Source organism: Kitasatospora sp. NPDC028961 (assembly GCF_055564815.1).
Map to the genome: position 1 here is coordinate 378994 of NZ_JBVHVO010000004.1, position 115343 is coordinate 494336.

41 protein-coding genes and 1 pseudogene (1 of these 42 running past the window's edge) are annotated in these 115343 nt (G+C 75.6%); 11 read left to right on the plus strand and 31 right to left on the minus strand.

Annotated elements, in window-relative coordinates; translation table 11 throughout:
- Positions 1 to 120: 120 nt before the first annotated feature.
- The 3 genes from ACZ4UX_RS11950 to ACZ4UX_RS11960 all read left to right on the plus strand — a co-directional run bounded on the left by ACZ4UX_RS11950 (position 121) and on the right by ACZ4UX_RS11960 (position 2888).
- Entirely contained in the window at positions 121 to 1062 is a 942-nt protein-coding gene (locus ACZ4UX_RS11950; RefSeq protein WP_465706529.1) for a thiamine pyrophosphate-dependent dehydrogenase E1 component subunit alpha, read from the plus strand.
- The gene (locus ACZ4UX_RS11955; protein ID WP_359807060.1) at positions 1059 to 2021 is read left to right on the plus strand and encodes an alpha-ketoacid dehydrogenase subunit beta; all 963 of its coding nucleotides are present in this window, start codon (positions 1059 to 1061) and stop codon (positions 2019 to 2021) included. The genes ACZ4UX_RS11950 and ACZ4UX_RS11955 overlap by 4 nt, the downstream gene beginning before the upstream one ends.
- 75 nt (positions 2022 to 2096) lie before the next feature.
- Positions 2097 to 2888 carry a DUF3050 domain-containing protein gene (locus ACZ4UX_RS11960; protein ID WP_329491289.1) on the plus strand — a complete coding sequence of 264 codons (792 nt, stop codon included), beginning with the start codon at positions 2097 to 2099 and terminating at the stop codon, positions 2886 to 2888.
- Positions 2889 to 3044: 156 nt separating this feature from the next.
- On the opposite strand, the gene ACZ4UX_RS11965 is transcribed toward ACZ4UX_RS11960, so the two are convergent.
- Entirely contained in the window at positions 3045 to 4394 is a 1350-nt protein-coding gene (locus ACZ4UX_RS11965) for an acyltransferase (RefSeq protein ID WP_465706530.1), read from the minus strand.
- A gap of 227 nt (positions 4395 to 4621) precedes the next feature.
- On the opposite strand from ACZ4UX_RS11965, the gene ACZ4UX_RS11970 reads away from it, so the two are divergent.
- The 3 genes from ACZ4UX_RS11970 (at position 4622) to ACZ4UX_RS11980 (ending at position 8777) form a co-directional block, all read left to right on the plus strand.
- On the plus strand, positions 4622 to 6988 hold the full coding sequence (locus ACZ4UX_RS11970; protein ID WP_465706531.1) for an FHA domain-containing protein: 2367 nt from the start codon (positions 4622 to 4624) through the stop codon (positions 6986 to 6988).
- A gap of 95 nt (positions 6989 to 7083) precedes the next feature.
- Positions 7084 to 7698, plus strand: a complete 615-nt coding sequence (locus ACZ4UX_RS11975) for a hypothetical protein (RefSeq protein ID WP_465706532.1) — start codon at positions 7084 to 7086, stop codon at positions 7696 to 7698.
- Between the two features lie 95 nt (positions 7699 to 7793).
- The gene (locus tag ACZ4UX_RS11980) at positions 7794 to 8777 is read left to right on the plus strand and encodes a serine/threonine-protein kinase (RefSeq protein ID WP_465706599.1); all 984 of its coding nucleotides are present in this window, start codon (positions 7794 to 7796) and stop codon (positions 8775 to 8777) included.
- Between the two features lie 19 nt (positions 8778 to 8796).
- Here ACZ4UX_RS11980 and ACZ4UX_RS11985 read toward each other — a convergent pair whose 3' ends face one another.
- On the minus strand, positions 8797 to 10140 hold the full coding sequence (locus ACZ4UX_RS11985) for a streptophobe family protein (RefSeq protein WP_465706533.1): 1344 nt from the start codon (positions 10138 to 10140) through the stop codon (positions 8797 to 8799).
- 202 nt (positions 10141 to 10342) lie between these two features.
- Between ACZ4UX_RS11985 and ACZ4UX_RS11990 the strand changes: the two genes are divergently transcribed.
- Together ACZ4UX_RS11990 and ACZ4UX_RS11995 are read left to right on the plus strand one after the other, a co-directional pair.
- Complete coding sequence (locus tag ACZ4UX_RS11990) at positions 10343 to 11731, plus strand: DUF6777 domain-containing protein (RefSeq protein ID WP_465706534.1); 1389 nt, start codon at positions 10343 to 10345, stop codon at positions 11729 to 11731.
- Between the two features lie 192 nt (positions 11732 to 11923).
- A complete protein-coding gene (locus ACZ4UX_RS11995; RefSeq protein ID WP_465706535.1) occupies positions 11924 to 13396 on the plus strand; it encodes an MFS transporter in 1473 nt (490 codons plus the stop codon).
- A gap of 130 nt (positions 13397 to 13526) precedes the next feature.
- Here ACZ4UX_RS11995 and ACZ4UX_RS12000 read toward each other — a convergent pair whose 3' ends face one another.
- The 5 genes from ACZ4UX_RS12000 to ACZ4UX_RS12020 form a co-directional block, all read right to left on the minus strand.
- Positions 13527 to 14096, minus strand: coding sequence for an SRPBCC domain-containing protein (locus ACZ4UX_RS12000; protein ID WP_380387758.1), 570 nt, complete (start codon positions 14094 to 14096; stop codon positions 13527 to 13529).
- A gap of 110 nt (positions 14097 to 14206) precedes the next feature.
- Complete coding sequence (locus ACZ4UX_RS12005) at positions 14207 to 14899, minus strand: alpha/beta fold hydrolase (RefSeq protein ID WP_465706536.1); 693 nt, start codon at positions 14897 to 14899, stop codon at positions 14207 to 14209.
- Positions 14900 to 15010: 111 nt separating this feature from the next.
- Positions 15011 to 15454: a type II 3-dehydroquinate dehydratase gene (locus ACZ4UX_RS12010; protein WP_329491280.1), complete on the minus strand. Its 444-nt coding sequence runs from the start codon at positions 15452 to 15454 to the stop codon at positions 15011 to 15013.
- Positions 15451 to 16818 (minus strand): cation:proton antiporter, encoded by a 1368-nt coding sequence (locus ACZ4UX_RS12015; protein WP_465706537.1) that lies wholly within the window; start codon positions 16816 to 16818, stop codon positions 15451 to 15453. Before ACZ4UX_RS12015 ends, ACZ4UX_RS12010 begins: the two co-directional genes overlap by 4 nt.
- 23 nt (positions 16819 to 16841) lie before the next feature.
- Positions 16842 to 17621 (minus strand): thioesterase II family protein, encoded by a 780-nt coding sequence (locus tag ACZ4UX_RS12020; RefSeq protein WP_329491278.1) that lies wholly within the window; start codon positions 17619 to 17621, stop codon positions 16842 to 16844.
- Positions 17622 to 17981: 360 nt separating this feature from the next.
- On the opposite strand from ACZ4UX_RS12020, the gene mhpA reads away from it, so the two are divergent.
- Positions 17982 to 19643, plus strand: a complete 1662-nt coding sequence (gene mhpA / locus ACZ4UX_RS12025) for a bifunctional 3-(3-hydroxy-phenyl)propionate/3-hydroxycinnamic acid hydroxylase MhpA (protein ID WP_465706538.1) — start codon at positions 17982 to 17984, stop codon at positions 19641 to 19643.
- Between the two features lie 51 nt (positions 19644 to 19694).
- Here the strand turns inward: mhpA and ACZ4UX_RS12030 are convergent, their stop codons facing one another.
- The 21 genes and pseudogenes from ACZ4UX_RS12030 to ACZ4UX_RS12130 all read right to left on the minus strand — a co-directional run bounded on the left by ACZ4UX_RS12030 (position 19695) and on the right by ACZ4UX_RS12130 (position 110111).
- On the minus strand, positions 19695 to 20642 hold the full coding sequence (locus tag ACZ4UX_RS12030) for an ROK family protein (protein WP_465706539.1): 948 nt from the start codon (positions 20640 to 20642) through the stop codon (positions 19695 to 19697).
- A gap of 25 nt (positions 20643 to 20667) precedes the next feature.
- Positions 20668 to 21363: an HAD-IA family hydrolase gene (locus ACZ4UX_RS12035; RefSeq protein WP_359807031.1), complete on the minus strand. Its 696-nt coding sequence runs from the start codon at positions 21361 to 21363 to the stop codon at positions 20668 to 20670.
- On the minus strand, positions 21360 to 22463 hold the full coding sequence (locus tag ACZ4UX_RS12040; RefSeq protein ID WP_329491274.1) for a Gfo/Idh/MocA family protein: 1104 nt from the start codon (positions 22461 to 22463) through the stop codon (positions 21360 to 21362). Before ACZ4UX_RS12040 ends, ACZ4UX_RS12035 begins: the two co-directional genes overlap by 4 nt.
- On the minus strand, positions 22460 to 23620 hold the full coding sequence (rifK, locus tag ACZ4UX_RS12045) for a 3-amino-5-hydroxybenzoate synthase (protein WP_352294548.1): 1161 nt from the start codon (positions 23618 to 23620) through the stop codon (positions 22460 to 22462). Before rifK ends, ACZ4UX_RS12040 begins: the two co-directional genes overlap by 4 nt.
- 205 nt (positions 23621 to 23825) lie before the next feature.
- Positions 23826 to 24653, minus strand: coding sequence for a shikimate dehydrogenase family protein (locus ACZ4UX_RS12050; protein ID WP_465706540.1), 828 nt, complete (start codon positions 24651 to 24653; stop codon positions 23826 to 23828).
- Positions 24650 to 26086 carry a 3-deoxy-7-phosphoheptulonate synthase gene (locus ACZ4UX_RS12055; protein ID WP_465706541.1) on the minus strand — a complete coding sequence of 479 codons (1437 nt, stop codon included), beginning with the start codon at positions 26084 to 26086 and terminating at the stop codon, positions 24650 to 24652. Before ACZ4UX_RS12055 ends, ACZ4UX_RS12050 begins: the two co-directional genes overlap by 4 nt.
- Positions 26083 to 27159 (minus strand): 3-dehydroquinate synthase family protein, encoded by a 1077-nt coding sequence (locus ACZ4UX_RS12060; protein WP_465706542.1) that lies wholly within the window; start codon positions 27157 to 27159, stop codon positions 26083 to 26085. The genes ACZ4UX_RS12055 and ACZ4UX_RS12060 overlap by 4 nt, the downstream gene beginning before the upstream one ends.
- 160 nt (positions 27160 to 27319) lie before the next feature.
- Positions 27320 to 28666 (minus strand): NAD(P)/FAD-dependent oxidoreductase, encoded by a 1347-nt coding sequence (locus tag ACZ4UX_RS12065; protein ID WP_465706543.1) that lies wholly within the window; start codon positions 28664 to 28666, stop codon positions 27320 to 27322.
- 101 nt (positions 28667 to 28767) lie between these two features.
- Positions 28768 to 29631, minus strand: coding sequence for an arylamine N-acetyltransferase (locus ACZ4UX_RS12070; protein ID WP_465706544.1), 864 nt, complete (start codon positions 29629 to 29631; stop codon positions 28768 to 28770).
- A 105-nt stretch (positions 29632 to 29736) separates the two neighbouring features.
- A pseudogene (locus ACZ4UX_RS12075) lies at positions 29737 to 40368 on the minus strand (type I polyketide synthase); the annotation flags it as partial.
- A 43-nt stretch (positions 40369 to 40411) separates the two neighbouring features.
- The gene (locus ACZ4UX_RS12080; RefSeq protein ID WP_465706545.1) at positions 40412 to 51238 is read right to left on the minus strand and encodes a type I polyketide synthase; all 10827 of its coding nucleotides are present in this window, start codon (positions 51236 to 51238) and stop codon (positions 40412 to 40414) included.
- 59 nt (positions 51239 to 51297) lie between these two features.
- Entirely contained in the window at positions 51298 to 67266 is a 15969-nt protein-coding gene (locus ACZ4UX_RS12085) for a type I polyketide synthase (RefSeq protein ID WP_465706546.1), read from the minus strand.
- 46 nt (positions 67267 to 67312) lie between these two features.
- The gene (locus ACZ4UX_RS12090; protein ID WP_465706547.1) at positions 67313 to 83332 is read right to left on the minus strand and encodes a type I polyketide synthase; all 16020 of its coding nucleotides are present in this window, start codon (positions 83330 to 83332) and stop codon (positions 67313 to 67315) included.
- Positions 83333 to 83453: 121 nt separating this feature from the next.
- Positions 83454 to 100490, minus strand: coding sequence for a type I polyketide synthase (locus ACZ4UX_RS12095; protein ID WP_465706548.1), 17037 nt, complete (start codon positions 100488 to 100490; stop codon positions 83454 to 83456).
- Between the two features lie 32 nt (positions 100491 to 100522).
- Entirely contained in the window at positions 100523 to 101716 is a 1194-nt protein-coding gene (locus ACZ4UX_RS12100) for a cytochrome P450 (RefSeq protein WP_465706549.1), read from the minus strand.
- Between the two features lie 200 nt (positions 101717 to 101916).
- Positions 101917 to 102549: an FMN-dependent NADH-azoreductase gene (locus tag ACZ4UX_RS12105; RefSeq protein WP_329491259.1), complete on the minus strand. Its 633-nt coding sequence runs from the start codon at positions 102547 to 102549 to the stop codon at positions 101917 to 101919.
- A 244-nt stretch (positions 102550 to 102793) separates the two neighbouring features.
- Positions 102794 to 104014 carry a helix-turn-helix transcriptional regulator gene (locus ACZ4UX_RS12110; protein WP_465706550.1) on the minus strand — a complete coding sequence of 407 codons (1221 nt, stop codon included), beginning with the start codon at positions 104012 to 104014 and terminating at the stop codon, positions 102794 to 102796.
- A gap of 1233 nt (positions 104015 to 105247) precedes the next feature.
- Complete coding sequence (locus ACZ4UX_RS12115) at positions 105248 to 105724, minus strand: hypothetical protein (protein ID WP_465706551.1); 477 nt, start codon at positions 105722 to 105724, stop codon at positions 105248 to 105250.
- Positions 105725 to 105865: 141 nt separating this feature from the next.
- Positions 105866 to 106882: a UDP-glucose 4-epimerase GalE gene (gene galE / locus ACZ4UX_RS12120; protein ID WP_465706552.1), complete on the minus strand. Its 1017-nt coding sequence runs from the start codon at positions 106880 to 106882 to the stop codon at positions 105866 to 105868.
- Between the two features lie 112 nt (positions 106883 to 106994).
- Positions 106995 to 107699, minus strand: coding sequence for a hypothetical protein (locus tag ACZ4UX_RS12125; protein ID WP_465706553.1), 705 nt, complete (start codon positions 107697 to 107699; stop codon positions 106995 to 106997).
- A gap of 141 nt (positions 107700 to 107840) precedes the next feature.
- On the minus strand, positions 107841 to 110111 hold the full coding sequence (locus ACZ4UX_RS12130; protein ID WP_465706554.1) for an RICIN domain-containing protein: 2271 nt from the start codon (positions 110109 to 110111) through the stop codon (positions 107841 to 107843).
- Positions 110112 to 110996: 885 nt separating this feature from the next.
- Here ACZ4UX_RS12130 and ACZ4UX_RS12135 point away from each other — a divergent pair.
- The gene (locus tag ACZ4UX_RS12135; RefSeq protein WP_465706555.1) at positions 110997 to 112382 is read left to right on the plus strand and encodes an NAD(P)/FAD-dependent oxidoreductase; all 1386 of its coding nucleotides are present in this window, start codon (positions 110997 to 110999) and stop codon (positions 112380 to 112382) included.
- 309 nt (positions 112383 to 112691) lie between these two features.
- Here ACZ4UX_RS12135 and ACZ4UX_RS12140 read toward each other — a convergent pair whose 3' ends face one another.
- The 3 genes from ACZ4UX_RS12140 to ACZ4UX_RS12150 form a co-directional block, all read right to left on the minus strand.
- On the minus strand, positions 112692 to 113258 hold the full coding sequence (locus ACZ4UX_RS12140) for an SMI1/KNR4 family protein (RefSeq protein ID WP_465706556.1): 567 nt from the start codon (positions 113256 to 113258) through the stop codon (positions 112692 to 112694).
- Between the two features lie 107 nt (positions 113259 to 113365).
- A complete protein-coding gene (locus ACZ4UX_RS12145) occupies positions 113366 to 113788 on the minus strand; it encodes a hypothetical protein (RefSeq protein WP_329491251.1) in 423 nt (140 codons plus the stop codon).
- A gap of 152 nt (positions 113789 to 113940) precedes the next feature.
- Positions 113941 to 114720 carry a sigma 54 modulation/S30EA ribosomal C-terminal domain-containing protein gene (locus ACZ4UX_RS12150; RefSeq protein WP_465706557.1) on the minus strand — a complete coding sequence of 260 codons (780 nt, stop codon included), beginning with the start codon at positions 114718 to 114720 and terminating at the stop codon, positions 113941 to 113943.
- A gap of 434 nt (positions 114721 to 115154) precedes the next feature.
- Here ACZ4UX_RS12150 and ACZ4UX_RS12155 point away from each other — a divergent pair, with 434 nt between their 5' ends.
- On the plus strand, positions 115155 to 115343 hold the start of the coding sequence (locus ACZ4UX_RS12155) for a cytochrome P450 (protein ID WP_465706558.1). It continues 2346 nt past the right edge of the window; 189 of the gene's 2535 nt are visible here — the first part of the coding sequence; the start codon lies at positions 115155 to 115157; its stop codon lies off the right edge, out of view.

Consider the following 115343-nt stretch of genomic DNA (forward strand, 5'->3'; position numbering starts at 1 on the left):
GGGGGGACCCCTGCGCTGTGGTTAGAGGCCCCCCCCACACGGTCTCCCTTGGTGTCCCCCCCCCCCCCCCCCCCCCCCCCCGGGCCCGCGCCGCTGGGCACCCCCGAGCAGCGGTACCGGATGCTGCGGCTGATCCGCGGCTTCGAGGAGCAGGCGCTCACCCTGGTGAAGTCCGGGGTGATCACCGGCGGCATCCACCCCTACATCGGCCAGGAGGCCGTGGCGGTCGGCGTCTGCGCCGCGCTGGGCCCGGGCGACCGGCTCACCTCCACCCACCGCGGGCACGGCCACGTGCTCGCCCGGGGTGTCGACCCCCGCCGGCTGCTCGCCGAACTGGCGGGCCGGGTCGACGGGTTGAACCGGGGCCGGGGCGGCTCGATGCACGCCGCCGACCTCTCGCTGGGCATCCTGGGCGCCAACGGCATCGTCGGCGCCGGTGCGCCGATCGCGGTCGGCGCCGCCTGGGCGGCCCGGCAGGCCGGCGACGACCGGGTGGCGGTCTCCTTCTTCGGTGACGGCGCGCTCAACCAGGGCGTCCTGCTGGAGTCGTTCAACCTGGCCGCGATGTGGCGGCTGCCGGTGGTCTTCGTCTGCGAGAACAACGGCTACGCCACCACCCTGCCGGCCGCCACCGCGGTCGCGGGCAGCGCGGTCGGCCGGGCGGCCGCCTTCGGCATCCCCGCCGTCACCGTCGACGGGATGGACACCGAGGCCGTCCGGGCCGCGGCCGAGGAGGCCGTCGCCCGGGCCCGGTCCGGCGGCGGCCCGGGCTTCCTGGAGTGCCGCACCTACCGCTTCGAGGGCCACCACACCATGGAACGCCGGATGAAGCTGCGCTACCGCACGCCGGAGGAGGTGGCCGACTGGCGGGCCCGCGACCCGCTGCCGCGCGCCGCGGCCGCGATCGGCGAGGCACGCGCCGCTGAGCTCGACGCCTCGGTGGCGGCCGAGCTGGCAGCCGCCGAGGAGTTCGCGCTCGCCTCCGAACTGCCCGACCTGGAGGGCGCGTTGGACTATCTGTACGCCGACGGACGGCGGCCGCGGGCGGGAGCGACGGGATGACCAGACTCTCCTACACCAAGGCGCTGAACCGGGCACTGGCCGACGAGTTGGCCGAGGACCCCGCGGTCTGCGTGTTCGGCGAGGACATCGGCGCCGGCCTGGCCGGTCCGACCCTCGGGCTGCTCGACCGCTTCGGGCCCGGGCGGATCGTCGACACCCCGCTCTCCGAACAGGCCTTCACGGCGATGGCGATCGGCGCGGCGCTGAGCGGCCGGCGGCCGGTGATCGAGTTCCAGATCCCCTCGCTGCTGTTCCTCGTCTTCGAGCAACTCGTCAACCAGGCCCACAAGTTCTCCCTGATGACCGGCGGCCAGGCCAGTGTCCCGCTGACCTGTGTGGTCCCCGGATCCGGCTCCCGGGACGGCTGGGCGGGCCAGCACTCCGACCACCCCTACAGCCTGTTCGCGCACGCCGGGGTGAAGACGGTGGTACCCGCCACGCCGACCGACGCGTACGGCCTGCTCCGCTCGGCCGTGCGCGACCCGGACCCGGTGGTGGTGTTCGCGCCGGCCGCCGCGCTGGCCGTGCGCGAGACCGTCACCTGGGCGCTGGAGCCGATCCCGCTCGGCTCGGCGCGCGTCCACCGCACCGGCACCGACGTCACCCTGGTCGCCGTCGGCCACCTGGTGCACGACGCGCTGGCGGTCGCGGAGGAGCTCGCCGACGAGATCTCGGTCGAGGTGCTCGACCCCCGTACGCTGCACCCCTTCGACTGGACGGCGCTGGCCGCCTCGTTGGAGCGCACCGGCCGGCTGGTGGTCGTCGACGACTCCAACCGCAGCTGCGGCATCGGCGCCGAGGTGCTGGCCACCGCCGCCGAGGAGATGCGGCTGATCGCCCCGCCCCGCCGCGTCACCCGCCCCGACGGCGCCGTCCTGCCGTTCGCCCCCGCCCTCGACCGCGCCCTCCAGCCCGGCCGGGAGCAGCTGCGGCACGCGCTGCGCGCCGTCATGAAGTAACCCGAGGGGTGCGCGCCCCCTGTCCGGCGCGCACCCCTCGTGGCAGAATCCCGTTCCCCCGTGAAGGAGCTCGACATGTCCACCAGCCGTTACCACTGGGACCGTTCGCACCCCGGCCTGACCGGTCTTCAGGAGGCCATCGACCCGCTGCGCCGCGAGGTCGTCGGCCACACCGTCTACGGCGGACTGACCAGCATCGGACACGTGCGCACCTTCCTGGACCGGCACGTCTTCGCCGTGTGGGACTTCATGTCGCTGCTGAAGAGCCTGCAGCGCGAGCTGACCTGCGTCGACGTGCCGTGGGTCCCGAACGGCCCGACCGCCAGCCGCCGGCTGATCAACGACATCGTGCTGGTGGAGGAGAGCGACGAGCTCGGCGAGGGCTTCACCAGCCACTTCGAGCTGTACGTCGAGGGCATGCGGCAGGCCGGCGCCGACCCGGCACCGGTCGAGGCCTTCCTGGAGCTGCTGCGCGCGGGCACCCCGGTGCCCGAGGCACTGAAGACCGCCGGGGTGCCGCAGGCCGCCGTGGACTTCACCGCGACCACCTGGGAGATCATCGAGAACGCGCCGGTGCACTGCCGCGCGGCCGCGTTCGCCTTCGGCCGCGAGGACCTCATCCCCGACATGTTCGCCCAGGTCATCAGCATCGACGACCCGGACGGCGCGCTCACCGTGTTCAAGGACTACCTGGCCCGGCACATCGAGGTCGACGGCGAGCAGCACACCCCGATGGCGATGCAGATGCTGATCGACCTCTGCGGCGACGACGACGCCAAGTGGGCGGCCTGCGCGGAGACCGTCCGGCTCGCGCTCAGCGCCCGGGTGCGGCTCTGGACGGCGATCGAGGAGGCCTTCCCGGCCTGACCGGCACCGGGACGGTACCGGAGGGCAGGGGAGGGCACGGGAGGGCACGCACCGCCTCGGTGCCCTCCGGGCCTCCGGAGCCCGGACCGACGCGAGGGGGTGGGCCCGACGGCCCACCCCCTCGTCGGCGTCGCCGTACGCGGCGGCCCGGCCCGGTCAGAGCACCTTCGCGAGGGTGGTGGCCAGCTCGGGCAGCACGTCGGCCGGGTCGCGGTGGCGGTGCAGTGCCGCCCGCCCCTCGGCGCTGCGCAGGCGGGCGGCCAACCGGGCCGGGAGCACTGCCGTAGTGAGCGATCCGGCGCCGTGGAACCCCTCCACCGTCCAGGAGACCCACGGCAGCGGGTAGTTGGCGGCCGGGCTGAAGAACACCGGCCGGTGGCCCTGGAAGGCGATCCGGTAGGCGCCGAACCGGCTCCAGTTGGAGAAGCTGAACCGGCGGTGCTCCGGGTCGAAGCCGAGCGGCACACAGTCGCGCAGCCGGGACCGCCCGATCGCCTCCAGGAAGGCCAGATTGGAGCGGAGGTTGAGGTGCCCGTCGGCGAAGCCCTCCAGGGCCTCGCGCAGGGCGGCCGCGAGGGCCGCCGGGCCGTCCTGCGGCGCGTGGGGCAGGTGGACGTCCCCCAGCAGGTTGCCGACCAGGGTCGGCGGCAGACCGAGCGGGCGGCGTGCGTTGACCGGGACGGTGAGCCAGCGGGTCTCGCCGTCCTCGTCCAACTCCCGCACCGTACTGACGACATGGGCGCAGAGCACGTCGCCGGAGGAAAGTCTTCGCCCTGCTGTCGCGCTGAACTCCTCGCGCATACGGGCGAGTTCGGCCTCGCCGAAGTACAGCTGGACGGTCCGGTTGGCGCGCGGCCCGGCCGCCACCGCAGCGGCCAGCACGGCGGCCTCGGCCGGGCCGGGCAGTCGGAACCCGGGCCGCCCGCAGTCCTCGGCGGGCAGCACCTTGCCGAGCAACGCGTCCTGGTCCTCGACCAGTTCGGCCTCGGGCAGCTCCTCGCCCTCCACCGCGGCGGACCAGGCGCGCATCAGCAGCATGAAGCTCTGCAGGTCACCGATCGCGTGGTGCCAGGAGCAGCCCAGCACCGTGCCGCCGGCCGAGGGCCGGGTGATCCGGACGGTGAGCAGCGGGACGCCGCCGGCCCGGGCGGCCGGGGCGTCCACCGGGTCGACCAGCGCGGCGCCGGCCGAGGCGACCCGGCCCATCGCCTCCGCCAGCGTGCCGTCGACGTCGTAACTGTCCATCGGTACACCGGAGTCGTCGCAGACGGCGGTCAGTTCCTCGCCGTCGGTGCGCAGCCGCCCGGCGAACACCGGGACCTGCGCCAGGGCCCGGGCGAGGCCGGCGGCGAGCCGGTCCTCGTCCAGGGTCTGTTCGAAGAAGAGGACCACCGAGACCGAGAGGTCGGCCAGCATGGTGTCCATCAGCCCGCAGCGCAGGCGGGTCCCCGGGGCCCGGCCGGCCCGGACCAGCCGGGAATCGCGCAACTGCGGCCAGAGACTCATCGGTCCATCCAGGGGCTCGCGGGGGGCCGCCCCGGAGCGCTCCGGGCGGCGGGCAGACGCTCCGGACGGCGTGGCAGACGCTCCGGACGATGGGGCAAACGATAGGGCAGCGGTCCGCTTCCGATCCAGTGGTCCAGTCCAATTGACTCGGGCTGGTCAAGGGCGGGAGCGCCCCCGGAGCCCCGCCGGGAACGCCGGGTCGCCCCGGCCGGACTAGAATCCGAACCATGGGAGAGCGCGCAGGCGCGCCCGTCGCGCCGCCTCTGGTCCTCGTCACCGACCGGGACTCGCAGCTGATCGATCCCGGCCGGTCGTACCACGTCGGCCGCGACCCGACCAGCGAGATCGTCATCGACGACCCGCGGGTCTCCTGGCACCACGCCGTCCTGCACACCAGTGACGGCCACTGGCTGCTGGACGACGTCGGCAGCACCAACGGCACCTTCACCGACGGCCGCCGGATCGACCACCAGGACGTCGGCCCCGGCACCCGGCTGCGGTTCGGCAACCCCGCCGACGGCCCCTCCGCGACCTTCGCCGGGCTGCCCGCGCCGGCCGGCCGCGAGCGGCCGTCGCTGATCGCCCCGCAGGCCTCCGGCGTCTTCCGGCAGCCCAGCGCGATCATCCGGCTCCCGGGCCGGACGGTGCGGATCGGCCGGGCCGACGACAACGACCTCGTCCTGGACGACCTGGTGGTCTCGCGCCACCACGCCGAGCTGCGCACCCTCCCCGACGGCGGGCACGAGATCGTCGACCTCGCCAGCCACAACGGCACCTACCTCAACGGCCGCCCGGTGGTCCGGGCCCCGGTCGGACCGGCCGACATCGTCGGCATCGGCCACTTCGCGCTCTGCCTGTCCGGCGACGAGCTGGTCGAGTACACCGACACCGGCGAGATCTCGCTGGACGTCCAGGGCCTGGTGGTCCGGGTCGGCCCCGACCGCCGGGTGCTGCTGGACGGCGTCGGATTCCCGCTCGCCGAGAAGGCCCTGCTCGCGGTGGCCGGGCCCAGCGGCGCCGGCAAGTCCACCCTGCTCAACGCCCTCACCGGGCTGCGCCCGGCCGACGAGGGCACCGTCCTCTACGACGGCCGCGACCTGTACCGCGACTACGCCGAACTGCGCCGCCGGATCGGCCTGGTGCCGCAGGACGACATCCTGCACACCCAGCTCAGCGTCCGCCGCGCGCTCTCCTACGCGGCCGAACTGCGCTTCCCCGGGGACACCACCAAGGCGGAGCGCGAGGCCCGGGTCGACGAGGTGATCCACGAACTCGGCCTGGACAGCCGGGCCGACCTGGTGATCTCCAGCCTCTCCGGCGGCCAGCGCAAGCGCGTCAGCGTCGCCCTGGAGCTGCTGACCAAGCCCTCCCTGCTCTTCCTCGACGAGCCGACCTCCGGGCTGGACCCGGGCATGGAACGCTCGGTGATGACGATGCTGCGCGGCCTCGCCGACGACGGCCGCACCGTCGTGGTGGTCACCCACAGCGTCCTGAGCCTGTCCGTCTGCGACCGGCTGCTGGTGCTGGCCCCGGGCGGGCGGACCGCCTACTACGGGCCGCCCGGCGAGGCCCTGGAGTTCTTCGGCTACTCCGAGTGGCCCGAGGCCTTCGAGGCCTTCGAGAGCGAGGACCACGCCGCCTGGCAGCGCAGGTTCCTGGCGTCCCCGCAGTACCAGCGGTACGTCGCCGCCGGCGCGGTGCCGGGCGTCCCCGCCGGGCGCCCGGCCGCGGTCGGCGGCAGCCCGATCGGACGGGAGAAGCCGCAGGGCTGGTTCTCCCAGCTGGGCACCCTGGTCCGCCGCTACACCGCGGTGCTGGCCGCCGACCGGCTCTTCCTCACCGTGATGATCGCCCTGCCGTTCATCATCGGCGTGATGTGCCGGGCGATGGCCGGCTCCCGGATCTCCCCCGACAACGCCATCAACGTGGTGCTCACCCTGTGCATCGGCGGGCTGCTCACCGGCTCCGCCAACGCGGTGCGCGAGATCGTCAAGGAACGGCCGATCTACCAGCGGGAACGGGTGGTCGGGCTCTCCAGATCGGCGTACCTGGTCTCCAAGGTGGTGGTGCTCGGCACCGTCACGGTGGCCCAGGCGGCCGTGCTGACCACGGTCGGCCTGGCCGGGGTGGACCTCAGCCCGACGCTGCCCAACGGGGTGACGGTGCACAGCGGCGTCGTGCTGCCGCCGCTCGCCGAGCTGATCCTGGCCGTCGCGATGCTCTCCTTCTCGGCCATGATGCTCGGCCTGCTGGTCTCCGCGCTGGTCCGCAAGGAGGAGGCCACCATGCCGATGCTGGTGCTCCTCTCGGTGGTGCAGATCGTCTTCAGCGGCGCCATGCTGAAGCTGCACGGAGTGCCCGGCCTGGAGCAGTTCGCCTGGCTGGTGCCGTCGCGCTGGGGTCTGGCCGCCATGGCCCAGACCGTCGACCTGCACACGGTCTTCCCGACCGCGATCACCGCGGACCCGCTGTTCCGCCCCGACCGCACCCGCTGGCTGCGGTGCCTGGGCATCCTGGTGGGCCTCTCGGTGGTGCTGGGCGGCGCCGTGCTGGCACTGCTGCGCCGGCAGGAGCCCTCGATCATGCGGAAGTGATCGGATGCGCGCGACCGGGACGCGGGGTGTGCAGGACGCAGGTGATCAGCTGGAAGTGATCACGCAGAAGTGAACGCCTCCGATGGACGGAGCCCATGGACGAATTCGCGTTCCGCCCGACCCATGTCGCCCCGCCGGACGGGATGGCCACCTGGACGGCCCCCGACCCGGCGCAGCCGGCCGCCCGGCTGGACCCGCTGCTGCCGGTCCAGCTGATCGCCCGGCAGGGTGACTGGGGGCACGTGCTCTGCTCCAACGGCTGGGCCACCTGGGTGGACGGCCGACTGCTGATCAACCTCCCGACGGCGCCGCCGGACGCCACCGGCCCGCCGGCCCGGACGGCCGACCCCCGCCCGGCGCTGGCCGAGGCCGAGGGCGCGCTGGCCCGCTACCGGGCGCTGCTGGAGGACCTCGCGGCCGGCAGCGCCGATCTGGAGACCTTCCGGGACCGGGCCCGCGGCCTGCGGATCGGGCTGGTCGTCGACGGCGAGGCACTCTGGCTGTTCGACCCGGTGCACGACCGCTGGTGCTACTGCGACGGCCTCCAGCTGCAGACCTACGCGGCGCCCGGGCGGCCGAACGCCTCCCCGGCCGCGACCCCGCGCCCGGCCGCCTCGCCCCCGCCCGCACCCGGCCCGGCGCCCTCGCCCTCGCCCTCGCCCGGCCGAGCCCCCACCGGGTACGAGCCGACCCGGACGGGTGAGCCGTGATCCCCCCGGAGGAGTCGGGCAGCGGTGAGCCCACCGGACCGCCGCCGCCGCCGACCGGCTCGCACACCGAGGAGGTCCCCGGTCTGCCGTCCGGCATGGTCGGGCGGCGGGTGGCCGGCTACCGGCTGGAGGCCGAGATCGGCCGGGGCGGCATGGCCGTCGTGTACCGGGCCAAGGACCTGCGGCTGGGCCGGACGGTCGCGGTGAAGCTGCTGGCGCCGGAGCTGGCCCGCAACGAGGTGTTCCGCCAGCGGTTCATCCACGAGTCGGAGGCCGCCGCCGCGATCGACCACCCGCACATCATCCCGGTGTTCGAGGCGGGCGAGACGGACGGGATCCTGTTCATCGCGATGCGCTTCGTGCACGGCGGCGACCTGCGCGGGCTGATGAACCGGGGCGGCGCGTTCACGGTCGGCCGGGCGGCCCGGCTGGCCCTGCAGATCGGCTCCGCGCTGGACGCCGCGCACGACCAGGACCTGGTCCACCGGGACGTCAAGCCGGGCAACGTGCTGGTCGCCGCGGGCACGGACAGCGAACACCCGGAGCACCTGTACCTGGCCGACTTCGGCCTCACCAAGAAGTCGCTCTCGCTCAGCGGCCTGACCACCGTCGGGCAGATCGTCGGCACCCTGGACTACGCGGCGCCCGAGCAGATCTCCGGACGCCCGCTGGACGGCCGCTGCGACCAGTACAGCCTGGGCTGTGTGGTCTTCGAGATGCTGGCCGGGACGCCGCCGTTCCGCCGGGAGAGCGACCTCGCACTGCTCTGGGCCCACCTCAACGACCCGCCGCCGACGCTGCGGGACCACCGCCCGGACCTGTCCGCCGAGGTGGACGCCGTGGTGGCCCGGGCACTCGCCAAATCACCCGAGCAGCGGTACGCCAGCTGCCTGCAGTTCGTCGCCGAGCTGCGCGCCGCCACCGCCGAGGCGCCCGGCCCCGCCACGCCCTGGCTGTCGGACGGACCGGCCACCCAGGTGCTCCCGGCGTACGGCGGCGCGGGCGGGCCGTACGTCTCGCCCCCGGTGCCGGAGCCGCCGGACTGGGCGACGCCGGTCGTCCACCCCCGGGGACGCTGAGGCGCGCGGGTCCCGGCCGTCAGCCGCCGTCCGCCGCGATCTCGCCGCGCCTGCTCCGGTGGGCCGCCAGCAGACCGCCGAGCAGGCCGGCGACCAGGCCCCAGGCCGCCGCCAGCGGCACCAGCAGCCAGAGCTGCGGGTCGAGCACGAGCGAGCCGCCGCCGAGGCCCGCGACCGGGTTGGTGTCGCCGAGCACGGAGCCGAGGAGGTCACCCAGCCCGCCGTCCCCGGCGCCGACCCCGAGCACCGAGAGGCCGTAGTCGGCGGAGACCCGCGACCAGACCCCCACCAGCAGCATCGTCACGGCCGCGGCCGCGCCCAGCCGGACGGCGTGCTGCCAGAGCCGGACCCCGCGCGGGGAGCGGTAGGCGGTGAGGAAGCCGGCCGCCAGCAGCAGCACGGCCGTCAGCGGCAGCAGCCACCAGACCCGGCCGTCCTGCTCCGCGAGAGTGCTCAGACTGATGGTGGCCGACTTGCCCTCGGGTGCGCGCAGCACCTCGGACAGCGACTCCGGGACGGGCAGCCCGACCGCCCCGACCAGGTGGCCGTGCCACTCGGCGCCCATCCCCAGCCCGAGGGCGAGCCAGACCAGGTTGGGCAGCGCCAGCAGGAGCAGGGCCAGCGTCGCCCGGGCGTCGCCGTGCACGACGGCGGTGACGAGCCCCGCCACCAGGCCGAGCACCACACAGGTGAGCAGCACCAGCAGCATCGCGAACGCGGCCGGCCGGACGGCCTGCTGGAACGGCACCAGGCCGCGCGGCAGCGGCGCCCGGCGGGAGACCGCGAAGGTGGCCGCCAGGACCACCAGCAGCCAGAGCAGCCCGAGGCCGATGGTGCTCAGCGGCTCCGCGTGGAAGCCGATCTCGGGGGTCAGGCCGAGGGCGCCGCCGAGGTCCTGGACGAGGTCGTCGCCGAGCGGGACGACGAAGGTGTGCCGGGCGGCGAGGGTGATCAGCACCAGGGCCACCACCCAGACGGCCGCCGTCCGGGCCACCCGGCCGAGCAGTTCGGCGCCGCCGGCGACCGCCCGGAAGCGCAGCTGGCGCAGGAACACCTCCGCCATCACCAGGGCGCCGACCAGTCCGACGGTCAGCGGCATCGCGGTGATCCCGGCGTCCACCTGGGCGAAGAAGCCCGCCCCGCCGTCGAGCTGCACGGAGCCGCCGACGGCGAGCGCCAGCGCACCGGCCAGGACGTACGGGAAGCCGCCGCCCGGCAGGGAGCCGGCGCCGGCGGCCCAGAGGCCGAGGGCGGCCACCGCCGCCATCGCGGCGATCCCGGCGAGGACGACCGCCGACGCGTCCAGCCAACCGCGCAGAACGCCGGGCGGGCCGGGCGCCGTGGTGGGGGGCTCCTGGGGCATGCGGGCTCCTGGTGGACTCGGGTGCCCCCCTCGCGTCTGAGTCCAGCGTCACCCAGGACCGGGCCGCGCGCGCTGTGTGCGCACGGCGAGCCGGCGGTGGCGTGCTGTTGCGGCGGTTGCCGGGCGGGGGCAGAAATGGAAGCCAGTGGCAGGAGCCTTCTGTGCCGGTCGTTTCGCCGGCCGCCCGCGAAACGGAGCCTCGATGAGTTCCCAACCGCCCCTCTCCGGGCCCCCGTCCGGCCCGCCGTCCGGCCCGCTCTCCGGGCCGCCGTCCAGCGGCCCGCCGGGACCGCCGTCCGTTCCCCCGTCCGGGCCGTCCGGGCCGGGCGGCTCCTCGGCCGGTGGGCCGGGCGGGCGTCCGACGCCGTGGTGGCGGTCCCGCACGAAGCTGGCGCTGGCCGGGGGTACCGCGGCGCTGGCCGTGCTGGCGACGGTGCTGATCGTCAACAGCGGCGGCGGGAGCGGTACGCCCAGCGATGCCATCCCGGCCGCGAACGAGGTGGCGCTGCAGACGCCGGGCGATCCGGGGCCGGCGCCGTTCACCCAGTCGGTCGAGACCACCGCGGTCTCCGCTCCCGCGTCGGCCCCGGGCAGTCCGGGCGGCGCCACGAAGAGCACCGCCGCGGCCTCGCCGAGCGGCATCCACACCGTGCAGGGCTCCTCGGCCGGGCTCTACGCCGGCGAGAAGTCCAAGCCGGCCTGCGACGTCGAACGGCTGATCTCCATGACGTCGACCGGGGACACCGGCCGGGCCTGGGCGGCCGCCCAGGGGATCGAGCAGTCCGCCATCCCGGGCTATCTGCGCTCGCTGACCTCCGCCTACCTGCGGGTGGACACCCGGGTCACCAACCACAGCTACAAGGGCGGGGCGTCGGTCGCCTACCAGTCGGTGCTGCAGGCCGGTACCGCCGTCCTGGTCGACGCGCAGGGCGTACCGCGGGTGCGCTGCAGCTGCGGGAACCCGCTGAAGCCGCCGGAGCTGGTGAGCGACGCCAAGTACACCGGCAAGTCGTGGGCCGGCTTCCAGCCGTCCTCGCTGGTCATCGTGGTGGCGGCGCCGAAGCCGGTGACGGAGCTCGTCCTGGTGGACATCACCACCGGTGGCTGGTTCGCCCGGGTGACCGGGCAGATCAAGGTGGTGGACAAGACGGTCCAGCCGCCGGAGGTCCTGGTGCCGGGCATCCCGCCGGCCGCTCCGATGAAGCCGGTCTCCCCGTCGGCGTCGATGTCGGGCTCCACCTCGGGTTCGGGCTCGCCCTCGACCTCCGGCTCGACCTCGGGCTCGACCGGTCCGTCGACCGGGTCGGCCTCGGCCTCCAGCTCCTCGGGCACGCCGTCCGGGCCGTCCTCCGGCCCGTCGTCCTCGGCGAGCACCGGTTCGGCGTCGGCCTCGTCGTCGACCAAGTCCGCCGGCCCCACCTCGTCCTCGCCGCCCGGCCCGTCCACCGCCAGCGTGACGCCCTCCACGGCGACGGCGTCCGCGAACTCGGCGACGGCGTCCGGGCCGACGGTGGCCACGGCGACCTGTGCGACCGTCGCGCCCTCGACCCTCCCGCCCTGCCCCGGCGCCACGGGCAGCACGCCCAGCTGACCGGCCACTCCCCCCAGCGGCGGGGCGCCTCGGATCCACCGGGCGCCCCGTCGCTGCGTCACACCCTCGACCTGCATAGTTGGATTATCAAACGCACAGCGCTACAGTGAGTCGCGATGTCAAACCCACGCCCCTTGGGAGCTCTCGTGACCGCCCCCCGCACCGCCGCGCCCCGCACCCCGGAGGTGCCCGATGCCGCGCACTGACCGCACCGGGACCGTGCTGCTGGCCGCCTGCCTCGGCCTCTTCACCGTCTTCATCCAGACCACCCAGACCATCGGCACGCTGGGCGCGGTCCGCGCCGACCTCGGCCTCGACGCCGCGGACCTGGTCTGGATCCCGAGCATGTACACCCTGGTGGTGGCCTCCGTCGTACTGGGCGGCGGCGCGTTCGCCGACCGCTGGGGCCGCCGGCGGATCTTCCTGCTGGGCGCGCTCGCGATGGGCGCCGGCGGGGTGGTCCTGGTGTTCGCCGGGAGCCTGTCCACCGTCCTGCTCGGACAGGCGGTGGCCGGACTCGGCGGCGCGCTGATCACCCCCAGCTCGCTCGCCCTGGTGACCGACGCCTTCCCCGACCCGCGCCGGCGGGCCGGCGCGATCGCCGCCTGGGCCGCCGCCTCCGGCCTCGGCCTCGCCCTCGGGCCGATCACGGCCGGGCTGGCGCTGCGCTGGTCGACCTGGCACACCGCGTTCTGGCTCGGCCCCGTGATCGCCGCGCTCGCCGGCGCCGCCGCCCTGTTCGGCGTGACCGAGTCCCGGGCCGAGGGCGTCCGCCTGGACTGGCCCGGGCAGATCCTCGCCACCGGCGGGCTCGCCCTGCTCATCTACTGGCTGATCGACGGCGGCCACCACAGCTACCTCGGCGGCGCCCCGCTGGCCGCCGCCCTCGGCGCGGCCGTCCTGCTCGCCGCCTTCGCCGTGGTCGAACTGCGCCGCACCCACCCGCTGCTCGACCTGCGGCTGATGCGCGACCCCTCGTACAGCGCGGCGCTGCTGCTGGCCGGCACCGTCCTGTTCGGCTTCGTCGGCCTCGCCATGCTCCAGGTGCTCTGGCTACAGCAGGTGCGCGGACTGACCGCGCTCCAGGTGGGCGTCCAACTCCTCACGGAATTCGGCATGTTCATCCTGGCCTCGGCGGTCGCCGGGATCCTCGGGCCACGGTTCGGCGCGGCCCGGCTCATCATCACCGGGCTGCTGCTGGCGGCGGCGGGCGCCGGCCTGTTCGCCACCGTCGGACCGGCCGACGGGTTCGGCGGCTACGCCCCGGCGCTGGTGCTGTTCGGCTTCGGCTGCGGCCTGGCCGGCGCGCCCTCGACCGCGCTGGCGGTCGGCCATGTGCCGCGCGGCAAGGAGGGCGCGGCCGCCGGCACGGTCAACGCCGCCCGCCAGGTCGGCGCGGTGCTCGGCACCAGCGTCCTCGGCACCCTGATGACCAGCCGCTTCGGCGAGCGGCTCGGCGCCCTCCGGAACCCGCGGCCGCAGGACGTGGCCCAGGCCTTCACCGACGCCGTCGGCCGCGCGGCCTCGGTCGCCGCGATCGTCCTCCTCGCCGGCGCGGCCGCGGGCGCCCTCCTCCTCGCCCTCGCCCGGCGCCGCCGTCCCGCGCCGAGCCCGGCGGAGCCGGAGCCGGCCACCCTCACCGCGGTGCGCGCCTCGAGCACCTGACGCTCCGTCGCCCCCGCGCGAGCGGCTCCCGGCCGCCACCCGAGTCCCGGCGCGGCCGGGGGTCCGGGCGGCCTCCTCGACAGGGGGCCGCCCGTGCCGGCTGCGCCTCTCGCGAGAAACTGACGAAGGGTCAGGACTCTTCGGGGCGGATCTTCGCCAGGCCCCGGTAGCGCTCCGGGTCGACGACGGCGGACAGTCCGTTGAGCATCAGCCGGGTGCCGCCCTGGAGGTGGGCGGTGTCCTGGGTGCCGTCCCCGCTCAGCACCAGGTACGCGTACTGCTCGGTCCAGTCGAGCCGGGATCCGGCGCCCTGGGCGGCGAGTTCGAGCGTCACCAGGGAGACCCAGCGGCGCAGGCCGTCCACGTGGGCCTCGTACACGTAGACGATGCGCTCGCCGGGCACGATGTCGTGGAACCGGGAGCGGTACTCGAGCCGCTCCTCGATGTCCCCGGAGACGAACAGGTTGGTCGCCACCTCGCTGCCGCCGACCCGGAAGTCCAGCGCGTGGGTGGCGTGCTTCGAGGAGCCGGGGAGGCGGAACCAGCGGGTGCGCAGCGCGGGCTCGGCGAAGGCCGCGAAGACCTGCTCCGGCGGCGCCGAGAAGCCGACCTGCAGGGCGAAGGAACCGTGGACGACCTGCGGTTTCCCGTCGGTCGGAGAAGTGCCCTCATGTGCGTGATCAAGGCGGCCAGAGCTCACGCGGCGACACTACCACGCAGGCCGATCACCGTTCGGCCGCTCGGCCGGCGACCGTGTCGCGTCGCCGGCCGAACAACCTGATCAAACGTCAACTTCCGTTGCCCATAGGGTCAGATCCAGCCTTCGAGGGAGGCCAGGAAGCCGTCCAGGTCGTCCCGGTGGATGCAGTGACCGGTGTCCGGCACGTACCGCACCTCGAACCCGCTCGCGCGCAGGGTCTCGGCCAGCTCGTCCGGGACGAGGTGGTGGTCGCCGGCGCCCTGGACCAGCGAGGGCACGACCGGGCGGGCCGGTACGTAGCTGTGCGAGCTCTCCAGCCAGTCGACGGCCCGGACGTCCCACCGCGCGTACCCGGCGAGCTCGGCCTCGATGTCCTCGGGCTGCCAGCGCGGGAACATCGGACGGATGGCCTCGGCGGTCGCCACCTTGGTGAACTGGGCGAACTCGCGGATCTCCGCGACCGCCTTCTCGGTGAAACGCCAGGCGGGGTCGCTGTAGACCACCTTGGCCGGGCGCAGCCCCTCCACCGCCAGCGAGAGCACCGAGGCGCCGAAGGAGTGGCCGATCGCGAGGTCGGCGCCGGCCGGCAGCGACTCCACCAGGTCGGCGGCGAGCAGCTCCGGCGAGTAGGAGTCGGCCTGCGGGCTCTCGCCGTGGCCGCGCAGGTCCGGCATGATCACCCGGTAGCCGCGGTCGGCCAGCCGGGGCGCCACCCGGCTCCAGGTGTCCGACGACGAGATGATGCTGTGGACGAGCAGGGCGACCTTGTCGCCGTCGCCGACTTCGTGGAGCTTGAGCCTCATGGGCCGGGTCTTCCTCTCAACGCGTGGTCCGGACGGTCCGGAGGTGTCTGACGGGCCGGCGGTGTCCGGCGGCCGTACGCGGCGGGCCGGCCGCGGCGGCCCGGCGGGTCGTCAGCGGTCGGCGGCGGTCAGGTGCACCAGGGCGCGGGCCGCCAGGCGGTAGCCGAAGGCGCCGAGGCCGACCACCACACCGCCGGCCAGCGGGGCGATCACCGACTCGTGCCGGAACTGCTCGCGCGCCCAGACGTTGCTCAGGTGCACCTCGACCCAGGGCTGCGGATAGCTCGCCAGCGCGTCGCGCAGGCTCCACCCGGCGATCATCAGCGCGCCGGGGTTGACCACCGCGCCGACGCTGCTGAGCCGGTGCTCGTGGATGGCCCGGACGAGGTCGCCCTCGGAGTCGTGCTGGATCGAGCGGACCTCCCAGCCCACGCCGCTCACCTCCTCGGCGACGGCCTTCTCGATGTCGGCCAGCGTGTCGGTGCCGTAGATCTCCGGCTCGCGCTGGCCGAGGATCCCGAGGTTGGGGCCGTTCAGGAGAAGCATCGTGGTCATGAGTCACCTCGCTGGTCGGAGACGCGGATCGCGCCGGGTGCCCGGTCGGGGGTCTGTACCGGGTCGGTGTGCTGGTCGCCCAGGCCGAGTTCGGCCCCGGCCACCTCCTCGGCGCGGGTCATCGCGTACCGCAGGATGGGCGGCGCCATCAGCGAGGTCACGATCGCGACGAGGATGATGAGGGTGTACGTCTCGGTGTTCAGGACGCCGAGCCGCAGGCCGGTCATCGCGACGATCACCTCGACGACGCCGCGGGAGTTCATCCCGGCGCCGAGCGCCAGCGCCTCCCAGCGGTTGAGCCGGCTGAGCCTGGCCCCGATGAAGGCCCCCACGAACTTGCCGAAGATCGCCACGGCGAGCACCGCGACCGCGACGCCCAGGACGATCGGGCGGCCCAGCGCGGTGAGGTCCATCCGCAGGCCGGCGGTGGCGAAGAAGAGCGGGGCCAGGAAGGCCAGCACCGTGGTCCGCAGCGGCTCCAGCTTCGCCGGGTCCAGCTCGCCGCTGGTGCCGATCAGCACACCGCAGACGAAGGCGCCGAAGATGGCCTCCAGGTGCATCGCCTGCGTCGCCGCCGCGCTGAACAGCACCAGCACCACGGCGGTGGCGATCGTCGGCATCGGGCCCTCCGACCGGCCGGCCGCGCGCAGGGCCCGGCCGACCAGCGGGCGGCCGACCACCAGGGCGAAGACCACCACGCCGATCGGGTACAGCACCGCGGCGGTGACCACCCCGGCGGTCAGCCCGGCGGTGGCCATCGCCGAGACGACGGAGAGCAGGAACCAGCCCACCACGTCGTCGACCACGCCCGCGGCCAGGATGAGCTGGCCGATGTCGCGGTGCAGCAGCTTCATGTCCAGCAGGGTCTTGGCGATCACCGGGATCGCCGTGACGCACATCGCCACGCCGAGGAAGAGCGCGAACACCGCCGGGTCCGCGCCGCTCGGCAGGAAGGACCGCGGCAGCAGGTAGCCGGTGCCGATCCCGAGGCCCAGCGGCAGCAGCAGGCCCGCGATGCTGACCCGGGCCGCGGTCAGCCCGCGCCGGCGGACCAGGGCGAACTTCAGCTCCGCGCCGGTGACCCCGACGAGCAGCAGCACGCCGAGCTGCCCGACCGCGTCCAGCAGGTGCAGCTGGTCCGGCTTCTGCGGCAGCAGCCAGTCGGAGAAGCCCGGCAGCAGCGGTTCGAGGACCGAGGGCCCGAGCAGGACGCCCGCGCACAGCTCACCGGCCACCGCGGGCAGGTTGAAGCGCTGGGCCAGGCGGCCGAGGACGAGTGCCAGGAGGAGCAGCACCGCGACCTGGAGGAGGAACACCAGGAGCGAGTGCTGGCCGATCGTCGGCACGGGTGCGGCGGTTCGCATGTCGACCCATTCCAGGAGGTGGTTCAGCGGTTGGTTGCGGCGTCCTGCCCGGTGAGTCTCCGGGCCAGCAGCTCGATCACCTCGGCGCTCCGGTCGGCGAGGAAGAAGTGTCCGCCGGGGAGGACCTCCAGCTCGGTCGCCCCGGTGGTGTGCTCCTCCCAGGCCCGCGCCTCGTCGATCGACACCCGCGGGTCGCTGTCGCCGGCGAGCACCGTCAGCGGGCAGTCCAGCCGCTGGTCGGGGTCGTGCCGGTAGCGCTCGATGGCGGTGTAGTCGCTGCGGATGGCCGGCAGGATCATCGCCAGGTTCTCCGGATCGGCCAGCATGAGCTGGCTGGTACCGCTCAGCGCCTTGAGCTCGGCCACCACGTCGGCGTCCGAGCCGGTGTGGACGTTCTCGTCGCGGTAGCGGGACGGCGCCCGCCGGCCGGAGGCGAACAGCCGTACCGGCGCCGGGAGTCCGGCCCGCCGCAGGCGCAGGGCCACCTCGTACGCGAGCACCGCGCCCATGCTGTGGCCGAACAGCGCCAGCGGCTTGTCGTCCAGGTGGCGCACCGCCGCGAAGATCTCGTCCGCGAACTCGGGGATGTTGTCGATGCCCGGCTCCTGGTGGCGCATCTGACGGCCCGGGTACTGGATCGCCAGCACCTCGATCCCCTTCGGGGCGAGCACCCGCGACACCGGGAAGAAGAAGCTCGCGGACCCGCCGGCGTAGGGCAGGCAGACGAGCCGCACGGTGCTCGTCGGCACCGGGTGGAAGACACTGACCCACTTCTCGTAGTGGGCGGTCGTCGCTTGGGCCATGCCGGATCTTCCCTTCGGGCAACGGTCCGTGGCGCGGCCGCGGGCCCACGCCGGAAGGCGGTGGCGGGCGGACTGCGCACGGGTCCCCGGATTCTTCGGGACGTCCGCACAGTAGGCCGGTCAAGACCGGTCGTGGTATCCCCCGATCTGATAGCCCGGGGCGGACGTTGACGCTTCACGCGGGTCGCGGTAGTAGTCTTCCGATGTTCCTGCCAGGGCTGTCGCGCCCCGTTGTCGCGCGCAGCCGCCGCGGCGTCCGAGCAGCGCCTGCGCGCTCCTCCGCCGTGTTCCCGCCGCCGTGCCCACCCGCCGTGCACCGGTCCGCACCGGTCCGCCGCCTCCCTGCGATGAGGGGTCCCTATGCCCAAGGTGTCACCGCACGAGCCCCCGACCGGCCCGACGGACACGGACGTGGTCGTCGTCGGCAACGGGCCGATCGGGGCCGCGCTCGCCGTCCTGCTCGCCCAGCACGGCTGGCGGACGACCGTGCTGGAACGCCGCCGGCGCCCGTACACCCTGCCCCGGGCGACCAGCTTCGACGGGGAGACCGCCCGGCTGCTCGCCGCCTGCGGGATCGGCCCGGACCTCGGCCGGATCACCGAACCGGCCTCCGGCTACCAGTGGCGGACGGCGGCCGGTGAGACCCTGCTGGACATCGAGTTCCGGACCCCGGGCCCGTACGGCTGGCCGGATGCCAACACCATGCACCAGCCCGCCCTGGAGGAGCTGCTGGCCGCCCGGACCGCGCGGCTGCCCGGGGTCACCGTGGAGCGCGGCCGGCAGGTCGTCGGGATCGCCGACCACGGCGACCGGGTCCTGGTGACGGCCGAGGACGAGGACGGCGCGGCGCGGACGGTCTCGGCCCGCTGGGTGGTGGGCTGCGACGGCGCCAACAGCTTCGTCCGGGACCACCTCGACGTCCCCGTCACCGACCTCGGCTTCTCCTACGAGTGGCTGCTGTGCGACGTCGAGCTGCGCGAACCGCGGGCGTTCGTACCGACCAACCTGCAGATCTGCGACCCGGCCCGGCCCACCACGCTGGTGGGCAGCGGCCCCGGGCACCGGCGCTGGGAGTTCATGCGGCTGCCGGGCGAGCGGGCCGCCGAGCTGAACCGCGAGGAGACGGCCTGGCGGCTGCTCGCCCCGTTCGGGGTCACGCCGGACACCGCCACCCTGCTGCGCAGCACCACCTACATGTTCCAGGCCCGGTGGGCCGACCGCTGGCGGGCGGGCCGGGTGCTGCTGGCCGGTGACGCGGCCCATCTGATGCCGCCGTTCGCCGGGCAGGGCATGTGCTCGGGCATCCGGGACGTGGTCAACCTGTCGTGGAAGCTGGACCTCGTGCTGCGCGGTCTCGCCGACGAGGCGGTGCTGGACACCTACACCGGGGAACGCCGGGCGCAGGTCAGGGAGTCGATCCTGGCCTCGGTCCAGCTGGGCCGGGTGATCTGCGTGACCGACCCGGCCGCAGCCGCGGAGCGGGACGCCACGGTGCTGGCCAACCGGCACGGCCGGGGCCCGACCCGGCCGGAGCCGGCCAAGCCCCTCACCGAGGGCCTGCTGTACGGCGGCGGGGGCGACGGACCGCTCAGGCCGGCCGGCGAGGTCGTGCCGCAGGGGGTGGTCGACGGGCCCGGCGGCCGCGGCCTGTTCGACGAGGTGGTCGGGCGCGGCTTCGTTCTGCTGCTCGCGCCCGGGGCGGACGCCCGGCTCGGCGCGGAGCGGCTCTCCTTCCTGGCCGGGCTCCGGGCGCACGTGGTGCGGCTGCTGCCGGCCGACCGGACCCGGGACGGGCGGGGGGACGCCGGCGCCGGGGAGTCCGGCGAGGTCCGGGTGGTGGACACGGACGGCGTCTACGGGGCCTACCTGGCCCGGTACGGGGCGAGCGCGCTGCTGGTCCGCCCGGACTACCACGTGTTCGGCGCGGCCGGCGAGCCGGCGGGCGCGGCCGCGCTGGTGGACGGGCTGCGGGCCGGACTGACGGCCGCCGTACCGGCGGGCGCGGCGGGCCACGGGGGCTGACGCGGCGACGGCCCGCCCGGACCGGCCGGTCCGGGCGGGCCGTACCGCGCCCTACTGCCCGCGGGCCAGCAGCACGGCGCCGCGCAGCGAGGAGAGCCCGCCCAGCCGGGCCGGGGCGACCGGCAGTGGGGCCAGGCCCGGCCGGGCGAGCGCGGCGAGGTGCTCGGCCGTCCGGTCGGCGAGTTCGGGGATCCCGGCCGCGAAGCCGCCGCCGAGCACGGCGAGCCGGGGGTGGAGCAGCTCCGCCACGCCCACGGCGGCTGCGGCCAGGGCGCGGCCGGTCCGGTCGAGTGCCGTGACGGCCCAGGACTGCCCGGTCCGCAGCCCCGCCCGCAGCTCGTCGAAGGTGACGGGCGCGCCGCGCAGCTGCCCGGCGCGGGCCAGGGTGGCGGGCCCGGAGGCGGTCGCCTGGAGGCACCCCCGGCGGCCGCAGACGCAGACCGGGCCGTCCAGTTCGACGACCAGGTGGCCGAGTTCGAAGGAGCCGTGCGCCGGGCCCGGGCAGAGCCGGCCGCCGAGCACGAGGCCGCCGCCGATGCCGGTGCCGACGCCCAGGTAGAGGAGGTCGGCGCAGGCCGCCGCCTCGGCCTCGGCGAGGGCCGCGAGGTCCCCGTCGTCCGCCCAGACGACGGCCGCCCCGGGGAACAGCGCCCGCAGCGCCGGGCCCAGGGGCAGACCGGTCCACTCCGGCCGGCTGGGCCAGGCGGTGACCCGCTCGTCCCGGCCGACGGTGGCGGGCATCGCGACACCGACGGCCCGGAAGGGCGCGCCCGACCGGGCCGCCAGCGCGGCGACGTGCTCGGCGAGCCGGGCCAGGTCGTGGTCGGCGTCGCGGCCCGGGCCCCAGGCGAAGGTGGTCTCCTCGGCCCGGCCCGTCGCCGACTCCGCCCGCAGGGCGACCTTGGTGCCGCCGACGTCGATGCCGAGGTAGCGCGGCGCCTCCTCGGCGTGCGCCGCGCCGCCGGGCCCCGGTGCCGGTCCGTTCTCGCCGGTCCGCATGGTGTGCCGCCTCCGCGCGGTCGGGTCAGCGCTCGCTGAGGGCCGGGCAGAGGGCGAGCAGCTCGACCGGGCGGCGCAGCACCACGTCGGGGCCGGCCGCGAGCAGCTCGGCCTCGTCCGGACCGGCCCAGAGGGCGGCGGCGGAGGCGACCCCGGCGCCGCGGGCGCTGGCCAGGTCGGTCGGCGCGTCACCGATCATGATGGCCTGGTCGGCGGGTACGTCCAGCAGTTCCAGCGCGCGCAGCACGATGTCGGGGGCGGGCTTGGGCCGGGCGACCTCGTCGGAGCCGATCACGTGGGCGAAGTACGGGAGCAGGCCCAGGCCGTCGAGCAGGGAGCGGGCCCGGTCGCCGGCCTTGCCGGTGGCCACGGCCATCCGCAGGCCCCGGTCACGGAGCTCCTGGAGCAGCTCGGGGATGCCGTCGAAGACCTGCACCTGGTGCGCGAGCCGGTAGCTCTCGCGGACGAAGGGCGCCTCCATCTCCAGCGGCAGGCCCATGATCCGCATGATGTCGGGGAAGTAGCGGCCCTGGTGGCGCTGGTACTCCTCGAAGGGCGCCGGGCCGCCGCCGACGATCTCGGCGTAGGCGATGGAGAACGCCTGGCCCATCACGGCGAAACTGTCGACGATGACCCCGTCCAGGTCGAAGACGACCGCCTGCCGGGGGTTCGCTGGTCTGTCCGTGGTCGTGGCGGACCCGGGTGCCGATGTGGCGGTCATGAGGTCCTCACCTCCTCGTGGGCGGCTGCGGGACGGGCGGATCGCGCCCGGCCGGCAACGCGGGCCGACTCGTAGAAACTCTCGATGAGCTGGACCGTGCCACGCGCCTGCGCGATGGCCCGGCCGCGATGGGCGGGGTCGGCCAGCAGTGCCCCGAGGCCGTCCAGTTGGCGCCGGTACTCGGCCCCGATCGGCTCCGCCGGCACGGCGATCCGACGGGTGGTGCCCTCCCGGGTCAGGGTCAGGACCGGCTCGGGCTGCCGGTTGGGGCTGAAGCCGAAGGTGCAGCGCAGTTCCGCGCTGCCGGCGCTGCCCTCGACCACGATCCGGGAGACGTCCAGGGCCTCGTGGGAGGCCCAACTGGCCCGCAGCGAGACGGAGATGCCGTCCTCGCGGACCAGGAAGCCGCGGGCGGTGTCCTCCACGTCGCCGGTGAGCGCGTCGGCGGGCCGGTCCTGGCGCCAGGCGGCGGACCAGGCGCCGACGTTGACGAAGTCGTCGGAGGTCGCGCCGACCACCTGGGCGAACTCGGCCGGCCCGACCAGGGCGGCCAGCGCGTCCAGCAGGTGCCAGCCGAGGTCGACCAGCACCCCGCCGCCGGCCGTGCTGCGCCGGGTGAACCAGCCGCCGGCCTTCGGGACGCCGCGGGCCCGCACCCACGACAGGTCGACGTGCCGCACCCGCCCCAGGTCGGGGACGAGCGCGGCCAGTTCGCGGACGTCGGCGCGGTGCCGGGCGGCGCTGCCGGCCAGCAGCATGCCGCCGTCGAGCTCGGCCCGCGCCAGGTCGTCCGCCTCGGCGGAGGTCAGGCAGACCGGCTTCTCCAGGAAGACCGCGAGGCCGCGCCGCAGCAGCGCCGCGGCCACCTCGGCGTGCAGGTGGTTGGGCACGGCGACGACGGCGACGTCGACGTCCTCGGGGTGGAGGGCGTCCACCGCCGCGTGGGCGGGGATGCCCGTCGCCTCGCCGACCGCCGCCCGCAGCGCCGGGTCAGGGTCGACGACGGCGACCACGTCGAAGTCCTCGTGCGTCCTGAGCCGCGAGAGCCAGAGCTCCCGGCCGGCCCAGCCGAGCCCGACGACGGCGGCGCGATGCCTCACAGGGCTGCCACTGCGTCGGCGACGATCGCGGCGGTGGCGTGCAGGGCCTCCTCGGAGGCGAGCAGGACGCGGTGGTGCAGCCAGACGCAGTCCCGGCTGATGGCCTCGGTGTTGGGGCAGCGCTCGGCGACCGCCTCCGGGGTCTCGTCGGGGGCGGCGGTCTCCCAGAACGCGTCGGTGCGGTAGATCGCGCGGAACGCGGCGAAGGCCGGCAGGCCGGCGTCGACCAGGCGGTCGACGAGCTCGTTGCGGCCCTCCTCGGAGATGCCGGGGATCCGGAACATCGCCATGTAGTGCGAGTTGCGGTCGGCCCGCGGGTCGCTGCCCTGGGGGACGACGCCGTCGATCGCGCCGAGCAGGCCGGACAGCAGGTTCCAGCGCTCCTCGCGCAGGTCGGTCTGGGCGTCGAGGCGGCGCAGCTGGGCGCGGAGCACGGACGCCGAGAACTCGTTGAGCCGCATGTTGGTGCCGGCGATCTGGTGGAAGTACCGGCGGTCGGTGCGCGGCCGGCCGCAGCTGTGCCGCAGGAACGCGGCCTCGTACAGCTCCGACTCGGGGAACAGCAGGGCGCCGCCCTCGCCGGCGGTCATCAGCTTGCCGTTCTGGAAGCTGAAGGCGGCCACCGAGCCGAGCTCGCCGACGCGCTTGCCCTGCCAGCGCGCGCCGTGCGCGTGCGCGGCGTCCTGGAGCAGCGGGACGCCGGTGGACTCGGAGAGCTTGCCGAGGGCGTCCATGTCCGCGATGAGCCCGGCCATGTGCACGGGCATGATCACCCGGGTGCGCGGGGTGATCGCGGCGGCCACGGCCGCCACGTCGATGTTGTAGGTCACCGGGTCGACGTCGACGGGGACGGCGACCGCGCCGAGCCGCTGGGCGGCCTGGGAGGAGGAGATGAAGGTGAAGCCCGGCACGATGACCTCGGTGCCCGGGCCGGCGCCCAGACACTGCAGCGCCAGCTCCAGCGCGTGCGTGCCGTTGGTGACCGCCAGGGCGTGCGGTGCGCCGTGGTGGTCGGCGAACTCGCGCTCGAAGGAGTTCACCTCGTCCCCGCCCATGCGCCACCACTGGCCCTGCTCCAGAGCGCGTATCAGGCCGCTCCGCTCGTCGTCGTCGTACTGCGGCCAGGAGGGGAATTCCGGTGCCGGTCGCGCGTTCATGTCTCTCCAAATCTCCGCTACGAACTGGTCTCCGCTTTTGGACGGCCTGGCGGGATTGAGCGGGCGGGGCGCGTGGCCGACGGAAGAGCGGAACAATGGCCCCTGGGATTTCACGCAAGGTATTGCGGCCTCACAGTAGGCGCCGCCCTCGGCGGCCCGCATCCCTCGTTCTGGTAGTCGTCGGCCCCGACCTGCCGATCACCCGTCAGCGCAGCCCGAAGAATGCGCGGTACTCGTCCACCTGACCGTTCAGCATGTGGATTCCGTGGTGGACGTCGAGCCCCAGGGCGGCCGCCAGCCGCAGCAGCGGCGTCTCCCTCGGTTGCATGATGATGTCCGCCACCACGGCGCCGGGCGCGAGGGCGTCCGGCCGGAACGGCAGCGGGTCGCCCGGGCGCAGGCCCAGCGGGCTGGCGTTCACCGCGATGTCGCTGTCGTGCAGGGGCGGTTCGGCCGAGGCCCGGACCCGGCCGGGCCAGTGCTCGGCCAGCCGTGCGACGAGCGCGGCCAGCCGGGGCCCGTCCGGGTCGGTGACGGCGAGCCGTTCCGCGCCCGCGGCGAGCACGGCGGCCGCGATGGCGCTGCCCGCCCCGCCGGCGCCGGCCAGCGCGACCCGGCGGCCGCGGACGTCGTGGCCGGCCCGCGCCAGGCCCGCGACGAAGCCGGAGCCGTCGAAGTTCTCGGCGAGCCAGCCGCCGTCGGGTTCGCGGCGCAGCACGTTGGCGGTGCCGGTGATCTCCACGGTGCGGCTGCGCCGGTCGGCGAGGCCGGCGGCGGCGGCCTTGTGCGGCACGGTGACGAACAGGCCGTCCAGGTTGCCGATGTGCTGCAGGCCGCGGACCACCGTGGCCAGGTCCCCCGGCCGGGCGTGCACCGGGACGAGCACCGCGTCGATGCCGAGCCGGGCGAACAGCGGGTTCAGCAGCCCGGGTGACTGCACCTGGGCGACCGGGTCGCCGAGGACGGCGTACAGCCGGGTGGCCCCGCCGATCGGCGGGCCGGGCGGGACGGCGGGCTGCGGGGCGTCGGTCATCGTGGCCTCCCGGGGCGGGGTGCGGTGCCCTGGGCGACCGTCGCCGCGAACATCTCCGCGACGGTGAAGGCGAGTTCCATCGACTGCTCGGCGTTCAGGCGCGGATCGCAGGCGGTCCGGTAGTTGCCGGGCAGCTCGTGCTCGGCGATCCCCCGGGCGCCGCCGAGGCACTCGGTGACGTCCTCGCCGGTCGCCTCCAGGTGGAGGCCGCCGGGGTGGGTGCCGAGCGCGCGGTGGACGTCGAGGAAGCCGGCGATCTCCTCGACGACGTGGTCGTAGTGGCGGGTCTTGTACCCGTTGTCCGCGGTGCGGGAGTTGCCGTGCATCGGGTCGCACTGCCAGACCACCTGGTGGCCGGAGGCGGTGACCTTCTCGACGATCGGCGGGAGCACCTCGCGGACCCGCGCGTGCCCCATCCGGCTGATCAGCGTCAGCCGCCCGGGGGTGCCGTGCGGGTCGAGCCGGCGCACGTACTCGACCGCCTGCTCGGGGGTGGTGCCCGGGCCGATCTTCACGCCGATCGGGTTGGCCAGCAGCTCCGCGAAGGCGATGTGCGCGTCCTCGGGCCCGCGGGTGCGCTCGCCGATCCAGAGGAAGTGCGCCAGTCCGCTGGAGTAGAGCGGCTCCGGCCCGTCGTCCGTCACCCGGAGCAGGGCGCTCTCGTAGTCCAGCAGCAGGGCCTCGTGGCTGACGTAGACCTCGCTCCCGGGCGCCGTCCCGCCGCCGGCTCCCGGGCCGGCCGGGAGGCCCAGGCCGCGGCCGATCTCCTCGGCCGCCGGCGCGTACCGGTGGCCCCCCGGCGCGTCGCGGACGAAGCGGAGGTTCTCGGCGTGCAGCGCGTGCGGGTCGCCCAGGCCGTCCCGGCGGAGCCGGCGGGCGATGGCCACCGTCCGCGAGGCCTCGGCGTGGGCCAGCAGCATCCGCTCCGGGTCCGGGGTGCGGGCGGCGGGCGTGGGTTCGACGCCGTTGACGATGTCGCCCCGGTAGACCGGCAGGCCGTGGGCGTCGACCTGGTGGGAGCGCGGCTTGGCGTACTGGCCGGCGGCCCGGGCGACCGGCACCACCGGCAGTCCCGTGGTGTGGGCGAGCACCAGGGCCATCCGCTGCAGCAGGCCGAGGTTGGCGCGCAGGTGCGGCTCGGTGTTGTCGGCGAAGGTCTCCGCGCAGTCGCCGCCCTGGAGCAGGAAGGCCTCGCCCCGGGCGACGGCCGCCAGCCGCTCGGCGAGCCGGGCGGTCTCGGCGGGCGTGACGATCGGGGCGGCGGCGCGCAGCCGGGCGACGACCTCCTGCGCGCGGGCCCGGTCCGGCCAGCCGGGCTGCTGCGCGGCGGGCCTGGCCAGCGCGGCGGCGAGGCGGTCGGCGAGCAGCCGTTCCGCCGGGCCGGTCCGCGCGGCCGGCGGGCCGCCGGGCGGCCGCCGTGGTGAGTACCTCATGACACCGCCGCCCCCGTCCCGGCGGGCCCGTCGGCGCCGTGCCCGACGAGCCGGGCGAGCGGCCGGCGCGGCATCCGCGCCAGGGCCTCCAGGACGGCCCGCTCGCGCACGTCGTGGACCAGTTCCGCGCCCGCCGGGCCGTCCAGGACGAAGGCCAGGCCGCTGAGGGCCTTCTTGTCCCGCCGCATCAGCTCGACCAGTTCGCCCGGCCGCACGCCCTCGGGCAGCGCGCCGGGCAGGCCGTAGGAGGCGACGACCGCCCGGTGCTCGTCCACCCGGGCCGGGTCGATCCGGTCCAGGACGCCCGCGAGCAGGCCCGCGAAGACCGTGCCGACGGCGACCGCCTCGCCGTGGCGCAGCGCGAAGTCGGTGGTCACCTCCAGGGCGTGGCCCAGGGTGTGGCCGTAGTTGAGCAGGTGCCGCAGTCCGGTGTCGCGTTCGTCGGCCGAGACGATGCCGGCCTTGAGCGTCACGCTGGCGGCGATCCGGTCCGCCAGGGCCAGCGGGCGCAGGTCGCCGGCGCCGATGAAGTGGCACCGGGCGATCTCGCCGAGGCCGTTGAGCATCTCGCGGTGCGGCAGCGTCGCCAGGTAGTCGGTGTCGCAGAGCACCGCGGCGGGCTGCCAGTAGGCGCCCACCAGGTTCTTGCCGGACGGCAGGTTGACCGCCGTCTTGCCGCCGACGCTGGCGTCCACCTGGGCCAGCAGCGTGGTCGGCAGGTGCACGACGGGCACCCCGCGGTGGTAGAGGGCCGCCGCCAGGCCGACCACGTCGGTGGTGGTGCCGCCGCCGCAGGAGACCACGGCGTCGGAGCGGGTCAGCCCGAACCGCACGAACTCCGCGCAGAGCGCCTCGACGGTGGCGAGGTTCTTGTCCGGCTCGCCGTCCCGGGCGGGCAGCAGCAGGGTCTCGACACCGGTGTCGGGCACCCACTGGGCGGGGCGCGCCGACACCACCGCCACCCGCCGGGCACCGAGCCCCCGGATCACCTCGGCCAGCGAGGAGCGCACTCCCGGGCCGATGAGCACGTCGTACGAACGGTCGCCGATGCGCACCGGAACTTGTTCTCTCACGCCGCTTCAACCTGTCCTGTAGAACGTCGAACGCCGACTCTTCGGTGGTGCGCCCGCGGTGGGGCCCCTGCTCCGGTGCCGCCCGGCCCGGATCCGCGCCCGGGGCCCCGGCGGCGGTCGGCCGCCGGGATCCCGGGCGTGCGCTGGACGTGCCCGGCCGTTACTGGCCGGTGGTCACCCGCAGGATGCGGGCCTCGGCCCGCTCCTTGCGGTCGTGCTCGTCGAGCTGCGGGTAGGACGGGCAGCCGAAGACCCGCTGGAACGGCGCGAAGGTGTCCCACTCCGGGCGCCGGCGCATCTCCTGGGCGACGGCGTTGTGCTCGCTCCAGAAGTCGCCGCCGATCAGCCGGATCAGGTAGCGCTCCAGCGCGTCGCGGGAGGTGGTCCGGCCGGCGTCGGCGGCCACCGAGACCAGCTCGCCGTCGTAGAAGGCGTGGATCAGCCGGATGTAGGTGTCGTACCCGGTCTTGAAGTAGTTCGAGTACTCCTCGATCAGCGCGTCGGCGTCCGCCGGGGACTTCAGCGCCGCGTCGAGGGTCTCGGCGGCGCGGGTGGCGGTGGCGGTCGCGACCAGCACGCCGCCGGAGAACATCGGGTCGCCGAAGCAGCCCGCGTCGCCGACCATCACCCAGCCGGGGCCGGTGACGGTGTCCGCGTGGTAGCAGTAGTCGGTCTCGATCTTGAGGTCCATGCTGGGCCGGGTGCCGGTGAGCCGCGCGGTGATCCGCGGCACCCGGTTCAGGTGCTCGTCGAACGCCGCCTCCGGCGAGCCCGCCGCCCGGAAGGTGTCACGCGGCATGACGGTGCCGACGCTGATGACCTCCTTGGAGATCGGGATCGCCCACACCCAGCCGTCGTTGTGCGCGCCGACCTGGATGTCGCCCTCGGCCCCGAGGTTGTGCTTCTCGTCGAGGCCCTCGTAGTGCCGGAACACCCCGACCATCCGGAGCTTCTCCAGCGTCTTGCGGAGCCCGAACTTGTTGGCGATCCGCCCGGACCGGCCGCTGGCGTCGATCACGTAGGTCGCCCGGACCTCGTGCTCCTCGCCGTCCTTCTCGTAGCTGACGCCGACCATCCGGTCGCCCTCCATCAGCAGGTCCTTGACGCCGGCGCCCAGGTGGACCTCGGCGCCCGCCTTGGCCGCCTCCTCGACGAGCATCGCGTCGAACCGGGCCCGCTCGACCTGGAAGGCGCGGTCGAAGCGCCCCTCGCCCTGCTTGCTGAAGTCCGCGCGGAAGACGCCCGAGAAGAACTTCTTCTCCGTCGGGTCGATGAATTCGCCACCGAACTTCGGGACGTATCCGCGGGATTCCAGCGCCTCGCGCAGGCCGATCCGGTCGAAAAGCCCCATCATGTAGGGCAGCAGGGACTCACCGATGTGGAAGCGCGGAAACTCGTCGCGCTCCAGGAGCACCACGGAATGACCCTGCTTGGCCAGGACAAAGGCGCTGACCGCGCCGGCCGGGCCGCCGCCGATGACAACCACATCGGCCGAGTTCTTCGCCATTGGATTCCCTTCCAGAATTGTCGTACATCGTCTGCGAATGGTGCTTTCGGGAGTGCTCCCGCCGGTGTTCCCGCGGGTTCTCCCGGCGGTGTTCCCGCCGGTCAGGGGAGGTCCCCGGACACGATCGTGCCGACGAGCACGCGGTGCTCGTCGTCGTCGACGACGGTGCGCACCCGCTCCCGTCCGTCCCGGACCGTCAGGTGCCGGCGGCCCTTCAGGACGGCCTGGCCGTCCTCGAACGCCCGGCCGTAGAGGACGCCCTGCATGTCCCCCTCGGGGGGCGGCGCCGGGTTCTCCCGGGCGCGGTCCTCCAGTGCCTTCCAGTCGCTCCACCGCCGGGGCAGCAGCTTGAAGGTGTAGACGACGCTCCAGCGGGTCACCCGCCCCCGGCGCTGCAGCGCCGTCTCACCGTCGCCCCGGTCCACCAGCCGGTACTGGCAGCCGTACTGGGTCTGCACCGCGTCGGTGACGAGCAGCGGTTCGAGGTAGGACGGCCCCGGGTAGCCCACGTCGACCAGCCACTCGGCGCCGTCCAGCGCCACCCGGACGAACATGTGCTCGATCTCGGTGCCGAAGTTCTCCCTGCCCTCGGCGGTACTGGCCGCCATCAGGGAGACCTCGTAGCCGAGGGTGCCGAGCAGCCGGAAGAACAGCCGGTTCAGCTGGAAGCAGGTGCCGCCCCGCCCCTCGACGACGGCCGTCTCGAACACGGCGTCCTCGTCGAGGTCGACCAGGTTGATGCCGTCGGTGAAGTCCTGGGCGGCGATGTTGTACGGGATCGCCATGAGATGCCGCTTGTGCAGGGTGCGCAGCGTCTCGATGTCCACGCGCGTCTGCCCGGCGCAACCGATGCGCCGGAGGTAGGCGTCCGCGTCGAACACGTCGTCATCTCCTCTCTTGTCCGCGAGCCGGATCCGGGCCGCTCGTTCGGGCCCGTTCAGTGGGGCGTTCGTCGGGTCGTTCATCGGAGTCGGTCATCGGAGTCGGTCATCGGAGTCGGTCATCGGCTTGTCGGCCGGGCCGCTCGCCGGGCCGCTCCGGGGCTGCGGCAGGGGCCCGGCCGTGGCGGCTCAGACCGAGATGGCCGCGACACCCCCCGTGCCCTCGCCGAACATGCGCTCTTGCATGTGCGCGACAATCATCCCCGGCGTCGGGTGATCGAAAACAAGACCGGCCGAGAGCTTCGCCCCCATCAGTTCGCCCAGCCGGTTGCGCAGTTCGAGCGCGGTCAGCGAGTCGAAGCCGATCTCGAAGAGGCCCTGGTCCACGTCGATGTGGTGGGACGCGCTGTAGCCGAGGACGACGGCGACCTGGGCCCGGACCACGTCCAGCAGGAGCGCCGCGCGCTCCGCGCCGGGCAGCCCGGCCAGCCGCTCGGCCAGCTTGCGCCGCTCGTCCCCCGAGACCGCGGCCCGGGCCAGCTGCCGGCTCGCGCGCACCAGCCCGCGCAGCAGCGGCGGTGCCTCGCGCCCGGCCGCGGCGTCGGCGCGCAGCGCACGCAGGTCCAGCTTGGCCGGCACCAGCAGCGCCCGGTCACCGCGCAGCGCGGTGTCGAACAGCTCCATGCCCTCGGCCGGGGTCATGCCCAGCAGACCGCCGCGCCGGTTCAGCCGGCTGCGGGTGAGGTCGTCGGTGCCGGCCGCCATGCCGGTCTCCTGCTCCCACAGGCCCCAGGCCAGCGACAGCGCCGGCAGACCGGCCGCCCGGCGCCGGGCCATCAGCCCGTCCATGTAGGCGTTCGCCGCCGCGTAGGCGCCGGTGCCCGCGCCCAGGAACACCGCCGACACCGACGAGTAGACCACGAACGCGTCCAACTCCGGGGCCAGTTCGCGGGTCAGCTCGTCCAGGTGCCGGGTCGCGGTCACCTTCGCCGCGAACACCCGCTCCAGCCGCTCCCGGTCGACCTCGCCGATCACGCCCGCGTCGAACAGGCCCGCGGCGTGCAGCACCGCGGTCAGCCGGCGGCCGTCGCCCTGGGCGGCGGCCAGCAGCTCCGCCACCGCGTCCCGGTCGGTCACGTCACACGCCGGCACCGCCACCGACTCGGCGCCGAGCGCGTGCAGCTCGGCCACCAACTCCCGGGCACCGTCGGCCTCCAGGCCCCGCCGGCTGGTCAGCACCAGATGCCGGATCCCGTGCTCGGTCACCAGGTGCCGGGCCAGCACCGCGCCCAGTGACCCGGTCCCACCGGTGACCAGCACCGTCCCCGCCCGGTCCAGCACCGGCTCGGTGCCCCGGGCGATACCGGCCCGGGCGAGCCGGGGCACGTGGAGCGCCGCGCCGCGCACCGCGACCTGCGGCTCGCCGACGGCGAGCACCGGCCCCAGCAGCGGCTCGATCTCCGACAGGTCGGACGCGTCGGTGTCCAGCAGCACGATCCGGTCCGGGTTCTCCGCCTGCGCCGCGCGGACCAGACCCCAGACGGCGGCGCCGGCCGGGTCCGTCACCGTGGCGTCGCCGCCGGCGGGCACCGCGCCCCTGGTCACCACCACCAGCCGGGTCTCCTCCAGCCCGGCGCCGGCCAGCCAGGTCTGGACGACCTCCAGCACCCGGTCCGTCACGTCCAGCGGGGTGTCCGCGTCGCCGCCGGTGACCGCCTCCAGGATCGCGGTCTCCGGCACGGCCGCCCCGGACAGCGCGTCCTCCGCGAGGGTGGCCACCTCCTCGGCGGTGGACAGCCGCACCCAGGACGGCGAACCGGCGGCCCCGTCCGGGAGCACCTCCGTCCAGTCGACCCGGAACAGCGAGTCACCGCCCGCACGGCCCGCCGCCGCGCCCAACTGCTCGGCGGACACCGGGCGGAACACCAGCGAGTCGGCCGTCAGGACGGCGCCGCCGGCCTCGTCGACCGCCTCCAGCGAGAGCGCGTCGGGCGCCGGCTGGGCGACCCGCACCCGCAGCGACGAGGCGCCCGCGGCGTGCAGGACCAGGCCGTTCCAGGCGAACGGCAGCATCGTCCGGTGGTCGCCCGTGCTCAGGAAGGCCTTCGCGTGCAGGGCCGCGTCCAGCAGCGCCGGGTGGATGCCGAACCCGGCGGCGCTGCCCCGGTGGTCCTCCGGCAGGGCGATCTCGGCGAAGACCTCGTCACCGCGCCGCCAGGCCGCCCGCAGACCCCGGAACACCGGCCCGTAGACGTAGTTGTGCTCCAGCAGGCCGGCGTAGAACTCCTCGGGGCCGATCTCCACCCGTTCAGCGCCGGGCGGCGGCCAGGCGCTGAAGTCGAACCGGGGCCCGGCCGCCCGGGCCGTGGCCGTCAGGACACCGGTGGCGTGCCGGGTCCACGGGTCGCCGACGGCCTCCTCGCGGGTCGAGTACACGGCGACCGTGCGGGCGCCGCCCTCGTCCGGACCGCCGACGGTGACCTGCACCCGGACGCCGCCCTGCTCGGGCAGGATCAGCGGGGCCTCGATCACCAGCTCGTCCAGCGTGCCGCAGCCGACCTCGTCACCGGCGCGGACGGCCAGCTCCACCAGGCCCGTCCCGGGCACCAGCACGACGTCGCCGACCGCGTGGTCGGCCAGCCAGGGGTGGGTGCGCAGGGAGAGCCGGGAGGTGCACAGCACCCCGCCGGTCTCCGGCACCTCCACCACCGCGCCGAGCAGCGGGTGGTCCACCCCCGCCAGGCCCAGCGAGGTCGCGTCGGTGGCCGCCGCGGTCATCGGGAGCCAGTAGTGCTGGTGGTCGAAGGCGTAGGTCGGCAGGTCCACCTCGGCGCCACCGGCCGCGTCGGGCAGCACGCCCGTCCAGTCCACCGCCACACCGCGGACGAAGAGTTCGGCCATCGAGGCCAGCAGGCGGCGCGGGCCGCCCTCGTCCCGCCGCAGCGAACCGGTCACCAGGACGTCGACCCCGGCCCCGTCGGCGACCTCGGTGATCGGCTGGGCCAGCACCGGGTGGGTACTGGCCTCCACGAACACCGTGTGGTCCTCGGCGAGCAGCGCGGCGACCGCCGGGCCGAAGCGGACCTGGCTCCGCAGGTTGCGGTACACGTAGCCGCCGTCGATCACGCCGGCCTCGCGGACCCACTCACCGGTCACCGTCGAGAAGAGCGGGACCAGCGGCGCCCGGCCGCGGATGTCCGCGAACGCCTCCGCCAGGACCTTCTCCAGGGCCTCGGCGTGCCGGGTGTGGGAGGCGAAGTCCACCGCGACCCGGCGCACCCGTACCCCGTCGGCGGCCAGCACCTCGACGGCCTCGTCCAGCACGTCGAGGTCACCGGCGACCACGACGGACGCGGGGCCGTTGACCACCGCGACCTCCAGCCGGCCCGCCCAGCGCTCCAGCCGGGCCAGCGCCTCGGCCTCGGAGAGCGCCACCGAGGCCATCCCGCCGAGCCCGGCCAGCTGACCGGCGATCACCCGGCTGCGCACCGCGACGATCCGGGCCGCGTCCTCCAGGGAGAGCGCACCGGCCACGCAGGCCGCCGCGATCTCGCCCTGCGAGTGCCCCAGCACCGCGTCCGGGATCACCCCCACCGACGCCCAGACGGCGGCCAGCCCGACCATCACCGCGAAGCTCGCGGGCTGCACCACATCGGCCCGGTCCAGGACCTCGGCCGGCGCCTCGCCGCGCAGCACCTCCTCCAGCGACCAGTCCACCCACGGGCCGAGCGCCCGGGCGCACTCGGCGATGCGCTCGGCGAACACCGGTGAGGTGTCCAGCAGTTCACGGCCCATCCCGGCCCACTGCGCCCCCTGACCGGGGAAGACCAGGACGAGCTTGCCCACCGTGCCCGCGGTGCCCGTCACCAGCCCGCCGGCGGACTCGCCCCGGGCCAGCGCGGCCAGCCCGGCCGACGCCTCCGCCGGGGACCCGGCCACCACCACCGCGCGCTCGGACAGCAGCGCCCGCCGGGAGAGCAGCGCACCGGCCAGCGCCGCCGGGGCGGTCGCCCCGGCGAGCTCCGTCAGCCGCCCGCCCTGGGCCGCCAGCGAGGCGGCGTTCTTCGCCGAGACCACCAGCGGCACCACGGCGTCGGGGGCGGGCCCGGCCTCGGCCGGCTGCTCCTCGGGGGCCTGCTCCAGGATCACGTGCGCGTTGGTCCCGCTCAGGCCGAAGGAGGAGACCCCGGCCCGGCGCGGCCGGTCCACCTCGGGCCACTCCCGCGCCTCGGTCAGCAGCTCGACGGCGCCCGCCGTCCAGTCCACCTGCGAGGAGGGCGCGTCCACGTGCAGGGTCGCGGGCATCACGCCGTGCCGCAGCGCCTGCACCATCTTGATCACACCCGAGACACCCGCCGCCGCCTGGGCGTGGCCGATGTTGGACTTCAGCGAGCCCAGCCAGAGCGGGCGCTCCGGGTCACGGCCGCGACCGTAGGTGGCCAGCAGCGCCTGCGCCTCGATCGGGTCCCCCAGGACGGTGCCCGTGCCGTGGCCCTCGACCAGGTCCACATCGGCCGTCGACAGCCCGGCCGCCGCCAGCGCCTTGCGGATCACCCGCTGCTGGGAGGGGCCGTTCGGCGCGGTCAGACCGTTGGACGCGCCGTCCTGGTTCACCGCGGACCCGCGCAGCACCGCGAGCACCGGGTGGCCGTTGCGCCGCGCCTCGGAGAGCCGCTCCAGCACCACCACACCGGCGCCCTCGGCCCAGCCGGTGCCGTCCGCGGCGTCCGCGTAGGACTTGCAGCGGCCGTCCGTCGCCAGCGCCTTCTGCCGCGAGAACTCCATGAACATGCTCGGGCTGGACATCACCGTCGAACCGCCGGCCAGGGCCAGCGAGCACTCGCCCTGGCGCAGCGCCTGGGCAGCCAGGTGGATCGCCACCAGCGACGACGAGCAGGCCGTGTCCACGGTGACCGCCGGACCCTCGAAGCCGAACACGTAGGACACCCGGCCCGAGGCCACACTGGCGCCGGCGCCGGTCAGCGCGAAGCCGCCCAGCTCCGGCGGCACGCTGCCACCGGCGTAGTAGTCGACGCCCATGATGCCGTTGAACACCCCGACCTCGGTGCCCTTCAGCGAGCCCGGGTCGATGCCGGCCCGTTCCATCGCCTCCCAGGAGGTCTCCAGCAGCAGCCGCTGCTGCGGGTCCATCGCCAGCGCCTCACGCGGCGAGATCCCGAAGAAGGCCGGGTCGAACAGCGGTGCCTCGTGCAGGAAGCCGCCCTGGCTGACGTAGGAGGTGCCCTCGCTCTCCGGGTCGGCGTCGAACAGCTCGTCCAGGCCCCAGCCCCGGTCCGAGGGGAACAGCGACACGCCGTCCCGCCCCTCGGTGACCAGCCGCCACAGGTCCTCCGGGGTGGCCACCCCGCCGGGCAGCCGGCAGGCCATGCCGACGATCGCCACCGGATCGGCCGGATCGTGTACGGCCGCCGCCGGTACCACCGGGCCCGCCGCGACCGCCGTGCCGTCGAACTCGCCGTCGAGGTAGCGGGCCAGGGCGAGCGGGGTGGGGTAGTCGAAGACGGCCGTGGCGGGCAGGTTGAGGCCGGTGGCCTCGCGCAGCCGGTTGCGCAGCTCGACGGAGGTCAGCGAGTCGAAGCCGGCCTCCTTGAAGGCCCGCTCCGCCGCGACCTTCGCCGCGCCCGCGTGGCCGAGCACCGACGCGACGTGCGTCCGGACCAGCTCCAGCAGCAGCGCCTCGCGCTCGGCCGCGGCCAGCCCGGCCAGCCGGCCGGCGAGTCCGCCGCCGGCGCCGGTCGCGGCGGCCCGCGCCGACTGCCGCCCGGGGCGGACCAGGCCCAGCAGCAGGGGCGGCACCCCGGCACCGGCCGTGGCGGCCGTACGCAGGGCCCGCAGGTCCAGCTTGACCGGGACGAGCAGCGCCCGGTCACTGTGCAGCGCGGTGTCGAAGAGCTCCATGCCCTCCGCCGGCGTCAGCGGCTGGGCTCCGCCGCGCCGGTTCATCCGGCTGCGGGACAGCTCGTCCAGGTCGGCGCCCATGCCGTCGCTCTGCGCCCACGGACCCCAGGCCAGCGACAGCGCGGGCAGGCCGTCCGCCCGGCGCCGCGCCATCAGCCCGTCCAGGTAGGCGTTCGCCGCCGCGTAGGCGCCGGTGCCCGCGCCCAGGAACACCGCCGAGACGGAGGAGTACGTGATGAACACATCCAGGTCCGGGGCGAGTTCACGGGTCAGCTCGTCCAGGTGCCGGGTCGCCGTCACCTTCGGTGCGAAGACGCGCTCCAGCCGCTCCGGGTCGATCTCGCCGACCACACCGCCGTCGAAGACACCCGCCGCGTGGACCACGGCGGTCAGCCGGTGACCGTCGCGCCGGGCGGCGGTCAGCAGCTCCGCCACCGCGTCGCGGTCGGTCACGTCACAGGCCAGCACGGCCACCGACTCGGCGCCGAGCGCGTGCAGCTCGGCCACCAACTCCCGGGCACCGTCGGCCTCCAGGCCCCGCCGGCTGGTCAGCACCAGGTGCCGGATTCCGTGCTCGGTCACCAGGTGCCGGGCCAGTACCGCGCCCAGTGACCCGGTCCCACCGGTGACCAGCACCGTCCCCGCCCGGTCCAGCACCGGCTCGGTGCCCCGGGCGATACCGGCCCGGGCGAGGCGCGGCACGGACAGGGCCGCACCGCGCAGGGCGACCTGCGGTTCACCGGTGGCCAGGACGGCGGTCAGGACCGCGTCGAGGTCGGTGCCGGCCTCGGTGTCGAGCAGCACGATCCGGTCCGGGTTCTCCGCCTGCGCCGCCCGGACCAGACCCCAGACGGCGGCGCCGGCCGGGTCCGTCACCGCGGCGTCGCCGCCGGCGGGCACCGCGCCCCTGGTCGCCACCACCAGCCGGGCCTGCGCCGGGGCGGGCCCGGCCAGCCAGGCCCGGACGACCTCCAACACCCGCCGGGTCAGCGCGAGCGGGGTGTCCCCGGGGCCGTCGGTGACGGCCTCCAGCAGCACCGCCGCCGGCGCGGCGGCGCCGGTGCCCTCGCCCTCGTCCTCGCCCTCGCCCTCGAACAGTGCCGCCAGGTCCGCCGGGGCGGTGACCCGGGCCGGGACCGGGCCGGGGGTGGGGGCGACGGGCAGGGTGGCCGACTCGGTCCACTCCACCCGGTACAGCGCGTCGCTGCCCGGCGTCCCCGCCGCCGCCTCCAACTGCTCGGTGGAGACGGCGCGCGAGACCAGCGAGTCCAGCGTCAGGACGAGCCCGCCGGCGTCGTCGACGGCCTCCAGCGACAGGGCGTCCGGCCCCGGCCGGGCGACCCGCACCCGGACCGAGGCGGCCCCGGCCGCGTGCAGCACCAGCCCGTTCCAGGCGAACGGCAGCCGGACCACCGGCTCCTCGTCCGGTGCGTCGTCCGGCCGGGCGCCGCTCAGCGCGGCCGCCGCGTCCAGCATGCTGGAATGCAGGGCGGCGTCGAGCAGGCCGGGGTGGATGCCGAACCCGGCGGCCCGCTCGCGCAGTTCGTCCGGCAGGGCCACCTCGGCGAAGATCTCCTCGCCGCGCCGCCAGACCGCGCGCACGCACTGGAACGACCGGCCGTAGGCGTACCCCGCGCGGTCGAGCAGGTCGTAGCCGCCGGTGATGTCCACCGGCTGCGCGCCGGGCGGCGGCCAGGCGGTGAAGTCGAACTCCGGCTCGGCGGTGCCGGCCGTCGTCGGCAGCAGTGTGCCGGTGGCGTGGCGGACCCAGGCGTCCATGGCGCTCGCGGTGTCGGTGCCGTCCACCGCGTCCTCGCGGGCGGAGTACACCTCCACCGTGCGGGCGCCCCGCTCGTCCGGTCCGCCGACGGCGACCTGGACCCGCAGGCCACCGTGCCCGGGCACCACCAGCGGTGCCTCGATGACGAGTTCGTCCAGTACCCCGCACCCGACCTCGTCGCCGGCCCGGACGGCCAGCTCCACCAGACCGGTGCCGGGGACGAGGACCACTCCCCCGACGGCGTGGTCGGCGAGCCAGGCGTGCGTCCGCAGCGACAGCCGGGAGGTGAACACCAGGCCGTCCGACTGCGGCAGTTGGACGACCGCGCCGAGCAGCGGGTGGTCGGCCTTGCCCTGGCCGAGCGAGGTGGCATCGGTCAGCGGGGTGGCCGGGAGCCAGTAGTGCTCGTGCTCGAAGGCGTAGGTGGGCAGCTCCAGATGGGTGGGCGTGAAGCCGGCGGGCAGCGTCTTCGCCCAGTCCACCTCGACGCCCCGGACGAAGAGTTCGGCGACCGAGGCCAGCACGGTGTGCGCCTCGGGGCGGCCGTCGCGCAGCGCGGCCACCGCAACCGCGCGCTCACCGGCGGACTCCGCGACCACGCCGCTCAGCGCGGCGCCGGGGCCCAGCTCGACGAAGAGTGCGGAGCCGCCGTCGGCCGCCGTGGCGATGCCGTCGGCGAACCGGACCGGGCGCCGCACATGGTCCACCCAGTAGGCGGGATCGGCCAGCTGACCGGGCTCGGCCACCCGACCGGTCACGTTGGAGACGATCGGGACCTGCGCCTCGCCCCAGGTCACGTCGGCGAGCGCGGCGGCGAACTCCGCCAGCATCGGCTCCATCAGCGCCGAATGGAAGGCGTGCGAGACGGTCAGCTGCTTGACCTTGCGGCCCTGCTCGCGCAGTTGCTCCGCGGCCTTCAGCACGGCCGCCTCCTCACCGGAGAGGACCACCGACGACGGGCCGTTCACCGCCGCCAGATCCACACCGTCCGTGAGGAGTTCGGCGACCTCGTCTTCGGTCGCGGCGACCGCCACCATCGCGCCGCCCGAGGGCAGCGCCTGCATCAGCCGACCGCGTGCGGCGACCACCGCCGCCGCGTCCCCGAGCGAGAGCACCCCGGCCACATGGGCGGCCGTGATCTCACCGATCGAGTGCCCCATGACCGCGTCCGGCCGGACGCCCCAGGACTCGATCAGCCGGAACAGCGCCGTCTCCACCGCGAACAACCCGGCCTGGGTGTACACGGTCTGGTCCAGCGATCCCGCCGTACCGAACACCACGTCCTTGACCGGATGATCGGTCCACCCCGCCAACCGCTCGTCCAACGCGGCACACGCAGCGTCGAAGGCCTCCGCGAACACCGGGTACCGCTCAGCCAGCTCACGGCCCATCCCGACCCGCTGCGAACCCTGACCCGGGAACACCAGGACCACCTTCCCCGGACCGCCGGACGGGGACGCGCTGCCGCTCGCCCCGGCGGGCGCGGACTCGCCGCGTGCCAGCGCGGCCAGGCCCGCCAGTGTCTCCTCGCGCGAGCCGGCCACCAGCACCGCCCGCTCGCCCAGCACCGCGCGCTGGGCGAGCAGCGCACCCGCCACCGCGACCGGCGCCCCGGCCCCGGGCGCGTCGACGGAGGACGTCTCGACGAAGGCGGCCAGCCGCCCGGCCTGGCCCGCCAGGGCGGCGGCCGAGGCGGCCGACAGCACCAGCGGGACGACGCCCTCGGGCACGGCCGCCGGCCGCGCCTCCTCCTCGGGGGCCTGCTCCAGGATCAGGTGGGCGTTGGTGCCGCTGACACCGAAGCCGGACACCGCCGCCCGGCGGGGGCGGCCGGTCTCCGGCCAGTCCCGCGCCTCGGTGAGCAGCTCCACCGCCCCGGCGGACCAGTCGACCTGGGTGGACGGCGCGTCCACGTGCAGGGTGGGCGGCATGACGCCGTGCCGCAGCGCCTGCACCATCTTGATCACGCCCGACACCCCGGCGGCGGCCTGGGTGTGGCCGATGTTGGACTTCAGCGAGCCGAGCCGCAACGGCCGCTCGGCGGGCCGGTCCTGGCCGTAGGTGGCCAGCAGGGCCTGCGCCTCGATCGGGTCACCCAGCACGGTGCCCGTGCCGTGGCCCTCCACCAGGTCCACATCGGCGGTGGACAGGCCCGCGTTGGCCAGCGCCTTGCGGATCACCCGCTGCTGCGAGGGACCGTTGGGCGCGGTCAGGCCGTTCGACGCGCCGTCCTGGTTCACCGCCGACCCGCGGACCACCGCGAGCACCCGGTGCCCCTTGCGACGGGCCTCGGAGAGCCGCTCCAGCACGACCACGCCCGCGCCCTCGGCCCAGCCGGTGCCGTCCGCCGCGTCCGCGTACGCCTTGCACCGGCCGTCGGCCGCCAGCCCGCGCTGGCGCGAGAAGTCGATGAAGAGGCCGGGGGTGGCCATCACGGTCGCGCCGCCGGCCAGCGCCATCGAGCACTCGCCGCGGCGCAGCGCCTGGGCCGCCAGGTGGATCGCCACCAGCGAGGAGGAGCAGGCGGTGTCGAGCGTCACCGCCGGGCCCTCGAAGCCGAACACGTAGGAGATCCGGCCGGACGCCACGCTGGCGGCCGCGCCCGTCCCGGTGAAGCCCTCCAGCTCCGGCGGCACGCTGCCGCCGGCGAAGTAGTCGACGCCCATGATCCCGTTGAAGACCCCGACATCGCTGCCCTTGAGCGTGGCCGGGTCGATGCCGGCCCGCTCCAGCGCCTCCCAGGAGGTCTCCAGCAGCAGCCGCTGCTGCGGGTCCATGGCGAGCGCCTCACGCGGCGAGATCCCGAAGAAGCCCCCGTCGAAGAGACCGGCCTCGTGCAGGAAGCCGCCCTGGTCCACGTAGGAGGTGCCGCGGTTCTCCGGGTCCTCGTCGAACAGGCCGTCGAGGTCCCAGCCCCGGTCGGAGGGGAAACCCGAGACGCCGTCCCGGCCCTCGCTGACCAGCTCCCACAGCCCCTCCGGGCTGTCGACACCACCGGGCAGCCGGCACGCCATACCCACGATCGCCACAGGCTCGCTGGAGGCGCTGACGAGTTGGCGGTTCCGCTTCTTCAGCGAGCCGACCTCTTCGAGCGACTTCCGCAGCGCCTCGACAAGCTTCTCGTATGAAGTACTCACTTCACTGCCCCATTCACGTTGTACCGCATCAGCTTTCGAGGCCCTCGTCGTCGTCGCCGCCGAGCGCCAGTTGGACGAGGTCGTCGACGTCCAGGTCGGCGAGCGTGCCCGGCCGGTCGTCCTCGTCCGCCGCGTCGGCCGCCGGTCCGCCGGTGTCCAGTGCGGCCAGCCTGACCAGGGCTTCCATCAGCCCGGCCTCCCGGAATCGGGCCATCGGGAGGGAGACCAGGGCGTGCCGCAGCCGGTCCTCGTCCACTTCCGGACCGCTCGCCGCGCCGTCCGGGAGCAGCTCGCCGTGCACGTGGCGGGCCAGGGCGAGCGGGGTCGGGTAGTCGAAGACCACGGTGGCGGACAGATTGAGGCCGGTGGCCTCGCGGAGCCGGTTGCGCAGCTCGACCGAGGTGAGCGAGTCGAATCCGGCGTCCTTGAAGGACGTCCCGGCCACCACCCCGTCCGGTCCGGTGTGGCCCAGGACCAGCGCGACCTGGGCCCGCAGGAGGTCCACCAGCAGAGCCTCCTGGTCGGCCCGGGCGAGCCCGGTGAGCCGGCGCACCAGGCCGTCGCCGCCGTCGCCGGAGGCGGCCCGGGCCACCTGGCGGCCGGCCCTCACCTGGCCGCGCAGCAGGGGCGGTACTCCCCCGCCGGTCGCGGCCTCGGCCCTGATCGCCCGCAGGTCCAGCTTGATCGGCACCAGCAGTGCCTCGTCCGCGCCGAGCGCGGCGTCGAACAGCGCGGTGCCCTCCGCCGGCCCGAGCGCGAGGATGCCGCCGCGGCGGTTCGTCCGGGTGCGCCCGGCCGCCTCGGCGCCGGTGGTCATCCCGGTGGCACTCTGCTCCCACGGGCCCCAGGCGAGCGAGAGCGCCGGCAGGCCGGCCGACCGGCGCCGGGCCATCAGGCCGTCGAGGTAGGCGTTGGCCGCCGCGTAGTTGCCCTGGCCGGCGGAGCCGAACAGGCCGGAGGCGGAGGAGTAGACGACGAACGCCGCCAGGTCGGGGGCGAGTTCGCGGGTCAGCTCGTCCAGGTGGCCGACGGCGGTCACCTTCGGGGCGAAGACCCGGGCCAGCCGCTCGGGCGTCAGCGCGCCGATCACCCCGTCGTCCAGGACGCCCGCGGTGTGCACGACGGCCGTCAGCGGGCGCTCGTCGACCACGGAGGCGAGCAGTGCGGCCAGTGCGTCCCGGTCGGTCACGTCACAGGCCGGTACGGCCACCGACTCGGCGCCGAGCGCGTGCAGCTCGGCCACCAACTCCCGCGCTCCGTCGGCCTCCAGACCCCGCCGGCTGGTCAGCACCAGGTGCCGGATGCCGTGCTCGGTCACCAGGTGCCGGGCCAGCACCGCACCCAGCGACCCGGTACCACCGGTGACCAGCACCGTCCCCGCCCGGTCCAGCACCGGCTCCGCCCGGTCGACGGCGCCGGCCCGGACCAGGCGCGGCGCGGAGAGCACCGGGCCGCGGACCGCGACCTGCGGTTCACCGGTGGCCAGCACGGCGGCGAGGACCGCGTCGGCGTCGGTGCCGGCAGCGGTGTCGAGCAGGACGATCCGGTCGGGGTTCTCCACCTGGGCGGCCCGGACCAGGCCCCAGACGGCGCTGCCGGCCGGGTCGGTCACCGCGGCGTCGCCACCGGCGGGCACCGCGCCGCTGGTCGCCACGACCAGCCGGGAGGCCTCCGGGACCGGAGCGACCAGCCACGCCTGGAGCACGTCGAGCACCCGGGTGGAGAGCTCCAGCGCGTCCGTACCGGCCGCCGTCAGCACCACGGCGTCCGGCACCCCGCCCGCCGCGGCCAGCGCGGTCACCTCGTCGGCGGTGGCGACGGACACCCGGCTCGGCGCGGCCGCGAGGGGCGGCGGCGACGGCAGGGCCGTCCACTCCACCCGGAACAGCGAGTCGCCGCCCGGCGCACCCGCCGCAGCCTCCAACTGCTCGGCGGAGACGGCGCGGAACACCAGGGAGTCCAGCGTCAGGACCGGACCGCCGGTCTCGTCGGCGGCCTGGAGCGACACCGCGTCCTGGCCCGACGGTGCCACCCGGACCCGCAGCGCCGAGGCGCCGACGGCGTGCAGGGTGAGCCCGTTCCAGGCGAACGGCAGGACCGTCCGGGGCTGGTCCGCCGCCTCGGGGGCATCGGCCGGGCGGACGAAGCCGTTGGCGTGCAGGGCGGCGTCGAGCAGCGCGGGGTGGATGCCGAAGCGGCCCGCCCCCTCGCGGTGGTCCTCCGGCAGGGCGATCTCGGCGAAGACCTCCTCGCCGCGCCGCCAGACCGCCCGCAGGCCCTGGAACGACGGGCCGTAGGTGTAGCCGAGCCGGATCAGGTCGGCGTAGAAGCCCTCGACGTCGACCTCGACCGGCTGGGCGCCGGGCGGCGGCCAGGCGGTGAGGTCGAACGCCGGCGCGGCGCCGGTCCCGACCGGCCGCAGGGTGCCGGTGGCGTGGCGGGTCCAGCCGTCCGTACCGGCCTCCACCGCGTCCTCCCGGGCGGAGTACACCTCCACCGTCCGGGTGCCCCGCTCGTCCGGGCCGCCGAGCGCGACCTGGACCCGGACGCCGCCGTGCTCCGGCACAACCAGCGGTGCCTCGATGACCAGTTCGTCCAGGGCGCCGCAGCCGGCCTCGTCGCCGGCCCGGACGGCAAGCTCGACCAGGCCGGTGCCGGGCAGCAGGACGACCCCGCCGACGGCGTGGTCGGCGAGCCACGGGTGCGTGCGCAGCGAGAGCCGGGAGGTGAACACCAGGCCGTCGTTCTGCGGCAGGTGCATCAGCGCGCCGAGCAGCGGGTGGTCGGTCCCGGTCAGTCCCAGGAAGGCGGCGTCGGCAGCCGGGGCGGGCTGCAGCCAGTACTGCCGGTGGTCGAAGGCGTAGGTCGGCAGCTCCAGGTGGCCCGGGTCGGCGGGCAGGAGGCCGGACCAGTCCACCGCGACGCCCCGGACGAGGAGTTCGGCCACCGCGGCGAGCACGGTGTGCGCCTCGGGGCGGCCGTCGCGCAGGGCCGCGACGCAGAGCGCGCCGTCGCCGGCGGACTCCGCCACCGCGCTGCTGAGCGCGGCGCCGGGGCCCAGCTCGACGAACAGTGCGGTGCCGTCCCCGGCTGCGGCGGCGATGCCGTCGGCGAACCGGACCGGGCGCCGCACGTGGTCCACCCAGTAGGCGGGGTCGGTCAGTTGGCCGGGCTCGGCCGGTCGGCCGGTGACGTTGGAGATCACCGGGAGCCGCGGTTCGCGCCAGACCACCTCGGCGAGGACGGCGGCGAACTCCGCCAGCATCGGCTCCATCAGCGCCGAGTGGAAGGCATGCGAGACGGTCAGCTGCTTGACCTTGCGGCCCTGCGCCTTGAGGGCTTCAACGGCCTTCAGCACGGCCGCCTCCTCGCCGGAGAGGACCACGGACGACGGGCCGTTCACCGCCGCCAGGTCCACCCCGTCCATGAGAAGTTCGGCGACCTCGGCCTCGGTGGCTGCCACCGCCACCATCGCGCCGCCGGACGGCAGCGCCTGCATCAGCCGGCCTCGCGCGGCGACCACCGCCGCCGCGTCCCCGAGCGAGAGCACCCCGGCCACATGGGCGGCCGTGATCTCACCGATCGAGTGCCCCATCACCGCGTCCGGCCGGACGCCCCAGGACTCGATCAGCCGGAACAACGCCGTCTCCACCGCGAACAACCCGGCCTGGGTGTACACGGTCTGGTCCAGCGATCCGGCCGTGCCCAGCACGACGTCCTTGACCGGGTGCTCGGTCCAGCCCGCCAACCGCGCGTCCAACGCGGCACAGGCCGCGTCGAAGGCCTCGGCGAACACCGGGTACCGCTCGGCCAGCTCCCGGCCCATCCCGACCCGCTGCGACCCCTGCCCCGGGAACACCAGCACCGTGCGCGCCGCCTCACCGGCGGTCCCGGTCACCAGCACCGGGCTGCGCTCGCCGCGCGCCAGGGCGCTCAGCCCCGCCAGCGCCTCCTCCCTGGAACCCGCCAGCACCACCGCGCGCTCCGACAGCAGGGCCCGCTGCGTCAGCAGGGCGGCGGCGATCTCCGCCGTGCCCGCGCCGGAGGTCTCGACGAAGGGCGCCAGCCGGTCGGCCTGCCCGGCCAGCGACCGCGCGCTCTTCGCCGACAGCACCAGCGGGACCACACCCGCCGGCGCGGCCTCGACCGCGACGGCCTCCGCCTCGGCCTCGACCGGGGCCTGCTCCAGGATCAGGTGCGCGTTCGTCCCGCTGACCCCGAAGCCGGAGACGCCCACCCGGCGGGGGCGACCGGTCTCCGGCCACTCCCGCGCCTCGGTCAGCAGCTCGACGGCGCCCGCCGTCCAGTCCACCTGCGAGGACGGCGCGTCGACGTGCAGGGTGGGCGGCAGCACGCCGTGCCGCAGCGCCTCCACCATCTTGATCACACCGGCCACCCCGGCGGCCATCTGGGTGTGGCCGATGTTGGACTTCAGCGAGCCCAGCCAGAGCGGCCGCCCCGGCTCCCGGTCCTGGCCGTAGGTGGCCAGCAGCGCCTGCGCCTCGATCGGGTCACCCAGCACCGTGCCGGTGCCATGGCCCTCGACCACGTCCACCTCGGTGCCGGTCAGGCCCGCGTTGGCCAGCGCCTTGCGGATCACCCGCTGCTGGGAGACCCCGTTGGGCGCGGTCAGGCCGTTGGACGCGCCGTCCTGGTTCACCGCCGACCCGCGCACCAGCGCGAGCACCCGGTGCCCCTTGCGCCGCGCCTCCGACAGCCGCTCCAGCACCACCACACCCGCGCCCTCGGCCCAGCCGGTGCCGTCCGCCGCGTCCGCGTAGGACTTGCACCGGCCGTCCGTCGCCAGACCGCGCTGGCGGGAGAACTCCACGAAGGTGCCGGGGGTGGCCATCACGGTCGCACCACCGGCCAGCGCCATCGAGCACTCGCCCTGGCGCAGCGCCTGCGCGGCCAGGTGCATCGCGACCAGCGACGACGAGCAGGCCGTGTCCACGGTGACCGCCGGGCCCTCGAAGCCGAAGACGTAGGCCACTCGGCCGGAGGCCACGCTGCCCATGCCGCCGGTGCCGGTGAAGCCCTCCAGCTCCGCGGGCACCGCGCCGCCGGCGCCGTAGCCCTGGCCCATGACACCGGAGAACACCCCGGCGTCCGTGCCCTTCAGCGAGAGCGGGTCGATGCCGGCCCGCTCCAGCGCCTCCCACGAGGTCTCCAGCAGCAGCCGCTGCTGCGGGTCCATCGCCAGCGCCTCCCGCGGGCTGATGCCGAAGAACCCGGCGTCGAACCGCCCCGCCTCGTAGAGGAATCCGCCCTGGCTCACATAGGAGGTGCCGGCCTTTCCGGGGTCGGCGTCGAAGAGGTCCGCCACGTCCCAGCCGCGGTCCTCGGGGAAGCCGGACATCGCGTCCCGGCCCTCGCTGACCAGCCGCCAGAGGTCCGCCGGGCTGCCGACGCCGCCGGGCAGCCGGCAGGCCATGCCGACGATCGCGATCGGCTCGTCCGGGTCGGCGGGCGCGACCGCCGGCGCCGCCGCGGCGGTCCCGTCGGCGACGAGACCGAACTCGGCGTGCAGGTAGCGGGCGAACGCGAGCGGGGTCGGGTGGTCGAAGACCACCGTCGCGGCCAGCTTCAGACCGGTCGCCTCGCGCAGCCGGTTGCGCAGCTCGACGGAGGTCAGCGAGTCGAAGCCGGAGTCCCGGAAGGCCGTCCCGCTCCTGATCGCGTCGGGCCCCGCGTGCCCGAGCACGGTCGCCGCGTGGCCGCGGACCAGCTCCAGCAGCAGTGCCTCCTGCTCGGCCGCCGCCAGCCCGGCCAGCCGACCGGCCAGCCCGCCGCCGCCGTCCCCCGAGGCCGCCCGCACCAGCTGCCGCCCGGTCCGCACCAGGCCGCGCAGCAAGGTCGGGACGTCCCGGCCGGCCGCGGCGCCGGCGCGCAGCGCCCGCAGGTCCAGCTTGGCCGGGATCAGCAGCGCCTCGCCGGTGCGCAGGGCCGCGTCGAAGAGGTCCATGCCCTCCTCGGCCGTCATCGCCAGCACACCGCCGCGCCGGTTCATCCGGCTGCGGGTGAGGTCGTCCATGCCGGCCGCCATACCGCCGGCGGTCTGGTTCCACAGGCCCCAGGCCAGCGAGGTCGCGGCCAGACCGGCCGCCCGGCGCTGGTGGGCGAGGGCGTCCAGGAAGGCGTTGGCGGCCGCGTAGCTGCCGGTGCCCGCGCCCAGGAACACCGAGGAGACCGAGGAGAAGACCACGAACGCGTCCAGGTCGGGGGCGAGTTCGCGGGTCAGGGCGTCCAGGTGCTGGGCCGCGGTGACCTTCGGGGCGAAGACCTGGGCGACCCGCTCGGGGTCCAGCGTGCCGATGACACCGGCGTCGGCGATGCCCGCGGTGTGCACGACGGCGGTCAGCCGGCGCCCGGCGCGCCGCACGTCGGCCAGCAGGTCCGCCACGGCCGCCCGGTCGGTCACGTCGCAGGACTCCACCGCGACCGTCGTCGCGCCGAGCCCCTTCAGTTCGGCGACCAGCTCGGCCGCGCCCTCGGCCGCCGGGCCGCGCCGGCTGACCAGCGCCAGGTGCCGGATGCCGTGGTCGGCGACCAGGTGCCGGGCGAGGATCCCGCCCAGCGAGCCGGTGCCACCGGTGATCAGGACGATGCCCTCGGGGTCGAGGCCGGTCCCCGTCCCGCCGTCGGCCCCGGCGGCCGGTGCGGCGCGGACGAGCCGGGGGACGGACAACGCCGTGCCGCGCAGGGCCAGTTCGGGCTCCCCGGTGGCGAGCGCCGTGCCCAGCACCGGGGCGAGGTCGAGGTCGAGGTCCGCGGCGGGGTCGAGGTCGAGCAGGACGATCCGGTCCGGGTTCTCGGTCTGGGCGGCGCGGATCAGGCCCCACACCGCGCCACCGGCCGGGTCGGTGACCGCGCCGTCCGCGCCGGCGCCGACCGCGCCCCGGGTGGCGACGACCAGCCGGGCCTCCTCCAGGCCGGGCGCGGCCAGCCAGGCCTGGACGGCCGCCAGCACCCGGTTGGTCAGGACGAGCGCGGCGTCGACGCCGTCGGCGCCGTCCGCCACGGCGTCCAGGACCGCCACGGCGGGGAGCGCCGCCTCTGGGCCCGCGCCGTCGGCCAGCGCGGTGATCCCGGCCGCGTCGGACACCGCGAGCCAGACCGGCCGCTCGGCCGCCGCCCTCGTGGACGGTGGCAGGTCGCTCCACTCGACGCGGAACAGCGAGTCGGCGCCCGCCGTGGCCGGGCCGGCCGTCAACTGCTCGGCGGTCAGCGGCCGCAGCTCCACCGAGTCCGCCGTCAGGACTACGCCGCCGGCCGGGTCGACCGCCTCCACCGTCAAGGCGTCGCCGCCCTGCGGCGCGATCCGCACCCGCAGTACGGAGGCGCCGACGGCGTGCAGGGCGAGCCCCTGCCAGGCCAGCGGCTGCCAGACCCGGGCGCCGGTCGCGACGCCGTCGGCCACCGCGGTGTCCCGCAGGGCCGGGTGCAGGGCGGCGTCGAGCAGGGCGGGGTGCAGGCCGAACCGACCGGCCTCCTCCCGGTTCTCCTCGTCCACCGCGATCTCGGCGAAGGTCTCCGCGCCGCGCTGCCAGAGCCCGCGCAGGCCCCGGAAGGCCGGGCCGTGCTGGTAGCCGTGCCCGCCGAGGTCGGTGTAGAGGGCGTCGACGTCGACCGGCCGGGCCCCGGCGGGGGGCCAGACGGTGAAGTCGGCCTGCGGGGTGGCGGTCTTGGTCGTCGCGGTGAGGGTGCCGGTGGCGTGGCGGGTCCAGCTGTCGCCGCCGGTGTCGCCCGCGGCGTCCTCCCGGGTCGAGTAGACGGCGACGCTGCGGGCACCGCTCTCGTCGGGGCCGCCGACGGTCACCTGGACCCGGACGCCGCCCTGTTCGGGCAGCAGCAGCGGGGCCTTGACCACCAGGTCGTCGAGGGTGCCGCAGCCCAGCTCGTCACCGGCCCGCACGGCCAGCTCCACCAGGGCGCCGGCCGGGAGCAGCACGGCACCGCCGACGACGTGGTCGGCCAGCCAGGGGTGGGTGCGCAGCGACAGCCGCGAGGTGCCGAGCAGGCCGCCGGTCTCCGGCACCTCCGTCACGGCGCCCATCAGGGGGTGGTCGGCGGCCGACTGGCCGAGCGAGGCCGCGTCGGCGGCCGGGCCGAGCTGGAGCCAGTAGTGCCGGTGGTCGAAGGCGTAGGTCGGCAGCTCGACGCGGGCGGTGCCGGTCGGCAGCACGCCCGTCCAGTCCACCGCCACGCCACGGACGAAGAGTTCGGCCATCGAGGCCAGCAGGCGGCGCGGACCGCCCTCGTCCCGCCGCAGCGTCCCGGTGACCAGGGCCTCGGCCCCGGCCTCGTCCACGATCTCGCTGACCGGCTGGACCAGCACCGGGTGCGCGCTCGACTCCACGAACACCGAGTGGCCCTGGTCCAACAGTGCGGCGATCGCCGGGCCGAAGCGGACCTGACCGCGCAGGTTGCGGTACCAGTACCCGCCGTCCAGCACGTCGGCCTCGGTGACCCAACCGCCGGTAACGGTCGAGTAGAAGGGAATCCGCGGGGCCTGGCTGCGGAGATCCGCGAAGGCCTCCGCCAGGGTCTCCTCGATCGCCTCGACATGACGGGTGTGGGAGGCGTAGTCCACCGCCACCCGCCGCACCCGCACGCCGTCGGCCGCCAGCACCTCCAGCGCCTCGTCCAGCGCCTCGGCGTCACCCGCGACCACCACCGAGGCCGGGCCGTTGACGGCCGCGACCTCGACGCGGCCCGCCCAGCGCACCAGCCGCTCGACAGCCTCGCTCTCGGAGAGCGCCACCGACGCCATCCCACCGCGACCGGCCAGGCTCCCGGCGATCACCTGGCTGCGCACCGCCACGATCCGGGCAGCGTCCTCCAACGACAGCGCACCCGCCACGCAGGCCGCCGCGATCTCGCCCTGGGAGTGCCCGACCACCGCGTCCGGCACCACACCCACGGACGCCCAGACGGCGGCCAGACCGACCATCACCGCGAAGCTGGCGGGCTGGAGCACGTCCACCCGGTCGAGCAGCTCGGCCGGGGCGTCCCCGCGCAGGACCTCCTCCAGCGACCAGTCCACCCAGGGGCTCAGCGCCCGGGCGCACTCCGCGATCCGCTCGGCGAACACCGGTGAGGTGTCCAGCAGTTCACGCCCCATCCCGGCCCACTGCGAACCCTGCCCCGGGAACACCAGCACCGTCCGGCCCGCACCGGACACACTGCCCGTCACCAACCCCGGCGCGGACTCCCCGCGCGCCAACGCGGCCAGCCCCGCCAGCGCCTCCTCCGTCGAAGCGGCCACCAGCACCGCGCGCTCGGCGAGCGCCGTCCGCCCGGTGGCCAACGCGGCGGCGACGTCCGCCGGTTCCGGCCGCTCGGCGGTCCCGAGGAAGGCCGCCAGCCGCTCGGCCTGCCCGGCCAGCGAGCCGGCCGAGGACGCCGAGACGACCAGCGGCAGCACACCGCCCGGCGCGGACCGCACCGCGTCCGGCTCGGCGGGTGCCTCGGCGGGCGGTTCCTCCAGGACGACGTGCGCGTTGGTACCGCTGACGCCGAAGGAGGAGACCCCGGCCCGGCGCGGCCGCCCGGTCTCCGGCCAGTCCCGCGCCTCGGTGAGCAGCTCCACCGCGCCGGCCGACCAGTCCACCTCGGTACTGGGCGCGTCGACGTGCAGGGTCGCGGGCAGCACGCCGTGCCGCATGGCCTGCACCATCTTGATCACGCCCGCCACCCCGGCGGCGGCCTGGGTGTGGCCGATGTTGGACTTCAGCGAGCCCAGCCAGAGCGGACGCCCGGGCTCGCGCTCCTGGCCGTAGGTGGCCAGCAGCGCCTGCGCCTCGATCGGGTCGCCCAGCACCGTGCCGGTGCCGTGCCCCTCCACCACGTCCACGTCGGCCGGGGTGAGCCCGGCCGCCGCCAGCGCCTTGCGGATCACCCGCTGCTGCGAAGGGCCGTTGGGCGCGGTCAGCCCGTTGGACGCGCCGTCCTGGTTCACCGCCGACCCGCGCAGCACGGCCAGCACGTGGTGCCCGTTGGCCCGCGCCTCGGAGAGCCGCTCCAGCAGCACCATGCCGGCGCCCTCGGCCCAGCCCGTGCCGTCGGCCGCGTCCGCGTAGGACTTGCACCGGCCGTCGGCCGCCAGCGCCCGCTGCCGCGAGAACTCCATGAACATGCCCGGCCCGGCCATCACGGTGGCACCGCCGGCCAGCGCCAGCGAGCACTCCCCGCGCCGCAGCGCCTGCGCGGCCAGGTGCATCGCCACCAGGGACGACGAGCACGCCGTGTCCACGGTGACCGCCGGACCCTCGAAGCCGAACACGTAGGAGATCCGGCCCGACGCCACGCTGCCGGTGGTCCCCGTCCCGGTGAAGCCCTCCAGCTCCGGGGGGACGGGGCCGCCGGTCGCGTAGCCCTCGTTGATCACTCCGACGAAGACGCCGACGTCCGAGCCCTTCAGCCCCGCCGCGTCGACGCCGGCCCGCTCCAGCGCCTCCCACGAGGTCTCCAGCAGCAGCCGCTGCTGCGGGTCCATCGCCACCGCCTCGCGCGGCGAGATCCCGAAGAAGCCCGCGTCGAACAGCCCCGCCTCGTGCAGGAAGCCGCCCCGGCTCACGTAGGAGGTGCCGCTCTTCTCCGGGTCCTCGTCGAACAGCCCGTCCAGGTCCCAGCCGCGGTCGGTCGGGAAGCCCGACACGCCGTCCCCGCGCTCGGTGACCAGCCGCCACAGGTCGTCGGGGCCCGCCACCCCGCCCGGCAGCCGGCACGCCATGCCCACGATCGCGATCGGCTCCGCCTTCTCGGCCTCCAGCTCCAGCACGCGTTGCTGGGAGCGGCGCGCTTCGGCGAGGACGCGCTTGAGGTAGTCGCGAAGCTTGCTTTCATCCGCCATCGAAGTTCGGCTCCTAGAAGGCTGTGGCGTCGGGTGGTCTGCGGGGGTGCCGGTGGCGGTCAGCTGCCGAACTCCGTGTCGATGAGGTCGAAGAGCTCGTCGTCGGAGGCGGTGTCGTAGTCGATCTGTTCCTCGGCCGCCCCGCCGCCGTTCGCCGTCGACCAGGTGGCCAGCAGGCCCTGGAGCCGGGTGGCGACCTGGGCGCGGGCCGTGTCACCGGCCGGTGTCTCGGCCAGCATCGCCTCCAGCCTGCTCAGTTCGACCAGCAGCGGGTGCGAGGTGGCGGTGGCCTCGCCGGACGGGTCCAGCCGGTCGTGCAGGTAGTGCGCGAGGGCCAGCGGCGTCGGGTAGTCGAAGACCACCGTGGCCGGCAGGCTCAGGCCCGTCGACTCCCGGAGCCGGTTGCGCAGTTCGACGGAGGTGAGCGAGTCGAAGCCGGCGTCCTTGAACGCCGTCTCCGGCCTGACCTGCTCGGACCCGGCGTGACCGAGGACGGTCGCCACCCGGGCGCGGACCAGGTCCAGCAGCAGGGCCTGCTGCTCGGCGGGCGCCAGCCCGGCCAGCCGGCGGGCCAGCCCGCCGCCACCGTCACCGGCGGCCGCCCGGACGGCCTGCCGGCCGGTGCGGACCAGACCGCGCAGCAGCGGCGGGACACCGCCGCCGAGCGCGGCGTCGGCGCGCAGCGCCCGCAGGTCGAGCTCGACCGGCACCAGCAGGGCCTCGCCGGTGCGCAGCGCCGCGTCGAACAGCGCCGTGCCCGCCTCGGCGGTCAGGGGCCGGACACCGCCGCGGCGGCCGCTCCGGTCCTGACCGGGCCCGTCGGCGGAGCCGTCGGCCTGCGCCCACACCCCCCAGGCGAGGGACGTACCGGGCAGGCCTGCCGCGCGGCGCCGGTGCGCCACCGCGTCCAGATAGGCGTTGGCCGCGGCGTAGCCGCCGGTGCCCGCGCCCAGGAAGACCGAGGAGGCGGAGGACATCAGGACGAACGCGTCCAGCTCCGGGGCGAGTTCGCGGCTCAGCTCGTCCAGGTGGCGGACGGCGGTCACCTTCGGCGCGAAGACCCGCGCCATCCGGTCCGGGTCGACCTCGCCGATCACCCCGGCGTCGAAGACCCGGGCGGCGTGGACGATGCCGGTCAGCGGGTGCCCGGCCGGCACGGCGGCCAGGAGCGCCGCGACCGCCTCCCGGTCGGTGACGTCGCAGGCCACCACCGACACCGTGGCCCCGGCGGCCTCCAGCTCGGCGGCGAGCTCCGCCGCGCCGTCGGCGTCCGGGCCGCGCCGGCCCGCGAGGACGAGGTGGCGGACGCCGTGCCGCGCGACCAGGTGACGGGCGGTCAGGGCGCCGAGCGAGCCGGTGCCGCCGGTGATCAGGACCGTGCCGTCCGGGCGGAAGGCCGGTTCGCCGCCGGGCACCTCGCCGGCGGTCCGGGCCAGGCGCGGTACGTACAGCGCCGTCCCGCGCACCGCGACCTGCGGCTCGCCGAGCGGCAGCGCCGCGGCGAGCGCGGTGTCCAGGTCGTCCGGCGCGGCCGGGTCCAGGTCGAGCAGGACGATCCGGTCCGGGCTCTCGGCCTGGGCCGCCCGGACCAGGCCCCAGACGGCCGCGCCGGCCGGGTCGGTGAGCGCGGCGTCGCCGCCGGCGGGCACCGCGCCCCGGGTCCGCACCACCAGTCGGGAGTCCTCCAGGGCTTCGTCGGCCAGCCAGGACTGCACCACGGCCAGCACCCGGGTGGTCAGCGGGAGGACGGCGTCCGCCCCCTCGCCGTCGGTGACGGCCGTCAGGACCACGACCGGGGGAACGTCCCCACCGGCCGTCAGGGCCGCGAGATCCGCCTCGGTCGCGACAGCCGCGCGCCGCGGCGCCGTGCCGGTGCCCTGCAGCGGCGCCGGGGGCAGCGCCGTCCAGTCGACCCGGTACAGGCCGTCGTCGTCGGCCGTGCCCGCCGCGGCCGCCAACTGCTCGGCGGAGAGCGGCCGCAGCGTCACCGCGGCTGCCGTCAGGACCGGGCCGCCGGCCTCGTCGACCGCCGCCAGTGCCAGCGTGCCGGGCCCGGCCGTGGTGATCCGCACCCGCAGCGCGGAGGCGCCGACGGCGTGCAGGGCCAGCCCGTGCCACTCCAGCGGCTGCCACGTCCGGTCCCGGTCCGCCGCGGCCGCGTCCCGCAGGGCGGGGTGCAGGGCGGCGTCGAGCAGCGCGGGGTGCAGGCCGAACCGGGCGGCGGTGTCCCGCTGTCCGTCGGGCAGGGCGAGCTCGGCGAACACCTCGTCGCCGCGCCGCCACACCGCCCGGAGGGCGCGGAACAGCGGTCCGTACTCGTGGCCGTGAGCGATGAGTTCGGTGTAGAGGCCGTCGACGTCGACCGGCTCCGCACCGGCGGGGGGCCACGCCCCGGTGTCGAACGGCTCGGCCCCCGCCGTGGGCGCCACCACGAGGGTGCCGGTGAGGTGGCGGGTCCAGGTCTCCGTCGCGTCCTCGTGGGCGGAGTACACCTCGACCTTGCGGGCGCCCTGCTCGTCCGGGCCGCCGACGGCGACCTGGACCCGGACCCCGCCGTGCTCGGGCAGGAGGAGCGGTACCTCGATGACCAGGTCGTCGAGGGTGCCGCAGCCGACCTCGTCCCCGGCCCGGACGGCCAGCTCCACCAGGGCGGCACCGGGGACGAGGACCACTCCCCCGACGGTGTGGTCGGCGAGCCAGCCGTGCGTGCGCAACGACAGCCGGGAGGTGAACACCAGGCCGTCCGACTGCGGCAGTTGGACGACGGCGCCGAGCAGCGGATGGTCGGCCCGGCCCTGGCCGAGCGAGGCCGCGTCGGTGGCGGCAGCGCTCCGGAGCCAGTAGTGCTCGTGGTCGAAGGCGTAGGTGGGCAGCTCCAGATGGGTGACCGGAAGGCCGGCGGGCAGGGTCTTCGCCCAGTCCACCTCGACGCCCCGGACGAAGAGTTCGGCGACCGAGGCCAGCACGGTGTGCGCCTCGGGGCGGCCGTCGCGCAGCGCGGCCACCGTGACGGCGCGCTCACCGGCGGACTCGGCGACCACGCCGCTCAGCGCGGCGCCGGGGCCCAGCTCGACGAAGACCGCGTTACCGAGACCGGCCGCCGTGGCGATGCCGTCGGCGAACCGGACCGGGCGCCGCACATGGTCCACCCAGTAGGCGGGGTCGGTCAGTTGGCCGGGCTCGGCCGGACGGCCTGTGACGTTGGAGATCACCGCGAGCTTGGGCTCACCCCACGAGACGTCGGCCAGGGCGGCCGCGAACTCCGCCAGCATCGGCTCCATCAGCGCCGAGTGGAAGGCGTGCGAGACGGTCAGCTGCTTGACCTTGCGGCCCTGCGCCTTCAGGCTCTCCGCGGCCTTCAGCACGGCCGCCTCCTCACCGGAGAGGACCACCGACGAAGGACCGTTCACCGCCGCCAGATCCACACCGTCACCGAGGAGTTCGGCCACCTCGGCCTCGGTGGCTGCCACCGCCACCATCGCGCCGCCGGACGGCAGCGCCTGCATCAGCCGGCCCCGCGCGGCGACCACCGCCGCCGCGTCCCCGAGCGAGAGCACCCCGGCCACGTGCGCGGCCGTGATCTCCCCGATCGAGTGGCCCAGCACCGCGTCCGGCCGCACACCCCAGGACTCGATCAGCCGGAACAGCGCCGTCTCCACCGCGAACAGACCCGCCTGGGTGTACACGGTCTGGTCCAGGGATCCCGCCGTACCGAACACCACGTCCTTGACCGGGTGCTCGGTCCAGCCCGCCAGCCGCTCGTCCAGCGCCGCGCAGGCCGCGTCGAAGGCCTCAGCGAACACCGGGTACCGCTCCGCCAGCTCACGGCCCATCCCGACCCGCTGCGACCCCTGCCCCGGGAACACCAGGACCGTCCGAGCCTGGCCACCCCCGGTCACGACACCGGCGGCGGACTCCCCGCGCGCCAGGGCGCTCAGCCCGGCCAGCGCCTCCTCGGGCGAACCCGCCAGCACCACCGCGCGCTCCGACAGCAGCGCCCGCTGGGCCAGCAGCGCGGCGGCGATCTCCGCCGTCCCCGCCCCGGACGTCTCGACGAAGGGCGCCAGCCGGTCGGCCTGCCCGGCCAGCGAGCCCGCGCTCTTCGCCGACAGCACCAGCGGAACCACACCCGTCGGCTCGACCGCGGGCCGCTCCACCGCGTTCTCCTCCGGCACCTGCTCCAGGATCAGGTGCGCGTTGGTCCCGCTCAGCCCGAACGAGGAGACGCCCACCCGTCGGGGGCGGCCGGTCTCCGGCCACTCCCGCGCCTCGGTCAGCAGCTCGACCGCGCCCGCCGTCCAGTCCACCTGCGAGGACGGCGCGTCCACGTGCAGGGTGGGCGGCAGCACGCCGTGCCGCAGCGCCTGGACCATCTTGATCACACCGGCCACGCCGGAAGCCGCCTGGGTGTGGCCGATGTTGGACTTCAGCGAGCCCAGCCAGAGCGGGCGCTCCGGGTCGCGGCCGCGCCCGTAGGTGGCCAGCAGCGCCTGGGCCTCGATCGGGTCCCCCAGGACGGTGCCCGTGCCGTGGCCCTCCACCGCGTCGATGTCGGCGGTGGACAGGCCCGCGTTGGCCAGCGCCTTGCGGATCACCCGCTGCTGCGAGGGCCCGTTCGGCGCGGTCAGGCCGTTGGACGCGCCGTCCTGGTTCACCGCGCTGCCGCGGACCACCGCGAGCACCCGGTGCCCCTTGCGCCGCGCCTCCGAGAGGCGCTCCAGCACGACCACGCCCGCGCCCTCGGCCCAGCCGGTGCCGTCCGCCGCGTCCGCGTAGGACTTGCACCGGCCGTCCGAGGCCAGACCGCGCTGGCGGGAGAACTGCACGAACGCGCCGGGGCCGGTCATCACGGCCGCGCCGCTGGCGAGGGCCAGCGAGCACTCACCGGTCCGCAGCGCCTGCGCGGCCAGGTGCATCGCCACCAGGGACGAGGAGCAGGCCGTGTCCACAGTAACTGCGGGGCCCTCGAAGCCGAACACGTAGGACACCCGGCCCGAGGCCACACTGCTGCCGGCGCCGGTCGTGACGAAGCCCTCCAGCTCGGCGGGTACGTCGCTGCCCGAGCCGTAGCCCGCGCCCATCAGGCCGGAGAAGACGCCGACGTCGGTGCCCTTGAGCGTGGCCGGGTCGATGCCGGCCCGCTCCAGCGCCTCCCACGAGGTCTCCAGCAGCAGCCGCTGCTGCGGGTCCATCGCGAGCGCCTCGCGCGGCGAGATCCCGAAGAAGCCCGCGTCGAACAGCGCCGCCTCGTGCAGGAAGCCGCCCTGGTCCACGTAGGAGGTCCCGGCCTTGTCCGGGTCCGCGTCGAAGAGGCCGTCCAGGTCCCAGCCGCGGTCGGACGGGAAGCCGGACATCGCGTCCCGGCCCTCGCTGACCAGCCGCCAGAGGTCCTCGGGGCTCGCCACACCGCCGGGCAGCCGGCAGGCCATGCCGACGATCGCGATCGGCTCGGACGGGTCGGCGAGCACGACCGCCGGCGCCGCCGCGCCGGTCTCGGCGGCCACGTGGCCGAACTCCTCGTGCAGGTGCCGGGCGAGGGCGAGCGGGGTCGGGTGGTCGAAGACCACCGTCGCGGGCAGCTTCAGACCGGTCGCCTCGCGCAGCCGGTTGCGCAGCTCGACGGAGGTCAGCGAGTCGAAGCCGGAGTCGCGGAACGCCGTGTCGGTCTTCACGCCCTCCGGTCCCGCGTGCCCGAGCACGGTCGCCGCGTGGCCGCGGACCAGTTCCAGCAGCAGTGCCTCCTGCTCGGCCACCGTCAGCCCGGTCAGCCGGCCGGCCAGGCCGGCCGTACCGTCGGCCGCCGTCGACCGCGCGGTCTGCCGGCTCGCCCGGATCAGCCCCCGCAGCAGCGGCGGCACCTCGCGGCCCGCCGCCGCGTCGGCGCGCATGGACCGCAGGTCGAGCTTGATCGGGACGAGCAGCGCGTCGCCGGTGCGCAGCGCCGCGTCGAAGAGGTCCAGGCCTTCGTCCGAGGCCAGCGAACGGCTCCGGCTCCGGCCGCTCCGGGCCTCCTCGGCGGTGTCGAGGTGGGCGGTCATCGCGGTGGCCTGCTCCCAGAGGCCCCAGGCCAGGGACATCGCGGGCAGGCCGTCGGCGCGGCGCCGGTGGGCGACCGCGTCCAGATAGGCGTTGGCCGCCGCGTAGTTGCCCTGTCCGGCCGAGCCGAAGACCCCGGCCGCCGACGAGAACAGCACGAACGAGCGCAGCTCCGGCGCCAGTTCACGGGTCAGCTCGTCCAGGTGCCGCACCGCGGTCACCTTCGGGGCGAACACACGGGCCAGCCGCTCCGCCGTCAGCGCCCCGAACACCCCGTCGTCCAGCACACCCGCGGTGTGCACCACCCCGGTCAGCGGGTGCTCGACCGGCACCGCGGACAGCAGCTCCGCCACCGCCGCCCGGTCGGCCACGTCACACGCGGTGACGGTCACCGTCGCGCCCAGCGCGGTCAGCTCGGCCGCCAACTCCGTTGCGCCCTCGGCCCGCAGGCCGCTCCGGCTGACCAGCAGCAGATGCCGGACGCCGTGCCCGGTGACCAGGCGCCGGGCCAGCAGGCCGCCGAGGGTGCCGGTGCCGCCGGTGATCAGGACGGTGCCCTCGGGGTCGAACGCCGCGGCCTCGTCGGCCGGGGCCGTGGCCCGGGCGATCCGGGGCACGTACATCGTCGTCCCGCGGACCGCGACCTGCGGCTCGTTGGTGCCCAGCACGGCGGCGAGCACCGGTTCGACGTCCGTCCCGGGGGCGGCGTCGGTGTCGAGCAGCACGATCCGGTCCGGGTTCTCCGCCTGCGCGACCCGGATCAGACCCCAGACCGCCGCACCTGCCGGGTCCGTCACCGCGGCGTCGCCACCGGCGGGCACCGCACCCCGGGTGACCACGACCAGCCGCGCCGCGTCCAGCCCCCGGGTGCTCAGCCAGGCCTGGACGACGTCCAGCACCCGGGTGGTCAGGCCGAGCACCGCGTGCTCGGCCGGGCCGTCCCCGACCGCGTCCAGGACGACCACGGGGGGCACGCCCGAGCCGTTGGTCAGCATGGCCACGTGGTCCGGCGAGGCCACCGGCACCCAGGCCGGCGGCAGTTCCAGGCCCGGAGCGGTACCGGTGGGCAGCTCCGTCCACTCCACCCGGAACAGCGCGTCGCGGCCTTCGTCGCCCCCCGCGCTGCCCAGCTGGTCGGCCGAGACGGCGCGCGAGACCAGCGAACGGAGCGTCAGGACGGCTCCGCCGGTCTCGTCGGCGGCCTCCAGCGCGAGCGTCTGCGCGTCGGACCGCACCAGGCGCACCCGCAGCGCCGAGGCACCGGCCGCGTGCAGCCGCAGCCCGTTCCAGCCGAACGGCAGGTGCACCTCGGACTCGTCGCCCGCCCGGTTCGCGCCCGTCGGGTCCCCCAGCGCCACGTCCAGCATGACGGGGTGGAGGGCGGCGTCGAGCAGCGCGGGGTGGATGCCGAACCGGCCGGCGGCGTCCCGCTGGTCCTCGGGCAGGGCGACCTCGGCGAACAGCTCCTCGCCACGGCGCCAGACCGCCCGCACGCCCTGGAACACCGGCCCGTAGCCGTAACCGGCTTGGGCCAGCAGCTCGTAGCCGCCGGTGACACCCAGCTGCTCCGCGTCGGCGGGCGGCCAGGCGGTGAAGTCGAACGCGGGACCGCCGGCGTCCGAGGTCGCCGTCAGGGTCCCGGTGGCGTGCCGGGTCCAGGCGTCCGCGCCGGTGTCCCCGGCCGCGTCCTCGCGGACCGAGTAGATGCCGACACTGCGGGCGCCCGCCCCGTCGGGGCCGCCGACGGTGACCTGGACCCGCACGTTGCCGTGCTCGGGCAGGACCAGTGGGGCCTCGATCACCAGCTCGTCCAGCGTGCCGCAGCCGACCTCGTCACCGGCCCGTACCGCCAGCTCGACCAGACCGGTGCCGGGCACCAGGACGGCGCCGCCGACGGCGTGGTCGGCCAGCCAGGGGTGGGTGTGCAGGGAGAGCCGGGAGGTGCAGAGCACGCCGCCCGTCTCGGGTACCTGGACCACCGCGCCGATCAGCGGGTGGTCGGCGGTGGCCTGGCCGAGCGAGGCCGCGTCGGTGGCCGGGGAGGTCCGCAGCCAGTAGTGCTGCTGGTCGAAGGCGTAGGTGGGCAGGTCCACCTGGGCGGTCTCGGCGCCGGCCGGCAGCACACCGGACCAGTCGACGGCCACGCCGCGGACGTGGAGTTCGGCCATCGAGGCGAACAGGCGGCGCGGACCGCCCTCGTCCCGCCGCAGCGTCCCGGTGACCAGGGCCTCGGCCCCGGCCTCGTCCACGATCTCGTTCACCGGCTGGACCAGCACCGGGTGCGCGCTCGACTCCACGAACACCGAGTGGCCCTGGTCCAGCAGCGTCGCGATCGCCGGGCCGAAGCGGACCTGGCCGCGCAGGTTGCGGTACCAGTACCCGCCGTCCAGCACCCCCGCCTCGTCGATCCACTCGCCCGTGACGGTGGAGAGGAACGGCACCAGCGGGGCCTGGCTGCGGATGTCCGCGAAGGCCTCCGCCAGGGTCTCCTCGATCGCCTCGACATGGCGGGTGTGGGAGGCGTAGTCCACCGCCACCCGCCGTACCCGCACGCCGTCGGCCGCGAGCACCTCCAGCGCCTCGTCCAGCGCCTCGGCGTCACCCGCGATGACCACCGAGGCCGGGCCGTTGACGGCCGCGACCTCGACGCGGTCCGCCCAGCGCACCAGCCGCTCGACAGCCTCGCTCTCGGAGAGCGCCACCGACGCCATCCCACCGCGACCGGCCAGGCTGCCCGCGATCACCTGGCTGCGCACCGCCACGATCCGCGCCGCGTCCTCCAGGGACAGCGCACCGGCCACGCAGGCCGCCGCGATCTCCCCCTGCGAGTGCCCGACCACCGCGTCCGGCACCACACCCACGGACGCCCAGACCGCCGCCAGACCGACCATCACCGCGAAGCTCGCCGGCTGGACCACGTCGACGCGCTCCAGCAGCTCGGCCGGGGCCTCGCCGCGCAGCACGTCCTCCAGCGACCAGTCCACCCAGCGCTCCAGCGCCGCCGCGCACGCGGCCACCCGCTCGGCGAACACCGGCGAGGCGTCCAGCAGTTCACGCCCCATCCCGACCCACTGCGAACCCTGCCCCGGGAACACCAGCACCGTCCGCCCCGCGCCGGACACGCTGCCCGTCACCAACCCCGGCGCAGACTCCCCGCGCGCCAACGCGGCCAGCCCCGTCAGCACCTCGGACCGCGAGCCCGCCACCAGCACCGCGCGCTCACCGAGCGCCGCCCGCCGGGTCGCCAGGACACCGGCCACCGCGGCCGGTGAGACCGGCGCGGACGCCTCGACGAAGGCCGCCAGCCGCTCGGCCTGCCCGGCCAGCGAGGCCGTCGAGGCCGCCGACACCACCAGCGGCACCACGGCGTCGGGCGCGGCCCCGACCTCGGCCGGCTCCTCCTCGGGCGCCTGCTCCAGGATCAGGTGCGCGTTGGTCCCGCTCAACCCGAAGGAGGAGACGCCCACCCGCCGGGGGCGCCCGGTCTCCGGCCACTCCCGCGCCTCGGTCAGCAGCTCCACCGCGCCGACCGACCAGTCCACCTGCGGCGTCGGGGCCTCGACGTGCAGGGTGGGCGGCAGCACACCGTGCCGCAGCGCCTCCACCATCTTGATCACACCGGCCACCCCGGCCGCGGCCTGGGTGTGGCCGACGTTGGACTTGACCGAGCCGAGCCAGAGGGGTGCCTCCCCGTCCCCGCGCCCCTGCCCGTACGTGGCCAGCAGCGCCTGCGCCTCGATCGGGTCACCCAGCGAGGTCCCCGTCCCGTGCGCCTCCACCGCGTCGACGTCCGAGGCGGCCAGGCCCGCGTTGGCCAGCGCCTTGCGGATCACCCGCTGCTGCGAGGGGCCGTTGGGCGCGGTCAGACCGTTCGACGCGCCGTCCTGGTTGATCGCGCTGCCGCGCAGCACCGCCAGGATCCGGTGTCCGTTGCGCCGGGCCTCGGAGAGCCGCTCCAGCACCACGACGCCCGCGCCCTCGCCCCAGCCGGTGCCGTCGGCGGTCGAGGAGAACGCCTTGCACCGCCCGTCGGGGGCGAGTGCCTTCTGTCGCGAGAACTCCACGAAGGTGTGGGGCGTCGCCATGATCGTCGCGCCGCCGGCCAGCGCCAGCGAGCACTCGCCGGACCGCAGCGCCTGCGCGGCCAGGTGCATCGCCACCAGCGAGGAGGAGCACGCCGTGTCCACCGTGACCGCCGGACCCTCGAAGCCGAACACGTAGGAGACCCGGCCCGAGGCCACGCTCATCGCGGAGCCGGTGGCGGTGAAGCCGCTCAGCTCCGGCGGGATGACGCCGCCGATCCCGTAGCCCTGGGTCATCACGCCGGAGAACACCCCGACGTCCCGGCCCTTCAGGGCGGCCGGGTCGACCCCGGCCCGCTCCAGCGCCTCCCAGGACATCTCCAGCAGCAGCCGCTGCTGCGGGTCCATCGCCAGCGCCTCGCGCGGCGAGATCCCGAAGAAGCCCGCGTCGAAGAGCCCCGCGTCGTGCAGGAAGCCGCCCTGGTCGACGTAGGAGGTGCCGATGTTCTCCTGGTCGTCGTCGAAGAGGCCGCCCACGTCCCAGCCGCGGTCCTCGGGGAAGCCGGACACCGCGTCCCGGCCCTCGGAGACCAGCCGCCAGAGGTCCTCCGGGGTGACCACGCCGCCGGGCAGCCGGCAGGCCATGCCGACGATCGCGATCGGCTCGTCGAGGTCGGCCGCGACCACCGTCGGCACGGCGGCAGCGGCGGCGGTGTCGCCGAGCTCCTCGCGCAGGAAGCGGGCCAGCGCGACCGGCGTGGGGTAGTCGTAGACGACGGTCGTGGGCAGGTTGAGCCCGGTCGACTCGCGGAGCCGGTTGCGCAGTTGGACGGAGGTGAGCGAGTCGAAGCCGGCGTCCTTGAACGCCTTCTCCGCCTTGACGTTCGCCGCGCCGGCGTGTCCGAGCACGGTCGCGACATGGGTGCGGACCAGGTCCAGCAGCAGCGTCTCCTGCTCCGCCACCGCCAGCCCGGCGAGCCGGTCGGCCAGCCCGGAGGCGGTCCGGACGGCCCGCCGGCCGACCGGCACCAGGCTGCGCAGCAGCGGCAGGACGCCGCGGCCGGACGCGGCCTCGGCCCGGACGGCGCGCAGGTCGAGCTTGATCGGCACGGTCACGGCCCGGCCGCCGCGCAGGCCCGCGTCGAAGAGGTCCAGGCCCTCGGCCGGGGCGATCGCCAGGAACCCTCCCCGGTTCACCCGGTTCTGGTCGGCCTCGGTGAGGTGGGCGGCCATGCCGCCGGCCTGCTCCCAGAGGCCCCAGGCGAGCGACGCGGCGGGCAGGCCGTCGGCGCGGCGCCGGTGGGCGACCGCGTCCAGATAGGCGTTGGCCGCCGCGTAGTTGCCCTGCCCGGCCGAGCCGAAGACCCCGGCCGCCGACGAGAACAGCACGAACGAGCGCAGCTCCGGCGCCAGTTCACGGGTCAGCTCGTCCAGGTGCCGCACCGCGGTCACCTTCGGGGCGAACACACGGGCCAGCCGCTCGGGCGTCAGCGCCCCGAACACCCCGTCGTCCAGCACACCCGCGGTGTGCACCACACCGGTCAGCGGATGCTCGGCCGGGACGCCGGAGAGCAGGGCGGCCGCCGACTCCCGGTCGGCCACGTCACACGCGGTGACGGTCACCGTCGCGCCGAGACCCTCCAGCTCCGCCGCCAACTCCGGTGCGCCCTCGGCGCCGAGACCCCGGCGGCTGACCAGCAGCAGGTGCCGGACGCCGTGTCCGGTGACCAGGTGCCGGGCCAGCAGCGCGCCCAGCGAGCCGGTGCCACCGGTGACCAGGACGGTGCCCTCGGGGTCGAACGCGGCGGGCCCGTCGGTCGCGGCTCCGTCGGTGGCGCGGACCAGGCGCGGCGCGGACAGAACCGCCCCCCGGACGGCGACCTGCGGCTCACCGGTGGCCAGCAGGGCGGCGAGGACGGTACCGAGGTCGGTGTCGGTCTCGGTGTCGGTCTCGGTGTCCAGCAGCACGATCCGGTCCGGGTTCTCCGCCTGCGCGACCCGGATCAGACCCCAGACCGCCGCACCCGCCGGGTCCGTCACCCCGGCGTCGCCACCGGCGGGCACCGCACCCCGGGTGCGCACCACCAGTCGGGAGCCTTCGAGGCCGGCCGCGGCCAGCCAGGCCTGCGCGACCTCCAGCACCCGGCCGGTCAGACCGAGCACCGCGTGCTCGTCCGTACCGTCCCCGACCGCGTCCAGGACCACCACGGACGGCGCGGGCGCGCCGTCGGCCGGGGCGGCGAGCGCGGCCACCTCGGCCGCGCCGGACAGCACCGTCCACCGCACGGCGGCCGGAGCGGCGGCCGGGGGCAGCTCGGTCCACTCCACCCGGAACAGCGCGTCGCCGCCGGTCGCGCCCGCCGAGGCGGCCAACTGCTCGACGGCGACGGGGCGGAGCGTCACGGAGTCGGCCGCCAGCACGGCGGCGCCGGTCTCGTCGGCGGCCTCGAAGGCCAGCGTGCCGGCGCCGAGCCGGGCCAGGCGCACCCGCAGGGCCGCCGCGCCCGTGGCGTGCAGCACCAGCCCGCTCCAGCGCAGCGGCTGCCACAGTCGGTCGGCGTCGGCCGCCACGGTGTCCCGCAGGCCCGGGTGCAGGGCCGCGTCGAGCAGCGCGGGGTGGATGCCGAAGCGGTCGGCCTCGTCGTGCTGGTCCTCCGGCAGGGCGACCTCGGCGAAGAGTTCCTCGCCGCGCCGCCAGAGCGCCCGCAGGCCCTGGAACGCCGGGCCGTAGGCGTAGCCCTGGGCGACCAGGTCGGGGTAGAGGTCACCGAGGTCGACCGGCTGCGCGCCGGCCGGGGGCCAGGCGGTGAAGTCGAACTCCGGGCCGTCGGCGTCCTTCGTCGCCGTCAGGGTGCCGGTGGCGTGCCGGGTCCACGCGTCGGTGGCGTCCTCGCGGGCGGAGTACACCTCCACCGTGCGGGCGCCGTGCGCGTCGGGGCCGCCGACGGCGACCTGGACGCGGACCCCGCCGTGCTCGGGCAGGAGGATCGGCGCCTCGACGACCAGGTCGTCGAGGGTGCCGCAGCCGACCTCGTCGCCGGCCCGGACGGCCAGCTCCACCAGCGCCGTGGCGGGGACCAGCACGACCCCGCCGACGGCGTGGTCGGCGAGCCAGTCATGGGTGCGCAGGGAGAGCCGGGAGGTGAACACCAGGCCGTCGGACTGCGGCAGTTGGACGACGGCGCCGAGCAGCGGGTGACCGGCGCCGGTCAGGCCCAGGGCCGCCGCGTCGGTCACCGAGGCCAGCATCCGGAGCCAGTAGTGCTCGTGGTCGAAGGCATAGGTGGGCAGCTCCACCCGGGCGGCGCCGGCTCCGGCGGGGAGGGTCTTCACCCAGTCCACCTCGACGCCCCGGACGAAGAGTTCGGCGACCGAGGCCAGCAGGGTGGGCGCCTCCGGGCGGCCGTCGCGCAGCGCGGCCACGGACACGGCACGGCCGTCGACCGTCTCGTCCACCACGCCGCTCAGTGCCGCGCCGGGGCCGAGTTCGACGAACACCGCGCCACCGGGTGCGGCCGCCGTGGCGACGCCGTCGGCGAACCGGACCGGGCGGCGGACATGGTCCACCCAGTAGGCGGGATCGGCCAGTTGGCCCGGCTCGGCGACGCGGCCGGTGACGTTGGAGACGAGGGGGAACCGGGGCTCCTCCCAGGTGACGCCGGTGAGCACGGTGGCGAACTCCGCCAGCATCGGCTCCATCAGCGCCGAGTGGAAGGCGTGCGAGACGGTCAGCTGCTTGACCTTGCGGCCCTGTGCCTTCAGGCTCTCGGCGGCCTTCAGCACGGCCGCCTCCTCACCGGAGAGCACCACCGATGACGGACCATTCACCGCCGCCAGATCAACGCCCGCACCGAGGAATTCGGCGACCTCGGCCTCGGTGGCTGCCACCGCCACCATCGCGCCACCCGAGGGCAGCGCCTGCATCAGCCGGCCGCGTGCGGCGACCACCGCCGCCGCGTCCGCCAGCGAGAGCACCCCGGCCACATGGGCGGCCGTGATCTCACCGATCGAGTGGCCCATGACGGCGTCCGGCCGCACACCCCAGGACTCGATCAGCCGGAACAGCGCCGTCTCCACGGCGAACAGACCCGCCTGGGTGTACACGGTCTGGTCGAGGGATCCCGCCGTACCGAACACCACGTCCTTGACCGGGTGCTCGGTCCAGCCCGCCAGCCGCTCGTCCAGCGCCGCGCAGGCCGCGTCGAAGGCCTCGGCGAACACCGGGTACCGCTCCGCCAGCTCCCGGCCCATCCCGACCCGCTGCGACCCCTGCCCCGGGAACACCAGCACCGTCCGGGCCGGGACCGAGCCGCTGCCCGTCACCAGCGCGGCGTCGGACTCCCCGCGCGCCAGCGCGTCCAACCCCGCCAGCGCCTGCTCCGAGGAGCCCGCCAGCACCACCGCGCGCTCCGACAGCAGCGCCCGCTGCGACACCAGCGCGGCGGCGACGTCCGGGAGTTCCTGCTCCGACGCACCGACGAAGGCGGTCAGCCGCTCGGCCTGACCGGCCAGCGACCCGGCGCTCTTCGCCGAGAGCACCAGCGGCACGGCCCCGGCCCCCGGTGCGGCCTCACCCGCGAGGGGCTCCACCTCGTCCTCGGGCGCCTGCTCCAGGATCAGGTGCGCGTTCGTCCCGCTGACCCCGAAGGAGGAGACCCCGGCCCGGCGCAGCCGGTCCACCTCCGGCCAGGGCCGGCTGCGGTCGAGCAGCTCGACGGCGCCGACCGACCAGTCCACCTGGGAGGACGGCGCATCGACGTGCAGGGTGGCGGGCAGCACGCCGTGCCGCAGCGCCTGCACCATCTTGATCACGCCCGAGACACCCGCCGCCGCCTGGGCGTGGCCGATGTTGGACTTCAGCGAGCCCAGCCAGAGCGGCCGCCCCGGCTCGCGCTCCTGGCCGTAGGTGGCCAGCAGCGCCTGCGCCTCGATCGGGTCGCCCAGCACCGTTCCGGTGCCGTGCCCCTCCACCACGTCCACGTCGGCCGGGGTGAGCCCGGCCGCCGCTAGCGCCTTGCGGATCACCCGCTGCTGGGAAAGGCCGTTGGGCGCGGTCAGACCGTTGGACGCACCGTCCTGGTTCACCGCGCTGCCGCGCAGCACCGCGAGCACCCGGTGCCCCTTGCGGCGGGCCTCGGAGAGCCGCTCCAGCACGACCACGCCCGCGCCCTCGGCCCAACCCGTGCCGTCCGCCGCGTCCGCGTAGGACTTGCACCGGCCGTCCGAGGCCAGACCGCGCTGGCGGGAGAACTCCACGAAGGTGTGCGGTGTCGCCATCACGGTCGCGCCGCCGGCGAGTGCCATCGAGCACTCGCCGCGGCGCAGCGCCTGCGCGGCCAGGTGGATCGCCACCAGGGACGAGGAGCAGGCGGTGTCCACGGTGACCGCCGGGCCCTCGAACCCGAACACGTAGGAGATCCGGCCCGACGCCACGCTGCCCGCCGCGCCCGTCCCGGCGAAGCCCTCCAGCTCCGGCGGCACGTTGCCGCCGAAGAAGTAGTCGACGCCCATGATCCCGTTGAACACCCCGACGTCCGCGCCCTTGAGCGAGGTCGGGTCGACGCCGGCGCGCTCCAGCGCCTCCCAGGAGGTCTCCAGCAGCAGGCGCTGCTGCGGGTCCATGGCGAGCGCCTCGCGCGGCGAGATCCCGAAGAACTCGGCGTCGAACTTCCCCGCGTCGCGCAGGAACCCGCCCTGCGCGACGTAGGAGGTGCCGGCCTTGTCCGGGTCGTCGTCGAACAGCGCGTCCAGGTCCCAGCCGCGGTCGTCCGGGAACGCCGACACGCCGTCCCGGCCCTCACTGACCAGCTGCCACAGGCTCTCCGGGCCGGTCACGCCACCGGGCAGGCGGCAGGCCATGCCCACGATCGCGACCGGCTCGTCCGCGTTCCGCTGGACCTGCTTGCGCAGGTCGTGCAGTTCGGCCGTGACACGCTTGAGGTACTTGAGGATCTTCTCGTCCGTGGCCATCGTCAATTCCTCACCGGGGTTTGGGCAGACCGTGAAGGCGTGGTGCTCAAGAGATGCCGAGCTCGTCGTTGATGAAGTCGAGGACCTCATCGGCGGAGGCGGACTCCAACTGCTCGGCGACCGTGGACTCCTCCGTCTGCTCGACCCCGTTGAACCTCGCCACCAACCCCTGGAGGCGGAGCACGATGCCGGCCTTCTTGGACTCGTCGGACACCAGTCCGGCGATCAGCGACTCGATGTCCTCGATCTTGGCGTTCACCATCGACAGCGCGTCGTCGGTGGTGCCGAGCTCGCCGTGCAGGTACCGGGCCAGGGCGAGCGGCGCGGGGTAGTCGAAGACCACCGTCGCGGCCAGCTTCAGACCGGTCGCCTCGCGCAGCCGGTTCCGCAGTTCGACCGAGGTCAGCGAGTCGAAGCCGGCGTCCTTGAACGCCGTCTCCGGGCCGACCTGGTCGGGCCCGGCGTGACCGAGCACGGTCGCCACCTGGCCGCGGACCAGGTCCAGCAGCAGGGCCTCCTGTGCCGCCGGGGCCAGGCCGGCGAGCCGGCGGGTCAGCCCGCCGCTGTCACCGGCCGCCGTCCGGGCCAACTGCCGCCCGGAGCGCACCAGTCCGCGCAGCAGCGGCTGGGCGATGCGGCCGGCGGCCGCGTCGGCCCGCAGCGACCGCAGGTCCAGCTTGATCGGCACGACCAGTGCCGTGTCGGTCCGCAGCGCCGCGTCGAACAGCCGCATGCCCTCGGCCGGGCCGATCGGCAGCACCCCGCCGCGGCTCATCCGGGCCTGGTCGGCGGCGCCCAGGTGGGCGGTCATGCCGCTGATCTGCTCCCAGAGGCCCCAGGCGAGGGACGTACCGGGCAGGCCCGCCGCCCGGCGCCGGTGCGCCAGGGCGTCGAGGTGGGCGTTGGCCGCCGCGTAGTTGCCCTGGCCCGCCGAGCCGAACAGGCCGGAGGCGGAGGAGAACACCGCGAAGGTCGTCAGGTCGAGGTCACGGGTGAGCTCGTCCAGGTGGCTCACGGCGGTCACCTTCGGGGCGAACACGCGGGCCAGCCGCTCGGGCGTCAGTGCGCCGATCACGCCGTCGTCCAGCACGCCGGCGGTGTGCACGACGCCGGTCAGCGGGTGCTCGGCCGGGACGGCGGCCAGCAGCGCGGCCACCGCCTCCCGGTCGGTCACGTCGCAGGCGGCGACCGTCACCGCCGCGCCCAGCCCGTCCAGTTCGGCCACCAGCTCCGGCGCGCCCTCGGCCCCGAGGCCGCTCCGGCTGGCCAGCACCAGGTGCCGGACGCCGTGCCCGGTGACCAGGTGCCGGGCCAGCAGCGCGCCCAGCGAGCCGGTACCACCGGTGACCAGGACGGTCCCGTCCGGGCGGAACGCCTCGGGTGCCTCCGTCGCGGGCCGGGCCTGCGCCCGGACCAGGCGCGGCACGGAGAGTGCCGCCGCCCGGACGGCGACCTGCGGCTCGTCGGCGGCCAGGACGGCGCCGAGCACGGTGGTGAAGGAGCCGTCGGTGTCCGGGTCGAGGTCGAGCAGGACGATCCGGTCCGGGTTCTCGGCCTGCGCGGTGCGCAGCAGGCCCCAGACCGCCGCGCCCGCCGGGTCGGTGACGTCGGCGTCGGTGCCGGCCGGCACCGCGCCCCGGGTGACCACCACGAGCCGCGCGTCCTCGAAGGCCGCGTCGGCCAGCCAGGCCTGGACGACGTCCAGGGCCTGTGCGGTCAGGGCGAGCACCTGGTCGGCGCCCTCGCCGCCGTGGGCCTCCAGGACGGCGACGGCCGGGGCCTCGGCGGCCAGCGCGGCCACCTCCTCGCCGGTGGCGACCGGCACCCAGGACGGCGCCGCCGCGGCCCCGGCCGCCGGCAGTGTGCTCCACTCCAGGCGGAACAGTGCGTCGCGGCCCTCGTCCGCGGCCGCCGCGGTGTCCAACTGCTCGACGTCCACCGGCCGGAAGGTCACCGAGTCCACCGTCAGGACGGCGCCGCCGGCCTCGTCGACCGCGGTCAGCGCGAGCTTGTCCGGCCCCTGCGGGGCGATCCGGACCCGGACGGCGCCCGCGCCGGCGGCGTGCAGCACCAGCCCGTTCCAGGCGAACGGCAGGACGTTGTGGCCGTCCTCGGGCTGGGCGAACGCCTGGGTGTGCAGGGCCGCGTCGAGCAGCGCCGGGTGGATGCCGAAGCGGGCGGCCTCGTCGCGCCGCTCGTCCGGCAGGGCGACCTCGGCGAAGAGCTCCTCACCGCGCCGCCAGACGGCCTGGAGGCCCTGGAACGCCGGGCCGTAGGCGTAGCCGTGCCGGGCGAGGTCCTCGTAGAAGCCGGCGACGTCGAGCTCCACGGGCTCCGCGCCGGCCGGCGGCCAGGCGGTGGTGTCGAAGCCGGGCGCCGCCGGGCGGTCGGCCGGGGCCGCCGTCAGGGTGCCGGCCGCGTGCCTGGTCCAGGCGTCCGGGCCGATCTCGCCGGCCGCGTCCTCGCGGGCCGAGTAGACGGCGACGGTCCGCGTGCCGTCCTCGTCGGGGCCGCCGACGGCGACCTGGATCCGGACTCCGCCGTGCTCGGGCACCACCAGCGGTGCCTCGATGACCAGTTCGTCGAGCCCGGCGGCGGCGACCACGTCGCCGGCCCGGACGGCCAGCTCCACCAGGCCGGTGCCGGGGACCAGCACGACCCCGCCGACGGCGTGGTCGGCGAGCCAGGCGTGCGTGCGCAGCGACAGCCGGGACGTGCAGAGCACCCCGCCCGTCTCGGGCACCTCCACCACCGCGCCGAGCAGCGGGTGGTCGGCCGTGACCTGGCCGAGCGAGACCGCGTCGGTGGCGGCGGTGGTCTGCAGCCAGTAGTGCCGGTGGTCGAAGGCGTAGGTCGGCAGCTCCAGGTGGGCGGTGCCGGTGGGCAGGAGGCCGGTCCAGTCCACCGCGACGCCCCGGACGAAGAGTTCGGCCACCGCGGTCAGTACGGTGTGCGCCTCGGGCCGGCCGTCGCGCAGGGCCGCGACGCAGACCGCGTCCTCCCCGGCGGACTCCGCCACCGCGCTGCTGAGCGCGGCGCCGGGGCCCAGCTCGACGAAGAGCGCTCCGCCCGGTCCGGCCGCCGCGGCGACGCCCTCGGCGAACCGGACCGGGCGGCGCACGTGGTCCACCCAGTAGGCGGGATCGGCCAGTTGGCCGGGCTCGGCCACCCGGCCGGTGACGTTGGAGATCACCGCGAGCTTGGGCTCGCCCCACGACACATTGGCCAGGGCGGTGGCGAACTCCGCCAGCATCGGCTCCATCAGCGCCGAGTGGAAGGCGTGCGAGACGGTCAGTTGCTTGACCTTGCGGCCCTGCTCGCGCAGTTGCTCCGCGGCCTTCAGCACGGCCGCCTCCTCACCGGAGAGGACCACCGAGGACGGGCCGTTCACCGCCGCCAGGTCCACGCCGTCACCGAGGAGTTCGGCGACCTCGTCTTCGGTCGCGGCGACCGCCACCATCGCGCCGCCCGAGGGCAGCGCCTGCATCAGCCGACCGCGTGCGGCGACCACCGCCGCCGCGTCACCGAGCGAGAGCACCCCGGCCACGTGCGCGGCCGTGATCTCCCCGATCGAGTGGCCCATGACGGCGTCCGGCCGGACACCCCAGGACTCGATCAGCCGGAACAACGCCGTCTCCACGGCGAACAGACCCGCCTGGGTGTACACGGTCTGGTCGAGGGATCCGGCCGTGCCGAGCACCACGTCCTTGACCGGGTGCTCGGTCCAGCCCGCCAACTGCGCGTCCAGCGCCGCGCAGGCCGCGTCGAAGGCCTCGGCGAACACCGGGTACCGCTCGGCCAGCTCACGGCCCATCCCGACCCGCTGCGAACCCTGACCCGGGAACACCAGCACCGTCCGATCGGTGTCGGACACCGTGCCCGTCACCAGGACGGGGCTGCTCTCACCCCGCGCCAGGGCGCTCAGCCCGGCCAGCGCCTCCTCCGACGAACCCGCCAGCACCACCGCGCGCTCCGACAGCAGCGCCCGCTGCGCCAGCAGCGCGGCGGCGATCTCCGCCGGCCCCGCCCCGGAGGTCTCGACGAAGGGCGCCAGCCGGTCGGCCTGCCCGGCCAGCGAGCCCGCGCTCTTCGCCGACAGCACCAGCGGCACCGCACCGGCCGGAGCTTCCTCGACCGCGACGGCCTGCGCCTCGGCCTCGACCGGGGCCTGCTCCAGGATCAGGTGCGCGTTCGTCCCGCTGACGCCGAAGGCGGACACCCCGCCACGCCGCGGTCGGCCGGTCTCCGGCCACTCCCGCGCCTCGGTCAGCAGCTCGACCGCGCCGGCCTGCCAGTCCACCTCGGTCGAGGGCTCCTCGACGTGCAGGGTGGGCGGCAGGACGCCGTGGCGCAGGGCCTCCACCATCTTGATCACACCGGCGACCCCGGCGGCCGCCTGCGCGTGCCCCAGGTTGGACTTCACGGACCCGAGCCAGAGCGGACGCCCCGGCTCCCGGTCCTGGCCGTAGGTGGCCAGCAGGGCCTGCGCCTCGATCGGGTCACCCAGCACCGTGCCCGTGCCGTGCGCCTCGACCGCGTCCACCTCGACGGTGGACAGGCCCGCGTTGGCCAGCGCCTTGCGGATCACCCGCTGCTGCGAGGGCCCGTTCGGCGCGGTCAGACCGTTGGACGCGCCGTCCTGGTTCACCGCGCTGCCGCGGACCACCGCGAGCACCCGGTGCCCCTTGCGCCGTGCCTCCGAGAGGCGCTCCAGCACCACCACACCCGCGCCCTCGGCCCAGCCGGTGCCGTCCGCCGTCGAGGAGAAGGCCTTGCAGCGGCCGTCGGGCGAGAGCGCCTGCTGGCGGGAGAACTCCACGAAGGTGTGCGGGTTGGCCAGCACCGTCGCGCCGCCGGCCAGCGCCATCGAGCACTCGCCCTGGCGCAGCGCCTGGGCGGCCAGGTGGATCGCCACCAGCGACGACGAGCAGGCCGTGTCCACGGTGACCGCCGGGCCCTCGAAGCCGAACACGTAGGAGACCCGGCCCGAGGCCACGCTGCCGGCGGAGCCCGTCGCGGTGAAGCCGCTCAGCTCCGGCGGCACCTCGCCGCCGAACCCGTAGCCCTGGCTCATGACGCCGGAGAAGACGCCGACGTCGGTGCCCTTCAGCGCGGCCGGGTCGATGCCCGCCCGCTCCAGCGCCTCCCAGGACGCCTCCAGCAGCAGCCGCTGCTGCGGGTCCATCGCGAGTGCCTCGCGCGGCGAGATCCCGAAGAACCCGGCGTCGAACAGGCCGGCCTCGTGCAGGAAGCCGCCCCGGTCGACGTAGGAGGTGCCGATCCGGCCGGGGTCGGCGTCGAACAGGCCGTCCAGGTCCCAGCCGCGGTCCTCCGGGAACGGGGAGAGGGCCTCCCGGCCGTCGGCGACCAGCCGCCAGAGGTCCTCCGGGCTCGCCACGCCGCCGGGCAGCCGGCAGGCCATGCCGACGATCGCGATCGGCTCGTCGGGGTCGGCGGGCAGGACGGCCGGCGCCGCGGGCCCGGCCGCGGCGGCCACGTGGCCGAACGCACCGTGCAGGTGGCGGGCCAGGGCGAGCGGGGTCGGGTAGTCGAAGACCACGGTGGTGGGCAGGTTGAGGCCGGTCGCCTCACGGACCCGGTTGCGCAGTTCGACGGAGGTCAGCGAGTCGAAGCCGGCGTCCTTGAACGCCTTCTCCGCCTTGACGCTGTCCGCCCCGGCGTGGCCGAGGACGGTCGCCACCTGGCCGCGGACCAGGTCGAGCAGCAGGGCCTCCTGCTCGCCGGCCGACAGCCCGGCCAGCCGGTCCGCCAGCCCGCCGCCGCTGCGCTGGGCGGCCGCCGCCCGGACGGCCTGCCGGCCGGCCCGGACCAGCCCCCGCATCAGCGGCTGGACGGCGCCGCCGGAGGCCGCGTCGGCGCGGGCCGCCCGCAGGTCGAGCTTGATCGGCACGACCAGCGCCCGGTCGGCGTGCAGGGCCGCGTCGAACAGGGCCAGGCCCTCGGCCGGGGTCAGCGCCAGGACGCCGCCGCGGCTCATCCGGGCCTGGTCCAGCTCGCTCAGGTGCGCGGTCAGGCCGGTGCTCTGCTCCCACAGGCCCCAGGCCAGCGAGACACCGGGCAGCCCGTCGGCCCGCCGGCGGGCCATCAGGGCGTCCAGGTAGGCGTTGGCGGCCGCGTAGTTGCCCTGGCCGGCCGAGCCGAACAGGCCGGCGGCGGAGGAGAACACCGCGAAGGCCGTCAGGCCCAGGTCGCGGGTCAGCTCGTGCAGGTGCTGTACGGCGGTCACCTTGGGCGCGAAGACCCCGGCGATCCGCTCGGGCGTCAGCGCGCCGATCACGCCGTCGTCCAGCACACCGGCGGTGTGCACGACGCCGGTCAGCGGGTGCTCGGCCGGGACGGCGGCCAGCAACGCGGCCACCGCCTCCCGGTCGGCGACGTCGCAGGCGGCGACCGTCACCGCCGCGCCCAGCCCGTCCAGTTCGGCCACCAGCTCCGGCGCGCCCTCGGCCCCGAGGCCGCTCCGGCTGGCCAGCACCAGGTGCCGGACGCCGTGCTCGGTGACCAGGTGCCGGGCCACCAGCGCGCCCAGCGAGCCGGTACCACCGGTGACCAGGACGGTCCCCTCCGGGCGGAAGGCCGGTTCGGCGCCGGTCGCGTCGCCACCGGGCGCGCGGACCAGCCGCGGTGCGGAGAGCACCCCGGCCCGGACCGCGATCTGCGGCTCGCCGGAGCCCAGCACGGCGGTGAGCAGCGGCTCGACGTCGGTGCCGGAGGTGAGGTCGGTGGCGGTGTCGGTGTCGGTGTCGATCAGGACGAGCCGGTCCGGGTTCTCCGCCTGGGCGGCGCGGACCAGGCCCCAGACGGCGGCGCCCGCCGGGTCGGTCACCGCGGCGTCGCCGCCGGCCGGCACCGCGCCCCGGGTCACCAGCACCAGCCGGGAGTCCTCCAGGCTCGGTGCGGCCAGCCAGGTCTGGACGAGGTCCAGGATCCGGTCGGTCAGGGCCAGGGCGTCGCCGCGCCGGTCGGTCGCCTCCACCAGCGCGACCACCGGGGAGGTGACGTTGTCGGCGAGGATCTGCACCTCGTCCGCGTGGAACAGCGGCACCCACGGCGGCAGCGTCTCGCCGCCGGCGGGGGTCTCGGGCAGGTCGGTCCAGTCCACCCGGAAGAGGGCGTCCGGGCCGGCGTCCGCCGCGGCGGAGGAGAGCTGCTCGGCGGAGACCGGCAGGAAGGCGAGCGCCTCCAGGGTCAGGACCGGGCCGCCGGTCTCGTCGGCGGCCTCCAGCGAGAGCCCGTTCCGGTCGGACGGCGCGAGCCGCACCCGCAGCGCCGAGGCGCCGGCGGCGTGCAGCGTCAGGCCGGTCCACTCGGCCGGCTGCCAGAGCCGCGGTCCGCCCGCGGTCCCGTCGGCCACGGCGGCGTGCCGCAGGCCGGACTGGAGGGCGGCGTCCAGCAGCGCCGGGTGGATGCCGAAGCGCCCGGCGTCGGCGCGCTGGTCCTCGGGCAGCGCGACCTCGGCGAAGACCTCCTCGCCGCGCCGCCAGAGCCCGCGGACGCCCTGGAAGGCCGGGCCGAGGGCGTAGCCGAGGCGGAGCAGGTCGTCGTAGAGCTCGTCGGCACTCGCCTGCCGGGCGCCGGTGGGCGGCCAGACGACGAGGTCGGCGTGCGCCTCGGTGCGGGCCGCCGCCGGGGAGAGCCGGCCGGTGGCGTGCCTGGTCCAGGCGCCGGTGTCGTCGCCGGCGTCCTCGCGGGCGGCGTAGACGTCGACGCTGCGGGCACCGCTCTCGTCGGGGCCGCCGACGGTGACCTGGACCCGGACGCCGCCGTGCTCGGGCAGCACCAGCGGGGCCTCGATCACCAGCTCATCGAGGGTGCCGCAACCGACCTCGTCACCGGCACGGACGGCCAGCTCCACCAGCGCGGCGCCGGGGACGGGGACGACCCCGCCGACGCCGTGGTCGGCCAGCCAGGGGTGGGTGCGCAGCGACAGCCGGGAGGTGAACGCCAGCCCGTCCGACTGCGGCAGCCGGACGACGGCGCCGATCAGCGGGTGGTCGACGGTGGCCTGGCCGAGCGAGGCCGCGTCGGTGGCCGGGGCGGTCTGCAGCCAGTAGTGCCGGTGGTCGAAGGCGTAGGTCGGCAGGTCGAGCGGGGCGGTGCCGGTGGGCAGCACGCCGCTCCAGTCCACGGCCACGCCGCGGACGAAGAGTTCGGCCATCGACAGGAACAGCCGGCGCGGACCGCCCTCGTCCCGTCGAAGCGAGCCGGTGACCAGGGCGTCGGCTGCGGTCTCGTCGACGATCTCGTTGATCGGCTGGACCAGGACGGGGTGGGCGCTGGACTCGACGAACACCGTGTGGCCCGCTTCGAGCAGCGCGGCGACGGCGGGGCCGAAGCGGACCTGGCCGCGCAGGTTGCGGTACCAGTAGCCGCCGTCCAGCACGCCCGCCTGGTCGATCCACTCGCCCGTGACGGTGGAGAGGAACGGGACCAGCGGGGCCTGGCTGCGGATCTCCGCGAAGGCTTCCGCCAGGGTCTCCTCGATCGCCTCGACATGGCGGGTGTGGGAGGCGTAGTCCACCGCGACCCGGCGCACCCGCACGCCGTCGGCCGCGAGGACCTCCAGCGCCTCGTCCAAGGCCTCGGCGTCACCGGCGACCACCACCGAGGCCGGGCCGTTGACGGCCGCGACCTCGACGCGGTCCGCCCAGCGCTCCAGGCGAGTCAGCGCCTCGCTCTCGGGGAGCGCGACCGACGCCATGCCACCGCGACCGGCCAGCTGACCGGCGATCACCTGGCTGCGCACCGCCACGATCCGCGCGGCGTCCTCCAGGGAGAGCGCACCGGCCACGCAGGCCGCCGCGATCTCGCCCTGGGAGTGGCCCAGCACGGCGTCCGGCAGCACGCCCACGGACGCCCAGACGGCGGCCAGACCGACCATCACCGCGAAGCTGGCCGGCTGGAGCACGTCCACCCGGTCGAGCAGCTCGGCCGGGGCCTCGCCGCGCAGCACCTCCTCCAGCGACCAGTCCACCCAGGGGCTCAGCGCCCGGGCACACTCAGCGATCCGCTCGGCGAACACCGGTGAGGCGTCCAGCAGTTCACGCCCCATCCCGGCCCACTGCGAGCCCTGCCCCGGGAACACCAGGACCGTCCGGCCCGCGCCGGCCGAGCCGAGCGAACCGCCGGTCACCAGGGCCGGGGCCGACTCGCCCCGGGCCAGCGCGCCCAGCCCGGCCAGCGCCTCCTCCGTCGAACCGGCCACCAGCACCGCGCGCTCGGAGAGCAGCGCGCGCCGGGACAGCAGCGCGTTCGCCGTGGCGGCGAGCGACGGCCGGTCCGCCGTGTCGAGGAAGGCCGCCAGGCGCGCGGCCTGACCGGCCAGCGAGCCGCTCGAGGCGGCCGACACCACCAGCGGCACCGTGTCGGCGCCCGGCAGCACGTCGCCCGCCGCCGGCTCGACGGCCGGCACCTCGGCGGACTCCTCCAGGATCAGGTGCGCGTTGGTGCCGCTGATCCCGAAGGAGGAGATCCCGGCCCGGCGCGGCCGGTCGCCGGCGGCCCAGTCGCGCGCCTCGGTCAGCAGCTCGACCGCACCGGCGGACCAGTCCACCTCCGGGGTCGGCGCGCTGACGTTCAGTGTGGAGGGCAGCACGCCGTGCCGCAGCGCCTGCACCATCTTGATGACGGCCGCGACACCGGCCGCGGCCTGGGTGTGGCCGATGTTGGACTTCAGCGAGCCGAGCCAGAGCGGACGCTCCGGGTCGCGGTCCCGGCCGTAGGTGGCCAGCAGCGCCTGCGCCTCGATCGGGTCGCCCAGCGCCGTTCCGGTGCCGTGCGCCTCCACCGCGTCGATGTCCGAGGCGGCCAGGCCCGCGTTGGCCAGTGCCTTGCGGATCACCCGCTGCTGCGAGGGGCCGTTGGGCGCGGTCAGACCGTTCGACGCGCCGTCCTGGTTCACCGCGCTGCCGCGCAGCACCGCGAGCACCTGGTGCCCGTTGCGCCGGGCCTCGGACAGCCGCTCCAGGACCACGATGCCGACGCCCTCGGAGAGGATGGTGCCGTCGGCGCCCGCCGAGAACGCCTTCACCCGGCCGTCGGCGGCGAGGCCGCGCTGGCGCGACATGCCGAGGACGCCGACCGGCGAGCCCATCACGGCGACGCCGCCGGCCAGCGCCAGCGAGCACTCGCCGGACCGCAGCGCCTGCGCGGCCAGGTGGATCGCCACCAGCGAGGAGGAGCACGCCGTGTCCACCGTGACCGCCGGGCCCTCGAAGCCGAACACGTAGGAGACCCGGCCGGAGGCCACACTGCCCGCGGTCGCGGTGGTGACGAAGCCTTCGAGCTCGGCGGGCATGCTGGTCAGCGACTCGACGTAGTCGTGGATGGAGACACCGGAGAAGACGCCGATGTTGCCGCCCCGCGCCGTGCCGGGGTTGATGCCGGCCCGCTCCAGCGCCTCCCACGAGGCCTCCAGCAGCAGCCGCTGCTGCGGGTCCATCGCCAGCGCCTCGCGCGGCGAGATCCCGAAGAACTCGGCGTCGAACTCCCCGGCGTCGCGCAGGAAGCCGCCCTTGTGGACGTAGGAGGTGCCGGGCTTCGCCGCGTCGTCGTCGAAGAGCTCGTCGAGGTTCCAGCCGCGGTTGTCCGGGAAGCCGACCATGCCGTCGCGGCCCTCGTGCACCAGGCGCCACAGACCCTCGGGGTCGACCACGCCGCCGGGCAGCCGGCAGGCCATGCCGACGATGGCGATCGGCTCGTCCGGGTCGGCCGCGACCACGGTGGGGGCGGCGGCGGCACCGGCCGCGGTGTCGCCGAGCTCCTCGCGCAGGAAGCGGGCGAGCGCCACCGGCGTGGGATAGTCGAAGATCAGGGTGGCGGGCAGCTTGACCCCGGTCGCGGCGCTCAGCCGGTTGCGGAGCTCGACCGCGGTGAGCGAGTCGAAGCCGATGTCGCTGAAGCCCCGGGTGCCCTGGGCCAGTTCGTGGCCGTTGAAGCCGAGCACCGCGGTGGCCTCGGCCTGGACGATGCCCAGCAGGATGCTCTCCTGCTCGGCCTCGGACTTCCCCGCCAGGCGGCGGACCAGCCCGCTGCCGTCCCCGGCGGCGGCCCGTGCCACCCGGCGCCCGCTCCGCACCAGGCTGCGCAGCATGTGCGGGACGGCGCCGCCGGACGCGGTCTCCGAGCGCAGCGCCCGCAGGTCGAGCTTGATCGGGACGAGCAGTGCCTGCTCGGCCCGCAGGCCGGTGTCGAAGTGGGCCAGGCCCTCGGCCGGGGTCAGCGCCAGGACGCCGCCGCGGCTCATCCGGGCCTGGTCGACCTCGCTCAGGTGGGCGGTCAGGCCGGTGCTCTGCTCCCAGAGGCCCCAGGCCAGCGAGAGACCGGGCAGTCCGCCGGCCCGCCGGCGGGTCATCAGGGCGTCCAGGTAGGCGTTGGCGGCGGCGTAGCTGCCCTGGCCGGCCGAGCCGAGCAGCGCGGCGGCGGACGAGAAGACCACGAACGTCCGCAGCTGCGGGGCGAGTTCGCGGGTCAGCTCGTCCAGGTGGCGCACCGCGGTCGCCTTGGGCGCGAAGACCCCGGCGATCCGCTCCGGCGTCAGCGCGCCGATCACCCCGTCGTCCAGGATGCCGGCCAGGTGGACGAGGCCGGTCAGCGGGTGTTCGGCCGGGACGGCGGTCAGCAGCGCGGCCACCGCCTCCCGGTCGGCGACGTCGCTCGCGACCACCGACACCGTGGCGCCGAGTCCGGCGAGTTCGTCGGCCAGTTCGTCGGCGCCCTCGGCGGCGGGGCCCCGGCGGCCGGCCAGCACCAGGTGCCGGACGCCGTGCTCGGTGACCAGGTGGCGGGCGACCACGGCGCCGAGCGAGCCGGTGCCGCCGGTGACCAGGACGGTGCCGTCCGGGTCGAAGGCGGTGGCAGGGGCCTCCTCCGGGGCGGCGTCGGCGCGCACCAGTCGGGAGGCGGAGAGCGCCGTGCCGCGCACCGCGACCTGCGGCTCGCCGGAGGCCAGCACCGCCCCGAGGACGGCTCCCGCCCCGGCCGCGGCGGCGGGGTCGAGGTCGACCAGGACGATCCGGTCCGGGTTCTCCGCCTGGGCGGCGCGGACCAGGCCCCAGACGGCGGCGCCGGCCGGGTCGGTCACGGCGGCCTCGCCACCGGCCGGGACGGCGCCCCGGGTGGCGACCACCAGGCGGGCCTCCGCCAGGCCCGGTGCGGCCGTCCAGGCCTGGATCGCGGCCAGCACCCGGCAGGTGAGCTCCAGCGGGTCGGCCTCGGCGTCGGCCGCGGTCGCGTCCAGCACGGCGACCGCCGGCACGTTCTCGCGGGCGGCCAGCGCGGCCACGTCCTCCGGTCCGGACAGCGGGGCCCAGACCGGCGCGGCCGTGGCGCCCTCGGGCGCGGGCAGCCCGGTCCACTCGACCCGGAACAGCGAGTCCCGGCCGTCCTGGCCGGCCGCGCTGCCCAACTGCTCGGCGGAGACCGGCAGCGAGACCAGCGAGTCCATCGTCAGGACCAGCTCGCCGGCCTCGTCGGCGGCCTGGAAGGAGAGCGCGTCGGTGCCCCGGGGGGCGACCCGCACCCGCAGCGCGGAGGCGCCCAGCGCGTGCAGCACCAGCCCGTTCCAGGCGAACGGCAGCACGTTGCGGCCGTCCTCCGGGTTGGTGAACGCGTTGGTGTGCAGGGCGGCGTCCAGCAGGGCGGGGTGGATCCCGAACCGGTCGGCGTGCTCCCGCTGCTCCGGCGGCAGCACGGCCTCGGCGAAGAGCTCCTCGCCGCGCCGCCAGACCGCCCGCAGGCCCTGGAACGCCGGGCCGTAGGAGTAGCCGCGGACGACCAGGTCGGTGTAGAAGTCCTCGATCTCCACGGGCTCGGCGCCGGCCGGCGGCCAGGCGGCGAAGTCCACGGCGGGCGTGGTGCTGCCGCTCGGGGCGGCGGACGAGAGCAGACCGGTCGCGTGCCTGGTCCACTCGCCGTCGCCGTCCTCGCCGGCGGCGTCCTCGCGCAGCGAGTAGACGTCCACCGTGCGGGAGCCGGTCGGGCCGGGGCCGCCGACGGCGACCTGGACCCGCACGCCGCCCTGCTCGGGCAGCACCAGCGGGGCCTCGATGACCAGCTCTTCGAGGATGCCGCAGCCGAACTCGTCGCCCGCGCGCACCGCCAGGTCGACGTAGACGGTGCCGGGGACGATCACCACGCCCTGCATGGCGTGGTCGGCGAGCCAGGGGTGGGTGCGCAGCGACAGCCGGGAGGTGAAGACCAGCCCGTCCGACTGCGGCAGCCGCACCACCGCGCCGAGCAGCGGGTGGTCGGTGCCGGTGAGGCCCAGCGAGGCGGCGTCGGTGGCCGATCCGGTCAGCTGGAGCCAGTAGTGCTGGTGGTCGAAGGCGTAGGTCGGCAGGTCGACCAGGGCGGTGTCGGCCCCGGCCGGCAGCTGGCCGGTCCAGTCCACGGCGACGCCCCGGACGAAGAGTTCGGCCATCGAGGTCAGCAGGCGGCGCGGGCCGCCCTCGTCGCGCCGAAGCGAGCCGGTGACCACGGCCGAGGCGTCGGCGGCGTCCACCAGCTCGCTGATCGGCTGGACCAGTACCGGGTGGGCGCTGGACTCGACGAAGACGGTGTGGCCGGCGCCGAGCAGTGCGGTGATCGCCGGGCCGAAGCGGACCTGGCCGCGCAGGTTGCGGTACCAGTAGCCGCCGTCCAGCACGCCCGCCCCGTCGATCCACTCACCGGTGACGGTGGAGAGGAACGGGACCAGCGGGGCCTGGCTGCGGATGTCCGCGAAGGCCTCGCCGAGGGTCTCCTGGATCGCCTCGACGTGCCGGGAGTGGGAGGCGTAGTCCACCGCGATCCGCCGCACCCGCACGCCCTGGTCCTCCAGCGCGTCGAGGGCCTCGTCGAGGGCCTCGGCGTCACCGGCGACCACGACCGAGGCCGGGCCGTTGACGGCGGCGACCTCGACGCGGTCCGCCCAGCGCTCCAGCCGCTCGACGGCGTCGGTCTCGGAGAGCGCCACCGAGGCCATCCCGCCGCGCCCGGCGAGGCTGCCCGCGATCACCTGGCTGCGCACCGCCACGATCCGCGCGGCGTCCTCCAGCGACAGCGCACCGGCCACGCAGGCCGCCGCGATCTCGCCCTGGGAGTGCCCGACCACCGCGTCCGGCAGCACGCCCACGGACGCCCAGACGGCGGCCAGACCGACCATCACGGCGAAGCTGGCCGGCTGGAGCACGTCGACGCGCTCCAGCAGCTCGGCCGGGGCCTCGCCGCGCAGCACGTCCTCCAGCGACCAGTCCACCCAGCGCTCCAGCGCCGCCGCGCACTCCGCGACGCGCGCGGCGAACACCGGGGAGGAGTCCAGCAGTTCACGGCCCATGCCGACCCACTGCGAACCCTGCCCCGGGAAGACCAGGACGAGCTTGCCCGCCCCGGTCGCGCTCCCCGTCACCAGCCCGGCGGCGGATTCGCCCCGGGCCAGCGCGGCCAGCCCGGCCAGCGCCTCGTCCCGCGAACCGGCCACCAGCACCGCCCGCTCGCCGAGCACCGCGCGCCGGGTGGCCAGCGTCCCCGCCACACCGGCGAGGGAGACCCCCTCCGCGGCCTCGAGGAAGGAGACCAGCCGCTCGGCCTGGCCCGTCAGGGACCCCTCGGAGGCCGCCGAGACCACCAGCGGCACCACGGCGTCGGGCGCGGCCGCGGCCCGGGCAGGCTCCTCCTCGGGAACCTGCTCCAGAATCAGGTGCGCGTTGGTGCCGCTGGCGCCGAAGGAGGAGACCCCGGCCCGGCGCGGCCGCCCGGTCTCCGGCCAGGGCCGGGTCTCGGTCAGCAGCTCGACGGCGCCCGCCGTCCAGTCCACCTGCGGGGTGGGCGCGTCGACGTGCCGGGTGGCCGGCATCACGCCGTGCCGCAGCGCCTGCACCATGTTGATCACACCGGCGACCCCGGACGCCGCCTGGGTGTGGCCGATCACCGACTTGACCGAGCCGAGCCGCAGCGGCTCCCGGCCGTCCACGCGGTCCTGCCCGTACGTGGCCAGCAGCGCCTGTGCCTCGATCGGGTCGCCGAGGACGGTGCCGGTGCCGTGGCCCTCGACCATGTCGATGTCGCCCGTGGACAGGTTGGCGCTGTCCAGCGCCTTGCGGATGACCCGCTGCTGGGCGGGGCCGTTGGGCGCGGTCAGACCGTTGGAGGCGCCGTCCTGGTTGAGCGCGGAGCCGCGGACGACCGCCAGCACGCGGTGGCCGAGCTCCCTGGCCCGGGAGAGCTTCTCCAGCAGGACGACACCGGCGCCCTCGGCCCAGCTGGAGCCGTCGGCGCAGGCCGCGTAGGACTTGCAGCGGCCGTCGAAGGCCAGGCCGCGCTGGCGGGCGAAGCCCACGAAGCCGCCCGGGGTGGACATCACGGTCGCACCGCCGGCCAGCGCCATCGAGCACTCGCCGCGGCGCAGCGCCTGGGCGGCCAGGTGGATGGCGACCAGCGACGAGGAGCACATGGTGTCGACGGTGACCGCCGGGCCCTCCAGCCCGAGCGAGTAGGCGACCCGGCCGGATGCGACACCGCCGGCGGTGCCCAGGGCCCGCTCCAGGCTGAGGAAGCCCTCGTAGCCGCTGAGGTCCGGGGCGTAGTCCTGGTGCACGATGCCGGCGAACACGCCGATGTCGGTGCCCCGGACGGAGTGCGGGGCGATGCCGGCCCGCTCCAGGGCCTCCCAGGACACCTCCAGCAGCTGCCGCTGCTGCGGGTCCATGGCGAGCGCCTCGCGCGGCGAGATGCCGAAGAACCCGGCGTCGAACTGGCCGGCGTCGTGCAGGAAGGCGCCCTCGCGGACGTAGGTGGTGCCGGGGTTGTCCGGGTCCGGGTGGTAGAGGCCTTCGAGGTCCCAGCCCCGGTCCTCGGGGAACGTGGTGTACACGTCGGTGCCGTCGGTGACGACCCGCCAGAGGTCCTCGGGGGTACGGATCCCGCCCGCGTACCGGCAGGCCATCGACACGATGGCGATGGGCTCGGCAGGGGCCTCCAGGAGCTTCTGGTTCTCCTGCTGGAGCCGCGCGTTCTCCTTCAGCGAGGCACGAAGTGCGTTGACGATCTGCTCGTCCGGCGTCGTCATGTTCCTACGTCCTCCGTGTCAGTCCGCTGTCAGTGGTCAGCTGGTCGTACCGGGTCATCGGGGCGGTTCAGGGCCGTTCAGGGCGGTTCGGGGTGGCACGGGTGGTCGCCGGGCGTCCGGGTCAGTTCCGGCCGAGGGCGCGCTGCACCAGGTCGGCGACGTCCATGGCATCGATCAGGTCGGCGTCGTCCTCGGCCGGTTCGGCCGCCGCGTCGGGTGCGGGGGCGTCCTCGGTCTCGACGAGGGCGAGCAGGGTGTCCAGGAGGCCGGCCTCCTTGAAGCGGGCGAACGGGACGTCCGCGAGCGCGCGCCGCAGGTCGTCCTCCCGCCCGTCGAGGTCGTCGCCGGTGTCCCGCAGGAGTTCGGCGCGGAGGTAGCCGACGAGGGCGTCCGGGGTGGGGTAGTCGAAGATCAGGGTCGCGGGCAGCCGCAGGCCGGTGGCGACGTGCAGGCTGTTGCGCAGGTTGACGGCGGCCAGCGAGTCGAAGCCGACCTCCTGGAAGGCCTGCAGCGGGCCGATGCTCTCGGCGCCGCTGTGGCCGAGGACGGTCGCGGCGTGGCCGCAGACCAGCTTCAGCAGGATCCGGCCCTGCTCGGCCTCCGGGACGGCCCGCAGCGAGTCCACCAGCGAGGAGGTGGTGTCACTGTTCCCGCTGTCCGGCTGGGAGGCCCGCAGCGCGGCGTCGGCCTCGGGGAGGTCGGCGAAGAGCGGGCTGGCCCGGACGGAGGTGAACGCCGGGATGAAGGCGTCCCAGTCCATGTCGGCCACCGTGACGAACTTCTCGTGCGCCCGCACCGCCTGCTCGAAGGCGGTCATCGCGACCTGCGGGGCCATCGGCAGGACGCCCCGGCGGCGCAGCTGGGCGAGGGTCGCCTCGTCCATCCCGGCGCCGACCTGGTCGAGGGCGCCCCAGGCGATCGAGGTCGCCCGCAGGCCGCGTCCGCGACGCCACTCGACCAGCGCGTCCAGCACGGTGTTGGCCGCGCCGGAGACGCCCTGCCCGCCGCCGCCCCAGACGCTGGCGATCGAGGAGAAGACGACGAACGCGTCGAGCGGGGTGTCGGCGAACAGCTCGTCGAGCCAGAAGGCGGTGTCCACCTTGGCGGCGAAGACCTCGGCGAGGTCCGCCGCGCCGGTGTCGGTGACGGAGCCGGTCCAGGCCATGTCGGCCGCGTGCAGCACGGCGGTGAGCGGCTGGTCCGCGGGCGCCTCGGCGACCAGCCGGGCGAGTGCGTCCCGGTCGGCGTCGGCGCAGGCCACCACGGTGGTGCCGGTGCCCAGTGCGGCGAGTTCCGCCCGCAGCCCGGCCAGGTCCTCCTCGGCCGTCCGGGGGCCGGTGGTGACGATCAGCCGGCTCGCGCCGGACTCCGCCAGCCAGAGCGAGGCGTTGCGGCCGAGCCCCTCGGCACCGCCGGTCACCAGCACGGTGCCGCTCGGCTGCCAGCCGCCCGTGGTGGGCTCCGGCGCGGCCTTGCGGACCAGCCGGCGGCTGTAGACGCCGGAGCGGCGGACGGCGAGCTGGTCGTCGCCGGCGGCGCCGTTCAGCGCGCCGAGCAGGTACTGCGCCGTCCGGGTGTCGTGCGCCGCGGGCAGGTCGATCAGACCGCCCCAGCGGTCGGGGAACTCCAGCGCGGCGGCCCGGCCCAGGCCCCACAGCGCGGCCTGCGCCGGCGCGGTGAGGGTGTCCTGGATCCCGATGTTCACGGCGCCCCGGGTGAGGCACCAGAGCGGGCGGCCGGGCGCGGCGTCGCCGAGCGCCTGGATCAGCGCGAGGGTGGCCACCGTGGCGCTCACGTCCGGCCCGGTGGTCCCGGGGTCGAGCGCGAGCAGCGAGAGCACGCCGGTCACGTCCTGCTCGGCCAGCACGGCGGTCAGCCGTTCGGTGAGGCGGGCACGGGTGGTCTCCTCGGCCGCGACCTCCAGGGTGACGAGGTCGAGCCCCTGCGCGGCCAGCGCGGCCGGCAGGCCGTCGACGGGTGCGTCCGCCGGTCGCCCGGACGGGACGACCACCAGCCACCGGCCGCCCGGCACACCGACGGCCTCGCGTTCGAGCGGCCGCCAGGTGACGTTGTAGCGCAGCTTCTCGGCGCTGGACCGGCGCCGCCGCCGGCCCCGCCAGTCGGCCAGGACGGGGGTCAGCGTGCGCAGCGCCTCGCGCTGGTCGGCCGCGGCCAGGTCGAGCAGCCGGGCGAGCGAGTCGGGGTCGGTCTGCTCCACGGCCGCCCAGAAGTCGGCGTCCGCGCCCTCGGCCGCTGAGGCGGCGTCGTCGGGCGTCTCGCCCTCCTGGAGCCAGAAGTGCCGGCGGTCGAAGGCGTAGGTCGGCAGCTCCGCCAGCGGGGCGTCGGCCCCGGCCGGCAGGATGCCGGTCCAGTCCACGGCGACGCCCCGGACGAAGAGTTCGGCCATCGAGGCCAGCAGCCGGCGCGGCCCGCCCTCCTCGCGGCGGAGCGTGCCGCCGACGACGGCGCGCAGCCGGACGCTGTCGTCCTCGGCGGTGTCGAAGGTCTCGTTGACCGGCTGGACCAGTACGGGGTGCGCGCTCGCCTCGACGAAGACGGTGTGGCCCTGGCCGAGCAGGGCGGCGACGGCCGGGCCGAAGCGGACCTGGCCGCGCAGGTTGCGGTACCAGTAGCCGCCGTCCAGCACGTCGGCCTCGTCGATCCACTCGCCCGTGACGGTGGAGAAGAACGGGACCAGCGGGGCCTGGCTGCGGATGTCCGCGAAGGCCTTCGCCAGGGTGTCCTCGATCGCCTCGACGTGGCGGGTGTGGGAGGCGTAGTCCACCGCCACCCGGCGCACCCGGACACCGTCGGCCGCCAGGACCTCCAGCGCCTCGTCCAGCGCCTCGGCGTCACCGGCCACCACCACGGAGGTCGGACTGTTGACCGCGGCGACCTCCACCCGGTCCGCCCACGGCGCCAGCCGAACCAGCGCGTCGGCCTCGGAGAGCGCCGCCGAGGCCATCCCGCCGCGCCCGGCGAGGCTGCCGGCGATCACCTGGCTGCGCACCGCCACGATCCGCGCGGCGTCCTCCAGGGAGAGCGCACCGGCCACGCAGGCCGCCGCGATCTCGCCCTGCGAGTGGCCCAGCACGGCGTCCGGCACCAGGCCGACCGAGGCCCAGACGGCGGCCAGGCCGACCATCACGGCGAAGCTCGCCGGCTGGAGCACGTCCACCCGGTCCAGCAGCTCGGCCGGCGCGTCCCCGCGCAGCACGTCCACCAGCGACCAGTCCACCCACGGGCCCAGCGCCCGGGCGCACGCGGCCACCCGCTCGGCGAACACCGGGGAGGCGTCCAGCAGTTCACGCCCCATCCCGACCCACTGCGAACCCTGTCCCGGGAAGACCAGCACGGTGCGGCCCGGTCCGCCGGAGGACGCGGCGGTCCCGGTCACCACGGCGGGGCTGCGCTCGCCCCGGGCCAGCGCGGCCAGCCCGGCCAGCGCCTCGGACCGCGAACCGGCCACCACCACCGCGCGCTCGGCGAGTACCGCCCGTCGCGAGATCAGTGCCCCGGCGACTCCGGCGAGCGGCGCGGCCTGCGCCGACTCCACGAAGGCCACCAGCCGGCCGGCCTGGCCCGCCAGCGAGGCGGCGCTCCGCGCCGACACCACCAGCGGCACCACCGCGTCGGGCGCGGGCCCGTCGGCCGGCTCCGCCGGGACCGGCTCGGGGCCCTCCTCCAGGATCACGTGCGCGTTGGTCCCGCTCGCACCGAACGACGAGACCGCCGCGCGGCGCGGCCGGCCGTCGCGCGGCCACTCCCGTGCCTCGGTGAGCAGCTCGACGGCGCCCGCCGCCCAGTCCACCTGCGGGGTCGGCTCGGTGACGTGCAGGGTCGCGGGCATCACGCCGTGCCGCATCGCCTCCACCATCTTGATCACGCCGGAGACACCCGCCGCCGCCTGGGTGTGGCCGATGTTGGACTTCAGCGAGCCGAGCCGCAACGGCCGGTCGGCGGGCCGGTCCTGGCCGTAGGTGGCCAGCAGGGCCTGGACCTCGATCGGGTCGCCCAGCGAGGTGCCGGTGCCGTGGCCCTCGACCACGTCCACCTCGGCGGCGCTCAGGCCCGCGTTCGCCAGCGCCCGGCGGATCACCCGTTGCTGCGAGGGGCCGTTGGGCGCGGTCAGACCGTTCGACGCGCCGTCCTGGTTCACCGCGCTGCCGCGCAGTACGGCCAGGATCCGGTGCCCGTTGCGCCGCGCCTCGGAGAGCCGCTCCAGCACCACGACGCCCACGCCCTCGGCCCAGCCGGTGCCGTCGGCCGTCGCCGAGTAGGCCTTGCAGCGGCCGTCGGCGGAGAGGCCGCGCTGCCGCGAGAACTCCAGGAAGGCGTCCGGGCTGGACATCACGGTCGCGCCGCCGGCCAGTGCCATCGAGCACTCGCCGCGCCGCAGCGCCTGCGCGGCCAGGTGCATCGCCACCAGGGACGACGAGCAGGCCGTGTCCACGGTGACCGCCGGGCCCTCGAACCCGAACACGTAGGACACCCGGCCCGAGGCGACGCTGGAGGACGTCCCGGTCATCACGTAGCCCTGCACGTCGTCGGGCACCTGCCGCAGCCGGGTCACGTAGTCGTGGTGGACGATGCCGGTGAAGACGCCGATGTCGCGGCCCCGGGTGGAGAGCGGGTCGATCCCGGCCCGCTCCAGTGCCTCCCAGGAGGTCTCCAGCAGCAGCCGCTGCTGCGGGTCCATGGCGAGTGCCTCACGCGGCGAGATGCCGAACAGCCCGGCGTCGAACTGGGCCGCGTCGTGCAGGAATCCGCCGACCCGGGTGTAGCTGGTGCCCGGGTGGGCCGGGTCCGGGTGGTACAGCTTGTCGACGTCCCAGTCCCGGTCGGTGGGGAAGGCGGAGAGCCCGTCCCGCCCCTCCGCGACCATGGTCCAGAGCTCCTCGGGGGTGTTCACGCCGCCCGGCAGCCGGGTGCTCATGGCGATGATGGCGATCGGCTCGTCCGGGTCGGTGGCGGCCGCCGTGGCCGCCTGCCCGTCCGCCGGCCGCTCGCCGAGCAGCTCGGCGCGCAGGTGGTCGGCCAGTGCGGCCGGGGTCGGGTAGTCGAAGACCAGGCTGGTCGGCAGGGACAGGCCGGTGAAGTCCTGCAGCCGGTTGCGGAGTTTGACGGCGCTGAGCGAGTCGAAGCCGAGTTCGCGGAACGGCTGGCCGGCGTCGAAGGAGTCGGCGCCCTGGTGCCCCAGGACGGCGGCGGCGCTCTCCTGCACCAGCGCCATCAGCCGGCGGTGCTGTTCCGCGGGGGCGAGGTCGGCCAGGCGGGCGGCCGTCGAACCGCCGGCCGCCGCACCGCGCCGCACCACGCGCCGCGCCAGCGGGGCGTCCGCCGCGGCCGCCGGAACCGCCACGGGAGCGGCGTCGGCCCGGGTGGCCCCGTCGGTGGCCGCCGGCGTCAACGGCCCGATGGTGGCGACCGGTTCGCCCTGCTCGTCGGCCAGCTCCACCAGGTGGCGCCCGCCCTCGACCGGGGTGATCCGCAGCCGCAGGGCGGCGGCGCCCTCCGCGTACACGGCGAGCTCGGCGCAGGCGGCCGGCTCGCGGTCGCGCCCGTCGGCGTCACCTCCGGTGTGCGCGGCGAGGACCTTCAGCGCGGTGTCGACGAGTGCCGGGTGGAGCGTGAACGCCTCGGCCTCGGCCAGGAGTTCGGCGGGCAGCTCGATGTCGGCGAGGAGCCCGCCGTCGCGCTGCCAGAGCCTGCGGACGCCGGCCACCTTCGCGGGGGGGGACACGGTGTCCGTCGCCTCGCCGGTGTCCGCAGTGTCCGCTGCGTCCTCGGCGGACGGCCAGTCCCGCAGGTCGAAGCCGGGCTGCGGCAGCCCGGGGGCCAGTAGGGCGCGGGCGTGGCAGACCCAGGGGCCCTGCTCCGGGCCGGTCGGCCGGGAGTGCACCCCGGCGCGGCGCAGGCCGTCCGTGCCCGGGGCCTCCACCGAGACCCGCAGCTGGAGGTCCCCGTGGCCGGGCAGGACCAGCGGCGTCGCCACGGTGAGCTGCCGGACGGCGCCGCTGGCGGCCTCGCTGCCGGCCAGGACGAACAGGTCCAGCAGCACGGCTACCGGGACGGCGGTGTCACCGGGGCCGGCCGGGTCGACCAGCAGGCCGCGGCTGCGCCGGGTCAGCCGCCCGGTGAGCACGACGCCGGTGCCGCCGTCCTCACCGGGGACGTCGACGACGGTGCCGAGCAGCGGGTGCCCGGTGCTGCGGGCGCCGAGTGCCTCGGCGTCCGCGGCGGCGCCGCTCTCGACCCAGTACCGCTCGTGCTGGAAGGCGTAGGTGGGCAGTTCGGCGCCGACCGCCGTGACCGGCCGGCCGAGGACGGCGGGCCAGTCCACGTCCACGCCGCGCACGTGCAGTTCGGCGAGCGCGGTGAGGACGGCGGTGTCGTCGGGGGTGTCGCCGCGCAGGGTGGCGACGCAGCCGCCGGCCTGCCGCTCGCCGAGCGTGCCGAGCGCCATCGCGGTCAGCACCCCGCCCGGGCCCAGTTCGAGGTAGGTCGCGGCGCCCTGGTCGCGCAGCGCGGTGACCGCGTCGCCGAACCGGACGGCGTCGCGCACCTGGTCGATCCAGTACGCCGCCGTCCCGAAGTGCCCCTCCTCGGCGAGCCGGCCGGTGACGGTGGAGACCACGGGGATGCTGCCCGGCCGGTACCTCAACTTGGCCGCGACCGCCTCGAACTCCGCCAGCATCGGCTCCATCAGGGCCGAGTGGAAGGCGTGGCTGACGGTGAGCCGCCGGGTCTTGTGACCGGTCCGGGCCAGCTCGGCCGCGACGGCGAGCACGGCGTCCTCGGCGCCGGAGAGCACCAGCGAGTCGGGGCCGTTGACCGCCGCGACACCGACCACGCCCGCCGCGCCGGCCAGCAGCGGCGCGACGTCGGCCTCGGTGGCCCGCACCGCGACCATCGCGCCGCCGGCCGGCAGTGCCTGCATCAACCGCCCTCGGGCGGCGACCAGTTCGCCCGCCGAGGCGAGGTCGAGGATGCCGGCGGCGTGGGCGGCGGCGAGCTCGCCGATCGAGTGCCCGGCCAGCAGGTCGGGCCGTACGCCCCAGGAGGTGAAGAGCCGGAACAGTGCCGTCTCCAGGGCGAAGAGACCGGCCTGGGTGTACAGGGTCTCGTCGAGCAGCGCGGCCTCTGCCGTACCGGGGTCGGCGAAGACGATCTCGTGCAGCGGGCGCGTCGACGCGCCGTCCAGGTGCCGCTCGACGGCGGCGCAGGCGGCCGCGAAGGCGTCCCGGAAGACCGGGAATGCCTCGGCGAGGCGGCGGCCCATCCCGGCCCACTGGCTGCCCTGCCCGGTGAAGAGGAAGGCCAGCCTGCCGTCGGCGGCGGCGGCGTTGCCGACCACGGTCGTGGCGTCGGGCGTGCCCGCTTCGAGGGCGCGCAGGGCGTCGGCCAGCTGCCGGCGGTCGCCCGCCAGCAGCACCGCGCGGTGGTCGAGCCCGGCCCGGGCGGTGGCGAGCGCGTGGGCGGTCCCGGCCAGCGGGACGTCGGACCGGTCGTCGACGAAGCGGGCGAGCCGCCCCGCCTGGCCGCGCAGCGCGGCCGCCGACCTGGCCGAGACCGGCACCGGGACGGGCACCGGCGGCGCCTGGGCGGCGTCGGCCGGCGCCTGCGGCGGCGCGGGCTCCGGCACGGCGGCGGCGTCGGCCGGCGCCTGCTGCACCAGGACGTGCGCGTTGGTCCCGCCGATGCCGAAGGAGGACACCCCCGCGCGGCGCGGGCGGCCGGTCTCCGGCCAGTCCCGGGCCTCGGTCAGCAGCTCGACCGCGCCCACGGACCAGTCCACATGGGTCGAGGGCCGGTCCACGTGCAGCGTCCGGGGCAGGACGCCGTGCCGGATGGCCATCACCATCTTGATCACCCCGGCCACCCCGGCCGCGGCCTGGGTGTGGCCGATGTTCGACTTGACCGAGCCGAGCCAGAGCGGCTCCTGCCCGTCCACGCGGTCCTGCCCGTACGTGGCCAGCAGCGCCTGCGCCTCGATCGGGTCGCCGAGGACGGTGCCGGTGCCGTGCGCCTCGACCGCGTCCACCTCGGCCGGCGAGAGGCCCGCGTTCGCCAGCGCCGTGCGGATCACCCGCTGCTGGGAGAGCCCGTTCGGCGCGGTCAGACCGTTGGACGCGCCGTCCTGGTTGACCGCGCTGCCGCTGATCACCGCCAGGACCTGGTGGCCGCGCCGGCGCGCCTCGGAGAGCCGTTCGACGAGCAGCACGCCCACGCCCTCGGCCCAGCCGGTACCGTCCGCGCCGTCCGCGAAGGCCTTGCAGCGGCCGTCCGGGGCCAGCCCGCGCTGCCGGGAGAACTCCACGAAGGTCTCCAGGTTGCCCATCACCATCACGCCGCCGGCCAGCGCCATCGAGCACTCGCCCCGGCGCAGCGCCTGGGCCGCGAGGTGCAGGGCGACCAGCGAGGAGGAGCAGGCGGTGTCGACCGTGACGGCCGGGCCCTCGAAGCCGAACTGGTAGGCGACGCGGCCCGACAGGACGCTGCCGGAGCCGCCGGTGAGCCGGAAGCCCTCGACGCCGGCCGCCCGGTGCATCCGCACGGTGTAGTCGTGGCTGTTGACGCCGACGAAGACGCCGATGTCCTGGCCGCCCAGCCCGGTGGGGTCGATCGCGGCGCGTTCGAAGGCCTCCCAGGAGGTCTCCAGCAGCAGCCGCTGCTGCGGGTCCATCGCCAGCGCCTCGTTCGGCGAGATGCCGAAGAAGCCGGCGTCGAACCCGGTGGCGTCGTCGAGGAAGGCGGCGTGGCGGACGTAGGTCTTGCCCGCGCTGTCCGGGTCGGCGTCGTAGTGCCGCTCGATGTCCCAGCCGCGGTCCTCGGGGAACTCGGTGACGGCGTCGACCCCGTCGGCCACCAGCCGCCAGAGGTCCTCGGGGCTGTGCACCCCGCCCGGGAGGCGGCAGGACATCGCCACGATCGCGATCGGCTCGTCGGGGTCGACGGCAGCGGCGCTCGCGCGGCCCGTCCCGGCGCCGTCCGGGGCGGTGGTGCCGAACAGCCTGACGCGCAGGTGCTCGGCGAGGGCGACCGGCTTCGGGTAGTCGAAGACGATGGTCGAGGAGAGCATGAGTCCGCTCGCGGAGGCCAGCCGGTTCCGCAGCTCCACGGCGGTCAGCGAGTCGAAGCCGGCCTCCTTGAAGGCCCGGTCGGCCCGGACGGCGTCGGGGGCGGCGTGGCCGAGCACCTCGGCGGCGTGCCGGCGCACCAGGGCCACCAGTTGCTCGGTCCGCTCGGCCTCGCCCAGCCGGGCCAGCCGGTCCCGCAGGGAGCCGGTGTCGGGGCCGGCGGCGGCGCGGACGGTCCGCCGTCCGGCCGGTGCCAGGCCGCGCAGCAGCGGTGCCACGGGGCCGCTGCGGGCGGCCGCGCGCAGGGCGGGCAGGTCGAACCTGGCGGCCACCAGGGCGGCGGGCGTCCCGGCGCCGGCGCGCAGGGCGGCGTCCAGCAGGGCCATCCCCTCGGCGTCGGACAGCCCGGCCATGCCCAGCCGCCTGGTGCGCCGGAGGTCGGCGGTGCCGAGGTGGCGGGTCATGCCGCTGGCCTGGCTCCAGTAGCCCCAGGCGAGCGAGACGCCGGGCAGGCCGAGCCCGCGGCGCAGCTCGGCCAGGGCGTCCAGGCAGGCGTTGGCCGCCGCGTAGTTGCCCTGCCCGGGGTTGCCCAGGACGCCGGCGGCCGAGGAGAACAGCACGAAGGCCGCGAGGTCCAGGCCCCGGGTGAGCTCGTGCAGGTGGAGCGCGGCGTCCAGCTTGGGCCGCAGCACGGTGTCGACCCGGTCCGGGGTCAGCGCGGTGACCACGCCGTCGTCCAGGACGCCGGCGGTGTGCACGACGGCGGTCAGCGGGTGCTCGGCCGGTACCGCCGCGAGGAGCGCGGCGAGCTGGGCGCGGTCGGCGGTGTCGCAGGCGGCGACGGTGACGGTGGCGCCCAGCGCGGCGAGTTCCTCGCGCAGCGCCTGCGCGCCCTCGGCGGCGGGGCCGCGGCGGCTGACCAGCAGCAGGTGCCGGGCGGCGTGCGCGGTGACCAGGTGCCGGGCGACCAGGGCGCCGAGCGTCCCGGTCCCGCCGGTGACCAGGACGGTCCCGGCGGGGTCGAGGCCCGCGGCGGTCCCGGCGCCGGGCGTACCGGCTTCGGCGGTCCCGGCGCCGGGCGTCCCCGTGGTGCGCTCCGGGACGGTGGCCCGGACCAGCCGGGGTACCTCGGCCAGACCCTCCCGGACCCGCACCCGCGGTTCGCCACTGGCCAGCACGGCCGGCAGCAACGCGGCGGCGGAGTCGTCGAGTTCGGCGATCACGATGCGGTCCGGGTGCTCGGACTGCGCCGAGCGCAGCAGACCGGACACGGCGGCGGTCGCGAGGTCGGTCCCGTCCCCGCCGACCGACACGACCAGCCGGGACTGCGCCAGCGCGGGGGCGGACAGCCAGGCCTGGAGCACGGCCAGCGCGGCGGCCACGGCGGCCCGGGGATCACCCCCCGGGTGCTCCACGGCGTACCGCAGCACCTCCGGGGCCGGACCGTCGGACGCGGCGAGGGCCTCGACGTCCCCGGCGGCCGCGATCGTCGCCGTACCGGGGGCGGCCTCTGCCACGGCGGGCAGCGGCAGTTCGGACCACTCCAGCCGGAACAGCGCGTCCTGCGTCAACTCCCCTGCGACACCGTTCTGTTCCGGCGCGTAGGGCCGGGCGAGGACGGCATCGGCGATCAGCACCGGCGCACCGGTCGGGTCGCTCAGCTCCAGCCGGGCCCCCTCGTCCGTCGTCCCGGAGGTGCGGACCAGCAGCTCGGTGGCGCCCGAGGCCAGCAGGGTCACCCCGCGCCACTCGGCGGCGAACGCGCCCTCCGGGAGGGCGGTGCGCACGGCGGCGTCCAGCAGGGCCGGGTGCAGGCCGAAACGGTCGGCGGGGCCGGCCGCGTCGTCCAGCGAGACCTCGGTCACCGGGCCGTCGGCGGGCCGGGCGGCCCGGGTGTCCGCCGGGGCGGGTGCCAGGGTGCCGTGGGCGTGGCGCGTCCACTCCGCGTCCAGCGGCGCGTCGTCCGCGCGGGAGTACACCTCGACGGTGCGCCGCCCGGTGTCGTCGGCCGCTCCGACGGTCATCTGGACGGCGCGCCCCCCGCGCAGCGGGAGCACCACCGGCCGGTCGACGGTCAGTTCCGCGACGGTCGGGGTGCCGACCTCGTCACCGAACCGGACGGCCAGCTCGACCAGCGCCGCGCTGGGTACCGGGACGGTGTCGCCGACCACGTGCTCGGAGAGCCACGGGTGCGCACCGAGCGACCACCGCGCGGTGGTCATGAAGCCACCCGAGCCGGGCACACCGACGATCGCGCCGATCAGCGGGTGGTCGGCGGTGGCCTGGCCGAGCGAGGCCGCGTCGGTGGCCCGGGTGGTCCGCAGCCAGTAGTGCCGGTGGTCGAAGGCGTAGGTCGGCAGCTCGACGCGGGCGGTGCCGGTGGGCAGCACGCCCGTCCAGTCCACGGCCACGCCCCGGACGTGGAGTTCGGCCATCGAGGCGAACAGCCGGCGCGGACCGCCCTCGTCCCGCCGCAGCGTCCCGGTGACCAGGGCCTCGGCCCCGGCCTCGTCCACGATCTCGCTGACCGGCTGGACCAGTACCGGGTGGGCGCTGGACTCCACGAACACCGTGTGGCCCTGATCCAACAGCGCGGCGATCGCCGGGCCGAAGCGGACCTGACCGCGCAGGTTGCGGTACCAGTACCCGCCGTCCAGCACGCCCGCCTCGGTGACCCAAGCACTCGTGACGGTCGAGTAGAAGGGAATCCGCGGGGCCTGGCTGCGGAGATCCGCGAAGGCCTCCGCCAGGGTCTCCTCGATCGCCTCGACATGACGGGTGTGGGAGGCGTAGTCCACCGCCACCCGCCGCACCCGGACACCGTCGGCCGCCAGCACCTCCAGCGCCTCGTCCAGCGCCTCGGCGTCACCCGCGACCACCACCGAGGCCGGGCCGTTGACGGCCGCGACCTCGACGCGGTCCGCCCAGCGCACCAGCCGCTCGACAGCCTCGCTCTCGGAGAGCGCCACCGACGCCATCCCACCGCGACCGGCCAGGCTCCCGGCGATCACCTGGCTGCGCACCGCCACGATCCGCGCCGCGTCCTCCAACGACAGCGCACCCGCCACGCAGGCCGCCGCGATCTCCCCCTGGGAGTGCCCGACCACCGCGTCCGGCACCACACCCACGGACGCCCAGACCGCCGCCAGACCGACCATCACCGCGAAACTCGCCGGCTGGAGCACGTCGACCCGGTCCAGCAGCTCGGCCGGCGCGTCCCCGCGCAGCACCTCCTCCAGCGACCAGTCGACGAACGGCTCCAGCGCCCGGGCGCACTCCGCGACGCGCTCCGCGAACACCGGCGAGGCGTCCAGCAGTTCACGCCCCATCCCGGCCCACTGCGAACCCTGCCCCGGGAACACCAGCACCGTCCGGCCCGCACCGGACACACTGCCCGTCACCAACCCCGGCGCGGACTCCCCGCGCGCCAACGCGGCCAGCCCCGCCAGCGCCTCCTCCGAGGTGCCGGCCACCACCACGGCACGCTCGTCCAGCAGCGCCCGCCGGGTGACCAGCGCACCGGCCAGAGCCGCCCGGTCACCGGCCGTCACCAGCGGCGCCAGCCGCCCGGCCTGGCCCGCCAGCGAGGAGGCGCTTTTCGCCGAGACCACCAGCGGCAGCACACCCGCGGGCCCGGCCTCGACCTCGGCCGGCTCCTCCTCGGGGGCCTGCTCCAGGATCAGGTGCGCGTTGGTGCCGCTGACACCGAAGGAGGAGACGGCGGCCCGCCGGGGGCGCCCGGTCTCCGGCCAGTCCCGGGCCTCGGTCAGCAGCTCCACCGCACCGAGCGACCAGTCCACCTGGGTGGACGGCGCGTCCACGTGCAGGGTGGGCGGCATGACGCCGTGCCGCAGCGCCTGGACCATCTTGATCACACCGGCGACCCCGGCGGCGGCCTGGGTGTGGCCGATGTTCGACTTCAGCGAGCCGAGCCGCAGCGGCCGCTCGGCGGGCCGGTCCTGACCGTAGGTGGCCAGCAGTGCCTGGGCCTCGATCGGGTCACCCAGCACCGTGCCGGTGCCATGGCCCTCGACGACGTCCACCTCGGCGGTGGACAGGCCCGCGTTGGCCAGCGCCTTGCGGATCACCCGCTGCTGGGAGAGCCCGTTGGGCGCGGTCAGACCGTTCGACGCGCCGTCCTGGTTCACCGCGCTGCCGCGCAGCACCGCCAGCACGTGGTGCCCGTTGGCCCGCGCCTCGGAGAGCCGCTCCAGCACCACGACGCCCGCGCCCTCGGCCCAGCCGGTGCCGTCCGCCGCGTCCGCGTAGGACTTGCAGCGGCCGTCCGTCGCCAGCGCCCGCTGCCGCGAGAACTCCACGAAGGTGTCCGGAGTCGCCATCACGGTCGCGCCGCCGGCCAGCGCCAGCGAGCACTCCCCGCGCCGCAGCGCCTGCGCGGCCAGGTGCATCGCCACCAGCGAGGAGGAGCACGCCGTGTCCACCGTCACCGCCGGGCCCTCGAACCCGAACACGTAGGAGACCCGGCCCGAGGCCACGCTCGACGCCGTACCGGTGGCGGTGAAGCCCTCCAGCTCCGCCGGCGCCGCGCCGCCCGCGCCGTAGCTCTGGCCCATGACGCCGGAGAACACCCCGACGTCCGCGCCCTTCAGACCGGCCGGGTCGATACCGGCCCGCTCCATCGCCTCCCAGGACGCCTCCAGCAGCAGCCGCTGCTGCGGGTCCATCGCCAGCGCCTCCCGCGGGCTGATGCCGAAGAACCCGGCGTCGAACAGACCGGCGTCGCGCAGGAACCCGCCGCGGTCGGCGGTGGAGGTGCCGGCCTGCTCCGGATCGCCGGAGAACAGGGCGTCCAAGTCCCAGCCACGGTCCTCCGGGAAGCCGGACAGGGCCTCCCGGCCCTCGCGGACCAGCCACCACAGTTCCTCCGGGCCGGTCACACCGCCCGGCAGGCGGCAGGCCATGCCGACGATCGCGATCGGCTCGTCCGGATCGGCGGGCACCGCCCGGCCGGCCGGCTCCGGGGCCTCGCGCAGGCCGAGGACGCGGGCCCGCAGGTGGGCCGCCAGCGCCTCCGGCGTCGGGTGGTCGAAGCTCACGGTGGCGGGCAGGCGCAGCCCGGTGCTCCCGGTCAGCCGGTTGCGCAGTTCGACGACGGCGAGCGAGCTGAGGCCCAGGTCGCGGAAGGCCTGCCCGGCCGGGACGGTGCCGGTGCCGGGCCGGTTCAGCACGGCGGCGGCCTGGGTGCGGACCAGCTCTTCGAGCAGGGCGAGCTGCGCCCGCTCGTCCAGGCCCGACAGGCGGGCGCGCAGGTCGGCGGTGACGGTCTCGTCGGGCCGGGCGGCGGGCGGCGGCGTGGCCGCGAGTGCACGCAGGACCGCCGGCACCCGGCCGTCCGGGTCGAGCGGGCCGGTCCGCAGCGCCACCAGCGCCGGGGCGCCGGTCTCGATCAGCAGGTCGAAGGCGGCGAGCCCGTCCCGCAGGTGCCGGGCCCCGGCCTCCTCGGTGGCGTCGGCCACCGGGTAGCCGGTGCTCCAGGCGAGGGCCGAGCCGGCCTGCCCACGCAGCCGGCGGCTGTGCGCCAGTGCCTCCGTCAGCGCCTCGGCGACGGCGGTGTCCGGGGCCCCGGGGGAGCCGAGCACGGCGGCGGTGCCGGTGACGGCGACGAAGGCGGTGAGGCCGGTGTCGGCCGTGAGCTCGTCGAGGGCCCGGGCGAGGGCCTGGTCCCCGGCGGCGTGCACGACGGCCGTGACCGGGTGGCCGAGGCCGGCCAGCGCCGTCCGCAGTGCGGCCCGGTCCGTGCCGTCGGCGCTCACCCGGGCGAGCTCCAGCCCGGTGGGGAGGTCGGCGTCCAGCGGCTCCCCCGCATCCGGCGCGTCGACCAGCAGCAACCGCTCCACCCCGTACGCGGTGGTCAGGTGGCGCACCAGAGCGGCGCCGACCGGGGTGTCGGCCCCGGTGACCACCACGGTCGCGCCGAGTCCGGCCGGGCCGGCGCCGAGCGGACGGTCGGCGACCGGCACCGGGAGCAGTCGCGGGACCAGCGGTTGCCCGCCCCGCAGGGCGAGTTGGGGTTCACCGGAGGCGACGGCGGCCAGCAGCTCCGGGGCGGACACCTCGGCGCCGGGCCGGGCGTCGAGATCGAGGACGGTCACGGCCTCGGGGCGGTCACTGCCGGCCTGGACGGAGCGCGCGACGGCCCAGAGCGGGACGCCCGCGGGGTCGGGCGCGGCGTCCCCCTCGGCGGCGGTCACCGCGCCGCGGGTGAGCAGGACCAGCCGGGCCCCGACCGGGACCGGCCGGGTGGCCGAGGCAGGGCCCTCGGCGGCGGTGGCCACCGGGTCGAGCAGGGTCACGCCGGGAGCCGGCTCGCCGGCGGCCACGGCGGCGTCCAGGGCCGCGAGGTCGGGGTGGTGCCGGACGTCGAGACCGGCGGCCCGCAGGGCGGTGACGAGCGCGTCGGCCGGCCCGACCACCGCCCAGCCCGGTGCGGCTGTTCCGGCGGCCGCCGGGGGTGCGGGCGGCGCCGGCACCCAGGCCGGTGCCAGCAGGGCGTCATGGTGTCCGTCGGCGGCGTAGCGCAGCCGGGCGGGCTGCTCGGCCAGCAGGCGCCGGACGATCTTCCCGGAGGCCGTCCGGGGGATCCCGGCGACCTCGTAGACCCGCTCGGGCAGCTTGTACGCGGAGAGCCGCTCGCGGCAGCGGTCGATCAGCGCGGCGGTGTCGAGGCCGGCCGGCCCGGGGACCACCCAGGCGACGGGCACCTCGCCGAGCGTGTCGTGCGCCACCCCGGCGACCCCGGCGTCGGCCACGCCCTCGACGGTGCGCAGGACGGCTTCGACCTCGTCGGGGTGGATGTTCTCGCCGCCGCGGATGACCAGGTCCTTGAGGCGGCCGCAGATGGTGAAGTACCCGGCCTCGTCCCGCCGGGCCAGGTCGCCGGTGTGGAACCAGCCGTCCCGCACCGCCGCGGCGGTGGCCTCCGGACTGTTGTGGTAGCCGACCATGACGTTCGGTCCGCTGACCCAGACCTCGCCCTCCTCGCCGGCCGCGACGTCGAGGCCGGTGCGCGGGTCGACGATCCGCACGCCGACGCCCGGTACGGGCAGGCCGCAGGAGCCCTCGACGCGGGCGGCGTCCGGCGGGTTGATGGTGATCGCGCCGCAGGTCTCGGTGCTCCCGTAGGCGTCGACCAGCGGCACCCCGAAGCCCTCCTCGAAGGAGCGGCGCAGTTCGGAGCCGGTGACGGCGCCGCCGACCAGCCCGATCCGCAGGTCGGGCAGCGACAGACCGGTCCGCCGGGCGGTGGTGACCAGGTGGTGGTAGGTGGTGGGGACGCCGGCGAGGAAGGTGGAGCGGTCCTCGCGGAGCGCGGTCAGGATGTCGTCCGCGGAACTGCCGTCCATGATCCGGGCGGTGGCGCCGGCCACCGGGACGGAGAGCACGCAGGCGATGTGCGAGAGGCTGTGGAAGAGCGGCAGCGGCCACAGCACCCGGTCGTGCTCGGACAGGCCCGGCACGGGCACGTAGCAGGAGGCCACGGACCAGAGGCAGTTGCGCTGGGTGGACAGCACGCCCTTGGGCCGGCCGGTGGTGCCCGAGGTGTAGAACATCCAGGCCACCTCGTCCAGTCCGAGGTCGTCGGGGGCCTCGGTGACGGGTTCGGTGACGGCGAGTTCGTCGAAGGAGAGGGTGCCCGCCGGGGCCGGGGCCGGGCCGGCCACCAGCACGCCGGACGGACCGGCCGGGGCCGGCAGCAATCGCAGGAACGTTTCTGCGTGACCGGCGTCGGTCAGCGCGAAGACCGCGCCGCTGTCGGTCAGCAGGTACTCGGTCTCGGCCGCCGTGGCCCGCGGGTTCACCGGCACACCGATGCCGCCGGCCCGCACGACGGCGAGATAGCCCTCCACCATGGCGACGGAGTTGCCGAGGCAGAGTGCCACCCGGTCCCCGCGCCGGACGCCGAGGCCGGCCAGGTGACCGGCCAGCCTCCGCGTCCGTGCTTCGAGCTCTCCGTAGGTGACCGCGTGCCGGTCGTCCTCGAAAGCGATCTTGTCCGTGAAACGGACCGCGTTCTCCCGGAGGATGACCGGGAGCGGGGTGATCAGATCGGGGCGCACCTTACCGCGAACTCCTTCCGGAGAGCAGGGAGTTACCAGGAAACGGGCAGGGACTTCACAGCGAAGACGGACCCGTGGGTCCGCAGCGGGACGTCGTCCGCCGGCACCGCCAGGCGCAGGTCGGGGAAGGCCTCCAGCAGGGCCCGCAGGCCGACCCGCAGCTGCAGCCGGGCCAGGTTCTGGCCGATGCACTGGTGGACGCCGTAGCCGAAGGCCACGTGGCCCGCGGTGTCCCGGGAGAGGTCGAGGTCGGCGGGGCAGCCGAACTTCGCCGGGTCGCGGTTGGCGGCCGGCAGCGAGACGGTGACCGTCTCGCCCTTCTTCACGGCGTGGCCGCCGAGTTCGAGGTCCTCCAGGGCGGTCCGGAAGATCTCGTACTGGTTGACGGTGATGTAGCGGAGGATCTCCTCCACCGCGTCGTCGATCTTCGAGGGGTCGGCCCGCAGGGCGGCCAGCTGCTCCGGGTGGTGCAGCAGCGCGAACACGCCGACCGTCAGCGCGCCCTCCGTGGTCTCGTAACCGGCGAACAGCAGCAGGGCGGTGATGTTGCCCAGCTCCTCGTCGCTGAGCTCCCCGGTGGCGATCAGCCGGCTCAGGATGTCGTCCCCGGGCTCCGCCTTCTTGCGCGCGATGGTCTCGTGGATGAACGCGCCCACCTGGGCGAACGCGGCCATCGACTCCTGCGCGTCACCGAACGGGTTGTTCATGATCGCCGGCGCCTCGGCGTAGCGGTCCCGCTCGCTGTAGGGCAGGCCGATCAGATCCGACAGCACCCGCAGGACCAGCGGGTTGGCGAAGGTCTCCAGCAGGTCGGCGGAGTTGCCGTGCTCGCGCATGACCTTGATCTGCTCGGCGGCCACCGCCTCGACCTGCGGCGTCAGCTGGTTGATCGTGCGCCCGGTGAACTCGCGCGTCAGCAGCTTGCGGAACCGGGTCTGCTCCGGCGGGTCCATGTGGATGAACATCCCCGGCATGGCCGGGAACTGCGGTACCGGACCACCGTACTTGGTGACCGGGAAGTGCCCGATCTCCAGGTTGTGGCTGAACTTCGGGTCGCTCAGGACCTGCCGGGCGAGCTCGTGGCTGGTGGCGATCCACCCGACGTGCCCGTCGGGGTAGACCATCCGCGCCAGCGGGCGCTCCTTCCGCAGCTCGTCGAAAATCGCCGGCGGGTCGAACTTGTCAGTCCGCGCCCAGGCATCCTCGTAAGAGATCGCCTCGCTCATGACGCACCTTCTCCGTTTCGGGTCGAAATATCCCTGCGCACGAAAACGGCAGCCCCGCCGGTTCGGTACGGAGCCGTTTCCCGGAGGATTCACCGGGCCCGCACCGGTGTGCGGGCACGGCGAATCACGCGGCGAATCCGGCACCAGCCCGCCGCGATGTTCCCGCCGGCCGCGAATGACGGCCGGGCCGTTCCGTGGAATCAGAGAGCCAGCTTCTTGAGCGTCTCGTTGGCGTTCGCCAGGGACTGCTCGCCCAGCGGCTTGAGCGCCGCCATCGCCGGCACGATCGCCGCGAGGGTCAGCTCGGCGTGCACGAACTTCAGGTCGTCGGCGAGGCCGATCGAGCTCAGCACCGCGCGCAGGTAGGGCTCCTGGTGGTCCCAGCCCTCCCGCGGCGTGCCCGGCGCGTACGAGCCGCCGCGGGCGGTGACCACGATGACCGTCTTGCCGCTCAGCGGGCCCGACTCGGCGCCCGGGGGCACCATGTGGGCCGGGCTGACCAGCAGGTCGATCCACGACTTGATCGTCGACGGCACGGCGTAGTTGTACATCGGGACGCCGAGCACGATCGTGCTCGCCTCGCGGACCTCGGCCACCACGGCCTCGGTGAGCGCCTTCTCCGCCGGCGCCAGCCCGTGGTCACGGCTGGGGTCCAGGAGCGACTCGCGCACCGCGTGGGTGATGTGCGGGACCGGCTGGGCCGCCAGGTCCCGGTAGGTGTAACCGTCACCGGGGTGGTTCTGGCGCCACTGGGTGGCGAAATACGACGACAACTGCCTCGTCACGGAGCCGGTGGCGCGGATGCTCGAATCAATGTGGAGAAGAGAAGACACAAAGGGCCCCTGGATTGTCCTGAGCGATTCACCGAGAACTGCTTTTCCAACGCTCTTCGAGTCTAAGGAGAAACGCCCCGGACGGGCATCCCTCAGTCTGGTAGCGCGGGTGGCCACCGGCCCGTGAGGAGCCGCGCGGCGGGCCCACGCGCCGGCCCGGACGGCCGGGCGGCACGCCGCGGCGGCCCCGTCGGAAGGGCCCGTTCCGCGAACGTCCGCACACCGTCGCACCGGCGCGCGGGCCTCACACGGCCAACCGCCCGGCCGGTACCTCGGGCACGAACGCGGACTCCGGGCCCAATTCGGTCGTCCGCTCCTCCACGAGCCGGTTCCAGGTGCCTGCCAGCTCCACCCGGGAGGCGACGTCGAGCTTGCGGAAGATCTTCTTGAGATGGAACGCCACCGTGTGCGGGGACATGAAGAGCTGTCGCCCCACCCGCCCGTTGGTGAGCCCCTGGCTCACCAACTCCGCCACCGCGTACTCGGTGTCGGTCAACTGGCTGGCCATCGTTCTGGTCCGGCTCGGGCGGCGCGAGAACTGCCCGCTGTTGCCCTCCAGTTCCCTGAGCTTGCTGCGCACCCGCAAGACGTCCCGGGAGGCACCGACCGCCCCGTAGCCGTCCGCCGCCCGTTTCAGCAGCTCGACGGCCTGGTCCTGCTCGGAGCGACGGGCGAACCGCACCGCACTCGCGTCCTCCAGCGCGGAGGCCTGCGCCCACCGGTCCAGGTGCAGGCCGGCGGCCCGCTCCAGGGCCGCGGCGTTCCGCTCGAACAGGCCGATGGCGTGCGCGGACGCCGCCTGGACGGTGCGGAAGCTGGGGTTGCGCGCCGCCAGTTCGTTGACCTGGGTGACCGTCCGGACGGCGATCTCGTCGTCCGACAGGCGCTGCGCGGCGCGGACCAGCCAGGCCGCCGCGGCCGGCTGCGAGACCAGCAACTCCCGGGCCAGCGCACCGTCGTGCACCAGCCCCTTCAGGAGGTGGGCGATGCTCTCCGTGCCGTCCCGGGCCTCCAGCACCTGGGCGACGGCCCAGGCGCACTGCCCGGCCATCAGGTTCGCGCGTCCGAGCAGGGCGTGGTCCCGCAGCCGGTTCGCGTACTGGAGGGCGGTGGTGAGGTCCAGCTGCCGAGTCGTACTGACCGCCATGACGAGGAACCCGCTCGGGTTCAGCGACCGGTTGCCGGCCTGCTGGGCCAGCCGGAGACCGGCCTGGGCCGAGGCGACCGCCCGGTCGAGCTCGCCCTTGGCCAGGCTCAGCTCCGCCTCGCACAGCAAATGAGCGGCACGCTTCTCAACTTGGTTCGATCCGTGGACAGGTGACGTGTCGTCGGCGAGCATGTTGGTAGCCGCCCCCAGACCGCGGACGCGGGTCAACAGCGTCGCGTGCCAGATCCTCGCCTTCAGCGAGCAGGAGCCCGGCGCTCCGGCCTGCGCCCGGCCCGTGGCGGCGGCAGCCAGATCCATACTCCTACCGAGCTGGCCGTCGAGCCACGACTGGGCGGAACGCGCCGCCAACTGGACGACTTCGTCGGATAACTGCAGGGAAGGACCGGGCGCCGTGTAAGTCCGAAATGACACTGTATCCTCCGACTCGGAATCGGTACCGCCCTGTCCTGCCCGGCTGCTCGGCGGGCATCGTCGGACGCCACTCGATTCGACATGGGAATGTGGGGCCTGCAACACGATCGTGCCGGTGGTGCCTGGTCGGTCGCGGACGGGCGGCGGCCCGGCGGTCCGCGACGCATGGTCGGGCCCCCGTGCCCCGAGCCCGTCGACCGGCGGGCCGGGCCCGGTCCGCAGGACGGAAGGGCCGGTTCCGGAGCGCCGGAACGTCTGGACAACATTCGGCAACCCCCTTCCACAGAGCCATCGTTCGGCTCCAGGAAGACCTGCCGGGGCCGCCTGGGGCGCTGACGTGAGATTGACCACTGCGCGACGGTGCGTCGGCCGCCGAACGCGCGGCGGCGCGCAGCCGATGAGCCGGAAGAGCCCGCTCCGGTCACGAGGTGCCGGGTGCGACCACAATGTCGACGGGGCTCTGAACAGCCGCCCGACCACCAGACGGGGCCGGCGGGGGGAGACGGGGGGAGGAATGCGCGATGACCGGGTCGTCGGTCATCCGCGAACGGTAGGGCAGCGAACACCGTCCGATCTGTAAGAGGCTTTCGCCGCAGGCACCCTGATGTCCCGACGGCCGGTGACCCGGGCTGCGACAGCGACCCCGGTCGCCGTGACCGGCGAAGGCGGCGCCCCCCCGGAGGCCCCCCACGAGCATGCCCAGAACACCGAGGCCTTGGAAAGGGCTGGCCACATCGTGGAACAGATCGTCTCGCCGCCGCAGCTGTTCAGACACGTCGCGACCCACCACGACCACCGACTCGATCCGCACGCAGCACCCACCCCCTCGGCCCGCAGCCTCGCCCGCTGTGCGACATGCCGGAAAGACCCGTCCCCGCCCGCACCGCGGGCCGTCGCCCCCGGCCCCCGCCGGAAGACGCACTCGGACGCGCCCCCTGGCCTGTCCATGCCGATTCAGACTCTACGTCATGTCGAACACGATCGGGTGATGATCGTGATCATTTCTGTGACCGGAGTGACGCCTGTGGCATGTCGCTCTCCGTGTGCACAAAGGGCGGCCAGCCGGTCCGAGCCAGGCCGACGACCGGCGCGGCGCAGGCCGCACCGGCCGTTCGACGTTCAGCCCGTCACGGCGAGTTCGGCCACCACCGCACGGTGATCCGTACCCGGCACGCGGTGCTCGGACACCGCCACGCCGGTCAAACCTTCACCATGGAGGACATGGCCGATCTGGATCATCGGCGGTAGGTGCGGGAAGTCCGCATTGTCCTCCGGCCGGGCGGGCGAACCGCCCCGGCCGAGTTCGGCGTGGGTCTCCGTCAGGCCGGTGGCGAGCAGCCCGGCCGGGGCCGCCGCCCACCACGGGCGCAGGGCGCGCAGCACACCCGGCACCAGCAGGCCGGCGACCGCCGCGTAGGGCAGCAGCACCATCGGGAGCGCCGGCGGGGTGCCGTCGTCCCAGCCGCCGAGCCGGCTCGCGACCAGCGCCGCCGGAAGCAGCAGGACCGCCCCGCGGAGTCCGATCAGCGCCCTGCGCGTCCACGTCCACGTCCACCAGCTGATTCCGGCCACCCGCTCCCCCGCCGGGTACTCCACTCCGCTCCCCACGGTCCGGTGCGGCCGGCGGGTGCCCGCTGGCTCGCCCGCGCGGCCGTCGGCCCGGTTCTCGCCTTCGCCTTCGCCGGAAGGCGCGGTGGGCGCGGGCCGGGACGGAGCCCGGCCGGCGCCGGCCGCCCGTCAGGCGGAGGCGAGGTGCGCCGTCCACTTGGCGCGCCAGGCGAGGGCGTCGGCGACGGCCTCGGCGATGGTGCGCCGCGCGGTCCAGCCGAGCAGTTCGCGGGCGGTGTCGACGGCGGCGTAGCAGCCGATCACGTCGCCGGGGCGGGGGTCCGCCTCCCGGACCTCGATCTCGGCGCCGACGGCGGACTCGAAGGCCGCGATCAGCTCGCGGACGGTGGTGCCCTCACCGGTGCCGATGTTGATCACCCGGTAGCGGTCCTCGGCCGCGGGCTTGATCACCTCGTCGAACCGGGTGAGCGCGGCGACGTGGGCCTCGGCGACGTCCTGCACGTGGATGTAGTCCCGGATGCCGGAGCCGTCCCGGGTCGCCCAGTCCGCGCCGGTGACGGTGAACGGCACGCCGTCGGCATGGGCCTCGATCAGCTTGCCGAGGGCGTGGGTCGGCCGGAGGTCCTGCAGCCCGGTGCGCAGCCGCGGGTCGGCGCCGACCGGGTTGAAGTAGCGCAGCGCGACGACCCGGAGGTCCTCGGCGCCCTCGCCCCGGGTCCAGTCCTGGAGGACCAGCTCCATCATCTGCTTGGTCCGCGCGTACGGGCTGCCGGCGGCAACGGGGCAGCTCTCGTCGACCCGGGCGTCCGGGGTGGGCGCGTAGATGGAGCCGGAGCTGCTGAAGACGACCCGGGTACAGCCGTTGCGCTGGAGGCCCTCCAGCAGCTCGACGGTCTTGGCGACGTTCTCCCGGTAGTAGAACAGCGGCTTGGCGACCGACTCCGGCACCACGATCCGGGCCGCGCAGTGCAGGGTGGCGCCGATGTCGGGGTGCTCGGCGAAGACGCGGTCCAGGAGGTCCGCGTCGGCGATGTCGCCCCGGTAGAACACCCGGCCCTCGACGAACTCCGGCCGGCCGGTGGAGAGGTCGTCGAGCACGACCGGCGTGATGCCCTGGTCGAGCAGTGCGGACGCGACGGTGCTGCCGATGTATCCCGCGCCACCGGTGATCAGGACCTTCTTCATGCGCGGACGCTCCCTTGCTCCCGTCGGACGCCGTGGCGGCGTCCGGTTGAGAGGGGGGACGGTGGGTTCGGGCCCGCCGGTTCCGCTGACCTGCGGATCCTTCGACCGGGAGTCAGCGCCGGCGGGCCCGGCGGCGGAGCGCGAAGCCGGTGGCGGCCAGGACGAAGGCGGCCACGGCGGTGCCGACGGCCACCCGGACCGCCGTGGACGAACCGTCGCTCCCGGCGGCGGTGTCCTGCGCGGGGGGCACGGTCTGCCCGGCGGTCGGGCCGGCTGTCGGTCCGGCCGTCGGTCCGGCGGAGGGGGACCCCGCCGGAGGGGTCGGTGCGGGCGTGGCTCCGGACGTGAGCGTGGGCACGGCGGTGGGCCCCACCGTGGGCCCGGCGGTGGTGGGCTGCGCGCCGGACGTCCCGGTGGGGGTCGGCAGGGGCGGGTCGGAGATGACCGCCGGTTCGATGTCGAGCTCCCGCTCGCCGTGCCCGAGCGAGGGGAACGCGCAGTCCACGGTGATCCGCCAGTGGCCGGCCGGCAGCATCTCCCGGGTGGTGTAGGAGCCGGGGTGCCCGGGCACGCCGACCAGACGCCAGGGCCCGGCCGAGCGGCCGTCGGCGGAGGTCGCGGCGAGCGACCCGGCGAACTCCTCGGTGACCGGGTCGTGGTCGTTCTCCCAGGTGGCCACGGTGGTGACGTGTCCGCTGTCCTGCCCGGTGACCTCCAGGTGGACGGTGTCGCCGTGGGCGGCGGCGGGCAGCGCGGCGGGTGCGAGAACGACCGCCCCCGCGAGGGCGAGGGCGGTGGCGAACGTTCGGGTGCGCATGGTGGGGCATCCTCGGGGGTGGCCGGGTGCGGCCGCCACCGCTGCCGAGCGGTGGCGGCCGCACCCGGGGTCATCGGGACGGGCGGGGGAACGGGTACGGCGGGGCGACCCGCCGTCGGACGGTCCTCGGTGGGGCCGCCGTCAGCTGGTCTTCTGGAGCGTCCAGGACTGGTAGGCCTGACCGTTGGGCTTCTGCAGCTCCAGCAGCCAACCGCCGTAGTACCAGCGGCTGCTGACCCCGAGGACGAGGCTCGAACCCTCGGCCGTCAGGGTGGCCCCACCGCCCGACTGGGTGAGCCGCCACTTCTGCGCGCCGGAGTCGGAGCAGGGCTGCTGCGCGAGGTACTGGCCGGCCACCGGGGTGCCGCCCAGCTGGAGGCACTTGTCGGAACGCGCCGACTTGATCCGCACGGTGCCCGAACCGGCGTCCTCGAAGCTCCACTTCTGGTTGGCGTAGCCGGTGCGCTGGTACGCGATGGCCGCCGTGCCGTCGTTGAGCGAGCTGCCCCAGAGGTCGGCGGCCTGACCGGTCAGCCCGTTGACCATCGTGTAGCGGGTGCCCGGCTGCGGCTGGCCGGCATCGGCGAGGGTGCGGAAGGTGGCGGCGCGACCGGGCTTGGAGACGCTGCCCGCGCTGTCGCGGACGGCGACGGCGACGGTGTACGAGGTGTTGGGCGCCAGCCCGACGACACCGACGACGGTGGAGCGGACGGTGCCGATGGTCTGGCCGTTCAGCAGGACGTCGTACCCGGCGGCCGCCGGCACAGCCGTCCAGCTCAGCATGACCGAGTTCTGGGTGAGCTGACTGGCCGTCACCTCAGGCGCGGTGCCACCGGTGGGCGAGGCGGTCGGGGTCGGCGTGGGCGAGGCGGTCCGGGTCGGCGTACCGGTGGGCGACGGGGTGGTGGTCGCCGTCGGGCTCCCGGTCGGGGTCGGCGCCGGCGTCTTGGTCGGCGTGCCGGTCGGGCTCGGCGTGGTGGTCCGGGTCGGCGTGGCCGTCGGGGTGGCGGTGGGGCTCGGGTTGGGGTTCGGGCCGGTGCCGCCCCCGGGGATCAGGAACCGGTTGTTGGCGACGTTCCAGTGCGTGGCCAGGTAACTGCCCGGCGCGGGAGCGGTGTTGTAGTAGTCGTCGTGGTGGCAGTCGAGCCGGTTGTCACTGGCGTTGTCCGGGCAGACCGTCTTCATCGCCGGGTAGTACGGGGTGTCCGAGTAGCACATCAGGTCCCACTCGTCGACGCAGTGGCCGCCCTTGCTGGAGTTGGGTGCGCTGTTGCTCACCGCACCCAGGTTGTGGCCGAGTTCGTGCGCCGCCGTGGAGCCGCCCCAGCAGCCGGAGTCGGTCCGGCCGTACGACGGGCCGAAGTTGCTCAGGTTGTCCTGCCCGGGGCGCTCGTCGCCCGCGAAGGTGCCGATGCCGCAGTAGACCTTGGCATCGGTGAACATCATGTACTTGCGGTCCTTGCGGTTGAACCCCTGCGCCGCGAGCGCGCGGTTGCTCGCGTTGAAGTCCTTGATCTCGGAGTCCGAGATCTGCACGTTCAGCACCGAGGCGGTGCAGTCGGGTTCGGTGACGAAGCGGACGTGCCGCACGCCGCCGGTCTCCTGGGCGCTGGCGTTGTAGATGACGTCGACGTCCGCGGCCCACTTCTTGAACGAGGCCAGGTACTGGGCGAACCGGTCGTTGCCGGGGGCGTGGACGTACACCGCCTGGACCCGGTTGCCGGTGCTGCCGTCGCCCTCGCAGACGAGCGCGGAGCCGGCGGCGGCCGCGGCCTGCTGGGGCGCGGGCGCTCCGGCGGCGGCGTCACCCAGCAGGGCCTTCTGCCCGGCGTCCAGGACGGGCGCCGCACCCTTCAACAGGTCGGCGGCGGCGGGCGGTTGGGCGTCCGGGGCCGGGGTGAGCACCGGCGCCCGGTCGGCCGCGGCGGCCACCGGCGGGATGTCCTTGCGGATGTCCACGTCCTTGGGCGGCGCGTCCGGCCCGTGGCTGCAGAGCTGCCCGCCCGAGACCTCCAGCGAGCCGGCGCACCGGTCGCCGCTCGGCAGGGCCAGACCGGCGTAGACGAGACCGCGCTCCGGCTGGTCCTTGGGTATCTCCTGCAGTGGGGCGGCCTTCTTCTCCCGCTGCGGAGCGGGCGCCTGGGTGGCCCCCTCGGCGGTGCCGGTCTCCCCCGGGTCGTCGCCGTCGGCGACCACTCCGGCCATGCCACCCGCCGCCCGGTCGGCCGCGGCGTCCGCCGCCACCGACACGCTGCGGTCCGCGGCCGGCTCGAACGCGGTCTGGATCCCCAGTGCGCCCGCGACCAGCCCGGCCACCACGGCTGCGGCCAGGAGCGCCGTCCGGCGCCCGGGCCTGCCGCTCCGGCGGCGACGCCGCTCGGTACTCCGGCGCTCGCTGCTCCGGTCTCCCATGTGTTCGTCTCCTCTCCTCGGTGTGACGGTCCGCCTGCCGCTGCTCGCGGCGGCCGGACCGTCCGACACCAGGGAGACCACGGCCGACCGGGCGGGATAACAGAAACCTCCTTTCGAAACTCGCGCAGATCTGCGGATGACTTCGAACCGGCGCGCGAACGAGCCCACCGAGCACGCGGCGAACCCCTCGGCGCGGACCGGTGGTCGGGCCGCCCGGCCCGCACCGCACCGGTTCCCGGACGGCCCCGCCCCGACCGGTCCGGTCGCCCGCGTGACCGCCGTTCACCCGGGGCCGTGGTCACCCGTGCGAGGGAAGAACGAAGGTTGTCCTTTGAACAGTTGCGGCCGCTGGCCAGAATGGGCTTCCTCGGTCGACCGACCGGTGGCCGATGACCGGTGACCGCCGGAGTCCGGTGACCGGCGGCCGGGGACCGGCGATCGAAGAGCGGGGGTGGGGGGCATGGAGCCGGGTTCGCCGGGCTCCGGCCGGGGGGTCGGGACGGACGCCCGTCCGGCCGTCACCGGTGCCACCGCCACGGGCTGCCCGGGCGCCCCACCCCGCCGGCACCCTCCTCGCGGCTTCGCGAAGTCGGCTCCCCCGAAACGGAGTTCGTGCACGAGCGGAACCCGTTCGTCCGCGCCCTCGTCCACTGGGCGGCCCCGCCGTCCGCTACCGCACGGAGGCTCCTCGATGATTCCCCGGCCGCCCGTCGGGCACCTGGTGCCACTCCCGCACGACCCGCCGGACGCCCCACGCCCGACGGCCCACCGCGACTCGGCGCACCCCGACTCCGAGCGCCTCACCGCCCACCGCACGTCCGCTCACCGCACGCCCACCCACCGCTTGTTCGACCACCGCGCGCCCGACCGCTCCGCCGGAGCGCGGTGAGCACCGCCGTCGTGCTCGGCGGCGGACTCGCCGGGCTCCTGGCCGCCGCGGCCCTCGAACCGCACGCCCGCCGCGTCACCGTCGTCGAGCAGGACACCCTCCCCGACGGGCCGTACCCGCGCCGGGGGTTACCGCAGGGTGACTTCAGCCACATCCTGCTCGGTGGCGGAGCCGACGCCCTGGACGCGCTGCTGCCGGGAACCGTCGACGCGCTGCTGGCCGCCGGAGCCCACCGCCGGCCGATGCCCTCCGGCATGCTGATGCGCCTCGGCCCGGGCTGGCTCCAGGCCTTCGAGTCGACCGCCTATCTGATCGCCTGCAGCCGGCACCTGCTCGACCACATCGTCCGGCAGCGGCTGCGCGGCCGGGCCGCCGTCACGATCCGCGAGGGCACCTCCGTCCTCGGCCTGACCGGCGACGCGGCCCAGGTCCGCGGGGCGCTGGTGCGGAACCCGGACGGATCGCGCGAGACCCTCCCGGCCGACCTGGTCGTGGACGCGACCGGCCGCCGCTCCCAGGCCCCGCGCTGGCTGCGCGCACTCGGCTCGGCAGGACCGCGGGAGGTCACCGTGGACGCCGGACTCGCCTATGCCGCCCGGCTCTTCGACGCGCCGCGCGGCAACCAGGGCTTCCCCGTCGTCAGCATCGTCCCCGTCCCCGGCCGGCGGACACCCGGGCGCGGCGCCACCGTCGTCCCCATCGAGAACGACCGCTGGATCATCACCCTCTCCGGCACCCGGGCCGGCGAACCCTCCCGCACCGAGGCCGAGTTCCACACCTTCCTCAAGGGCCTCACCCACCCGGTCGTGCACGACCTGGCCCGCGCCGCCCGCCCCGTCGGCCCGATCCGCACGTGTCGCGGCACGCTGAACCGCCGCCGCTGCTACGAGAGCGGGACACCCGCGGGGTTCGCCGCGACGGGCGACGCGCTGGCCGCCCTCAACCCGGTCTACGGCCACGGCATGGCCGTCGCCGCGCAGTGCGCCGTCGCCATCCGGACCACCCTCGACGCCGAAGGGCTCCACCCGCACGTCAGCGCCACCGTGCAGCGGCGGATCGCCCGCGCCGTCGACACCCCGTGGAAGATGGCCGAGGAGCAGGACCGGGACTTCCCCGGCGCACGGTCGAACGAACCTCCCGCCCAGCGGCCGACCGCGCGGCTCGGCCGCTGGTACACCGAGCGGCTGCTGCGCGCCGCCCTCACCGACCCGGCCGTCTCGGCGGCCTACTTCGACGTCTTCTCGCTCGCCGCACCCGCCGGCCGGCTGACCTCGCCCGCGGTGGCCCTCGCCACGCTGCGGCCCCGCCGGACCGTCCCACCGACCCTCGGCGAGGCGATCGCCCGGTTCCCGCGGGTGGCCGAACTGACCGGACCGTACTGACCGAGCCGTACTGACCGGCCTGTACTGACCGAGCCCTTCTGACCGGCCCGTACAGACCGCCCGGCCCCGGTCGCCGACGGCCCCGCCGACGGTCGGCCGGCGGCGCCGGGAAGCGCGCTCGGGGGGTACGCGCTCCCCGGCATGAGGTGGCGGAGCCACCCGGCCGGCTGGTCCGAATGCCCGGACCACGGCTGCCGTGACCGGAATGCTAGACCTGAGCCGGCGCCGTGACCAGAACTCCGACCAGCCAACTTCCCGCCCAGGACATGCCATTCGGACCGCCCCGGCAGGCCCGCCCGGCCCCTGCTGTCACTCCGACCACCACGGCAGGCCCGCCGCCCAGCGCGCGACCCAGCCCGCGAAGCCCGGCTCCCCCGTCGACCCGCCGTCCGGGGCGCCGTAGGGGACGGCGCCCTCACCCGTGATCAGCCAGATCTCGCCGCGCCGGGGGCCGGAGACCACCAGGTGCCAGTACATCCCGCAGCCGTCCGTGCCCAGCACGATCGAGCCGTGGTGGAAGACCCGCTCCAGGAGCGCCTCGACCTCCTCCTCGGGCCGTGGATCGTCGTCCCACAGCCAGGCGGCCGACAGCGGGAACGGCTCGGCGAGGACCTGCCCGGGACGGCCGGCGCCCCAGTCGGCCGGGAGCGCTGCGGCCGGTATCAACCCGTGGTGCGGCGGGCCGTCCGAAAAGCCGTCACAGATCTCGGCCACGAACGTCCGGTACGGCTCGGGCAGCACGATGCCGTGCTCGGCCTCGAAGGCGCGCACCCCGCCGCGGCCGAGTGGCGGCGTCCGCACGGCCGACCCCGCCCGGTCGGCACCGAACGCGGCGCGCAGCAGGGCGAGGTCGGCGGCCGAGGCGTGTTCCGTCATGCCGTCAGGAGTACCAGAGGGGTAGGACAACCGCGGCCCCCGCACGAGGGCACGGGCTCAGGGCAGTTCACGGCGGCTCGGGGCTGCTCAGGGCTGCTCAGGACTGCTCAGGCCGCGACGCCCAGGTGTCCCACGCCGTAGGAGTGGACACCCTGCGCGTGCATGGCGGCGAGGGAGGCCGCCAGGCGGTCCGGGTCACCCGCCAACCAGAGACGCAGCCCGGCCGCCAGCGCCGCACTGGCGGGGCCGACCGGCAGCCCGGCGGCCCGGGTGACCCGCTCACCGACCAGCGGGAGCAGGTCCGCGACCGGCAGGGGCAGCCAGAGGGTGACGGCGCAGGGCGCGGGCCGGGCGAGAACGCGCAACAGCCCCGGCACGCCCGCGTCGTCGTGCAGGGCGGGGATGACGTCCAGCAGGCCGTCCACCGCGACCTCCGACACGTCACCGCGGTGGCCGCGGGCCAGTGCGCGCAGCAGGGCCCGCTCGGCCGCGGAGATCCGGACGGTCAGCATGACTTCTTCGCAGTCCATGGTCCCAGTTCCCGTCTTGCGCTAGGGGTGTGCCGGTCGGTCGGGTGCTCGTCTGCTCGTCACTCGTTCGGGGCGGTGCCGTGCCGCGTCCTGCGTGCCGCCTCCTGCGTCCTGCGGTACCGGACCGACCGGTGCCGTCCGATACCTGCCCCTCAGCAGGCCTGCGCTACCGCCGTGATCAAGCCGTAGTGGCCGTCGTAGCGGCGGTAGAGCACCCGACCCCGGGCATCTCCGGGATCGGTGTGGAAGACGAACGGCCGACCGGTGAGCCAGAGCCGGCGGGCCGCCTCGGCCAGGTCCGACGTGGGCGCGGGACGCGGGCTTTCGGTCGTGAGGAGCCCGGAGCCGCCGGCGCGCGCGCCGGCGTGGGCGCGCACCACCCGGAGGCCGCCGCTCACCGCACCGCGGTGGACGACGGCGTCCTGGCCGGTGAGCGCGTCGACGAAGAGGTGGAAGCGGTGGTCCAGGGCCAGCATCGCGCGGGCGGCCTCGTCGGGGGTGCAGCGGACCGGCGTGACCGATTTCCGCCGGACGAGCTGCCGTTCGGCCAGCGGGCGCGGCGCGTACTGCGGCCGGTAGGCGCTCTCGTACACCGCGGCCAGTCCGATCTCCCCCTGCTCGCGCAGCCGCGTGGCGCGCCCGGCCAGCGTGCCGAGCGCGACGTCCACCGCCTCGGTCCCGGTCGCGGCGGCCAGTTGCACCCGGACCGGGCCGACACCGTCCAGCTCGACCGCGGCCTGCGCCACGACCGGCCGGGTGAGCGAGCAGTGGCGCAGCCGGGTGAGCCGGATCCGGACGGCGTGCGCGCCCGGCCCGAGGGCCGTGCCCAGCCCCAGTGCCCGCGCCCGCGCGTACTCGGCATCCGCGCGCGGAAGTTCGCCGCGGATCTCCACCCGCAGGTCGGGGGCCGGCGGGTGGTGCAGACGGGTCATCAGGTCCTCCTCGGTCCGGGACCATGCTGGACCGCCCGGGGCCCTCCCGCCGAGGGCCGAAAGACCTGGTCCGCGCGGCAGCCCGGGACCACCCGGCCCGGGCCGGACGACCGGGCCGGGCCCGGCCGCACCGGACTGCACCGCACCGCACCGGACCGGCCGCACGGGCCTCCGGGGGTCCCCGTCACGCGCCTCCGCCGTGCCCCCGGCAGCCGGGGCGCCGCTCGCGGGCCGCACGCCGCGCGCTCCACCGATGGGGTGATCCACCGGAGTACGGCGCAACGCCCGCCGGACCGGCGCGTTTCCCATGTCGTGCGCCCTCTGGCAGTGGTGCGCGCGGGGTCCGCTCCGGCGGAGCCCCCGGTTCCCCCCCCGGTCGCGGCGACGACACCGGCGGTGCCGCCGCGACGGTTCATCTGGTGAGAGGTAATGTCATGGTCCTGACGACTGAGAGCCGGAGATCGACCGTTCCCCCCAGAAGCACCCCACGGAGAACCCCCGCGGCCCCTCCCCCGCTCGCGCCGGGCGCGCTGCCCGGCCTCGGCCACGCCCCCGCCCTGCTGCGCGACCCGCTCGGCTTCCTCGGCTCGCTCGCCCGCCACGGCGGCGTGGTGCGGATCCGG

Excerpts from the sequence above, each read along its gene's own strand:
- ACZ4UX_RS12010 (WP_329491280.1), bottom strand. The coding sequence starts at position 15,454 with ATGACCACGATGCTTCTCCTGAACGGCCCCAACCTCGGGATCCTCGGC.
- ACZ4UX_RS12145 (WP_329491251.1), bottom strand. The coding sequence starts at position 113,788 with ATGGACTGCGAAGAAGTCATGCTGACCGTCCGGATCTCCGCGGCCGAG.
- ACZ4UX_RS12055 (WP_465706541.1), bottom strand. The coding sequence starts at position 26,086 with ATGAGGTACTCACCACGGCGGCCGCCCGGCGGCCCGCCGGCCGCGCGG.
- ACZ4UX_RS11990 (WP_465706534.1), top strand. The coding sequence starts at position 10,343 with ATGAGTTCCCAACCGCCCCTCTCCGGGCCCCCGTCCGGCCCGCCGTCC.
- ACZ4UX_RS12080 (WP_465706545.1), bottom strand. The coding sequence starts at position 51,238 with ATGGCGGATGAAAGCAAGCTTCGCGACTACCTCAAGCGCGTCCTCGCC.
- ACZ4UX_RS12020 (WP_329491278.1), bottom strand. The coding sequence starts at position 17,621 with ATGGCCCAAGCGACGACCGCCCACTACGAGAAGTGGGTCAGTGTCTTC.
- ACZ4UX_RS11955 (WP_359807060.1), top strand. The coding sequence starts at position 1,059 with ATGACCAGACTCTCCTACACCAAGGCGCTGAACCGGGCACTGGCCGAC.
- ACZ4UX_RS12005 (WP_465706536.1), bottom strand. The coding sequence starts at position 14,899 with ATGAGGCTCAAGCTCCACGAAGTCGGCGACGGCGACAAGGTCGCCCTG.
- ACZ4UX_RS12125 (WP_465706553.1), bottom strand. The coding sequence starts at position 107,699 with ATGCGCACCCGAACGTTCGCCACCGCCCTCGCCCTCGCGGGGGCGGTC.
- rifK (WP_352294548.1), bottom strand. The coding sequence starts at position 23,620 with ATGAACGCGCGACCGGCACCGGAATTCCCCTCCTGGCCGCAGTACGAC.
- ACZ4UX_RS12140 (WP_465706556.1), bottom strand. The coding sequence starts at position 113,258 with ATGACGGAACACGCCTCGGCCGCCGACCTCGCCCTGCTGCGCGCCGCG.
- ACZ4UX_RS11950 (WP_465706529.1), top strand. The coding sequence starts at position 121 with ATGCTGCGGCTGATCCGCGGCTTCGAGGAGCAGGCGCTCACCCTGGTG.
- ACZ4UX_RS11980 (WP_465706599.1), top strand. The coding sequence starts at position 7,794 with ATGGTCGGGCGGCGGGTGGCCGGCTACCGGCTGGAGGCCGAGATCGGC.
- ACZ4UX_RS12070 (WP_465706544.1), bottom strand. The coding sequence starts at position 29,631 with ATGAACGACCCGACGAACGCCCCACTGAACGGGCCCGAACGAGCGGCC.
- ACZ4UX_RS12030 (WP_465706539.1), bottom strand. The coding sequence starts at position 20,642 with ATGCGGACCGGCGAGAACGGACCGGCACCGGGGCCCGGCGGCGCGGCG.
- ACZ4UX_RS12110 (WP_465706550.1), bottom strand. The coding sequence starts at position 104,014 with ATGGATCTGGCTGCCGCCGCCACGGGCCGGGCGCAGGCCGGAGCGCCG.
- galE (WP_465706552.1), bottom strand. The coding sequence starts at position 106,882 with ATGAAGAAGGTCCTGATCACCGGTGGCGCGGGATACATCGGCAGCACC.
- ACZ4UX_RS12085 (WP_465706546.1), bottom strand. The coding sequence starts at position 67,266 with ATGGCCACGGACGAGAAGATCCTCAAGTACCTCAAGCGTGTCACGGCC.
- ACZ4UX_RS11965 (WP_465706530.1), bottom strand. The coding sequence starts at position 4,394 with ATGAGTCTCTGGCCGCAGTTGCGCGATTCCCGGCTGGTCCGGGCCGGC.
- ACZ4UX_RS12050 (WP_465706540.1), bottom strand. The coding sequence starts at position 24,653 with ATGACCGACGCCCCGCAGCCCGCCGTCCCGCCCGGCCCGCCGATCGGC.
- ACZ4UX_RS12150 (WP_465706557.1), bottom strand. The coding sequence starts at position 114,720 with ATGACCCGTCTGCACCACCCGCCGGCCCCCGACCTGCGGGTGGAGATC.
- ACZ4UX_RS11975 (WP_465706532.1), top strand. The coding sequence starts at position 7,084 with ATGGACGAATTCGCGTTCCGCCCGACCCATGTCGCCCCGCCGGACGGG.
- ACZ4UX_RS11970 (WP_465706531.1), top strand. The coding sequence starts at position 4,622 with ATGGGAGAGCGCGCAGGCGCGCCCGTCGCGCCGCCTCTGGTCCTCGTC.
- ACZ4UX_RS11960 (WP_329491289.1), top strand. The coding sequence starts at position 2,097 with ATGTCCACCAGCCGTTACCACTGGGACCGTTCGCACCCCGGCCTGACC.
- ACZ4UX_RS12100 (WP_465706549.1), bottom strand. The coding sequence starts at position 101,716 with ATGAGCGAGGCGATCTCTTACGAGGATGCCTGGGCGCGGACTGACAAG.
- ACZ4UX_RS11995 (WP_465706535.1), top strand. The coding sequence starts at position 11,924 with ATGCCGCGCACTGACCGCACCGGGACCGTGCTGCTGGCCGCCTGCCTC.
- mhpA (WP_465706538.1), top strand. The coding sequence starts at position 17,982 with ATGCCCAAGGTGTCACCGCACGAGCCCCCGACCGGCCCGACGGACACG.
- ACZ4UX_RS12065 (WP_465706543.1), bottom strand. The coding sequence starts at position 28,666 with ATGGCGAAGAACTCGGCCGATGTGGTTGTCATCGGCGGCGGCCCGGCC.
- ACZ4UX_RS11985 (WP_465706533.1), bottom strand. The coding sequence starts at position 10,140 with ATGCCCCAGGAGCCCCCCACCACGGCGCCCGGCCCGCCCGGCGTTCTG.
- ACZ4UX_RS12130 (WP_465706554.1), bottom strand. The coding sequence starts at position 110,111 with ATGGGAGACCGGAGCAGCGAGCGCCGGAGTACCGAGCGGCGTCGCCGC.
- ACZ4UX_RS12090 (WP_465706547.1), bottom strand. The coding sequence starts at position 83,332 with ATGACGACGCCGGACGAGCAGATCGTCAACGCACTTCGTGCCTCGCTG.
- ACZ4UX_RS12035 (WP_359807031.1), bottom strand. The coding sequence starts at position 21,363 with ATGACCGCCACATCGGCACCCGGGTCCGCCACGACCACGGACAGACCA.
- ACZ4UX_RS12015 (WP_465706537.1), bottom strand. The coding sequence starts at position 16,818 with ATGCGAACCGCCGCACCCGTGCCGACGATCGGCCAGCACTCGCTCCTG.